Genomic DNA, 115343 nt, shown 5'->3' on the forward strand with positions numbered 1-115343 from the left:
ATCGAGTTATGGTTGTTTTTTGCAGAATTATTATAACTCACATCATGCCGTCTAAAAAATAATCACGAAAGATCAACACGCCCTAATAACAACAAAATATTTAGCCGAATTTAAAATGAAAATAATTACTGATTATTTTAATAGTGATGCTGGGTATAGATTAACAGATTAGCATTTTCAAATACCAGTCAGTAATGTTGAAAAATGGGAAAAATCACATAAAAGATAAGATATTGAAAGACTAAAACGAATACAAATCCGAAAAAACTCTCTTAGAATCAAAAATGTAAACAGACTGATTTATAAATATAGTCGATTTAAATACTAGTAAAAAATGTATTGATAATATTGATTAGTAACTAAAAAGGGTTATACCCCTTTTTAGTTTGATGAATTGATTAGAAGCTGTAACGAACACCTGCTAATAAATCAACTGAACTTAACTTACCGCTTGCATTCGTTCGGTAGTATTCATTATGTTTTTTAATGGTTACTTTACCTGCATCTACATAACGAGCAGTAAAATCAATATCCATGTTATTATTCAATTTATAAGCTACGCCAGCTGCTACATTCCATGCAAATTGAGTTTTTGTTTTCGAAAATGAACGTTCATACTCTGAACCATCAACAGAAACATTATATTTTTCTTTATGGCTATTTTCCAATTTTGTGAATGCAACGCCTAATCCAGCGCCAACAAATGGAGTAACGGGCGCGTCAATATCAATATCATAATAACCATTTAACATGAGCGTGTTCATACGCGCTTTGACTTTTTGAGTTGTACGAAGACGATATTCCTCATAAGTATTGTATTTATTTTCTTTCTTTTCTGCATTACCACGTAGTGTGAAAGATAATTCCGCGCGTACAGGAACATCATAATGAGAAGAAAAGTTGTAACCTAAATTTAAAGCGCCTGCTAATTTAGTTTTATGCATAGAGTCAAAGAGATTATCATCCACGACACGACCAAAATTATAATGCAAAGTGTCCTTAAGGCTGCTTACTTTTAGTATAGAAGCCCCTAATTGACCACCTAGATAAAATCCATTTGTTTCAGCATAAGCAAAACTTGAGAAACACGCAAACGTTGTTAACGCAATTAGTGTCTTTTTCATTTTCATTTTCATTTCCTTTATTATTTCTAGTTATTAAAAGTGTGGTGATTATAAAACAGACAAATATAGAAATCCATCTTAAATATTTTACAAAAATACCTTGCGATCAACCCAAAAATAAATAAAAATACACAAAATATGAATAAATATTCACTTTAAAGGGTGATGTCAAATGAAAGAGCGTACAACAGAGTTAGTTGAAGGATTGAGACATTCTGCACCTTATATTAATGCACATCATGGAAAGACCTTTGTTATTTTATTGACGGGTGCTGTATTAAAAAGTAATCATTATTCAAATATTATCAATGATATCGGTTTACTTTATAGTCTTGGCATTAAACTTGTTATTGTTAACGGTGCGCGTAATCAAATTGATGAATCGCTTAAAAATCATAACATCCAACCTAAATATTACAAAAATACTCGAATTACCGATGCTCGCACGCTCGAGATAGTTAAACAGGTCACCGGACTTTTACAACTTAATATCACAGCGAGTTTATCAATGAGCTTAAACAATACACCATTACAAGGCGCACATATTAGTGTTGTCAGTGGTAATTTTGTTATTGCGCAACCTTTGGGGGTAGATGATGGTGTTGATTATTGCCATACAGGCAAAATCCGTCGTATAAATAAAGAGGCCATTGAACAGCAGTTGGAGCGAGGCTCTATTGTATTGTTGGGCCCAGTTGGTGTTTCAGTGACTGGTGAAAGTTTTAATTTAGCGTCTGAAGATGTTGCAGCAGAAGTAGCTATTCGCTTAAAAGCTGATAAATTAATTAGTTTTTGTGCAGAGCAAGGCGTTTTAGATGAACATGGTCATGTCATTATTGATCTTTATCCTGTTGATGCAGATAATTATGTCAATCAAAAAGAACAGCAAGGCAAACATTTATCCAGTGAAGCACGCTTTTTACGCGCGGCATCAAAAGCGTGCCGTAGTGGTGTCAGGCGAAGCCATTTAGTAAGTTATTTGATTGATGGTTCGATTTTACAAGAACTATTCTCGCGTGATGGCATTGGAACACAAGTTTCAATGGAACATTCTGAACAGGTTCGTTCGGCAACGATTAACGATATCGGTGGAATTTTAGAGCTCATTCGTCCGCTTGAAGAGCAAGGTATTTTGGTCAAACGCTCACGTGAACAATTAGAAATGGAAATTGATAAATTTACCATTATTGAACGAGATAACATGACAATTGGTTGTGCTGCACTTTACCCTTATCCTGAAGAAAAAATGGGTGAAATGGCCTGTGTAGCTATTCATCCGCAATATCGTAACTCATCTAGAGGAAACGTTCTTATCGAAAAGTTAACAGAGAAAGCAATCCAGTTAGGGCTTGAAAAAATATTTGTTTTAACGACACGTAGTATTCACTGGTTTAGAGAAAAAGGCTTTAATCCAGCAGAAGTGGATGACTTGCCCATTAAAAAGAAACAACTTTATAATTATCAAAGAAATTCCAAAATTCTAATATTTAATATCTTTTAGTGTTTTTTGGCATTAAGTCTTATTGGCAGTATTATTGTGTAGTAACCAAGGCTAATTGTTTTAGTTGAAAAGTTAGTTAATTAATTGGGTAGCCATTTCATCACTAATTACTAATATATCAATGTAATTGGCATTGAGTGCCGCTTTTAGACTATTAATTTTTTCGCAATCACCACTTGCACATATTTTTAAAGGAATTTTTTTCAGATTGTCTAATGTCACTCCGATAATTTGATTACAAAATGGTGTTGTTAATTCAGTTCCATTTTGATCGAAAAAGCGGGATAAAATATCACCTACAATGTCCTTATTGGCTATCGTTTGGAACAACTCTCCATAAAATCCATACCAAATAGAGCTTTTTGAAATAGCAGGACAACCAATACTAAATAGAGCAACGGTTATCTTGCTCCACCAATCTTTCAACTCTTTCATATGTTGAGTTTTTTCAATTTCTATTTTTAATAGTTCGGTATCAACAATGGCTGGGTAATCAATCAGGATGGCTTGACTATTTAATTTATTCGAAAGTTTATAAGCAATATTATTGACGTGATATTTTGTTTCAATTTTTCCTGATGGTCCTCCAATCATTGGTACAATGGTCGTATTATTGAATTGAGTGTTATCATTTTTTAAACTGCTAACAATATAATTAATTGTGCGTCCCCATGAAATGCCAATGACATCATTATCATGGATATTTTTGACTAATACATTTGCAGCAACATTACAAACAATTTGATTTTTGCTGTCATTATCAACATGTTGATTGACAGGTACAATAATAACTTGTTTCAAATTATAGTGATTAAGAATTTTTTCTTCTAATGCAATATTGGGCAATAGATCGTAATTTATTGAAATAGAAACAATACCTAATTCTCGTATTACTTTTAGCATTCGACTAATACTTGATCTGTGTATATTAACGATTTTGGCTATTTCGGATTGAGTTTTATTTTCTTCATAATAGAGTTGAGCTATTTTTATTAATAATTTGTGTTGCTCAAAATCGTAGTTACCAAAGTTATTATTGATCATGTTCGTATTATCTTATTAGTCATGTTTTTTTAAATCACTATTTATTAAAAAAATATCAAGATGTCATGTATGATAATTCATATTATGGCATCTTGATGCTATTAAAGTATATCAAAAAAATTAAGACTCAATATCAGGAAAATTGTTTAATACAAAATCTTCGGCTTCTTTTGACCAAATATTATGGTTTTTATTTAATATTTTCTTTAATGCTACATCATCACTACTATCTGTTAACGATTCTAAACTTTTAAGCGCAAACTGCTTATGAGTGTAGACTAATTTTTTTCCACCTCTAATTTTATCTTGTTGTTGAGTTATTTCACTGGCTTGATCGATTCCCATTATATGCGAAACAATTTTAGCAACTTCAACCTTGCCTGATTCAATTAACTTAACAGCTAAGCGCATATCATCAGTATTTCCTCCTGATGTTCCAACAATATGAGTAAAATTATAATGTACATCATAAAAATTAATTTCTGCTTCGAAATTTTTATCTTGAGGGCCAGCAAAAAAATTCAGACAACCGTCAAATGCTAATAATTGCGATGCTAAATGAATTAACTCTTTTGATGGTAAAAAGATAAAGATATCATCAAAACAATTTTTGGAAGATTTACTTTTCAATAGCGACAATTGATCTTCGCTCTCAGATATATCGACAAATTCAAGTTCGACCCCATTGTGTGATTGATATAGTGTTTTCAGATGCGCTATTTTTTCTTGGTTTCGCCCAGTGACAACCACTTTTTTTGGTTTTATCCCCGCCCCCAAAGCATAGTCTATGGCAAGCATCCCCATAGGGCCAGTTCCCCCTAATATAAGCAATTCACCATTAGGCTTTATTCCCATAATATGATCGTAACTATTTGGTTTCAAATGATAGCTAGCATTAAAAGCACCAATAACACAGGATAAGGGTTCAATTAATGCACCTTCAAAATAAGTTTTTCCATCATAAGGAATCAAACAATCTTGTTGTAATACGTCGTGATTAACTATCATATAGGTTGCACATCCTCCCGTATTAGGATAAGAGTAACCAACACAATAAGGGCTATTAGTGAGCTGTAAGTTGGCTTGTATGACATATTTTTGCCCTTTTTTAAATTTATGTTGCCAATTTTTACCTACTTGCAAAATATCACCGCAGCATTCATGTCCAATAATAATTGGATTATTTTTTAGGTCGGATGGCGTTTTTTTATGGTTTTCACCTTGATTTACTAGCTTTAATGAAGACATGCACATACTGTCAACAATGACAGATACTAACACTTCATCATCTGTAATAGGTGGAAGTTCAAAAGATTCTAATCGAAGATCATTTTTCCCATATAATCTAACAGCTTGAGTTTTCATATATTCCTCTTTAAGAAATTAAATTTGATACCTATTTATACTCAATAATGCATAAACACCTTGTTGTACTGAAGTTGTGAAGTAGTAAGGAAAAATGTATTTATAACCATTTGCTTTATTTCCTTAGGTTCAAAAATGTTACTTATATTTTTAAGACAGTTTATTTGTATTTTAAGCTAGAATACCTAATCCATAACCAATAATACCCACGGCAAATAATGCAAAAATTAAGATAATTGGGCTGACCTTTTTTCGGAGCAATTTCATCATTAAGAGTGTTAGACACAACGGCAGTAAACCTGGTACAAGATCATCGAGTATACCTTGTACTGTCATAACGATTTCATTACCATTTGTATCAGCAGTTTTAGATACCACTAAAGGGACATTTATTGAGGTCCATTTGGTCACCAATACACCCATAATAAATAAACCAAGAATAGAAGCGCCTTCTGTCAGTTTAGGCAAGATATTACCCGAAAGATCTTTAACAATACCGATTCCTTTCGATAATCCATAAGTTAAACCATACCATTTCATGGCAAGTCTGACGAAATTAAACAAAATAAAAAATAATAATGGACCTGCAATATTCCCATTGAGTGCTAAAGATGCGCCAAGTGCTGCTGTAATAGGTCGCAATGTACCCCATACAAGGGGATCACCGACGCCTGCTAAAGGTCCCATTAATCCAATTTTGAGGCTATTGATTGTTCCATCATTAATTGGTGCGCCATTTGCTTTTGCTTCTTCCATCGCTATAGTAACACCAAGCACGGGGCCACACATTGCGGGAGTCGTATTGAAAAAGGCTAAATGCCTTTTTAACGCTTGACGTTGTTCCTCTGGGGTTTGATAAACTCGTTTGATTGTTGGAATCATATCTACACAAAAAGCAAGCGCATGAATACGTTCATAATTAAAAGAAGCTTGTTGGAAATTAGAACGAATAAAAGTACTAATCACATCTTTTTTTTGAATGGTTTTTAACATTTCTTTCATAATAAAATTCCTATAAATTATTCTTCTAATTCATCATCAGTGATTCTTTGGTTGGTATTTGTCATGGGATTTGCAATTGCGTTATTTGTTTTTATTACATTGAACTTTGGATTTAATTGAACATAAATTATGGCAAAAATAACCCCCAAAATACCAAATGAAAGTAAACTAAAATTTAGATATCCACCTAAAACAAAACCTAAATAGAAAAAAGGGGCTAAATATTTAACAATCATCATGTTTAACACCATTGCGTAACCAACAACAACGATAAATCCTCCAGCAACAGCAAGCCCACCAGTTACAATATCAGGTAACATGTTCAATAGGGATTGCACGGTATTTGCATCAACATAAATGGCAACGAGCGTGGCAGGGATAGAAACCCTTAATGCTTGTACAAAAAGGGCACTAAAATGGAGTAATTCAATCTTTCGGAATTGAACTTTTTCTGCCGCTTTATCGGCTTCATGTTGAAAAATTACCGTGATAGTTCTTGCAAAAACAGTTAATATTTGCCCTGCCGCGGCAACAGGAAGAGCGATGGCTATTCCTGTTTGAATATCTTGCTGTCCTATAACAACCAAGATTGTTGATATCACACTTGCCAGTGCAGAATCGGGAGATTGTGCAGCTCCAATATTCATCCACCCCAATGCGATTAGCTCAAGCGTACCACCTAAAATGATACCTGTTTTTATATCACCTAATATTAGGCCAATTACGGTACATGCAATCAATGGACGATGTGTTTGAAACTCATCAAGTACACTTCCCATTCCTGCGATACACGAGAAAATAAATATGAACATGATTTGCAGTACTGAAATGTCCATGTTTCCCTCCTACTATTTATTATGTTAGTTAATTCGAATAACCTTGTTAAAGAAGTTTAATAAAATCAACATTTGGATCGGTAATAACGACTTTTAAACATAGATTGATACCCATTTCATGCATTTTTTTGAATGCAGATATGTCATTTTCGTCAACAGAAACTGCTTTGGTAATTTGTTTTTTTCCCTCTTTAAACGACATTCCGCCAATATTAACCTCTTTAATAGCAACGCCTGCATTGACTAATCGCAAGACATCGGTTGGATTGGTGAAAAGATAAAAAACAGTATCATGTTCATATTTAGGATTTTTATAGACCGCAGCAGCTTTATCAATACTAACCACAGACACTTTAATTCCAGGGGGAGCAGCCTGTTTAACTAGTGCGGAACGAATTTGATCATTAGCAACCTCATCACTTACTATGATAATCCTTTCTGCTTTGGCTTCTTTTGTCCAAACGGTGGTAACTTGACCATGAATTAATCGGTCATCAATACGAACTAAATTTATGATCATTTATAACTCCTCATCTATAGATGTATTTTTAGATAGTGACTTGAAAGATTTAATAAAATCTAATTTAACTTCGTCGAGTTGTTCATAGACGTTTTCAATATTAATTAAAGACAAATCAAGATTTAATAACTCTAAGCAAAGGGGCAGAGATAAACCGCTAATTACTTCGATATTACCTAACTGCATGGCTAGAATAGAGGCTGCGTTATAAGGACTACCAGAAAATATATCAGTGATAATGATGAACTGTTTGGATTTTGATTGGCTAATAATTTTTAGATATTTATCTTTTAAGTTATCAATGCTATCCCCTGGTTCAAAAGTGATCGCATATAAATGAGAGTATTGCCCTGCAATCATCTCAACACTATTTTTCATTTCATAGGCAATTTTTCCGTGTCCAGCCAAAATAATATTCATTTAGCACCTCTCACAAATTCTCTATTTAAATCACAAATGTTAAAGCAACTTTATATTCACATTTTCTCAAAGTAAATCACCAATGTGAAAAAGTGTGATGTAGATTGGATTTTTTGTAAAATGAACAAAGACAGTTTTTTATTTTTTTATCAGGGAACATGATGAGAGAAATATCGCATTATTGACTGTAACTTGAAAAATCACTGAAAAAATGCGAGTAATTCCTACACCCTTAGCGATTTATTAATAACTACAATACCGTTAAACCGCATGATTCGATTTTAGGTAAAAGATCTTATGAATTTTTAGTGGATTATTTCATGATGGTGTATAAACAATCAGTCGTATTCTTACAATAAACTAAGCACGGCAAATAGAATACGATTAGGCATTTCACAAGTATTGATAAAAAGTATAATATATAGCACTATTTAAATCATCGAAATATCAATTTAACTATAAAGATAACATCATGCAAAAGTTTAATGTCAAAACCTTTCAGGGGTTAATACTTACGTTACAAGATTACTGGGCTAATCAAGGTTGTACCGTGATTCAGCCTTTAGATATGGAAGTTGGTGCGGGGACTTCTCACCCTATGACCTGTTTGCGCGCACTAGGTCCAGAACCGATTAATGCCGCTTATGTTCAACCATCGCGACGCCCAACCGATGGTCGCTATGGCGAAAACCCAAATAGATTACAACACTATTACCAATTTCAAGTTATCTTAAAACCTTCTCCTGATAATATTCAAGAGCTTTATTTAGGTTCGTTAAAACAGTTAGGGCTCGATCCAACAGTCAATGATATTCGTTTTGTTGAAGACAATTGGGAAAACCCAACCCTTGGTGCATGGGGGCTTGGTTGGGAAGTTTGGTTAAATGGTATGGAAGTAACCCAGTTTACTTACTTTCAACAAGTTGGTGGACTTGAATGTAAACCTGTTACCGGTGAAATCACTTATGGTCTTGAACGCTTAGCGATGTATATTCAAGGAGTTGATAGCGTTTATGATTTAGTTTGGAGCGATGGTGCATTTGGTAAAACCACTTATGGCGATGTATTCCACCAAAACGAAGTTGAGCAATCCACTTATAATTTTGAATATGCGAATATTGAATTTTTATTTTACTGTTTTGAACAACACGAAAAAGAAGCAAAATTTTTGCTTGAGTTAGAAAAACCACTTCCACTACCAGCTTATGAGCGTATTTTAAAAGCCGCCCACTGTTTTAATTTACTTGATGCACGTAAAGCGATTTCAGTGACTGAGCGACAACGTTATATTTTACGCATCAGAACATTAACCAAAATGGTGGCGGAAGCCTATTACGCATCACGTGAAGCACTTGGATTTCCTATGTGCCAAAATTCACAGTCTAACGAAAGTGCATCAAAGTAGGAATTAAAAGATTATGCAAAAAACATTTTTAGTGGAAATTGGTACCGAAGAGTTACCACCAAAATCACTCCGCACTTTAGCAGAAAGCTTTGCGGCTAATTTTATACAGCAGCTTGATAATGCCAATTTAGAACATGGCGAAGTACTTTGGTATGCATCTCCCCGCCGTTTAGCGTTAAAAGTCTTAAATTTAAATAACACACAACCCGATAGCCAAATTGTTAAACGCGGTCCTGCGGTCAGTGCGGCATTTGATGCCAATGGTAATGCAACTAAAGCCGCTCAAGGTTGGGCGCGAGGTTGTGGTATTACAGTTGATCAAGCCCAGCGTATAAAAACCGATAAAGGCGAATGGTTGTCGTATACTCACAATCAAAAAGGTCAACCCGTAGTTAATCTTTTATGTGATATGGTTAAAACTGCATTAAGCAAATTACCTATCCCTAAACCAATGCGTTGGGCAGCTCGTCAAGTCGAATTTATTCGTCCATGCCATACTGTCACCATGTTGTATGGTGATGAGCTTGTGCCTGGTACCATTTTAGATATTGAGTCAAACCGCGTTATTCGTGGTCACCGTTTTATGGGTGAACAAGAGTTCACTATCGATAATGCCGATCAGTACCCCGAAATTTTGGAACAGCGTGGTAAAGTCATTGCTGATTATGACAAGCGAAAAGCTATGATTAAGCAACAAGCTGAAAGCGAAGCGGCTAAACTTCATGGTAAGGCTGATTTAACTGACACGCTACTTGAAGAAGTCTGTTCTCTTGTTGAATGGCCTGTTGTGCTAACCGCTAAATTTGAAGAGCGATTTTTACAAGTCCCGGCTGAATCACTGGTTTATACCATGAAAGGGGATCAAAAATACTTTCCTGTTTATGATAAACAAGGCAAATTATTACCAAACTTTATTTTTGTGGCTAATATTGAATCGAAAGATCCACAAGTTGTGATTTCGGGTAATGAAAAAGTGGTTCGCCCACGCCTTGCTGATGCAGAATTCTTTTATCAAACCGATTTAAAACAACGTTTAGAAGATCGTTTGCCTCGTCTTGAAACAGTGTTATTTCAACAACAACTTGGAACTGTTAAAGATAAAGCAATTCGCATAGCGTCGCTATCAGGCTTTATTGCCGATAAAATTGGTGCTAATGCTGAACAAGCCAAACGAGCAGGTAAATTAACAAAATGCGATTTAGTGACCAACACCGTTTTTGAATTCCCTGAAACGCAAGGTATTATGGGGCGCTATTTGGCACTTAAAGATGGCGAAAGCATAGAAATTGCCACCGCCATTGAAGAGCAATATAAACCGCGTTTTTCTGGCGATGAATTACCAAGTACAGCGGTATCTTGTGCGGTTGCTATCGCTGAAAAAATGGATACTTTAGCGGGTATTTTTGGCATTGGTCAGCACCCTAAAGGCGATAAAGATCCTTTTGCATTACGTCGTGCTGCAATTGGTGTTTTACGAATCATTGTTGAAAAGACGCTACCTTTAGATCTTGTTGAATTAACCAATTATGCCGCATCGTTATATGGTGAAAAGCTGAATAATAAAAATGTGGTTGAAGATATTGTTACTTTTATGCAAGGTCGTTTCCGCGCATGGTATCAAGAACAAGGCTTTGCCATTGATACTATTCAAGCAGTTTTAGCACTTAATCCAACAAAACCTGCTGATTTTGATGTACGAATTAAAGCGGTTACTCACTTTAGAACCTTGCCAGAAGCATCGTCATTAGCACAGGCTAATAAACGGGTTTCAAATATCTTATCTAAAGCCGCAATGACTATTCCAGAGCAGATTAATGCAGCCTTGCTAGAAGCTGGCGCTGAAGGCGAATTAGCTAAAAAATTGGCAATTTTATCCGATAAACTTGCACCTTATTTTAATGAAGGTCGTTATCAAGATGCGTTAGTTGAATTATCGTCACTAAAAGAAACGGTGAATGCGTTTTTTGATTCTGTCATGGTTATGGTTGACAATGAACAGATTAAACTTAATCGGTTAGCACTTTTGAAAAAGCTACAAAACTTATTCTTAAAAGTCGCTGATATTTCATTATTGCAAGCTTAATTTGCGAATTCAATCATTCAAAAATAATAGTGGTAACTAAATCGGTTACCACCTGTAAGGAACTTATATGGAAATGCAAAAAAAAATCTCTTTTCCTTTAATTTTTAATCAAACTACTAATTTTATAAGGAATCGGTTATGGCAATTAGCTATAGTCAGTGTTGTATTGAGTTTAATCACCACACTAGCTCATAATAACTTATTTGATAAACAAGTTCTTATCCAATTAGTTGAAACAGCAAATAAAAAAGAAATAATATTTTATTTGCTAAAACTTTTTATGATTTTTGGTTTTCTATCTCTCATAATGAAAGCTATAGTGCTTGCGGTTATATATAACTTATCTACCAGTGATAGATTCAATATAAATTTAATATTAGGTAGAATATTACCAAATTTATTAAATATAATTGCCTTTAATGTTGTTTACCTAACCATATCTATTGTGGTATTAATATTTGCAATTTTAATATTTATCGTTTTAAATTTCATTTTTCCACAAAATTTAGTGGCTTTTTTATTTATTTCAATCTCACTTATTTATTTAGTTGTTTTAACTGCTATTTATTATTATTTCCTGGGTTCAATTATTCAACCAACAGTGAAACCTTTTTTTCAGAAATTTGCAGAAAGCCATACATATGCACTATCTTATTGGCGATTAACACTCCCAATGGTTTTAATCTATTATCTTATCGCAATTGTGATAGAGCCAGTTTTAAATTCTGCTGGAGAAAATAATATTACCTTATTGTTGATTGTCTGCATAACTCTGTTATTCGTGGATATTTTTACCATGAGCTTCTTTTATCGTATTAGTATCTTATCAAAAAATCATGAGACTATATCCAATACACATGATATAAGATAAAAATCATAACTTAATCCCCAAAAACAGAATTTTACATTCACCCTATTAACTCATGTTAATAGGGGCACTAAAATAAAAAAGTCACTTATTATGATTTCAATCTATTAGATAAAAGCTATGACTCCAGCAATTAATTTACTAAAAAAGTTAAAAACCAAATTTAACATTCACCAGTATAAGCATGATCCAAATCAAACTAACTACGGGCAAGAAGCGGTTGCTAAACTTGATCCCAGTTTAAATGTCACAGCAGCGCAAGTATTCAAAACGCTGGTTGTGAGTTTGAACGGTAACAATAAAATGTTAGCGGTTTGCGTATTGCCAGTTGAGTGTCATTTAGATCTAAAAAAAGTAGCCAAAGCACTAAACTGTAAAAAAATAGATTTAGCTGATGCTAATTTAGCTCAAAAGGTAACAGGTTATTTAGTGGGAGGGATTAGTCCACTAGGTCAAAAGCAGCAACTGCCCACACTTATTGATTTAAGTGCCAATAAGCACACAACAATGTTTATATCAGGTGGCAAAAGAGGATTAGAAATTGAAATTAAACCACAAGATTTGGCCAATATATTACAAGCTAAATTGATTGAAATAGCGGTTAAAAATGACTAATAGTATAAATTTTAATTTGTTTATAAATAGGATAGAAAAACCAATAGATATGCTGTTTTAGGTGGTTATTCTTTAGCGAAATGATAAGGCCATAAGGCTATACCCTATGACCTATTCTTCTATCGATCAAATTGACAGAAAGATAAAAAGCAACTTATTTAATTGCTTCTTTTAAACTTTTACCTGATACGAATGCAGGTACTTTGCTTGCTGCAATTTTAATTTCTTTCCCTGTTTTTGGGTTACGACCAGTACGTGCTTTACGGTCATTAACTTTAAAGGTACCAAAACCAACTAATTGAACTGGTTCACCAGCTTTTAATGATTCAGTAATGGCAGCTAGTGTCGCTTCTAGTGCTGTTTTAGCAGCAACTTTAGTAATATCAGCTTTACTAGCAATAGCGTCGACAAGTTCTGTTTTATTCATAGGTATATCCTTACATATTATTTTATTGTTAAAGTTAACATGATAAACGAAGCTAAAATCTAGCTTCGCTACTGTAAACAGTGTTTAGATTACATTGCGCTTAAATGTAGTCTATATTCGCCTAATATTAAAGAAAAATTTAATAAAAAATAAAAAAATTACACTTCAAACTGCTTAATCGCTTAAAAAAACACCAATATTACTCACTCTGGAGGCTCTAATTTCGTCTTTTAAGCCTTTTATGAGCGCAATCATTTCATTATTTTCATCACGTAATAATCGTAATATTTCCCACTGTAAATCAAATTCATCAATGACACTAGGTAAAGTTTGTTGCGCATCTTGTGAAAGATTAACATTGGTTTTGGTCATCTCAAATTCAGCAATGGTGGTTGCCGATATGCTACTTACTTTCGCGGTATGCTCGGCCATTTCACCACTTAAATAAGAGTGTAAAACTTCCCCAAGCGCCTGACAGGCATCAATAGCAGGGTAAACCATATAAGGGCTGTTGTCAGTTACAGTGGGAATAATGGCTTCTAATTTTTCAAGCTGTAAATCAAAATTGATCTTTACATCTTCAACTAATAGTGTTTCCCAAACTAGATCTAGTATTTTTTTGTAGCTATTTGCATCTTCTTCATTTTTTTGTTGTTGGCAATAAAAAACAAAATTGGGATACATGCGTTCACATAGGCAGACCATAAATAAACGTTGTTGCCATTGCGGTAACTTTTCAACTCTTAATTGAATAGGATTTTTAATCATGATGAAACCTTTTTGACTGTCGATGCACGGCTTCAATTAGATACTGTACATGTTCTATGGGGATATCTTGGTGAATACCGTGCCCTAAATTAAAAATATGTCCATTGTAATGTCCAAATTCAGTAAGAACGGCTTCTACATTGGATTCAATTGTTTGTTTGTCTGCATACAAAACAGAAGGATCTAAATTCCCTTGCACCGCAACTTCTCCTTTTTGAGTAATCTGGCTCAAATTCACCGTCCAATCCACCCCCACTGCATCACAGCCAGTGTTGATTATACTATCGAGCCATAATCCCCCCCCTTTAGTAAATAAAGTGACAGGGATATACGAAGTTATAGCTTCACTTTTTTTACCTTGCTTTAATTGCGACAAGATTAATTGCATATAGTCAAGCGAGAATGTTTGATAACTTTGATGACTCAATACGCCCCCCCAAGTATCAAAAATCATAATTGATTGTGCTCCAGCTTGGATTTGCGCATTTAAATATAACGCAATGCTATTGGCGAGCTTTTCAAGTAGCTGATGCAGCGCTTTTGGCTCACTATAGAGCATCTTTTTGATTTTGGTAAATGCTTTGCTACTGCCTCCTTCAACCATATAGGTGGCTAAAGTCCATGGACTGCCCGAAAAACCAATTAATGGTACTTTGCCATTGAGCTCTTTTTTCGTTAATCGAATCGCATCCATCACATATTTAAGTGATTGCTCTGGATCTGGGATAGGTAATTTTTCAATATCTGACAGGCAAGATATCGATTTTGCAAATTTTGGACCTTCGCCCGACTCAAAATATAAGCCAAGCCCCATAGCATCAGGAATAGTTAAAATATCAGAAAAGATAATTGCAGCATCAAGATCGAATCGTTGTAATGGCTGTAAAGTGACTTCGCAAGCCAATTCTGGCGTTTGGCACATCGTCATAAAATCACCGGCTTTTGTTCTTAACTGGCGATACTCAGGCAAATAGCGCCCCGCTTGGCGCATCATCCAAATCGGTGTGTAATCTACAGGCAAACATTGCAAAGCACGTAAATAACGGTCATTTTTTAATTGGCTCATATCCTCAGTTCTTTAAGTAAAGATGTTAGTTGTCAAAAAGTTTCAGGAAAGTATGCGTTTTAGTATAAAACCACCTAATTATCTATTATTTGTGCTCCAAAGCTTAAGGTTGTGATAATGTATTTTGGGCATAATCAATTAAAGTTTCAGAAATAGTTTGCATTACGCTACTTTCTGGCGCAAAACGATGCCAATATAGCATACGCCTTTGATATAACCCTTCTGTTAAATTAACTAACTCACCGTTTTTTAACTCTTGTTCAACTTGTAATTTTGGCAACATACAGCAAGCTGAACCTTGTTTAGCCAATTGTACAAAAGCCTCGGAAGAACTGGTAATATGACAAACCACACTACCTGGGGTAAGATTGAAATTTTCTTGCAAAAAAGCCTGATGCATATCATCTAAATGGTCAAATGCAACTGCAGGTGCTTTTAGTAAAGATGACCGAGTCACACCATGTGGGAAGTACTTTTTAGCAAAATCAGGCGAAGCCACAAAAATATAATCTAACGCACCTAACACATCAGATAAACAGCCAGGTAAAGGATTGGCTTGAATACTAATTGCCGCAACCACCGTACCTAAACGGAGCAGTTCTAAGGTATGTTCTTCGTCTTTGACCTGTATATCAAAACGTAAGATATTTTTATCTAAAACGGGTTTTAATGCAGGTAATAACCAAGTTGCTAAAGAATCAGCGTTGATTGCAACTGATAGTGACAGTGGCGTTGAGTTTTGTTCATTATCACCCAACCATTGTTGTTCTAATAACTCAACTTGGTGTAATAAACCTAAAAGATGCTCACCTTGCTTAGTGGCTTTGGGTGGAATAGTTCTAACCAACAATTGCTGACCAAAAAAACTTTCTAACTGCTTAATGCGTTGCGATACCGCAGGTTGTGTAATACACAGTTTATCTGCTGCCCGTTCAAATCCTCGTTCTTTTATCACTGCATCTAATGCTTGTAATGCTCTATAATCTGGACGCTTCATAATCTCTATACTAATGATTTAATCATTGCTTGAATATTCAAACTACTTTAATATCGCAATAAGTTGTCAACATATCAAAAGTTGATATATTTTCTTAAAATCCTAATGATTTTTACTTTCCAATTGGGTACTATGCCATATCTTCAATCATTTTGCTTTCAAAATTTTATTTTTTTTAAGAAAAATTATCCTCAAAATAGGGTGATATCATGACACAAGACGAATTAAAAAAGGCTGTAGGCTGGTCAGCATTAAAATTTATCAAACCTGATTCTTATGTTGGCGTAGGAACAGGTTCAACGGCAGCGCATTTTATTGATGCATTAGCCACAATAAAAGATCAGATCAAAGGCACAGTTTCAAGCTCAGAAGCATCCACACAAAAATTAAAAAACTATGGCATTCCTGTTCTGGATTGTAATGAGGTCGATAGTTTAGATGTTTATGTCGATGGTGCCGATGAAATCAATCATCATTTACAGATGATTAAAGGTGGTGGTGCAGCTTTAACTCGTGAAAAAATTGTATCAGCCATTGCTAAACAATTTATTTGTATTGTTGATGAATCAAAAGTTGTTGATGTATTAGGGAAGTTTCCATTACCTGTTGAAGTGATCCCAATGGCTCGTTCTTATGTTGCTCGTGAATTATTTAAACTCGGTGGCAAACCAATATATCGTCAAGGCGTAGTTACTGATAATGGTAATGTTATTTTGGATGTTCATGATCTTATTATCGCCACCCCCATAGAATTAGAAAATCGAATTAATAGTATTGCAGGTGTGGTAACAGTTGGATTATTCGCCAATAAAGGCGCTGATATTGCGCTTGTCGGATGTAGCACTGGTGTAAAAGAGCTTAGATAACATTATCATTTATTAGAACAAATTTATAACGTTATATCGCAATAAGTACCAATTTTTATACTTAAGGAAAAAAGAGGAAATAATGGTTATTCAGAGCTTAACCAAAGATGAAAACAAGTTTTTATTACTTGAAGGCGTTCATCCTAGTGCCATTGAAATATTAAAATCAGCTGGCTTTACCAATATTGAATATCATAAAAGCGCATTATCCCCTGAAGAGCTGAAACAAGCCTTGAAAGATGTCCGTTTTATTGGGATCCGTTCAAGAACGCAATTAACTAAAGATATCATCGATACAGCACCAAAACTTGCAGGGATTGGCTGCTTTTGTATAGGGACAAATCAAGTTGATTTGGATGCTGCCACAGTGAAAGGCATCCCAGTGTTTAATGCGCCATTTTCTAATACGCGATCTGTTGCAGAACTGGTGCTAGCAGAAGCAATTTTATTATTGCGCCGCGTGCCCGAAGCGAATGCTAAAGCGCACCAAGGCAAATGGAACAAAATTGCCACGGGTTCGCACGAAGCACGAGGTAAAAATTTAGGTATTATTGGTTATGGACATATTGGTAGTCAATTAAGTATTTTAGCAGAATCACTGGGCATGAATGTTTATTTTTACGATATTGAAACCAAATTACCATTAGGTAATGCTAAGCAAGTTTCATCAATGAAAGAATTACTGTCTATAAGTGATATTGTTTCAATGCATGTCCCCGAAAATGCAACCACGATCAAAATGATAAGTACCAACGAAATTGATACAATGAAGCAAGATGCAATTTTAATTAATGCTTCGCGCGGAAAAGTCATTGATCTTGATGCATTAACTCAAGCCCTCAAAGCCAATAAACTCAGTGGTGCAGCCATTGATGTCTTTCCAACAGAACCAGCAAGTAACAACGATCCATTTGAATCGCCATTATGTCAATTTGATAATGTGATTATTACTCCGCATATTGGCGGCTCAACTAGCGAAGCACAAGAAAACATAGGAATTGAAGTTGCCACAAAACTTGCAAAATACTCAGACACGGGAGCAACGCTTTCAGCGGTTAACTTTCCTGAAGCCTCGTTACCAATCCCTGCCAAAGGCTCAAGTCGCTTTATTAATATTCATCATAATCAGCCTGGTGTACTAACCGCTATTAATACCTTATTTGCGGAACAAGGACTTAATATTTCAGCCCAGTATTTACAAACCGATCCTAAAATTGGTTATGTTGTTATTGATATTGATAGAGTAAATGCAAATAAAGCCGAGGAATTGCTTGATAGATTAAAAAATGTGTCTGGTACCATTCGCGCAAGGTTGCTATTTTAATTGACATCCACTCAATGCCACCTATCTTTTGATAAGTGGCTAATCATTACCAATTTAAACTAGTAGTGGCATTAATATAATTGCTAATCTAACACGTCATAACCCTTAAGGGCTAACACATGCTGCTTGTATATAGAGCGCTCTATCATCTCGATTAAATATATCTCCTAAGGTATGAACAACAAGATGTTGATTAGGCATTTGTCCTGGAGAAACCGTCCAAAATCCATGCGAACCACCATAAAAACTTGACTCCCAAGAAACAGCGTATTCACCATTTTGTAGAACTGTCTCCTCATTTTCCATTGGATAACCACTCTCAAAAGCGCCCCATTCATTAAATAATCCCCCTACCCAACGATTTCCTCGTTTAACACTTAAGCGTCGTTGATAGAAATCAGAGTCCAGATCTGGTAGACCGCCAGTCCAACCTAGCCACAAACTATTGTTATTAGTGTAATCATTAACAGCGGGAAGACGATAATGACTACCTAATCCTTGACAAAATTGTATCGCTTGCTCATGTGTCATCGCATTATAGACCGGAAAATGCCTATCATCATAGTAGATGGGATTATTTATATACCAACGCTCTATCTTAAAACTATAAAGTAATTTGGTATGGCTACTATCTGCGTAAAGCTTAAATAACGAAGGTGAAAAACGCTTATCTATTGAATCGATCGTTGGCCCTGTTAATTTTATCTTTAGGCCGCTTCTAATCGCTATCGGTCTGGCATTCCAAGCAGCTGACTCTTCATCAAAATCAATACCAGCCCACCTGTAGTTCCAATTTACCTGATCAGCAGAAAGTGATAAGGTGACGCCATGACCACTCTCCGCACTAACAGTTGCCCCATTTGCGGCAATAATCTGTTCAGGTGTTATGCCTGATAATAATAAGAAGAAATGTAAATTATTTGCTCCTGTCGTCGGGAAGTTATCACTGGGCTTATCGGCATCATTCACTTTAAATCCCGCAAATCTTACCCAATTAGGACCGTCCAATATTTCAAAAAGTGCACCGTCATTTTGGCTATTAGGATATGCATAACAGGCCGATGGTTTGTCCGCCTTAACACCAAGATAATAAGTATGACTTATATTATTAAAAGTGCTGGTTTGTGGCACGCCATATTCAGTTGATAAGTGACCATTAGTTGCCGTAATGGTCAGTTGATAAGGTACATCACAGGCCGTTAATAATTTATTCGGATTAGCTTTAATTTCGGCTGTAATATCTTTATTATCGGCGTTTTTCCATGCAACTGTTAGGCTACCTGTTGCACTGGCATTTCCATCACCCTCGGCATCTCCCCAATAATTATAGGGGTCACCAATTAAATTATTCAGATCAATTCGAGGATAATGGCTATTACCTGTTAATGGCACTAATGTTTGAATATCAGCAAAGGTTTTTGCTTCGTCTGGTAATGTGATGGGGCTGTTAAGGCTTGAATTATCTACCCTTGCATCAGGATATAAGTCGGTATTTGCCCCCGGAGCAATATACACGCTGCCATCTGGGAATTTTATACCGAGCAATCCCTCTTCACTCATCGCCTTGGTTACACCACCATCCATGGTTAAATAAGGGGCACTGCCCTGTATCACATTTGAGGTCGTTGCCGATAACGCAATAGCTTTAGTTGAGACCATTAAGCCCAATAATGCTACTGATGTTTGTTTTGTTAGTTTCTCAAAAGATATGACTTCTCGTTTCATCATTAACTACTTCCAGTTGCAAAATATTTTTATTTTTATTTTTATTTAATCAAATTAATTAAATAAACTTCAGTAAGTTATCAAGTTCCCTTTGTGAATATCCTATGAAATATTGAGCTATAAAAACCAGAAATATTCAAAGATGATAAGTCACAAATAAAGAATAAAATTAATTATAAACGTTATTTTAAAGTAAAAAATACAACTTTTTTGTTAAGATTTGTTAAGTGTAAATTTAAACTAGCTGCTTTTAAAAATACTAAAAAACCAATACTGCAATTTTCTCTAATTATATAAAGAATAAAAAGAAAAAAAGTAAACAATTTCCATGTGTATAAAGGTATTTTCAAATAAAGCCGAGGAGTTGCTTGATAGATTAAAAAATGTGTCTGGTACCATTCGCGCAAGGTTGCTATTTTAATTGACATTTACTCAATGCCACCTATCTTTTGATAAGTGGCTAATCATTACCAATTTAAACTAGTAATGGCATTAATATAATCGCTAATCTAATGCATCATCACCTTTAAGGACTGACACATGCTGCTTGTATAGTTCTCCATGATTCATTATAATCATGCAGTTCTCCGAGGGGTTGGGTAACAACCAAATATCGATTAGAACCAGATTGGGAAGCCGTCCAAAATCCATGCGAAGACAAAACAGTGCTCTCCCAAGAAACATCGTATTCATTACTAAGAGGATTATCCTCATTGCGCCATGGATATGCACTATTCAAACGTCCCCATTCATTAAATAATCCCCCTATCCAACGATTTCCTCGTTTAAAACTTAAGCGTCGTTGATAGAACCCCAAGCCGTCCGTTTCTGGTAGACCACCATTCCAACCGAGCCACGAATTATTGGTATTAGTGTAATCATTAACAGCGGGAAGACGATAATTACTACCTAATCCTTGACAAAATTGTATCGCTTGCTCATGTGTCATCGCATTATAGGACATATGCCAATTCTCATCATAGTAGAAGGGATTATTTATATACCAACGCTCTATCTTAAAACTATAAAGTAATTTGGTATGGCTACTATCTGCGTAAAGCTTAAATAACGAAGGCGAAAAACGCTTATCTATTGAATCGAGCGTTGGCCCTTTTAATTTTATCTTTAGGCCGCTTCTAATCGCTATCGGTCTGGCATTCCAAGCAGCTGACTCTTCATTTGCATCAGTACCAGCCCACCTGTAGTTCCAATTTACCTGATCAGCAGAAAGTGATAAGGTGACGCCATGACCACTCTCCGCACTAACAGTTGCCCCATTTGCGGCAATAATCTGTTCAGGTGTTATGCCTGATAATAATAAGAAAAAATGTAAATTATTTGCTCCTGTCGTCGGGAAGTTATCACTGGGCTTATCGGCATTATTCACTTTAAATCCCGCAAATCTTACCCAATTAGGACCGTCCACCATTTCAAAAAATGCATCACCAAGTGCTGCGTCATATTGGCTATTAGGATACGCATAACAGGCCGATGGTTTGTCCGCCTTAACACCAAGATAATAAGTGTGGCTTATATTATTAAAAGTGCTGGTTTGTGGCACGCCATATTCGGTTGATAAGTGACCATTAGTTGCCGTAATGGTCAGTTGATAAGGCACATCACAGGCCGTTAATAATTTATTCGGATTAGCTTTAATTTCGGCTGTAATATCTTTATTATCGGCGTTTTTCCATGCAACTGTTAGGCTACCTGTTGCACTGGCATTTCCATCACCCTCGGCATCTCCCCAATAATTATAGGGGTCACCAATTAAATTATTCAGATCAATTCGAGGATAGTGGCTATTACCTGTTAATGGCACTAATGTTTGAATATCAGCAAAGGTTCTTGCTTCGTCTGGTAATGTGATGGGGCTGTTAAGGCTTGAATTATCTACCCTTGCATCAGGATATAAGTCGGTATTTGCCCCCGGAGCAATATACACGCTGCCATCTGGGAATTTTATACCGAGCAATCCCTCTTCACTCATCGCCTTGGTTACACCACCATCCATGGTTAAATAAGGGGCACTACCCTGTATCACATTTGAGGTGGTTGCCGATAGCCCAATAGCTTTAGTTGAGACCATTAAGCCCAATAATGCTACTGATGTTTGTTTTGTTAGTTTCTCAAAAGATATGACTTCTCGTTTCATCATTAACTACTTCCAGTTGCAAAATATTTTTATTTTTCTTTTTTATTTAATAAAATTAATTAAATAAACTTCAGTAAGTTATCAAGTTCCCTTTGTGAATATCCTATGAAATATTGAGCTATAAAAAACTGAAATATTCAAAGACGATAAGTCACAAATAAAGAATAAAATTAATTATAAACGTTACTTCAAAGTAAAAAATACAACTTTTTTGTTAAGATTTGTTAAGTGTAAATTTAAGCTAGCTGCTTTTAAAAATACCTGCAGGAATTATAGTAATGAATATATTTAAAATTTAGAAAAACATCGGGTTGTTTATACTTAATGATTAAATACTTAACCAACCTAAAAAATAGTTAAATTTCTATGAAAAAATCGATTTATTTACGTTTCGTCGGTCTTCACTTTAATCACTTTAATACCCCTTTGAGTGAGCGCATCATAATATCTATCATCTAAATTATCATCAGTGATAATCGTATCAACAGCACTTAAATCACAAACAACATTGGGGCTACGGCGACCAAATTTTGAGGAGTCAACTAACAAAATTAACTTAGCAGCAGCTTTACTCATGGCTACACTGCCATGATAACTTTCGTTAAACGTTGTCACGCCACCTATTAAATCCACCCCATCAGCGCCCATAAACAGCTTATCGAAAGTATAAGATTCAAACGCTGCGATGGCTAAAGCGTTATTACTATGAAAGGAGGCAGATTTTCGACGAAACGTCCCCCCCGTTAAAATAATCGTTTGATCATTATCATTAGCAACCAGCTCATTGACCATATGCAAACTATTGGTCATAATCGTTAAATTATTAAATCTTGCTAACATGGGGATCATTTGTGCCACCGTACTTCCTGCATCAAAAATGATAGAGTCACCCTCATGAATTAGTTTAGCTGCCTCTTGTGCTATGGCCTTTTTTTGTGCAGTATTAATGTAGGTTTTGTGATCGATTGCTCTATCGCCAACCTCTCGATTTAGCATTGCCCCGCCGTATGTGCGCAAAACTAAACCACTTTCATGCAATTGGGTGAGATCTTTACGAATGGTTGTCCCTGTTGTTTTAAAATGCTCGGCCAACTCTTCTACACTGATTTGCCCATTTTTTTGTAGATATTCCAGAATCGCTGTTTGTCGTTGCTTCACTTTCACAATTAAATCCCATCACCATTATCGACGCGCATCATACGTAAAATCACTTTAAAATATATTATTTCACAATAAAAGGGAATATTTTTCAAAATAAAAGTTAATTATTTTTTATTTGTGGTTAACGCTACAGTCAATGCACTTTGACTAACAGGATCATTTGGGAAAATATTTGCAGGAATAATATCAGCGATAGATAAACCATGTAATTGAGCAATGGGTTTTGGTAAAGCAAACACAGTGATGCCTTTCATTAATACTGAATCGATAACAATTTGGTGTTTATCTAATGAAATAGCAATTAATACCCTTGGTCTAAATCGCTTTGTTTGGCTACGGCCAACCCCTAAATAAGCCCCTTTTTTCATCGCTAAAAAAGCTTGATTAAAACGACGAATCTGAAGCCAACTAAATATGATTTGAATACACCAAGCAATAAGTGCGATAACAATTAAAGAGGTGGTCATATTCATATAGGCACTCCATGTTAAGTTTAATAAAATTAAAAGTGCGAAAATTTTTTACAAAATTTTCGCATCCTATGTGTTATCTAGAACATCACTTGTCCACCAGTAATGTTGATTGATTGCCCAGTACAATAAGAAGCTTTATCACTTGCATAAAATAGCAATACATTAAGTACATCTTGGTAATCGCAACCACGCTTGAGTGGCACTTTATCAATATAGACTTGTTCAACTTGACTTTCTGGGATGCCCAGTTTCTTTGCATATTGAGGTAATAATGATTGGAACATGGGTGATTTAAGCAAATTACCCAGCATCAATGAGTTAACAGTAATACCATGATCGGCAAGATCTAAGGCTAAAGATTGTGTTAACCCGACCCCACCAAATTTGGCGGCACTGTATCCTGAATTATGTTTACTGCCCACTTTCCCTGATTTTGAATTAATTTGAATAATTCGACCTTGCGTATTGTATTTGATCATTAATTTGGCAAATTCACGTGCACATAAAAAATAACCAGTGAGGTTAACATTAACAGATAACTGAAAATCATTCAATGCAAAATGGGTAATAGGTGCTGCTTTTGCAACGCCTGCGCTATACACCATTAAATCAACACGTTTAAACACATTATCAACATCTTGCGCTAATTGCAGCACACTTTCTTCATTTGTAGCATCAACACCAAATCCTTTTGCCGTCCCCTCACCATGCTTTTGATTAATTGCGTCGGCAACTTTATTGGCATTGTCCATATTCAAATCAGCAACAACAACATGATAGCCCGCATCAGCAATACCATTACATAAGAATTCTCCTAGGGTTTGTCCCCCACCAATAATGACTGCAACTTGTTTCATTTTTATATTCCTCATCGATTTAAAATTTTAATTTCATCACCAACTGAAAGCTGAGTTGGGCATTGCCCCTCTAGGTGAACAGTTCCAGGTAGCTCTGCCTCACAGTTACCATCAAACTTTAATGTGATGTGCCCTAATTCACGAAAATTAGCATTAGCAACTTCACCAACCGAAGTGATGAGATAACTTTGATTACCTAATTGAAGTGCTTGTCCTACTTGTAGTTCTAGCTGAAAATCATCATGGCTATGAACAAAACAGTAATCTGCTAAGTCTGATGGCGCACCATCCTTAAATAGGATTAACATGCCATCGGCTAAAGCTTCTTGGGCAAACTCTCCAATAGAATTAATTTGTGATTGATAGATAGTCTTTGACATCATTTACCCCTCTTAACAATTTGAAATGGTTACTGATATATAAATAGCGAAACAGCCCAAGCAATTAATACCGTTGGCGCACCAGTTAAAAAGCGACCAACAAGCACGGAGGGAACGCCGACACGTACTGTGTCTTGTTTCGCTTCAGCAAGCGATAAACCAACAGGAATAAAGTCACATGCGGCTTGCGCATTAATTGCAAACAATGCTGGCAATGCTAAATGGGGAGGAATATTACCAAGACCAATTTGCACCCCAACTAGCGTTCCAATTACTTGCGCAATAACCGCACCTGGCCCTAAAAATGGTGAAAGTAATGGGAAAGAGCAGATTAAGGCTAAAATGATAAGTCCAATTGGGTTATTTGCTAGCGGAACTAAACCATGAGCAATAAAGTTACCCAAGCCTGATGCAATAATAATTCCAATAATTGCAGATACAAACGCCATAAAAGGAAGTATTGTTTTAAGTACCGTATCAATAGTGTCACGGCCAGCTTGGAAAAAAACGGCAACCCCAGATCCCATACCAATACCAATTTTTGCTAGTAATCCGTCACTTTGTTCAGTAATTTTTTTACTGCTGTCATAATCTTTAAATTCAGACGATTTATTATTGGTTTGCAGTTCTTTGACTACTGATGGATTTTCGCTTACTAAATCACCTTCTTTTTCTATCAACTTAATATTGTGGGGTTTTACCGCTGAAACATAGATATCCTCAACAATATATTGAGCAAGTGGACCTGATTTACCCGTTGCGTGAATATTGATAGTTGGAACACGATTTTTAGGATAGATACCACAACGTAACGTGCCACCACAGTCAATCACAGCCACACCAATTTCATCTTTAGGTGGTTCACCTTCTTTAAAGCCATCAATTGCCTCCCACCCTGTTAACTCGACTAATATGTCAACGATAGCAGGTTTTGTTCCTGCAGCGATATAAACAATCTTTTTACCTTCAATCACAGGAAGCTCTAATGGACCGCCCCAACCTGCTTCACCTTTTTCAATTCGAATAAATTTAATCATTTTGCTATTCCTTATGATTATTTATAAATGAACTTTTCTTTCTAATTTAATCCCCATTTTTCTTTCAAAAATGGCGGTACAAAAGTCAGTAACCCAACCTCTAAAAAAGTTAGTGACTAAACCAACAAGAAAATAGCTCACAGCAAGAGGGCCGAGTGGCAGATCTAATTTAGTTAAACCAGCTGCAATACCTAAATAAACAAATAATTCACCAGGGTTAACATGTGGGAATAATCCATTCATTGAATGGCAACTATAAGAAGATGCAGCGTAGTAGCTTGGCTTATAAAACTCTGGCATAAAACGACCTAAGCTTAATGTCATTGGATTACAAAAAACAAAAGTGCCTATTAATGGCAATAAAAGATATCGAGAGATAGGATTGCCGGCGCATGCTTGAGCTAAACGCTCGATACGCTCTTGCCCAATAAATTTAATTACCGCATTCATTACAACAAGCAGTGAAATTAATAATGGTAAAATTCCCGTTACCATGCCAACAAATACTTTACCTCCTTCTTGGAATAAACCAATAAACCATTCAGCTCCAAATGAAATAGCATCAATCATATTTCCTCCTATTTTCGTTAAATTTCGAGCAGATAATATCAACTAAGAAAGGCAAAAACTTTTAACACGATCACAATTTGAAATATTTTCTTTTATTTTGAAAGAAAATATTTCGAAAAGATTAATAAATAAAAAGAAATGAAAAAAAGAATCATAGGTTACTGAAATAGCAATGATAGTAAAAAATTAACTTTTTTTATTGGACATTAACATTAAGTTGGCGTAATTTTGTCAATACGGGTATTTATTATTCAATTTAAAGGAGAATATATCATGGCTAAAAGTACGACTTCTGCTAAAAAACTACAACAAGCAGCGATTTTGTTTCCAACTGATTTAGGTCAACAGGCATCAAAAGATATTTCTGGAGCAATGAATTCTGTTTTAGCAGATGTATTTGCTTTATATTTAAAAACCAAAAACTTCCACTGGCATGTGAGTGGTCCTCATTTCCGTGATTACCACTTAATGTTAGATGATCATGGTGATGAGCTATTTGCAATGACCGATCCAATTGCTGAACGTGTCCGTAAATTAGGTGGTACAACACTACGTTCAATTGGTCATATCGCTAAATTACAAAGTATTTCTGATAATAATGCTGATTTTGTTGAACCATCAGATATGCTTGCCGAACTTTGCCAAGATAACGTGAGACTAACAGAACGCATGCGTGTAGCCCATGATATCTGTGATAAATATAATGATACTGCTACTGCAAGCTTAATCGAAGAGTGGATAGATCAAACTGAGCAGCGTGCATGGTTCTTATTTGAAGCCGGCCGAAAAGTCGACTCATCAGGACATTAATAAATAATTATTAATGACAATAATAAGAGGCATATTCAATGCCTCTTATTAAAACTACGTGGAGATTTAAGATGAGTAAAAAAATTGCTGTATTAGTAGGGAGTTTACGTAAAGACTCTTATAACTTAAAAGTGGCAAAAGTTTTTCAGAAAATTGCACCACCATCACTTTCGTTACAAATTATCCAAATTGGCGATTTACCTTTATATAATGAAGATATTGATACTGATACCCCGCCTGCCTCTTATACTCGTTTCCGTCAAGAAGTAGCAGAATGTCAAGGTGCTATTTTTGTAACGCCTGAATATAATCGTGGCTTGCCAGCGGTTATCAAAAATGCAATAGATGTGGGCTCTCGCCCTTATGGTAAAAGTATTTGGTCAAAAAAACCAGCTGCAATTATTTCGGTTTCGCCTGGTGCGATTGGTGGATTTGGAGCAAATCATCAATTACGACAATCTTTAGTCTTTTTAGATATGCCAACATTACAACAACCAGAAGCTTATTTTGGCGGTGTAAGTACTGCCTTTGATGAACAAGGCAATATTACCCAAAAAAGCAAAGAATTTTTATCATTATTTATTAATACTTATGCTACTTGGGTTGAAAAATTCAGTTAATTGATATAAATTTTGCTATTCGCAGCCAAGCTTTTTTGGCTGTTTGATTTATTGATAAGTCTATTTAAATTCCTCAGTAATGATATTATCTATTCCGAAAAGTGAGCAAGAGCTATTAAATCGTGCACAGTTAGTTGCTGGATACTCTTTTGGTGAAATAGCACAATACTTAAACATCACTATACCCGCTAACTTAAACAAACAAAAAGGTTGGGTAGGTAACCTTATTGAAACGTTTTTAGGTGCAAATGCAGGTAGTAAAGCTGAGCAAGATTTTGCTAATCTTGGTATAGAGCTAAAAACGATTCCTGTTGATAAGCAGGGTAAACCATTAGAAACCACCTTTGTCAGTGTCACGCCATTAATGGCTAATCATGGTGTTATTTGGGAAACAAGCCATGTTAAATACAAGCTTGCCAAAGTACTTTGGATCCCAATAGAGGGAGAAAGAACAATTCCACTTTCACATCGAAAAGTGGGGAAACCTATTTTATGGACACCAACCCAAGAACAAGAACAACAGCTAAAACAGGACTGGGAAGAGTTAATGGATATGATAGCGCTAGGGCATGTTGAAAAAATTACGGCTCGATATGGCACTTATTTACAAATTAGACCTAAAGCAGCCAATGGGCAATCTTTAACCGAAGCAATTGGTGAAAATGGGCAAATTATTTTAACCCGCCCTAGAGGATTTTATTTAAAAAAAACGTTTACGATGCAAATTTTGCAAGCTTCAATGTACGGTGCTGACCAAGGCAGATAAACTATGAGCAGATTAACTTTAAATAATTTAATCTGTTAATATTGCATCAGTGAGGTTATTGTTGGCTTAAGTTGTTGTATTAGCTATTATCAAGCTGGATTATTCGGATAATTGTTGCAACACTGAGCACAATAACTGACATGCTTTTATGCTGTGATCTTCAGAAAGCTCGCTTCAATAGCATGACACTAATAAAATATAAGGCACTAAAACGCGTAGCGTCATTTTCTTTGTCGTGTTTTATACTCATGGTGGGAATAAAGATAATAAATATCTTGGCGTCATTCAGTTTTGCTATCAAGCAACTATTGCTTATCACTTAGACATCATTTTGATCCTTTATTAAAAAAGGAACAATGATTTGTTCCTTTTGTTAAAAAGTTTCAGAAAAGTATGCGTTTGAGTATAAAATTATAATGTAAAATCACTTAAATCATCTTCATTTATTTCAGAATCAATTTGCCCAACTAAATAAGAGCTCATTTCGGCTTCTTGCGGGGCAACTTGAACATTATCTGACACTAACCAGTTATTGATCCAAGGAATTGGATTGGACTTGACTTCAAAGGGTAATTTTAGCCCGACTGCTTGCATACGAATATTAGTAATATACTCGACATATTGGCATAATATATCTTTATTTAAACCAATCATTGAACCGCCTTCAAACAGATATTCAGCCCACTCTTTTTCTTGATTGGCGGCTTGTAAAAATAGATCATAGCAATCTTGTTCGCACTCTTTGGCAATATCGGCCATTTCAGGATCGTCTTCACCACTACGAAGTGTGTTTATCATAAACTGTGTACCAGTTAAATGTAGTGCTTCATCGCGCGCAATTAGTTTAATAATTTTTGCGTTACCTTCCATTAGTTCTCGTTCAGCAAAGGCAAATGAGCAGGCAAAACTGACATAAAAGCGAATGGCCTCAAGCGCATTGACACTCATTAAGCATAGATAAAGTTTCTTTTTGAGTTCACGTAAATTAATGGAAACAGTGCGATTATTGATGTCGTGCTTACCTTCGCCAAATAAATTATAGTAACTTGCATAGCTAATAAGGTCATCGTAGTAACCTGCAATGTCGCCAGCACGTTTTTGAATTTCTTTATTGGTGACAATATCATCAAAAACGACTGATGGGTCATTAACAATATTACGAATGATATGAGTATAAGAACGTGAGTGAATGGTTTCGGAAAACGACCAAGTTTCTACCCAGGTTTCGAGTTCCGGTATTGATATCAAGGGTAGTAATGCAACATTGGGACTACGTCCTTGAATTGAATCAAGTAATGTTTGATATTTTAAATTACTAATAAAAATATGTTTTTCGTGTTCAGGAAGGTGTGAGTAATCAATACGATCTTGTGATATATCGACTTCTTCTGGTCGCCAGAAAAAGGACAGCTGTTTTTCAATTAATTTTTCAAACATCTCATATTTTTGCTGATCATAACGAGCAACATTTACCGATTGTCCAAGAAACATCGGTTCTTTGAGTTGATCATTATGCACATGCGAGAAAGTACTGTAATTCATACTCATAAAAGAACTCCTACTAATTTATCGTTGTTTTTACCGCTACCTTCCGACAGTGTAAAAGTTAAATTAAATGGGGGAAATGGTTTGTTGCCCCCATATAAACTGAGTTTTAGCGTGTAGCTATTATTTTGTTTTAACAATGACTACTAAATCTTACAAGCGCCACCTTCACAACCATCATCGTTTTTCGTCAGTGCTATATCGCCTTGAATATCTTCAGCACCATCGCGTGTATTATGATAATAAAGTGTTTTTACACCAAATTTATAAGCATTTAATAAATCAGCCAATAACTGCTTCATTGGGACTTTGTCATTTGGGAATTTAGTAGGATCATAATTAGTATTTGCTGAAATTGATTGATCGATAAATTTCTGCATGATACCTACTAATTGTAAATAACCTGTATTATTAGGGATTTGCCAGAGTAATTCGTAGAAGTTTTTTAGATTATTATAATCTGGAACAACTTGTTTTAAGATACCATCTTTTGAAGCTTTAACACTAATAAAGCCTCGAGGTGGTTCAATGCCATTTGTTGCATTGGATATTTGTGAAGAAGTTTCTGATGGCATTAATGCCGATAAAGTTGAATTACGTAGCCCATGGGCTTTGATAGATTCTCGTAATGATTCCCAATCATAATGTAAAGGTTCTTTTGTAATAGTATCTAAATCTTTTTTGTAAGTATCGATTGGTAAAATGCCTTGAGCATAAGTTGTTTCGTTAAATAGTGGGCATGCACCCTTTTCTTTAGCAAGATTATTAGAGGCTTTTAACAAGTAATATTGCATGGCTTCAAAAGTACGATGCGTTAAATTATTAGCGCTACCATCAGAATATTTAACGCCATTTTTGGCTAAATAATAAGCATAGTTAATAACGCCAATGCCTAATGTGCGACGATTGATTGAAGAGTTTCGAGCAGCAGGAACAGGATAATTTTGGTAATCCAGTAGTGAATCAAGTGCACGTACCGTTAAGTCAGCAAGTTCTTCAAAGTCATCTAATGATTCGATTTGACCAAGGTTAAAGGCTGACAACGTACAAAGTGCAATTTCACCTTTTTCATCATTGACATTATTAAGTGGCTTTGTTGGTAGCGCAATTTCCATACATAAATTAGATTGATGAACTGGCGCTAATTGAGCATTAAATGGGCTGTGGGTATTACAGTGATCAACATTTTGGATATAAATACGCCCAGTTGATGCGCGTTCTTGCATTAATAATGCAAATAATTCAACGGCTTTCACAACTCGTTTGCGAATATTTATATCTTGCTCATATTGGTGATAAAGCGTTTCAAATTTATCTTGATCGGCAAAGAAAGCATCATAAAGTCCCGGCACATCTGATGGGCTAAATAAAGTAATATTTTCGTTTTTGATTAACCGTTGATACATTAATTTATTAATTTGCACCCCATAATCTAAATGGCGAACACGATTTTCTTCGACTCCACGGTTATTACGTAAAACTAATAAGCTTTCGACTTCTAAATGCCAAAGAGGATAGAAGACGGTTGCAGCCCCACCACGTACACCACCTTGCGAACAAGATTTAACGGCAGTTTGAAAGTATTTATAAAAAGGAATACAACCAGTATGAAAGGCCTCTCCATCGCGAATTGAACTACCTAAAGCACGAATTCGCCCTGCATTTATTCCAATGCCTGCCCGTTGTGATACATATTTTACAATAGCGCTTGCAGTTGCGTTGATTGAATCTAAGCTATCATCACACTCAATTAATACACAGGAACTAAATTGACGAGTAGGGGTGCGCACACCAGCCATAATAGGGGTTGGTAGTGAAATTTTAAAGGTAGATACTGCATCATAAAAGCGTTTTATATAGCTAAGGCGTGTTTCTTTTGGGTAGTTGGCAAATAAACAGGCTGCGACTAGAACATATAAAAATTGTGCACTTTCATAAATTTCACCAGTAACACGATTTTGTACTAAATACTTTCCTTCAAGCTGTTTAACCGCAGCATAGGAAAACGACATATCCCGCCAGTGATCGATAATTTTATCCATTTGTTCAAATTCTTCTTGGGTATAATCTTCAAGTAGATGTTTATCGTAACGTTCACTGTCGACCAATTTTTTAACATGTTCGTATAGTGATGGTGGCGTAAATTGGTTATAGGCTTTTTTACGTAAATGAAAAATGGCCAAACGCGCTGCTAAATATTGATAATCAGGGGCTTCTTGCGAAATAAGGTCGGCAGCTGCACGAATGATTGTCTCATGAATATCCGATGTGCGAATACCGTCATAAAATTGAATATGTGAACGCAATTCAACTTGAGAAACGGAAACATTTTCTAAGCCCTCAGCGGCCCACGCAATAACACGGTGAATTTTATCAAGGTTAATTGGCTCTTTTTTTCCATCTCGTTTTGTTACTAATATTGATTTATTCATTCTTCCTATCGACTCAAATTGTAAAATTTATTGTTAGCTATAATAATTGATAATTATCAAAATATACAATATATAGTACCTATTAATTAATTTATTACTATATATAGTGTGTTTATTAATCAGGGATGTTAATTTATTAACTAAAATCAAGGATTATTTGTAGGAAAATACTGAGTTGCTTATACTTAGTAATAACAATAACCCTCTAAAAACTCATAAGGCGTTTTTACCATAATTGTGCAATGCGGTTAACCCTATTATGAAAGCCAATAAATTGCTTAAACTTTTATTTTTATCCTTTGAATCTTAACTAATGCTTATCCAACGTTTTAATAAATAGAGACTGTAATTCTCAATGGATCACGAAACGGTATAGACTCCTGAATATTTTTTACAAAAATATAACCTAAAAAGCGAACAGCTGAGTGAATGGCATACCTGTTTTAGTATTTTATATTCAAGTTTTTTTTTGACGTTAATCTGCTGGTTTTATAACGTTCCTTGTTGCTGGTTAACGATTTGATTTGTTTAGCTTAGACGATAATGGGCGTTTTACGGTTATTTATTACCGAAGTATCTAAACTTTGTGCAAACAAGGCGGCATTGCTCATGAATCAATAAAAACCAATAAATAAAAAAATATTAATAAAATTATGAAGATAAATATCTACACATTATTAATGTAGATATTTTGGAGAAGCTTAACTAAAAGTTTTACTTAATAGCAGTACAGACACCGTTTTTTTGTTCATTATCATTGCGACAGTGATATATAGCATTGTAAGTGTGTAAATCACAATATTCTTTTTTTGTGGTATCATATAGCCAAATACGTTTATAAGTATTATTTTGGTTAGTAGCCGCTGCCCAAGAATTTGGATAAGCAGTTTGATTTGGATCGCCCCATTCACCTAATAATGTACCTATTTCCCGAGTGTATCTTGCTGAGTTACCCATTGGAGCATTACTTACTTCATCGGCATAACTTATACGATAATGCCCATCAAGTTTTTTGCAGCCTAAAACGATTTCTTCTGCATTACCTCTATTGGCTCTGGGTTGACCAAGTAAGCTTTTATCCCAACCACTAAACCATTTAGTAATGGTGAATGGGTATTGAATAATACTGCCTGTAATTTTATTTTTTCCTTGAATAATAACTGTATATCCATTATTTGAGCCCATAACAAGCTGCCAAGCTGTGCCGGCATTCATTGCTTCTGCGGTATTAAACATCACAGTAACGATATCAGCATTGCTAGAAATAGTGACAAGTTCATTACCCTGTACAACTTTCCAAATATAATGTTGAGCAAACCCTTTTTTAGCTAATAAAAGATCAAACCGAGCCCCATAAAAAGCCGTTGTTGGGAAATTTTCATTGGCGTTAACATTAGATTGAGTTAAGAATCCATAGTTTTTGTTCCATTGATCTTTTGCACTTGTTTTTGCTTGTGTCGGCGCAAGCTCAGGTTTTGCATAACAAATGCCTGAGTCTTGTAATACAGTATAAATTTTAGATGGATGCGTGACGATATTTTCATTGGGATATTCGTTAGAATTGGGAATGCCATATTTTGATAATAATATTAAATCAGCAGATATTTTTATTTTATAAGGCCCTAATTGCCCTTTTTGTGCTAATGAGCAAAAAGTTTCATTATCTGCTGGCATAAATTCGACTAATTGGTTTGATGAATTTGTATAATACCAAATCATTTCTGCTTTTTGTTTTGTGCCAAGCGAATCTAACTCATCACCCTCAAGATCAAAGTATTGCTCATCATTAGGTTGTTTTAAAGTGGCTATTTTAATATGGTTTTTAAACGGATAAGCAGTAGAAAATGGAGCACGGCTCACTTCATCGCCATAATAATTTTTTTCATCAATAGCTAAGCCAAAAAGATTTAAGTCATCAATATGTTTTTCAACAGTGATAGATAATTTGGGTTTAGTTCCTTCAATCATATTGGAGGTTTTTGTTGATAAAACGGCATAACTTGTTGTAAAGTGCAATAAGGATATTGTACATGCGATTGTTTTAACATATTTTTTAGCTATATTCATTATTATTCCATTATTTATTATCTTTATTTAAAAACAATCATTGTGACTTTAATCAAGATTTTTGATTTAGAATTTAGATAGAAGTTTGTCTAGCATAGGCGCTTTATTTGATATAAACAAATCATTTAATTTGATCAATTTCCATATGGACAATTAATCATATATATCAATGACACTTAATTTGATCGGTTAAAACTTTTTTTGTTGGGAATTAATATTAAGATAAAAAGTGTTAATTTTTTTAATTAACACTTTTTAATCATTAGGAAATCCAAAAATGATTAAGATGCCTCTTAATTTTAGAAAATTCTTTTTATACTTAGAACAATAAGAATTGTTCATTTTTTGGCAATGTTCTTTTATACTTGAAATCAATATTATACTACACAGTCACAAAGTAACATAACTTTTTTGCTGAAGTATCCTCTACAAGATGACACTATTTATAACGACGACGATTAATATCATATGTCGACAAAGCGCTATATACTATCGAGTAAATGTTCTAGAATATTTAATTAATAGTATTTATTTAATAGCAATACAGACAGCATTTTTACCCTCTTTTTCTGTCCGGCAATGATACTTAGCGTTATAAGGATGTAAGTCGCAATAGCTTTGCATAACTGTATCATATACCCAGACTCGTTGATAAGTATGACTTTGCTTCTTTTTACCAGTAATTTTTGCCGCCCAAGAATTCGGGTAAGCCTCTTGAGAAGCATACCCCCATTCACCTAATAATGTGCCTATCTCTCGAGTGAAAATTACAGAATCTTTTTTACCAAGTACTGCATTACTTACTTCATTTGCATAACCTATACGATAATGACCATCTAATGATCTGCATCCTGCAATAATATCTTCTATACTTCCTTTGCTAGCTTGAGGTAAACCAATCATTTTTTTATCCCAATCAGTAAACCATTTAGTAATGGCGAATGAGTATTGAATAATATTGCCTGTGTTTTTATTTTTTCCTTGAATGATAACAGTATATCCATTATCAGACTTGATAACATTTCGCCAAGCAATGCCTGTGTCCATTGCTTGGCGAGTATTAAATTTGACAGTGACTACATCGGAATTGTTAGAAATAGTGACAAGTTCACTCCCTTTCACGAGAGTCCAATTATAATTCTTAGCAAGCCCAGGTCTAGCTAATAAAAGGTCAAATTTAGCACCATAAAAAGCCGTTGTTGGAAAATTTTTACTTGGGTCAACTGTAGATTGAACTAAAAACCCTTTGTTTTCAACCCATTGATTTGTTTTACTTGCCGTTGCCTCTACAGGCTCTAGCTCTGGTCTTGCGTAACAAATTCCTGAATCAGAAACTATTGTATAAGTCATCGATGGTTGTTTGGTAACTCTCTCATTTGGGTATTGATTAGTAAACGGAATACCATACTTAGAAGTTAAAATTAAATCACTTGATATTTTTATCTTATATGGACCAAATTTTCCTTCTTTTGCTAAAGAACAAAAGGTATCGAAGTTTTTCGGTATAAATTCCACCAATTGATTTTTATCATTTGTATAATACCAAACCATTTTCGGTGATGTTTGTGTAACAAGATACCCTAATTCATCACCGTCAATATCTAAATATTGTTCTATATTAGGTTGTTGAATTGGCGCTATTTGAATTTGATTTTTAAATGGATAAGCCGGTGATATGGGAATTTGAGCGATCTCGTTGCCATAATAATTTTTACCACCAACATTAACTCCAAATAACGATAATTCTTCTATATGTTGCTCAATAATCGGTGATAATAATGGCGCTGTTCCTTGAATTTCTTTAGTGGTTTTGGCTGTTAGGTTTGCGTAACTCATTGTACTAAAAATGAATGGGCTTAGCCCAGTTACAATTCTATTTAAATTTTTTGGGGTTATAATTTTACTCATACTACTCTTTTCTACCTAATATTACTTTGTTTCTACTTAAAATTATTCATTACATATCACCTTAAATTTTTATTTAAAATTTGCGTTTGATAAAATGAAAAAATTAACCTAAACAGTATATATGAATTGATTATTGCAAAAATAATAGTTATTTTCTATTAAATAATTAGTTAAGATCTTTTGAAAATTTTTACAAATATTTATCAATATATGTATTAGAGATATTAAATATTCAAGAAAAGGTGGTGCAATAGATGAAAGGAGATAAACCCAAACACACCACAAAATTAGCTATTTTTTTTAGATTTGTAACGCTGAACTGAGCTAATGCTGTTTTGTTCATCTATCCATGCTAACTTATCAGCATAATTCTTTTCAGCACCGCGTGTTGTAGGGTGGTAGTATTTTGTATTGGCCATTTCTGGTGGAAAGTAATTTTCTCCAGCAGCAAAAGCATTAGGCTCATTATGAGCATAACGATATTCCGCTCCATACCCTAAATTTTTCATTAAGTTAGTTGGTGCATTACGTAAATGCTCAGGCACATCGTAATCTGATTTAGATTGGGCATCACTCATTGCTTGCTTAAACGCAAGATAAACGGCATTACTTTTTGGTGCACAGGCCAAATAGACAATCGCTTGTGCAATTGCACGTTCACCTTCGGCAGGACCTACGCGCGTAAAACAATCCCACGCGGCTAGTGCTACTTGCATGGCTCTTGGGTCAGCATTGCCAACATCTTCTGAGGCTATCGCTAATAATCGACGTGCAACATAGAGTGGATCACCACCTGCAGAAATAATCCTTGCATACCAATAAAGTGCGGCATCGGGTGCTGAACCCCGAATCGATTTGTGGACTGCTGAAATTAAATCGTAAAAACGGTCTCCTTGATTATCAAACCTAGCGCTGCGTTCCCCCATTACCTCTTTGAGTAATTCTGGTGTAAGCGCATGACCATCAGACATATCAACCAATAATTCAAGTGTATTAAGTGCGCGCCTTGCATCCCCTCCTACAAATTCAGCAATCTGTTTTTTGGTTTCTTCGGGCAAAAGAATATCTCGGTTACCGTAACCACGGTCGGGATCATCCATTGCCTGTTGTAAAATTTGTTCAATCTCGTAGTTGGTTAATGATTTTAGCAGATAAACTCGTGCACGCGATAGTAAGGCGGAATTGAGTTCAAATGATGGGTTTTCGGTCGTAGCGCCAATAAATGTTACGGTACCGTTTTCAACATAGGGTAAAAAAGCATCTTGTTGGCTTTTGTTAAAGCGATGAACTTCGTCAACAAATAAAATAGTGCGAATGCCGGCTTGTTGATTAATTTTAGCTCGTTCAATTGCTTCGCGAATGTCTTTTATACCAGATGTAACGGCAGACACTCGTTCAACTTTTGCATTGGCATGATGAGCAATAATTTCAGCTAATGTTGTTTTGCCGGTGCCAGGTGGTCCCCAAAGAATCATTGAGTGCAAATTACCGGCTTCAATGGCTCTGGGCAATGGTTTTCCTTTCCCTAATAAATGGGTTTGCCCTATATATTCTGACAAGGTGCGAGGACGCATTCTTGCCGCTAAAGGCTTAAACTCATCAGTGGTAAATTCAAAAGACATACTCGGCATGGTACACTATATTTAGTTTTTGCAATATGAAATGTATTATATACTCGTTAATCAATAAGTGAAAAAGAAAATAGTTTTCCCCATAAAACGAAACACGGTAATATTTTTCACCAACATTTAGCTTATTAGAATACAGTTATTAGCTAAGAAATAGGCAGACATAAGGATTTATCATGAAGAAATTTTTATTATTGGTAGGATTATTGTTTAGTGCATGGACAGCTTGGGCAGGCGATAAAGAAGTTTTACAACAGCGTCTAGATAAAATTGATGGGTTTTATGCACAGTTTTCGCAAGATGTAAAAACAATCGATAATCAACCCGTTCAACAGGGTAAAGGTGATTTATGGGTGACTAGGCCTTATTATTTCAATTGGACCATGAACGAGCCAGATGTAACATCAATTATTTCCGATGGAAAAAATATGTGGGTTTATACGCCCGCTGTTGAACAAGTAACAGTAATGGATTTAAAAAAAGCAGTTGATAATCGTTTAATGTTACTTATTACTGATAGTCATAATTCAATATGGAATGCTTATAACGTTACACGTAAGCAAAATTCGTTTACACTAAAAGCCACCGATGGTTCTAATCAAGACTTTATTATTTCGGTTTTACCAACTGGGATGATCTCAAATTTTACGATAATTGAAGAAGATGGACAACGCAGTTTTTATGATTTGTCTCGACAAAAATTAGGTAAAGTATCATTAGACAAGTTCAAATTTACACCACCAGCTGGTGTGACTATTGACGATCAACGCTAGCGTTTTATAATATTTTTTATGCAAAAAATTATTATATTGGCGTTATTTGGTATATAAAACAACGCCAATTAATTTAAGTTGGCAATTTTATTGTTAGTGTTTTTTGTTATCTTGTCTGATGAGAAAGTATTTACTCGTAGTTATCTTCATTAATGCTAACAACTGGATTATCAGAGAATAGATAATGATCGCGTTTAGTTTCAAAATCCTCGCTTGTGGCATCAAATAGCATTTTTTTCGTATTTTCTAAGTGTTGCCACATAGCTAATTTAGCAGCTTTAGGATCTCGATTAATGAGAGCTTCTAAAATTTTGTCGTGTTCTTCCCACCAACTTTCAATATCTTGTTGTTGAACATGCTCATGAAGTTTTTTCCACAAAGGGTTTAATGTTCTTTGCCGCCATGTTTCTTGAACAATGGTAATTAAAGCTGTATTACGAGTTATCATAGCGATTTGAGTATGGAATTTTAAGTCCCAATTCGAGTCACGATAATGATCTTCTTGTTTTGCATTATGTTGGATTTCTAATAGTTTAACGATATCATCTTTAGTAATTTGAGTTGCGGCAAATTCTGCAATATTGCTTTCTATTAGCTGACGAGCTTGCAGTAGTTCAAATGGTCCAGTGGTGGAAAAATTTAAACCGGGTGAAGATGTTAAAATATTGGATTGTAAACTATTGGCAATAACATGAATACCAGATCCTTTTCGTGCATCAACAAAACCTTCAACTTCAAGCATAATAATTGCTTCTCTTACAACTGAACGACTAACTTCTAATTCTTCACAAATTAATCTTTCTGACGGTAATTTGCTACCAACTGGGTAAATACCATTAATAATTCTTTTTTTTAATTCAGTTGCAATAATTTGATAAAGTCGTTGATATTCGTTTTGTTCCTGAGTCATGGTAACTTTTACATAATTCCTAAATTGCTCATCATTGTAAAATAACATCTAATCGTGCGGAGTTAAATAATATTGTTCTATTTTTTTCAATTTAAGAGACCATTCATCAAAGATAACTTACAAATGGTGAGCTTGTCATATAATTTATGAATTTTAATTATGTGATGTATGTCAACTTTTTTAGTTATCATACATGTTAATATAGACCAAAACATAAGCGTACTTGGAGTATTAATATGTATAAAACAATTAAAAATTTAAGATGGTATATGGATAGCGTTAGTAACCATAGAAACAATATTAGGTTATCTTACACGAAATTCCATAGCTGTTGCTACTCCAGCGTTTTGAATGAAGTAATGGGTCTGACAACTTATTTAAAAACGCCGACAACAAACGAATAATAACTAATTTGATTACATGTGATATTAGCCTATGTAATTAAATAGTTAATACTACATTATGGAGAAGAAAATGTTTTTTTTAACTGAAGATTTTTTACTAGACACAGAATTTTCTCGTCAGCTTTATCATAATTATGCTGCTGAACAGCCGATTTTTGATTATCACTGTCATTTACCTCCTGAACAAATTGCTCAAGATTATCAATTTAAAAACCTATATGACATCTGGTTAAAAGGTGATCATTATAAATGGCGAGCGATGCGTACTAATGGTGTTGCTGAAAAATTTTGTACTGGTACTGACGTAGATGATTTTGAAAAGTTTAAAGCTTGGGCTGAAACCGTACCACATACCATAGGCAACCCTCTATATCATTGGACTCATTTAGAGCTTCGTCGACCATTTGGTATTGATAATATTTTATTATCTCCATCAACTGCTGAAACGATTTGGAATAAATGTAATGCAATGCTAGAAACTAAAGCATTTTCAGCCCGTAGCATTATGAAAAAAATGAACGTCAAAATGGTCGGTACAACTGATGATCCGATAGATGATTTAGTTCATCATAAAACGATTGCACAAGATAGCTCATTTGATATTAAAGTATTACCAAGTTGGCGCCCCGACAAAGCATTTAATATTGACTCTGAATTTTTTGTTGCTTATTTAGAAAAATTATCTGCGGCTGCAGATATGACAATATCAAGCTTTCACGTACTTTGCCAAGCGTTATCAAAACGAATGGATCATTTTGAGCAACATGGTTGTAAAGTGTCTGACCATGCATTAGATACTGTTGTTTATGAAAAAGCCTCAGAAAAAGAGTTAGATACTATCTTAACTAAACGATTATCGGGTGCTACGTTGAGTGCTAAAGAAACAGCACAATTTAAAACAGCAGTACTTATCTTTTTAGGTGGTGAATATCACAAACGCGGTTGGGTACAGCAGTATCATATTGGTGCATTGCGTAACAATAACTCGAAAATGTTTAATCTGATGGGACCTGATGTGGGCTTTGATTCGATTAATGATTCACCAATTGCTCAGCCACTATCTCGTTTGTTAGATGCACAAGCAAAACAAAATGCATTACCTAAAACAATACTCTATTGTTTAAATCCTTCTGATAATGAAATTCTAGGTACGATGATAGGTAATTTTCAGGGAGAAGGTATTCGCGGAAAAATGCAATTTGGTTCAGGGTGGTGGTTTAATGATCAAAAAGACGGCATGATTCGTCAAATGACTCAACTTGCGCAACTTGGTTTATTAAGCCGTTTTGTCGGTATGTTAACTGATAGCCGTAGTTTTCTTTCTTATACTCGGCACGAATATTTTAGGCGCATTTTATGCCGCATGATTGGCCGTTGGGTTGAAGATGGCGAAGCCCCTCGTGATATCGAGTTATTAGGTCAAATGGTCAAAAATATTAGTTTTGATAATGCTAAAAACTATTTTGATATTGAATTAAGTTAACTAGTTAAAAAAGAGTGATGCTCATGAAGAGATTAAACAGAAAAGACTTTCCCGGCGCAAAATATACTACACGTGTTGTTCAGTTTGGCGAAGGTAATTTTTTACGTGCATTTTTAGATTGGCAATTAGATATTCTTAACGAAAAAACAGATCTTGATGCTGGCGTTGTCATTGTTCGCCCATTAAATACAGACTTTCCACCATCGTTAAATACTCAAGATGGATTATATACTACACTGATTCGTGGTTTAAATGAACATAGTGAAGCAGTAAAAGAATTTAGGATGATACGTTCAGTCAATGATGAGATAAATGTTTATACTCAGTATGATCAATATCTTGAATTGGCTAAAGATCCGAATATTCAATTTATTTTTTCTAATACTACCGAAGCAGGCATCAGTTATGTTGAAAGTGATAAACTTACTGATAAGCCCGCTATTAGTTATCCCGCTAAACTAACTGCTTTTTTACATGAAAGATTTTTACATTTTTCTGGCAGTAAACAAAGCGGGTTAATCATAATTCCTTGTGAATTAATTGATTATAATGGCGATGCACTTAAAAAATTAGTACTTAACTATGCTCAACAATGGCAGTTATCAGATAAATTTGTTTCATGGATCGAAAATGATAACTTATTTTGTTCAACATTAGTCGACAGAATTGTGCCCGGTTATCCAAAAGCACAAATTACTGAGCTAGAAACCGAATTAGGGTATAAAGATAATTTCATTGATACTGCTGAGTACTTCTATTTATTTGTTATTCAAGGACCTCAATGGTTAGCTGAAAAACTCTGCCTAGATAAGTGCAATATGAATATCAAAATTGTTGATGATATCAAACCATATAAAGAGCGAAAAGTAGCTATTTTAAATGGTGCACATACTGCATTAGTCCCTGTTGCTTATCTTGCTGGGATTGACACTGTGGGTGAGTCAATGAATGACCCTCAAATTTTATCTTATATTAAAGATACGATTTTTGATGAGATTATCCCTGTTTTAGATTTACCACATCAAGAATTAGTGGATTTTGCTGAGTCCGTGATTAATCGTTTTAAAAATCCATTTATTGAACATCAATTAATGTCGATAGCTTTAAATAGCATGACAAAATTCAAAACTCGGATTCTTCCACAATTACTTGCTTATCAAAAAGAGAAAGGTGTATTACCTAAACATTTAGTCTTTTCTTTTGCGGCTTTAATCGCTTTATATCGAGGTATTCGTAATGAACAAAATTACTCATTACAAGATGATGCCATTTGGTTAGAGCGTTTTCGTTCTGGATGGATAAAGATTGCTGAAGGTCGAGGAACTTTGGCTGATTTAGTTAACACTATATTAAGTGATAATACTCATTGGGAGCATGATTTACTAAGTATTCCTCAATTAGCGGAAACGATAACTCAGTATTTAGCTGTCATCATCGAAAAAGGTGTACGCCCTGCGATTGAACAATGTGGTATTAGTGGTAAATAGAACGAGTGATGTGATGATTAAATTTATAAAAATAAATAACAAAGATAATGTTGGTGTAGCATTATCAGATTTGGAAGCACACCAAGCCAATATTATGGTCGATGGTCACCATATTGATCTACAACAACCTATCAAACAAGGACATAAATTTGCTCTTAAAGATCTTGAGCAAGGTGACAATATTATTAAATATGGTTTGCCTATCGGGCATGCAACTTGCTCAATTAAAGCTGGTGAACATATCCATTCACAAAATTTGAAAACCAATTTGAATGATATTGATGATTATCAGTATCATCCACATTTGTCTAAAAATAATTCATTACACGAAATACCAGATAAGGAAGTGCAGATTTATCGTCGTCAAAATGGTCAAGTAGGTATTCGTAATGAACTATGGATTATACCGACGGTGACATGTATTAATGGTATTGCCCAACAAATTGTTAAACAGTTTTGTGAAGAGTTAAATAATCAATTAGAAATTGATGGCATTACCGTGCTTGAGCATCCTTATGGATGTTCTCAATTAGGACAAGATCATAAAAATACCAAAATTATTTTACAAGATTTAGTCAAACATCCTAATGCTGGAGCAGTGTTAGTAATTGGACTAGGTTGTGAAAATAATCAAATATCTGAGTTCAAAGCTGATTTGGGCGAATATGATGAGTCTCGAGTCAGATTCCTTGTTGCGCAACAAGAAACAGATGAAGTTGAATCAGCTTTAGGTCACCTAAGAGAACTTTACGCTATTATGAAAAATGATAAGCGGGAATTAGGTCGATTAAGTGAATTGAAATTTGGTTTAGAGTGCGGTGGTTCGGATGGTTTTTCTGGTATTACCGCCAACCCAATGCTTGGGTTATTTTCTGATTACGTTATTTCACATGGTGGAACCAGTGTACTCACTGAAGTGCCAGAAATGTTTGGTGCTGAAAATATCTTAATGTCGCATTGTGTTGATGAGTCGACCTTTGATAAAACAGTGCATATGATTAATGATTTTAAACAATATTTTATTTCAAATAATCAACCTATTTATGAAAACCCCTCACCAGGAAATAAAGCTGGTGGTATCACCACACTAGAAGAAAAATCACTCGGCTGTACTCAAAAAGCAGGTGGAAGTGAAGTTATAGATGTTCTTAAATATGGGCAAATGTTAACAAAACAAGGACTTAATTTGCTCAGTGCTCCAGGAAATGATGCGGTTGCGACAGGCGCTTTATCTGCAGCAGGGTGCCATATGGTGTTATTTACAACAGGTAGAGGAACGCCTTATGGTGGAGTTGTACCTACTGTCAAAATTGCTACTAATAGTCAATTAGCAGAAAAAAAAGTGAATTGGATTGATTTTGATGCAGGAAAACTTATCCATGGAGTTCCAATGCAATCACTATTAACAGAATTCATTGAGCACATCGTTCTTATTGCTAACGGAAAGAAAACATGCAACGAAAAAAATAATTTCAGAAATTTGGCCATTTTAAAAAGTGGCGTAACTCTCTAAAAATAATTATTCATTTATTAGTTAATGATGTCATTAAGTCACTTTGACTTAATGCAGGAGGCGTTTTTTTATAAATAATATAGGAATCATATTATGGGAAACAATAAAGATAAAAAAATCACATGGTTAGTAAGATTTTCCTACGGAAGTGGTAATTTAATTGGTAGTGGTGCGCTTGCAATTAGTGGTGCATGGTTGCTCTATTTTTATACTACATTTTGTGGGTTAACCGTTGTTCAAGCCGCAGTTATTTTCTCTATTGCGACTTATTTGGATGTAATCTTGAACCCATTAATGGGCTTTATTACCGACAATTTTTATCAAACTAAAATAGGTCAACGTTTTGGGCGGCGGCGATTTTTTATCCTAATGGGTATTCCATTAATGACGATTTACCCAATGTTATGGATTAATGGAATGGGATTTTGGTATTACCTTATTACATATATTCTATTTGAAATCATTTATACCAGTATTATGATTCCATTTAATACTTTACCTGTTGAAATGACTTCTAATTTTTCTCAGCGTACTTATTTAACTGGTTCAAAAGCAATGTTTGGTAAAGTAGCTAATTTCTTAGGTGCTGCAATACCGGGAGTGTTCTTTTACTTTTATAGCAAAGAGTCAGCAACTCCGTTTTTGTTAACTGGTATTACTTATGCTGCGATTATGATGTCGGCGTTAATTTTGCTCTATTGTAACAGCTGGGAAAAACCAAAAGAGCAAGTTAAAGATGAATATGTACATAGCTTTTTTGAAGCAATCAAAAAACTTTTTATTGATATATTTTCAACCTTCCGTATTAAAACTTTCAGAACTCATTTAGGCATGTATTTGTTTGGTTTTGGTGCCGAATGGTTATTTACTGCTGTATTTACTTATTTTATCGTATTTAGCTTAGGTGAACCACGCTCATTTGTTGCTTCAATGAACTCTTTAAGCAGTATTTGTCAGTTATTTTCAACTGCTTTCTTTATGATGTATTGTGCCAAAAAAGGTTTTAAAAAACCGTTCATTATTGCGTTACTGATTGTTGTTTCATCCATGATTGGTTATGTCGGCATCTACTATTTTAATCTTCCTCAGGCGACTTGGATTGTTATTGGTATTACCATTTGGTTTGGTTTAGGAACTGGCGGTGTTTATTACATTCCGTGGAGTGTTTATGTCTTCCTTGCTGACGTTGATGAAGTAGTGACTAATCGACGCCGTGAAGGTGTTTATGCTGGCGCGATGACAATGGCAGGAAAATTAGTTCGCGCATCCATTGTATTTATACTTGGTATTATATTAAGTACATATGGATTTGAATCAAAATCACATGTACAGCCACAAAGCGCCATTGATGCAATTAATGGTATTATTATTTATGGTGTTATTGGCATGGCATTAATCGGTTGTTTCTTTGCATGGAAAATGAAACTTGATCATGCTACACATTCAGTCATTATTAATGAAGTTGCACGTATTCGACAAGGTGGAAAAATGGAAGATGTCACCCCTGAAACAAAAAAAGTAGTCGAAGAATTATCAGGTATTGCTTATGAAAAATGTTTTGGTAATAACAATATTGGTTTTAAACAAAAAGTGTAACAACAAAATAGAACTTATTAAATAAATTATCAGGATTAATTATTGCAAATTCTGTTATTTATTCGTTAATTAATAAACGGTAAAGAAAAATTATTTCCTTACCGTTTATAAAACAGTAAGGAAAAATAATGACAACAGTATCAGTAATAAATTTTGGCGCTATTGGTGATGGGAAATCAATGAATACCATTGCTTTTGAAAAAGCAATACAGCATATTAAAAAATTAGGCGGAGGAACAGTCGTTGTTCCTTCAGGCATTTATTATACAGGGGCAATTCAACTCTGTAGTAATTTAACTTTTGTTATTGAGCAAGGTGCAACTTTACTATTTTCTAATAATTCAAATGATTATCCTGTTGTTAACTCGCGTTGGGAAGGCGTAAAACAAGATATATACATGCCGTGTATATATGGGAAAAATATTGAAAATGTGATTATTACTGGTGGCGGTACAATCGATGGTAATGGTCAAAAATGGTGGCATATTTTCCGTAATGAGCGTAGTTGCCTTAAATATCCAAGACCTTATCTGATTGGATTTGATTTTTGTGAACGAGTAACTATTGAAAAACTGTTTTTAACTCAATCACCAAGCTGGACGGTCCATCCAATGGAATCAAATAATGTAGTTGTAGATAATGTATCGATTCTAAATCCTGCTGACTCACCAAATACAGATGGAATTAACCCAGAATCTTGCCGTAATGTTAGAATATCAAATTGCTATATTGACGTGGGGGATGATTGTATTGCGATTAAAGCAGGTACAGAAGAAACAACTGAAAAAAGCCCTTGTGAAAACATTTTAATTACTAATTGTAATATGATCCATGGTCACGGAGCCGTAGTGTTAGGTAGTGAAATGAGTGGCTGTATTAGGAATGTGACTATTACTAATTGTGTGTTTCAAAAAACCGATCGTGGAGTGAGATTTAAAACTCGCCGGGGTCGAGGTGGCATAATTTCGGATATCACTTTTAGCAATATTGTCATGGACGAAGTACTGTCAGCATTTGTCATGAACTACTATTACTATTGTGGACCTAAAGGTAATGATCCTATTGTTTGGAATAAAAAAGCATTACAAGTTAATGAATCAACACCAGCATGTAATAACATTAGTTTTTCTAATATTATTGCGAAAAATGTCCGAGCTTATGCCGGATTTTTATATGGTATTCCGGAATCACCAATATCTAATATTTCGTTTGATAATATCCGTATATCAATGCAAGTTAATGCTCAAGCAGGGGAAGTTGACATGTTTAAAGATGTCAAACCTGAAGCAGGAAAAGGTTTTTTTATCGAAAACGCAGATAGCATTTTATTTAACAATGTAATTATTGATAATATCGTTAGCGAACCACTGAATATTAGAAATAGTACGAACGTTTATGTTAATCAATCCTTTGTAAAACAAGATGGTAAATTAGTAAGTCTTACGGTTTAACATTATTGCCAAAAATAACCGCTTTATAGCGGTTATTTTTTATAGCAACAATATACAATATCAATAGTTGTTAGTAACTAAGTGCTTTTTAGTCGCATTGAGAAAATCAGTATAAAGCAAAAGCAAAGCCGCTATCGATTGGCGTTTTTCATAATGCGCGCTTTATCGACTTGCCATTGACGCTCTTTAATATCTGTGCGTTTATCGTATTCTTTCTTACCTTTAGCAACACCAATTTTCACTTTTGCCCATGCGTTTTTCCAATATAAAGAAAGGGCAACAACGGTATAACCTTGGCGATTAATTTGACCGAACAATGAATTTAGTTCTCGTTCATTCAATAACAATTTACGTGTGCGCATTGGTTCGCAGACAACATGTGTTGACGCGACATTAAGAGGTGTGATAGTTGCACCAAAGAGCCATGCTTCACCATCTTTAAGTAAAACATAACTGTCACTAATGTTGGCTTTTCCTGCGCGTAGGGATTTTACTTCCCAACCTTGTAGGGATAAGCCCGCCTCAATTTCCTCTTCAATAAAGTACTCATGGCGTGCACGTTTATTTAATGCAATGGTTGCCGAACCTGGCTTATGTGATTTTTTCTTAGTCATAATGTGCGTTATTATAAAGTTACATGATATGATATGCCACTAATTTTAACTTTTTATTTTATTATTATGGCACATGTTTTTCACGAAGTTATCGAGCCTTATTCTATAGAGCAAATGTTTTGCTTAGTAAATGATATTGCTCGATACCCTGAATTTGTTCCTGATTGTATCGCAACTGGTATTATTAGCAAACAAGATAATACGTACACAGCGTTTATTGAAGTTGAGAAATTAGGCTTTAAAAAATCTTTCACTACAATAAATCAGATTAATCAACCAAATTCTATTGAGATAAAATTGTTTGAAGGACCATTTAAACACCTATCGGGAAGATGGCAATTTAGTTCACTCGGTGAAAACAAAAGTAAAATTAGTTTTAGCTTAAACTTTGAGTTTAAAAATAAGTTATTAGATATTGCTTTTTCTCCAGTGTTTAAAGAAGTGATGACAAGTATGGTCAATGCGTTTTCAAAACGAGCAAGGCAGATTTATAAATGATAAATATTCAAGTTGTTTATGCGTTACCAAATAACCCAACGATAATTAATTGCGATGTCGATGATCAAACGAATGTCTTGCAAGCAATTACAAAATCCAATATCTTATCGTTGTGTCAGATTAAACTAGATGAACATTTAATTGGCATCTATGGCAAACGTTGTGATCTCAATGAATTGGTTAAAAATGGTGACCGCATTGAAATATATCGACCTTTAATCAATGACCCTAAAGAAATAAGACGAAGAAAAGCAGCACAAAAAAATAATGACGAAAGGCAAAGGAAACCGAATGCATAATCTGCTCCTTGAAAAGATTGAAACTTTATGCAAAAAGCGGGGTATTAAACTGACAACGCAACGTCGAACAGTTTTAGATATTATGTTAACGGCAAATAAAGCGATGAGTGCCTATGATCTTTTAGATCTACTCAAAGTCAGTGAACCTCAGGCTAAACCGCCCACAATTTATCGTGCGCTTGAATTTTTACTAGAGCAAGGTTTCATTCATAAAGTTGAATCTTCTAATAGCTATATTATTTGCCCACACTTTCAAGATCCACAGCATATTTCAATTTTATTTATTTGTGATAAATGTCAACAGATCATTGAAAAACATTCACAAGATATTGAACATCAACTTAAACAATTAGCACAGCAAAGTGATTTTTTAATCAAACATAGCGTGCTTGAAATACATGGATTTTGTCAGCAGTGTCAATCTTAATTGCTATACTTTGGTTAATAAATATTGTCTGCGATACAATTGGACAAATTGCATTTAAGTATGCAGCAATCACCTCAAAAAATCAGCAAGGTTTGCATTATTGGCAAAAATTATTTGGTAATTTTTGGCTTTGGCTAGGCTTTGCCGCATACTTTATTGGTTTTATTTTTTGGCTAGCTTTTTTAAGTGAAGTACCTTTGTCGCAAGGCATTTTATTAGGATCATTTAATATTATTACTGTTATGTTGGCTGGGCGCATTTTATTTCAAGAACATCTTACATTATTCCGGATCATTGGAATATTTTTTATTACCACCGGTGTCGTTTTAGTCGGACTTACATAATGAAAAAATTTTATATTATTGGATTTATTTTGCTACTATTTTTTGATACGTTTGGTCAAACAAGCTTTAAACTAACGGCATTATCGGCGATGCCATTTGAAGTAAGTGTTGATTGGTTCATGCGTGTTTTCTCTCATGGCTGGGCTTATTTAGTCATGCTTGGTTATACAGGCGCATTTATCACTTGGATGGTATTATTAAAAAACGCACCAGTAGGTCCCGCTTTTGCCGCTTCTCATCTACAGGTGGTCACCGTGATGTTGGTTTCGGTTATTGCTTTTGATGAGCAAATTACTTTGACGCGTATGCTTGGTGGGTTATCTATCATTATTGGTATTGTTTTTTTAGCTCTAGCAGAACAAAAATTACAGCGTAAATCTTAACGCGTCCTTTTGCTTTTTTATAAAAATATAGTAGTTACTTGAAATTGCCTGTTGAGAAATAATATTGCTTTGTATAAAAAAGATTGATTGAGTTTATCTGATTTAGTGGGAATACAATACAATCAATAGATATATTGATTCCCAATTTTGTCAATCGCTAATGTATTTCACTTTTTATCAGGCACGTATGAGTAAAAATGCCATTACCTTAAAAAAGACGAAATTATTAACCTAAAATATTCATGCTTTGAATGAATTCATTAAAAACAGGTAATGATACTTAGACTTTTGTTTAACTACGTTCCCGTTCCATTACAATTAAATAGGCTTCTCTTTTCCAAAAAAGGAACAAGCGGCGCATATCTTTTTCCATTGTTACTACTCGCCAACCCTCTTGAGCATTTTTGTTTAAAAATTCTGAAAATTTAAGTTCATTAGCGTTAGCTGAGCCTAAAAGTAATGAAGACAATGCGCCTTCTTGAAAAACAACTACCTTATATTCTTTCATTATAATTAACACCTTAATTTTATTTAATATAATACTATTTTTAATGGTAATTAACATTAAAAATTCGCAGCATTATATATTTTTTAACGCTTATTATCTAGCGAATAAAAAATTTGTTTACTTAGTTATAGTTAACCTATTTATTGTATATCATTTTAGATTATGTGCGGAAAATTCATTCTGATAGTAATGGAAATGAGCAAAGCGCTCTTAGTTTTTCTAGCGCATTGATTTATAAAGCCGATATTAAAATGGCCTGAAGTTAAAAACAAAAGAAACAGAAATGACAAAATGAACTAATCTTAATAAAGAAAGCTGACAAAATAAATGCTAATAAATAAACTAGATTTGTTTATCCAAATTTTTTAGCATTTCGATAATCGGTCGATTGGCATCAGGAAATTCGTCGGCATTCAAATCTTCTTGATCAATCCAACGGCTTGGTTGACCTTCTTTAGCGAAGGGGACGCCATCCCATTCTTCAACTAAATAAGCATGAATTGTGATATCACGATCATCATAACTGTATTCAAAAACTTCTAAGAATTGGGCCTGATGGATATAGATATCTACTTCTTCAGCAATTTCGCGTTGTAGGGTTTGATATGGGGTTTCTCCTGCCTCGATTTTTCCACCAGGGAATTCCCAAAAACCAGCAAGATGAGAGTCTTCACCGCGTTGGGTGATAAAGATTTGACAATTTTGTGAACGAATAATACCTACAGCAATTTCAATATGTTTATTCATAATTCTATTTGCCTATGAGTAAAATTAGGGAAAGCTGCAACTTCCCCCCTTTTCAATTTATTGCCGATCCTAATCGACGTTTTAATCATCAACTTTGTGTGATGATACTAAATTTTTACCTTACTGAACAGCACCATGACAGTGTTTATATTTTTTACCTGAACCACAAGGGCACGGATCATTACGTCCAACTTTAGCTTGAGTTCGTACTATTGGTTGTGTTGAGGCCCCAACTGTCTGATCTTCACCCTCACCATTCATAGTAGTCACAGATTCATGACTAGCTTGTTGTTTAGCCATTAGTTTTTCCATTTCAGCGAGACGTTGACGTTCTGCTTCATCAACTTCTTCTTGTGAGCGAATTTGCACACGACTTAAAATACCAATAACATCATATTTTAACGATTCTAACATGCCAGCAAACATATTAAAGGACTCGCGTTTATATTCTTGTTTTGGATCTTTTTGTGCGTAACCACGTAAATGAATACCTTGACGTAAATAATCCATAGCAGCTAAATGTTCTTTCCAAAGCGTATCAAGTGTTTGTAACATGACACTTTTTTCAAAGTGCCTAAATGCTTCAGCACCAGCAGAACTTTCCTTATCTAAATATCTTTCTTGTGCCATTTGTAAGATACGTTCGCGCAATGTTTCTTCATGCAGGTTTTGCTCTTCATCTAGCCATTTTGCGATAGGTAGATCTAAATCAAAGTCTGTTTTTAGTGCAGCTTCAAGCCCTGGAATGTTCCACATCTCTTCAATCGATTGTGGTGGAATATATTGGTCAATTAAGGTGTTAAATACATCCCCTCGGATCGAATCAATGGTATCTTTTATGTCGGCATTATCAAGTAAACTGTTTCGTTCACGGTAAATTACTTTACGTTGTTCGTTAGCAACATCATCATATTCAAGAAGTTGTTTACGAATATCAAAGTTGCGACTTTCAACTTTCTTTTGTGCATTGGCAATGGCTTTTGTGACCCATGGGTGTTCTATGGCTTCGCCTTCTTTCATGCCCAGTTTACGCATCATGTTACCGACACGATCTGATGCAAAGATTCGCATCAATGGATCTTCAAGTGATAGGTAAAAACGTGAAGCACCAGGGTCACCTTGACGACCAGCACGACCACGTAACTGGTTGTCGATACGACGCGATTCATGACGCTCTGTACCTAAAATATAAAGCCCGCCTAATGCAATCACTTCTTCGTGTTTGGTTTGCCAAACTTGTTTCGCTTTTTCGATATCTTCTTGCGTTGGATTTTCAATTTTAGCTATATCACTTTGCCAATTGCCCCCAAGCATAATATCGGTACCACGCCCCGCCATATTAGTTGCAATGGTAACGGCACCTTTACTTCCAGCATTAGCAATGATTTCAGCTTCTTGAGCATGGAATTTGGCATTTAGCACATTGTGTTTAATGCCGGCTTTTTTAAATGCTTGTGAAACTAATTCTGATTTTTCGATTGATGCTGTCCCAACTAAAACGGGTTGACCACGTTTTACACATTCTTGTACATCAGTGACAATCGCGTTAATCTTTTCCTTTTCACTCATATAGACAAGATCAGATTGATCTTTTCGTTGCATTGGTCGATTTGTTGGAATAACAATTGTATCTAATCCATAAATTTGATTAAATTCAAATGCTTCAGTATCAGCAGTACCTGTCATCCCCGCTAATTTTTCGTATAAACGAAAATAGTTTTGGAAGGTAATTGAAGCCAGTGTCTGATTCTCGTTTTGGATTTTAACATGCTCTTTTGCTTCAACCGCTTGGTGTAAACCATCAGACCAACGACGACCATCCATGGTTCGACCTGTATGTTCGTCAACGATAACTATTTCGTTATCTTTAACAATATAATCAACATCGCGATGAAATAGGTGATGAGCACGTAGGGCTGCATTAACATGATGCATTAATACGATATTGCTCGGTGCGTAAAGTGATTCATCACCTTTCATGATACCTTGTTTAATCAATAGCTCTTCAACTTTAACTAATCCACGCTCGGTTAAATTAACTTGGCGTGATTTTTCATCAATGGAAAAATCCCCATCGCCTTGAAACTGTTCAGAGTCTTCTTTTTCCTGACGGGTCAAATAAGGAATGATTTTATCAATACTAATATATCTTTCAGAACTATCTTCGGCCTGACCTGAAATAATCAATGGGGTTCTTGCCTCATCAATTAAAATTGAGTCGACTTCATCGACTAAGGCGTAATGCAACGGACGTTGTACTCGTGCATCTTTGCTAAAAACCATATTATCGCGTAGATAATCGAAACCATATTCGTTATTTGTACCATAGGTGATATCAGCGTTGTAAGCCTCACGTTTTATATGTGCTGGCATATTTGGCAGGTTGATCCCTACTGTTAAGCCTAAAAATTCAAATAAAGGACGATTATTTTCTGCATCACGCTGTGCTAAGTAATCATTAACCGTAACAACGTGCACACCTTTACCAGTTAATGCGTTTAAATAAGCAGGTAATGTTGCTGTTAAGGTTTTACCTTCACCGGTACGCATTTCGGCAATGCAGCGCTCATTTAATACCATACCGCCGATTAACTGCACATCAAAATGACGCATGCCAAACACACGCTTACTTGCTTCGCGTACCACAGCGAAAGCTTCTTCTAAAATATCATCTAATGGGATACCTGTAGCAACCTGTTGTTTAAATTCAGCGGTTTTTGCTTTCAATTCATCATCGGTTAATGCTTCCATTGCTGGTTCAAGTGCATTAATGTTTTCAACTCGTTTGCGCATGCTTTTTAATACGCGATCATTGCGACTACCAAATACTTTTGTTAATAATTTTAATAACATAACTTTTCTCTTATTCTTCAATACGGATTTTAAGGCTTTTGCCTTGTATAAAAATTAGTTTCATTTGTGCGTAAATTTTAAGAGGTAGTTTTTGGTCCAGCTCGTATACTGTTGTAAGGGGATAGTCGGATTGCCTTGCTAGGGGAAAGATCATCATAATTAGGCGTTATTAAAAGTACTACAGTATGCTGTTTTTGGGAACATGCTAGTGTTTGTGACTTTCTTTGTGCTGTTTCTCTGTGGTCTTGTACAATGGATGCAAAAGCAATAATTCCACTGTGCGAAACGTCAGATTCCGATGGAAGCGCTTCGTTTTGACATAAACCAAACCCAGCAGCAATCACACCTAATAATAAGTGCGATAAAGCGGTTTTGATAATCAATCGTTTGCTGAGTTTTTGCCAGTAGTTAATGACGATCATAATCTGCGCATTTTAGCATTTTTTAGCAAAAGAAAAAACCCTTATTACAAGGGGAATAATTTAATAAAAGGAATTTTAATAAGACGATAGGTTTATAAAAACTCGCTTTTTTTAGGTAGTAATAAGCGAGTTTTTGTTGAGTAAATCTAATGTTATTCTAAGCTGGCATGGCGATGAGCCATATCATCATTACTGCCTTTTTGTTGATTGCTCATGGTAAGAATGACTGTGTCAAAGATGACAAGTAACATTTGTTCAAAAAGGCTTCCCAGAGGTTGTTGGCTTATTTGTGATGTGGAATATTTATTGCCAGATTGCAAAATAATATCAGGAGTCTGAATTTTTGCTAGTGTAGAATTAGGCGATGCACAGATAATAGCAAGATCAATAGTTTGCTTTAGTGCCGACTCTGCTATCATATTGACACTATTTGTTTCTCCCGACGCCGATGCTACAATTAATAAATCGCCCTGTTTTGTTGATGGTGTTGTTGTTTCACCTACGACAAAGGCATTTAGCCCAAGTTGCATAAGCCTCATTGCCAAAGCTTTTAGCATAAGGCCAGATCGCCCTGTACCATAAACAAAAATACGATTATGTTGTTGTATTTTTTGTATCAAGTTCGTAATATTTTGTTCCGTTAATGTTTTAACCGAACGATTTAATTCGTCAATGATTAATTGTGATTGCATTTTTTTTCCTTAATAAGGGCAATAGCCTGAACTATTGCCGAGATAAAAATATGCTATTATTTAACTTAAACTTTTATTTTTATTAGTAAATTATTGTTATTTATTTTCCAATAAAACTTTACCAAAATTTAAATTCATTTCGTATTTAATTGCTGAGCAATCCATTCTTCGGCTTGTTGACAACTTAAATGCTGACACTGGGTAATAAAAGTTTCGTTCTGAAATGAAGTAAAGAGTTTTTTAAGGATCGATAAATGTTGATTACTAGTTGATAACGCCAAATTAAAGATTAAATGGCAAGTTACCATTAAGTCAGCATTTTCCATTTGCCTAAATACAATGCCTTTAGTCGAACGGACCAAACTAATAGCGTCAGATTTAACAAGTTGATAATTGGCATGGGGGATTGCAATGCCAATACCGTTACTCATCATTAATCCCGTTGGGTACTCTTTTTCACGATCTATGCATGCATTAATATAATCAGCATGAATATAATTTTTGGTTAATAAATAAGAGCCCGATGAGCTTATTGCATCTTGATAGTTGTGAATACTTTCTTCTAAATCATGAACTAAAATAAACATAGTTGACCTCTTATTTTGTTAGTTCTTGTTTAACCGCTTCGAATATAGTCTCTTCTCCTAGGCCAGTAAGTAAGCCTGCACCAACGATAACTTTTGTTTTTATCTCGGGATTATCGATTTTGGTTGATGAGACGACCAAATCGTAGCTATTAAACGTATCTGCATTACATGCCATTAGTGATGATTTATCCACTTGTGCAGTTAAATGTTGTTCTTTTAAATAGTCTTGTAAAATTGAAACCATGATTGATGATGAAGCAATTCCATTTCCACATACCACTAATACTTTTTTCATTTTGAAACCTCGCTATTAATATTTGAATTTCTTTCTTTTTTCTTTAATAAATAACCAATTGATAACAAAATTAAACCAATCAACATATAACCTAATATGCCTACATGACTGATTGCGGCAAAAAGCCCTGTAAATGGATTTGCTGATGGGTTTAATGAGGTGTACATCACTGTTGCGTCTGGATTAGTACCAAATTTTTGGAATACTTCATTTGTTGAAGGTGTCATCCATGAAGCAATATATAAACCGCCACCAAACAAAAAGATGGATGTTATCCATGTGCGGAGAATATTTCCTTTAAATACTGGGACCATACAAGCAATAAAAAATACAAATTGCGATAAATCACCTAATGGCATCACCTTATTACCAGGTAAGATAACTGCTAAGATGACAATAACAGGGATAAGTAACAAAGCTGGTGCGATAACCGCAGGATTACCAACAATTAATGCAGTATCCATGCCGACAGTAATGTCACGATTAGGAAACCGTTTAACTAATTTTTTCCGAGCCACATTAGATAATGGTACTAATCCCTCCATCATTATGGAGGTCATTCTTGGCAATAGCAGCATGACAGCGGCTAAATACATGCCTAATTGTAAACTTGCAATGATAGTGTGATATGGGGTTTGCCATGAATAACCACAAAATCCAAGTAATACCCCGATAATAAATCCAACCACAGTTGGATCACCAAGTACACCAAAACGTCTTTGGATGGTTTCAGCTGTAATACTAAGATTTTTGAAACCAGGTATACGGTCATAAATCCAATTAAACGGATAAGCAAAAATAAGATAGGTATTTGCTACAGGATGAGAAATCGAAACACCTTCTGGTAAATTATAAAATTTTTCATTATTTTTAGCGCCAAGATCGGCGGCAATTAATGCCCATACGTGGAAAAGTGCTGCTGTTAATACACCATATAAAAAACTTCCTGAATAAACGCCAACAATAGCTCCCATTGATGCATTTTGGTGCAAGTTAAATACATCTACATTCACACAGTCAGTAATTTTCATAATAAGAAGTAATATATTAACAGCAACACATAATGGAATAATAATCGGCCCCATACTCGAACCGAATCCCATTACCGCTGTAGCCGCTCCACCAACATCAATTGCGCTAAGCGAAGATCCCGTACTTTCAGCAAGTCCTGTTACAGCTGGTGCCATTTTGTCAAGCATAAACTTAATGGTCATACTTAATGCAATAAATCCAATACCGACTTTCATTGCAGAAGATATACATTCAGAGATAGGCCGACCGAGTGCGGCCATAAATATTAGAAATATGATAGGAATAAAAATAAAATTACCTAAATCATTAATAAATTGTGTGATCAGTTCCATAAGTGACTCCTTTGTTGATTACTCATCTGCTCTAAATCCCATATTCCATGCAACATGCATAGGTTTGACTAATAAAGCATTATCATTGCGTTCTGCTTCAAGTAGGTTTTTTTTAGAATTTTCCCGGGCTGTTTCAAAATTGAAAGGTTCATCAAGCCAAGCATCAATAATCATTTTTGTGTACTCCAATCCATTAACTCGGCAACCAATGCCGATAATTTGGGCGTTGTTACTCAATCTGGCACGTTTAGCTGAATAAGGGTTGGTGACAGCGGTGGCTCGAATACCCCAGTGTTTATTCGCTTGGCAAGTAAAGCCTATTCCCGTTCCACAAATATAAATGCCTAAACGGCAAACATCCTTTTGGATAATTAGTGACATTTCATCTGCTAGTTTTGCAAAAGTATTGATTCCATCTTCTTTGGTTTTGACAGGGTCATAAACAATGTCGGCATTTTTTTCTAAGATTAAATATTGTTTGATTGCTTCTTTATATTCAAATCCAAGATCGTCACTGGCAATAGCAATTTTTGTTTTCATTGGCTTTCCTCAATTAAATTAATAACCAATTTTATAATTGGTTTTTATTGTAAAGTCAATGTGATCTTCGTCACAAAATAAATAAGATATTGTTTTTAAAAACTTTAAAAGCAAATTAAAACCAACTTTGCAAGTGTTTTTCAGTGCAATTAATAAGAGGTGAGTGAAAAGAAATACAAGATAATTAAGGAATAAGTTATATTTTGTTGTAGAATGCCAATAAAAACCAACTGTAATAAAGATTAAATTTTTCGATTAACATATTTGAGATTATTAATTATGCAATTAATGAATGAGAGAAGAGAATTAATTTTAGAAGAATTAATTACATCAGGAACTGTTTATGTCAGTGAATTAGCGCGTAAATACCAAGTCACTTATGAAACTATTCGCAAAGATTTATCTCAATTAGAGAAAAAAGGGTTTTTGGTAAAATGCCACGGCGGAGCGACGCTTAAACAAGGTGCTCTTGAAAATCCTTTTCAAATTAGGGAAAAAGAAAATGCAAGTTTAAAAAAGAGTATTGCACAAGAAGCATTGACTTTGCTTCCTGATAATTGTTCTATGATTATAGGTACAGGTAGTACGACCTTAGAGCTGGCAAAACTACTCGTATATCGCTCAGATTTTAAGATTTTTACTGACTCTCTTCCTGTCGCAAACACCTTGATTTCGTCCAAAAATCAAGTTTTCTTGTTTGGTGGTGAATTACGTGATAAAAGCTCATCGGTTTTTGGTGGTTGGGCGTTGTCGATGATCAGTGAAATTCAAGTTGATATCTGCTTCTTAGGTACTGATGGTTTTAGCAATTTAAATGGTCCGTCGAGTCCTTCATCATCCGATGCGTTTATTGATAAGGCAATTATTGCGCATGCAGATAAAAAATATATTTTAGGGGATTATACTAAATTTAGTCGTAAAAGTTTATATAAGATTTGTGATTGGTGTGAAATAACAGCGCTCATTACCAATGATATGGCAGATCCCATACAAGTTGCTGAATTAGAAAAAACAACTAAAGTAATTTTATGTTAATTTATCTTCCCTTAATCCAACCATAATAAAAAATTGAATTAAGGAAAGATGAGGAAAGAATTTTATTCCACCATTAATTGCCCCATCATGCCAGTTGTTTCATGTTCAATAATATGACAGTGATACATGCGAAGCCCAGGAAGATTTTGCTGTATTTTGATAGTAAGTTTTTCGTGTGGTCGCAAATTAATGGTATCTTTTAAGGCAATATAGTCAGGCTGAGTTTTTTTACCATTTAACTCGTGCGATTGTACAATAAATTGTGCACCATGGATGTGGAAGTTGTGATCCATATGGGAGTTATTGAATATTGTCCATTCTTCAATATCGTGAATTTTGCTTTTTAGATCAATTCGCGACATGTCATGACGTTTACCATTAATTAAAAATAACACACCACCACGCGGCTCTTTCATGTCCATTACTTCGGTATATTCAATAGATTTATAGGTCGTTGCCTGCCCTAGTTTTGGCAATGCACGTAAGGTTGACGGGATAGTAATTGATTTTGACTGTGTCAATACCAATTCTGCAAGTATGATATCTTGCTCTGGTGGTACATTCCCCATTTTTCCGCGATCGTAACCGATAGATTGTAAATATACTGTACCAGATTGTTTTGGCAAAATGACGAGTTCTGCACGTTCAGCTGGCGACAATAGCAGCGGTTTATTGAGTAAAACAGGTGCAGGCATTAGTCCTCCATCAGTACCTACCAAATAAACATCACAGCCAGGAACGGATAAATTAAGATAACGACCAGAACACGCATTCCAAACTCGTATCCTCGTTGCCGTATTTATGGTGATTTTGGGACGATAGACACCATTAATTAACACAAATTGTCCCTCGCGACCATTCATCCAATCAACCATTGAATTATCCGCAATTTCACCTTTATCAGTCAATTTTAAATCTGAAAAAAACCAGTGTTGTTCGGGCAAGAATGCAAGCGGATCGTTTTTGCTGCGTACAATAAATATGCCAGCTAATCCTCGCGCAACTTGTTCTGCTACGGTTTCATGACCGTGTGGATGATACCAATAAGTACCAGCATTCCCTTCTGGTATAGTAAACTCATAAGTTCGGCTACCTCCAGCAGGAATTTGATCTTGTGGATTACCATCTTGATTAGATGGGATGAGCAAACCATGCCAATGTACGGTTGTCGCTTGTGGTAAGTTATTTTTAACAGTAATTTTAACGTTATCCCCCTCAAAAGCTTCAATCACTGGACCGGGGATATGATCATTATATGCCCAAAATTCTGTTGTAATATCTTGTGTTAACTTTAACTTAACAGGTTTTGCTTCCAAGATTGCTTCAAAAATACCTTGTTTATTACTGGTATTTTCTAAGCGAGGTAATTGTGGTAAATCCAGTCCTTGCGGTAAAGCTGAAGTTGCTAATAATTTTTGTGAAACTTTATCACCCATGTTCATATTCATGTCTCCCATTTCACCTGTTTTACACTGATCAGAGTTGGCTTCACAATCCATACCTGACATAGTTGAATTATCCATTTTGGCAAAGGCTTTTGTAACTGCTATCCCACTTAAAGCCGCTGTAATATTGAACAAAAAATTTCGACGTTTCATAATATTCCTATAATCATGTTTTTATAATGAATAATCACTATTGAGTGATTAGCGATATAAACGAATAACAAAAAATTTTTACTGCAAAGATAGATATTTCGACTAATTTTTTATTGAAAATACAAATTAATTAAACAATTCTTAGTAGTTTTAATTCAGGAATAAACTTTTTATATTTTTGAGCAAAGCTAAATGTAAGGTATAGATCACAATGTGGTAAAAACTGAAGATTAAAAGTGGTACAAGCTGAATCATAAGATGATTTTTGTAATAAAGAATGGCAATCATTATGCTCATTCATGCCTAACTTAGCGATTATGTGGTGTGAAATATCATTAATAGTAACTAATGAGCCAATTGTGATTGTCAAATATCTAGCAGAATCAGCAAATAAAAAGAAAATAATTGCTAATGCAATAATAAGGTAATTTTGTTTATTGATGATTTTTAATGACATATGCAAATCTCACTATTCATCTAACAATTACTTAGGCTATTGTACTGAAAAAAGAAGCAAAGTTATACAAAATTTATACACTTTAAGTGAGACTATTTTATTGTAACTACTTGAGGCACGGTTACTTCTCTAGACTAATGAGTAATAACGTTAACCAATATTGAATTATGACAACTAATCATTAATATCATGTTACATTTAATCATACAAAATAATTTACATAATAATAAGCTGTTCTGCTATTATATTTGTATAACTTAAATTGACGAATCATAAAGATATGAAAATTCTCTTTGGTGTTCAAGGAACAGGTAATGGTCATGTCAGTCGCTGTAGAACATTAGCTAACGCACTGAGAAAGGCTGGTGCGAATGTTGATTATATTTTCAGTGGCCGCGATCCTAAAGACTATTTCGACATGCAAGCTTTTGGTGATTATAAAACCTATCGTGGTGTTACGTTTGCAACCCTTAATGGTAAAATTAATTTTCGCAAAACCGTGCAACGGATTCGAGCTTTCAGGCTCATTAAAGATGTTCGTGAGCTCGATTTATCAAAATATGATTGCATAATTAGCGATTTTGAGCCAGTAAGTGCTTGGGCTGCACATCATCAACATCGTGAATGTTTAGGCATAAGCAATCAAGCTGTTTGCCAATATCTTAAACCTAAAGAATATGGATTAGTCGCAAATGTGATTATGAAATATTATGCTCCCGTCACTAAAGCAATTGGCCTACATTGGTTTCATTTTGGGCATAAGCTAATTCCCCCTATGATTGACACTTTTGAAACTGCGCCAACCGAAGATGGAAACATCATCGTTTATTTGCCATTTGAAGCATTAGATGAAATTACAGTATTGTTAAAACAGTTTAAGGAGCATCAATTTATCTGTTTTCATCCAGATATAAAACAAACATCACAACAAAATAATATTAATTTTCAACCACTTGGTCGTAATAATTTTACACAAGCTTTAGTTTGTTGCTCTGGAATTATTACAAATACAGGATTTGCATTGATTTCTGAAGCATTGACGCTTGGTAAAAAGATTCTTACTAAACCTGTATCAGGTCAATTTGAACAAATTTATAATGCTCAATGTTTGCGTTCTCTTGATATGGCAACGGTTATGGAAAGTTTAAACGGTATAAAACTCAAATACTGGCTTAATTTACCTTCGCCAAAACCAATAATCTATCCAGATGTGGCTACAGCACTGGCTAATTGGATTGTGTCAGGGCAAAAAGAGTCGTTACTTTCTTTAAGTGAACGGCTTTGGAGCCAAACTATCTTTCCTGAAAATGTCAATCAACGAATAAAATCTTTAGGATATGTGTAAAGGAGTGAATATGATAGTAAGTATGATTGTTGCTATGGCTGATAATCATGTAATTGGCTTAAATAATCAAATGCCTTGGCATTTACCTGCAGATTTGGCATGGTTTAAAAAAAATACTCTTAATAAACCTGTTATTATGGGACGAAAGACATTTGAGTCAATTGGTCGCCCATTACCGGGGCGTCATAATATTATCATTTCAAGACAAACAACCATAGAATCTAACATGGTTCCAAATATAAGTTGGGTACCATCAATTGATGCTGCAATATTGTTAGCTCAAACACAGCTTGTTGATGAAGCATTTATTATTGGCGGTGGTAATATTTATAAACAAGCGTTACCTTTAGCAAATCGACTTTATTTAACGCATATAGATGCAAAACTACAGGGCGATACTTATTTTCCTGATTATTCGCCTGAGCAATGGCAAGTTATTTATCAAGAAGCACATCAAGCCGATGATAAAAATAACTATCCATATCGGTTTGAAATTTTAGAAAGAAAATAATAAGTCTTAACCTATTGCCACTAAATAAAAAGTGGCAATTTAACATGTCAATTAGCCTTGAAAACGTTTAGCTTCAATAACATCGGGTAGTTGTTTTATTTTATTGAGTACTCGATTTAACGAATCCTGATCAAAAATTTCCATATCTACATCGATAGTCGCTAATTGTTGCTTCATATCCGAGCGGCTCATTAGACCAAGAACATTAACCTTTTCATTCGCCAAAATCGTAGTAATATCTCGTAATAAACCACTTCGATCGTTGGCAACAATTTGTACCACCATGGTATAGCTTGAGTAGGTATTATTATTCCAAACTGCATGGGTAATACGCTCAGGAGCATGATTTTTAAGTTCTTGTAATTGTTCACAATCAGCCCGATGAATTGAGATACCTCGCCCTTGAGTAACAAACCCTGCGATTGGATCGCCAGGAATAGGGCGGCAGCAATTTGCAATGGTATACATTAAATTACCCACACCTTCAATAATAATTTCACTACCTTTTTTATTGCCAATTTTATTGATATTTTTGGTTTGTGTATTCGATTTTTGGGCAATCTGTTTTAATGCGGCTTCATCTTCTTCTTCAGCCGTTGGTTTGTGAAATTGAGCATTAATGAAGTTAACTAATTGATTAATTCTTACATCACCACTACCAATACCAGCAAGTACCTCGTCAAAAGAATGAGCGTTATATTTATTGATTAAGAGTTTTTCAACACTTTTTAAACTAATATTTAAAGGTTCAAGCTCGTGCTCTAAAATTTGCTGACCTGCTACGATATTTTTATGTCGATCTTGTTTTTTAAACCAAGCTTGAATTTTAGCTCTTGCACGGCTACTATTAACAAATCCAGTATTCGGATTTAGCCAGTCACGGCTTGGATTAGGTTGTTTTTGGGTAATGACTTCAACTTGATCACCCATTTTTAAATGGTAGGTAAATGGTACAATTCTTCCGCCGACTTTAGCACCAATACACCGATGCCCAACATCACTGTGTATATGATAAGCAAAATCAAGTGGAGTTGAACCCGCAGGCAAGTCAACAACATCGCCTTTAGGGGTGAAAACATAAACGCGGTCATCAAAAATTTGACTACGCACAGCTTCTTGAATCTCACCGCTTTCAGACATCTCTTGTTGCCATGTTAATAATTTACGCAACCAAGAAATTCGCTGATCATAAGCAGTCATTTTGTCAGTACTGCCTTCTTTATACTTCCAATGAGCGGCAACGCCTAGTTCAGCATCATTGTGCATTTGTTCAGTACGGATTTGAATTTCGATTATTTTATCTTGTGGTCCATAAACGACAGTATGGATTGATTGATAACCATTTGGTTTTGGATTAGCGACATAATCATCAAATTCTTTAGCGATATGTTTGTAATGGCTATGGACGATGCCTAATGCATTATAACAATCCTCAATACGATCGCAGATAATCCGTACGGCACGGATGTCATATAGATCCTCGAATTCGAGATGCTTACGCTCCATTTTGCGCCATATACTATAAATATGCTTAGGGCGACCATAAACCTCAGCGCGGATATGATCTTGATTCATCAGTGCTTGTAAATGATGAACCAATTGCTTGATATACAATTCACGATCTAATCGCTTTTCTTGCAATTTTTTAGCAATCAAACGATATTCATCTGGATATAAATAGCGGAAGCAGAAATCCTCTAACTCCCATTTTAATTGACCTATGCCTAAACGGTTAGCTAAAGGGGCATAAATGTTAAAACACTCTTTAGCGGCAAGCACTTGTTCTTCTTGGGGGGCATTAATTAAATTGCGTAAATAGGTAATACGTTCTGCTAATTTAATTACTACACTTCGAAAGTCATTGACCATCGCAAGTAGCATACGACGGATACTATCAATTTGTTCGGTAGTGGCGCTGCCGTTACGAATGGCTCGTAGTTGGCGAATTTCCTTCATTCTGACAATGTTAGAAATAATATGAGAAATTTCACGATCAAAATCTTCAGGAATATCTTCTCGACGAATGATTTTGTTATCAACAAAAGGAAGCAATAAAGCGGCACATAAACTATTAATGTCCATATTAAGTGTCGATAAAATCTCGACCATTTCTATTGCGTTTTCGAAACAAAAAGTTTGCTCCGGCGCACCTGCGCTGTTTTCAAAACAAAAATCCCAAACTTCTCTAAACTTTTTATAAAATGTTGGACTGGTTAATAACAATTCTTGTTTTATCCATCGTTCAACATCAAATTGAGTCAGCGAGTAATGTTCTTCACTATGTTGGTGTGCGCCTCGAATAGATACCATAATTTATGTTCCTGATTTTATTAGCAACAGCATTGATTCAATGTGTTTAGTTTGCGGAAACATATCTAATATAGCAACTTGATCAATTTGATATCCTGCATCTAAAAGTTGTTTGCTATCTCGGGCTAGCGTCGCAGGATTACAGGATATATAAACGATTTTTGACGGAGCTAATTTTGCAATTTCTATTGTCGCATTAAACGCACCAGCTCTTGCTGGATCTAATAATACTTTATTATATTGTGATTGACTCCATATCGAAAATTGTTGGGTATCGTCTAAGTTACTAGTTAAAAAATTGGTTTCCGCACAAATCTCAGTGCTATTTAATATAGTGTTAAATTTTGCTTTTTCAACTAGGGCATCAACACCTTCAATGCCCGTTAATGTTTTACTTAATGTAGCTATAGGTAATGAAAAATTACCCATACCACAGAACAGATCTAAGACTTGGTCAGTAGGTTGTAACGTTAGCCAATCAAGTGCTTGCTCGATCATTTTTTGATTAATTTTACTATTTACTTGAATAAAATCGAGTGGGCTGAAGGTTAATTTTAAATGATTAATCAAATAAAAATGTTCGGTATTACCGGTAATATGTACTAAATCTTTGCCGTGAAAATAAAGCGAAATATGGTTATTTTCGGCGAATTGTTTTAATAGGTTAACATCCTGATCGACCAGAGGCATGGTATGCCTTAATACAAAAATAATACCACTATCGACCGACATTAATTCAATATGGCCAAGTGCTTTTTTCTGTTTTATGCAATTGAGCATGCTGTGTAATGGTGCTAACAACGCATCTAATTCGTCAACTAATACCGGACAATGTTTGATATTAATTATTTGATTTGATTCAGCTTGGCGAAATCCAATGACCAATTTGCCTTTAACAACATTAATCGAAAGTCTTGCTCGTCGACGATAATGGTAAGGCTGATCGGCAATAATTTGGGGAGAGCTTTCAATAATATTTGTCAAAGGTTGCCCTGTTTCTTTTTGTAACAGATTAATTAACGCATCATACTTTGCTTTTTGTTGCAAATTTGGGGCAATATGTTGTAATTCACAACCGCCACATTGTTGATAATATTCACATTGTGGTTTAACGCGATCTTTGCTCTGATTATGGTATCGAATGACTTTAGCTTTAGCATAATTTTTTTTATTTTCAGTCAGTTCAATATCAACAGTTTCATCTGGCAAGGCAGATTTAACAAAAATTGTCTTACCCTTATGATTGGCAACGCCTTGCCCAAAAGCATCTAAGGATAAGACTGTGACTGTCAATTTTTGTGGTGTGAGTTTTTTCTTCTGTGGAGTGTAAAAATTAACCATATACGTTTATTTATGCTAAGCGCGTTAATAATGCTGTTTTGACATGCAGTGGTACTAAATTTGTAATATCACCGCCATGGTAGGCGACATCTTTGACAATTGTTGATGAAATAAATCCCATTGCAATAGACGGCATCAAAAAGATAGTGTCTAAGTCAGATTTTAACGCACGATTCATTTCAGCAAGTTGCCTTTCGTATTCAAAATCGTGTGTTGTACGAACACCACGAACAATCACTGTTGCATTATGGGTTTGAGCAAAATTAGCCATTAAATTATCAAAGCCAATCACTTCCACATTAAGTAGGTGTTCAACCGCGGTTGAAGCTAAATTAACACGTTCTTCTAAGGTAAAGAGCGTATTTTTACTTGGATTTTCTGCAATAGCAATAATTAAGCGAGGAAAGAGTAATGACGCTCGTGTAATAAGATCGATATGACCATTAGTTATGGGATCGAAAGTGCCAGGGAAAATAGCCGTTAAGGTTTTGCTTTTCATATTTCATATTATCCATTAGCGATGATGGTTATATGATACCTAATTTTGTTATGGATTGTTAGTTTAAGCTAACAAAATCCTATTTATTACATCAATACAAATAATGGCGCGATATTACGTGGCAGTGCCTTTATCAATAACGGTATTGATAAAAATAATTTAAGTAACCTACTTATTTTATTTAATTTTATTTTTTTCGGTTATTTACCCATTTATGAAACAATAAATTGATAAGTTGTTTGATAACGATAAATTTGGTCTGGATGTAAAAAGCAGCTTGGTTGTGACCAGTTAGCATGGTGAGGGCTGTCAGGTAAAAATTGCGCTTCTAATGCCACGCCAGCAAAGTTACCATATTCCCCATTGTGGCGATTTGGTGTATGCTGCAAAAAATTGCCGGTATAAACTTGTAACGAAGGTTTGGTTGTCATCACATTCATTATTACTTTATTATCCGACGAAATGAGCTCGGCAGCGATAGCTTTTGTTTTATCTAATAAATAAGCATGATCATAACCACCGGTTATTTGCCGTTCTTGACTCTCAAGAAGTTTCTCAAATAAAAGTTTCGGCTGACGTAAATCCATATCGTGCATATTGACACTAACTAGATCATTATTGGGAATGCCATTGGCATCAACGGGCAAATAATAGTTAGCATTCACTTTTAGTCTGTGATTTAGTATGTCCTTGCTTATTTCGCCATCAAGATTAAAGTAAGCGTGATTAGTTAAATTAACTGGCGTGGTTTTTGTCGTCGTTGCGTTAAACAATATAATGACTTGATTATCATCAGTGAGTTGATAATTGACTTCTACACTTAATTCTCCCGGAAACCCCTGATCTCCATCAGGTGAAATTAATTTAAAGCTCACTTGCTGATCGGATTGAGATTGAATGTGCCATAATCGCTTATCAAAACCTATTTTTCCACCATGCAACTGATTAACACCTTGATTGGCAACGAGCAAGTAATGTTTACCGTCAATGTCGATTGACGCATTGGCAATGCGGTTTGCATAACGACCAATAGTGGCACCTAAATAGGCATCTTGCTGTTGGTATTGTTCAAATGATTGACATCCGAGCAGTACTTCGCGATTTTGTCCATGAACAGGTAATACACAGGAGAGCCATGTTGCTCCCCAGTTTGAGAGTTTGATACGCATTCCTTGGTTATTCGAAAGTGTAATAATCTGTTTTATAGGCATATCGCATGAGCCCCTTGACTTGGCGTACAGACATAAAAATCTTCTTTAATACCAGTTTTTTTAGCATAATTATTGCTAACAATAGCTTTAACCGCATCAACTTTATCTTTCGGCACTAACGCCACAACACAACCACCAAACCCCCCACCAGTCATCCGCACACCACCTTGTTCACCAAGGACACCGTGAATTATTTCAACTAAGTAATCAATAGCCGGCACGGTAATTTCGAAATCATCACGCATGGAATTGTGACTATGAGCCATGAGTGTTGATAATAATTTATAATCACCACTTGCAAGTGCTTGTGCTGCTTTTAGTGTTCGTTCATTTTCGGTGATTACATGATGTGCGCGTTTAAAAACAATGGGATCTAGTTTATTTTCAATATGTTGTAACTCAGTTAAGGAAGCGTCCCTAAGCGCTTTTACTCCAAGGGCTTGAGCGGCTGCCTCGCACTGTTTACGCCGAGTATTATATTCACTATCAACTAATCCACGTTTGATATTTGAGTTGATGATAACCACAGAAAAATCTTTTGGAATTGAAATAGGTTTAGTTTCAAGTGATCGACAATCAATCAATAATGCCTGTTGGCTTTGTCCTAGGGCAGATATTAGTTGATCCATGATGCCGCAGTTGCAACCGACAAATTGGTTTTCGGCCTGTTGACCTATTAATGCTAACTTAGTGCCATCTAAAGGTAGGTGGTAAAGAACTTGAAACATTTTAGCAACGGCGACTTCTAGGGATGCTGATGAACTTAGTCCTGCTCCTTGAGGAACGTTTCCACTAATAGCAAAATCGACACCGTGAATATTATTTGCATATTTTTTTAAATGTTTTACCACACCACGTATGTAATTAGCCCATCTATAGCTTGGATGTTTTTCAATCGGTGAATCTAACAAAAATTCATCTTGTTGATTATCGTAATCTACCGCAATAACTCGAACAAGATCATCTGAGCGCTTGTGACAACTTATTACCGTTTGATAATCAATAGCACACGGTAAAACAAAACCATCATTATAATCGGTATGTTCACCAATCAAATTGACACGACCAGGGGCTTGTACAATTGTGTCGGGTTTATAACCAAATTTAATTTCAAAAGCTTGCGTAGTTTTATTGATTAATGCTTTCATTTATTTATCCTTGTTATCTTTATAATGCACATCACTAACGTTGCGTAACCTTTCAGCAGCTTGTTCTGGCGTTAAATCTCGTTGCACTTCGGCTAACATTTCATAACCGACCATAAATTTTTTTACTGTAGCTGAACGGAGTAAAGGGGGATAAAAATGTGCATGTACTTGCCAATAATCAGCCTTATTATCCATAAACGGCGCACCATGCCACCCCATAGAATATGGGAAAGAACAATGAAATAAATTATCATAGCGACTCGTTAATTTTTTTAACGCAATGGCCAAATCACTTTGTTGCTCGTCACTTAACATGGTTAATTGAGGAATATGAATTTTGGGTAATAATAATGTTTCAAATGGCCATATTGCCCAAAAAGGGACGATGGCAACCCAGTACTTAGTTTCGACAACAATTCGTTCTCGATTAATTAGTTCTTTTTCGACATAATCTAATAATAAATTATGCTGATATTTTTCAAAATAATTGCGCATATTGAGATCCTCGCGCGCAATTTCATTGGGTAAAAAGCTATTAGCCCAAACTTGCCCATGTGGGTGTGGGTTAGAACACCCCATTGCCGCCCCTTTATTTTCAAATACCTGTACCCAAGGATAGTGTTTGCCCAATTCTATTTGTTGATTTATCCAAGTTTTAATCACCTTTTCAATGGCTGGCAAATCAAGTTCAGGTAATGTTTTACTATGATCGGGTGAAAAACAGATTACCCGACTGGTGCCTTTTGCGCTTTGCATCTGGAATAACGGGTCGTGGCTTTCAGGTGATTGTGGAGAGCTTTCCATTAATGCTGCAAAATCATTAGTAAAAACAAATGTTCCCTTATAATTAGGGTTGATATCTCCTGTTACCCGTTTGTTACCTGGACACAAAAAACAAGTTGGATCGTAACTTGGTTTTTGTTCTTCGTTTAATACTTCTTGTTGTCCTTGCCAAGGGCGTTTTGCCCTATGCGGTGAAACAAGCACCCATTGATTGGTCAATGGATTGTAACGACGATGAGGATGGTCAACAGGGTTAAAAATATCCATTTTTGTCTCTTCTTTTAATTTTGCATGTTTAATATTATTTAACTTATTTGTTAATCAGGATAACCTTGGGGGTTATTTGATTGCCAATTCCATGAGTCTTTTACCATGTCATCAAGCGTAAGTTTGGTTTTCCAACCTAATATTTGCTCAGCTTTTTTAGCATCGGCCCAAAATGCGGGTAAATCTCCTGCTCGTCTTGATGCAAAGTGCCAATTAAGTGGTTTTCCGGACGCTTTTTCAAATGCTTTAATGACTTGTAATACGCTATAACCTATACCTGAACCCAAGTTATAAATATGTACACCAGCTTTGTTATGATCGGCTTTGAGTGCTGCTATATGCCCATCAGCTAAATCAACAACATGTATAAAATCACGAACACAAGTGCCATCATTTGTTGGATAATCATTGCCAAAAACCGCTAATGATTCTCGCTTGCCTACAGCAACTTGAGTAATATAAGGCATAAGATTATTGGGAATACCAAGAGGATCTTCACCCATTAATCCGCTTGGGTGTGCGCCAACAGGGTTAAAATAGCGTAGTAAAGTCAATGACCAATCCGGTTCAGCAATGGCTAGATCCATAATACATTGCTCTACCATTAATTTACTTTTTCCATATGGGCTAGTTGGCAAACCTTGTGGTAAGGTTTCAACATAAGGTACAGGAGCGAGTTCACCATAAACAGTGGCCGATGAGCTAAACACTAACTGTTTAACACCAGCAGCACGCATTGCTTTCATCAGTACTATACTGCCGTAGACGTTGTTTTCATAATATTCAAGCGGTTTATGTACCGATTCGCCGACAGCTTTTAGACCAGCAAAATGAATAACCGCTTTAATGTCATGTTCTGAAAAAATTTTAGTTAATAGTTTTTGATCGCACACATCACCTTGATAAAAAATGACAGGTTGACCAGTAATTTTTTGTATTCTATCTAGCACTGATGCTTTACTGTTAAACAAATTATCAATAATAATGGGGGTGTAGCCTGATTGAATCAGTTGAACACAAGTATGACTTCCTATATATCCGCAGCCACCAGTTACTAATATTTTCATAATAAAACCTTTATCTAATGTAATTGTTATAGTGAGCGTCTGTTAATCTTCAGATTCTTCACTGTTCTTATTTTTCCATAGATCCCATGGTCCTCGCCCAGATAATGTGAAAGAAGAAATCAACGTAAAACTAAATGCGATCAAACCAAGGGCTAAATATGCTCCTTCAAAGCCTATTTTAACATACATTAGTCCCGCAAAAATGGACATAAACATGATAGATAATTGTTTTGCAAAACAAAATGCAATTAAGTAAACGGTTGCCGATAAGCGAATAGGAAAGTGTTTAGTAATATATTTAAAAGCGCCAACAAGTAGTAAAGGTGCTTCGAACATATGCAAAGTTTTGAGTATAACAACTTCAACTGCTGAGCTAGCAAATGCCGATCCTGTAATACGAATAGACATAATAGTGCCCGCAACAAGTAATGTATTTTTACTGCCAATTTTCTTTACAATCAGTGGTGCAAAAAACATAACCGTCGCATTTAAAAACTCACCAAGCGTTGTGACATAACCGAATGCTTCTCGACCGGCTTGTTCACTAGAAAAAAATGAGGTAAAAAAGTTAGCAAATTGTTGATCAAATACATCATAAGTACAGGCAACGCCAATAATGTATAGCATAAAAAACCAGGTTTTGCGCATTTTTAGCAAATTAATGGCAAGTTTTAAATTAAATGGTTCAGGTTTATTTAGCCCCATTTGCTCAACAACTTCAGTCGTTGTTGTTTTTGCAGGATCAGCAATTTTGACTAAAAATAAAAGAATCAATGCAAATCCTGAACATAACCAGTAAACAGCATTGACATTTTTAGAAATCATAATGCCCACAAATGAAGCACAAATTGCCCAACCAAAACAACCAAACATACGGCTACGACCAAACTCGAACCCACTGCGTCGGCTGATTTTTTCAACAAGTGCCTCAATGGCTGGTGCCCCACCACTAAATACCATACCAAGATAAAATCCACCAACAATTGCTCCCAAGGTAACATTAAATTGAAGTAATGGTCCCAAAACGAAGATAAAAAATGGACCAAATAGCACAAGAAGTAGTGTGATAGCCCAAAGAAGATGTTTCTTTAACCCTAATTTGTCAGACATTAATCCAAACAAAGGTTGGAAAAAAAGCGCAAATAATGAAATAAATGAAAAAACATACCCAGTATCTGCCTCATTGAGGCCATTCATTTTCAACCAAACAGGGAAGAAAGGAAAATAAGCTCCCATAATAAAAAAGTACAAAAAGAAGTAGAGGCTAAATACCCAATAATTCTTATTATTTAGTGATGACTTAATTTTTTGATTCATAATGAACGTCCTTTGCTAGGCTTTAAATGATTACACTATCATTTAGAAATCGTTTACATTTTGATGCACAAGCCAGTGATTTATTTGACGTGATAATAGCACTAAAAAAAGTTGAAAAAAGTGATCTTGGTAACACTTTATGAAATCGATTACAATTAATAATTAATTTTATTTTGTAAAAAAGTTTCAGGTAACTATGCGTTTTAGTCTAAACACAATGCTTTATTAAAATAATTTTTTTAATTAATAAGCTAAATTGATTAAAAATAAGGTTTATAGGGTGACTCCGAACTAATTTAAGTAGTTAGATAAAGACTTGTATTGGAATCGATTACATTATGATATTTGTTTTATTTACCATATTGTAGTTTTATCTTATTAAAATAAGAAAAAAGCTAATATTTATATTGAAACACATAGTTACCTGAATTTTTTTTGACAAAATAATTTTTATAAAAGCGTTATTCCAACTTTTTATGATGATAATCGTACCCGAAATCCACCATGATAGGCGGAATCAGGTAATCTAATGGTTAATTATTTAGTCTTGATAGATTCCATTCGTTCTTCAAAATCTGACCAATCATAATAACCATCACGATTAACAGAAGCATTTTCCAGATAAAGCTGATAGTGTTGTGCCGGATTATTGGCATCAAGTACTTCGCCGTTATGGAGTTGTTCAAAGCTTTGATAAATATATTCGGCTTTAAAGAAATATTCACCCGTAGGTAAGTGACGAAAACGCTGTAAAGCCACTTTCCCACCGATGGGAGTTGTTTCAAATTGATTGGGTAATCGATAGTCTTTAAAGTTTAATATGCCAAGTAATGCTGCAATGGTACTATCGTGCCCAACCAGTAGATCCACTTTATTATCTTTGTGCATAAGATCGCTTATCATATTAATGAGGAGCGTTGCAGAATGTTTGGCAAGTGTTTTAGAATGGAAAACTAAATTAATATATTGATTACGAATTTCTATAAGTTGTTGCCACTGTTCTTGGCTAGTTAGCCGGCCCCATGCGATTTGTTCTTTTGGAAAGGCTGAATAGTACTGTAATAAAAATGCATCAACGGCTGAAATCCCTATTGCTAGCGGTCCAAGCAGTGCTGGTTCTTGGTGTTTCTTAAAATAGAGTTCTGATGGAATATCGGCAAAATTACATTGATATTTTGCATATAACTTGGAATTTTTATAATCTAAAATATCGGAAAGAATTTTATAAGCGGGCGCTAGAGTTTTAAAGATGTTGCTTGCTTTGTCAGCTTCATCAATATCACGTAATACGGCATGTTTAAATTCGGGTGAATCGTCTTGTAAACTAGGATCGAAGATCGGATCCATTTTTTCAATCGGGTATTTATGGTGAATAGGAATATCATATCCAGCAAAGGCACCTGTTATCAAAAATTGAGCCGTCGCGACGGTTCTTTGCAAGCTGTTAGCATATACAAACAATTCAGTATTATGTGTTGATAATCTTATATTGTTTTTTTCAAGCCAAGTTGCTAAATAGCGACCAAAATAGGCCTCTAATACACCACCACGCGTGGTTAAATAACCATAAGGGTGATCCCACTTTGGCCATTTAAAGTGAGTGACTTTCTCTAAAAATTGTAACGTGTTTTGTAATGGGGTGCGAATACCATGACGGCTAAGTATAACGACTTTATCTAATTGATATTGGTTATTGTTCATTTCGTGATCCATCCTTGTTTGTGCAAATAATTTAGAATAAAATTGCGTTGCTCATTATTTATTGTATTAGCAATTTTATCACTCCAACCACCGACTTTTTGATAAGTACTGCGGGTTTTATAGTAATCATCCATTTGAGCATCATACTTTTTCAAAATAGCCTGATCAATCGGTTGATAGTGATTTTCAAAAAACACTAGCTCTTTTGGTAATCTTGGTTTTAGTTCTGGATGATGATCGGGGTAACCAAGGCAAAGCCCAAAAAGTGGCAGGACATATTTCGGTAACTCAAGTAATTGCGTGACTTTATCAAGATTATTGCGCAAACCACCAATATACACAGCACCTAATCCTAATGATTCGGCTGCGGTTACGGCATTTTGCGCCATAATTGCTGTATCAACACAGCCCAATAATAGCTGCTCTGCTTTGCCAAGATTAAGTTTTGGATCAATTTGATAATGGCGATTAAAATCGGCGCAAAACACCCAAAATTCAGGTGCTTGGATAACATACTGTTGATCGCCTGCATAATGAGCTAGTTTTTCGCGTTTGCTGGGGTCGGTAATACGAATAATTGTTGAACATTGAATAAAATTAGAACTAGAAGCCGACTGTGCTGCGCTAATAATTAAAGCTATTTGCTCTTGAGTTAAGCTAATTTCTTTATAAGCACGAATAGAGCGATGCCGACAAAGTAGATCGATCGTTTCGTTTTGCATAGTGGCTCCTTAGCATCATTATTTGTTTACAAATTGGAGATCCCAAACGCCATGACCTAAATTCTGACCTCGTTTTTCAAATTTGGTAATTGGTCTATCATCAGGTCTTGGAATGTAATTGCCACTTGGTGATAAGTTTTCAAAACCTTCTGCTTGGGTTAAAACCTCTAACATATGTTCAGCATAATGTTGCCAATCCGTTGCTAGGTGCAAAATACCACCTAATTTTAATTTTTGCCGAATTAGCTGTACAAATTGGGGCTGAATAATACGGCGTTTGTTATGTCTGGCTTTATGCCAAGGATCAGGAAAAAAGATTTGCACTTTGTCTAGTGAATGATCTGGGATCATATTTTCTAATACTTCAACAGCATCATGGCACATCACTTTCAAGTTTGATAATTGGTTTTCTTCAATCGCCATTAAACAAGCACCCACCCCAGGCTTATGCACTTCGATTCCTAAAAAGTTTTTATTAGGTGCATTTTTGGCCATTTCAATTAAAGAAGCCCCCATCCCAAACCCAATTTCAAGGACTAGCGGTTTGTTAGCATCAAAACAAATAGGTGCATGTGCATCATATTCAATACCAAATATAGGCCATAAGTTTATTAAAGCTTGTTCTTGACCTTTTGTTAAACGGCCTTGTCGTAAAACAAAACTACGAATGGCTCTTTTTGATTTAATATTTTCGTTATCTGAGTTTAATTGTTGGTTCATTAAGTTATCTACTTTGGTTACGGAATTTATTAAAGCTAATTAATATTTTTTTGCTAGTTTACTCGATTTTGCGTTCACCACAAAAGCATCTTACAGGCAAATTTTTTTAATTAATGATTTATTAAAATATATCAAATATTTTGCTATCAGATTACTGACAAACCTCAACATCATTCGGAAATTATTTTTTGCACAAATGGGCTTTTTAATTTAGATTTTATAAATTAGACTAACAAACAAGCTAAACCACGATGATAATGCTCATTATTTACACTAAGTCAGATAAGAATAGCAATAAATCAATACGAGATCTATCCCTCAACCAGTAGCAAATAACAAATAAGTGAGGTATAGCGACCAATATCAACTACAGTAGCATTAAAGCCAAACGTCTTTTTATTGGATTTTAGATTAAAATTCTAAAAAGTTGTCAAAAACTTTCAGATAACTATGTGTTTTAGTATAAAAGCAATAGAGAAATTCTAAATAATGTTCCTGACAGCATATTACTTATACATAAAAGATAAAGGATATTATAGATGCTATTGTCCATTACAATATTTATTGCTGGTACATGTTTGTTGCTTTTACTGTAGCTTCTTTGATTTAGTTAATGACAATATTTTTTTAATTAACAACTAGTTATTATTAAAAATGATATGTAGCAAAACGCCGAGTTATTTACACGGTTAAAATAATCCATCAAAAACTCATAAGCCAGTTTACTCGAAATCGCTGCATGTGGTTTAACAGCGCTATCGTCGTTAATAAAATAACTCAAGTTTAAGCAAGTTCTTCATTGACTACTTCTAACTCATCTTCATTTTTATCAATTAATAAAATATATAGCCAATCAAAACCATCATGCTGTAAGTTTTGCCACGTTATTCTACGATCATCAATCAGTATTACATGACCATTTTCATCAAAGTCAAAATCTTCTTTTTCTTCTTCATAATCAATACTGTATCCAATCGCTAGTTTTATTCTTGACGCAGGAACATCAAGTTTAGTAAGTGGCCTATTCTTTTTCTCTTCTTTAGAGTGACCGTCACAAAACATCCCATTATATCCGTATTCTGTGGCATCAAACAGCAATATTTCTTCTTTGCTTTCAATGGATTTTGCAATAACTTTCATGTTGCAAAATGTTGGTTCTGTTCCAGTAATATAGCCATTGTATAATTCACCATAATAGTAAATCTCGAACCATTGTTCTTTATTTGATGATTGGATATACAAAGATGTTAGCCCATTATAATCAGGGTCATTTTCTTTAATATCTACTGCGTATTTTTGTAAATAAGTAGGTATTTTCATTTCATTTCTCCCAATAGTTGTTTATCTTGATAATTTTTTAATTATATATCAGCATCTATGCCAATTCACTAATTGCAGGAATTACGCGCGTTGATTACCTTAATTTGCAAAATGGCTATAATGCGTAGACATAACGCCGTATCTCAAACAAGCAATATAGTGCGCTTATTTCATAAAGAAAAATCACCATCACCGATTTGGCTAGCCACTTTACGGTCAGTTGCCCAACCATTTATCGCACCGAAGGACCTAATGAGACATTAAATAGCACGATTCCCATTGAATATAAAACACGAGAACAGATAGCGTCATTTTATAGATAAGCTGTATGCTCACTATCGGGCATTGACACAACCATTCACTTTTTAAGCTAAATTTTTGTAAAAAATATTCAGGATTCTATACCGTTTGGTAATGAATAGCCATTTCACAGTATCCCATTTTTTAAAACGTGTGATAATCATTGTATCAATTAAAAAATCACGAAACACATCAGTCTTCAAATAAATGAGTAAGCGGAAATGTGCTACGAACTTTAATAGAGATGAAGCATAATCAGCAAATGGTTAGCTATTTAAAAAATAGAAAACTAAAAATTTAAGCAATTTTCATCATGAAGTATAAACTACCTAAAGTGTTCCTCATGAAAATGATAGTATAGTTTCAAATATCCGAAGCTACTATCACACAACTACTTGAAATATCAAAGAACGTGTTAATTACCTATGTAGACGATAAGGTTCATCCATTACAATAAAGTCTTTTTCTTGCATTGCGCCATTTATCCATTCTTTGATGCTATTAGTTTGACAAATAGTGTCAATGTAGTTGGCTAACGTTGCCGATGTTTTAATACCAAAATTTTTGAGTCTTAAGCACATTGGCGCATAGAAAGCATCAGCAAGAGTAAACTCACCAAATAAGTAGTTAGATTGAGATGAATTAAGACTTAAGAAAGAAGATAACAATTCATCAAGATGAGAAATTTCGTTTTTAACATCAGCATGATCGCGTAAAATGATTTGCCCTATTTCGAAAAGCTCCGCTTCAATATTCATCGGTAAATGGTTACGTATTGCCGGAAACCCTGAATGCATTTTAGCCACTAAACTTCGAGCGATAGCTCTTTTTTTAGTATCTGTCGGCCATAAAGCTAAGTTGGTATGTTTTTCAGCCAAGTATTCACAAATAGCCAAAGAATCAGATATAACCACATCATTATCAACTAAAATGGGGACTGTTCCATATTTCGATATTGCAGATACGGTTGCTTTAAAAGTAGAATTATCGTCAAAGTTATCAAATCGAATAAGCTGTTCATCAAAAGGGATGCCAAAATGCTTCATTGCAACCCAAGGTCGCATAGACCATGTTGAGTAGTTTTTATTGCCTATATAAAGTTTGTAACTCACGTCCAACCTCCATTTAATTTAATAACATAATGGATAATTCATATTTATCTGTTTTCGTCGTTTTGTTTTTATTACAAATAAACCACATGCTTGCCTTTTTCTGGCTGAAAAGTCGCTTTACCAAATTCATCTAAGAAATAGGCAATATGATCGGCTTTATCGCCCACTAAACGCCCTTTTACTTTGTTCCATGTCATAAGTACTATCATGGCATCAGGTTCACAGCAAATTAACATGGGTTGCTCAAAATCTTCGTTCCAATAAAATTCACCTCCGTATAATTTATGGGCAGTGAGTAATAAATAACATCCGTATTCTTGCGATATCATGTTGAGTTGTTCTTCTGATATGCTGAAGTTCTTTTCAGCCAGTTCACTAATGATCATTTCAACAACCGTAATGCTTTTTTCTGAGTAGTCGAGCTGATTAATACTCCAAGTAGGGCTGTTTAAAATGGCATTTTGTGCCCATGCTTCGATTTCTTGATACAATTCGTTTTTTTGTTCAGTCATGATGAGTTACTTCACTATTAGGGTTAATTTGTTCTAGTTGTTTAACACTTTGCCACGCGTCTTCCATTTGTTCAAGCGTTGCATCAGTCAAAGCCAGATTTTTTTGTTTAAGTATCGATTCTACTTGCTGAAATCGCCGAGTAAATTTTTTATTAGCTTGCTGTAAGCAGAGTTCAGATTTAACCTTTAAATGCCTAGCTAAATTGACGGTCGCAAACAGTAAATCACCTAACTCTTCTTCAATTTTTTGTGGATCTTGTTTGGTTCGTTCTAATTCTTGCTCAACTTCACCAACTTCCTCTTTAACTTTATCAAGCACAGGTTTTATATCATGCCAATCAAAACCAACCGAAGCACAACGCTTTTGAATTTTTTCAGCTTGCATTAAGGCGGGTATTGCTTGGGGAATATCATCGAGCAATGAGTATTGTGCTTTTTGATCGCGCTCTTTTTGTTTAAGTTGTTCCCAGTTAGGTTTTTCTACCTTATTTTTGGTAAAAATATGGGGATGACGATACACTAACTTATCAGCAACCGCTAAACAGATCTCATCTAAATCAAAGCTTCCTTGTTCTTCGGCTAAATCAGCATAAAAAACAATATGAAATAGTAAATCACCCAGTTCTTTTTTTAGCTCATCCATATCTTGTTTATCAATGGCATCAAGTACTTCGTACGTTTCTTCTAATGTATATGATTTTAAAGATGCAAAAGTTTGAACTCGATCCCATTCACAACCATTAACAGGATCACGAAGTTGTTTGATAATTGCTTGTAAGCGCTGTAATGCGTTCAAAATATCCCCCACAAATAAGTAATTGATCAGCGTCATTGTAAAGGTTTCATAACAAAACGGTTATTTTTTTAAAGGTTAATAGCAATATATTTTGATGTTATTGCTAATTATTTCACCAAAAGCAATGATAAAAGCTACTAAAATGTAGCTATTTACGGAACTTCTAGCCGATAAATACTAATTAAGTATATAATACTCCCTTATTAAATTAACTTTATTGATATATGAATAATTTACGTGAACTTACTTTAAGAGGCACCATTCTTGGAGCTTTTATTACTGTCATTTTTACTGCATCGAATGTTTATCTTGGTTTAAAAGTGGGATTAACGTTTTCATCTGCAATTCCTGCTGCAGTAATTTCAATGGCAATATTGAAACTGTTTTCTGGATCAACTATTTTAGAAAATAATATGGTGCAAACTCAGGCATCGGCAGCAGGCACATTATCTTCCATTATTTTTGTGCTTCCGGGTTTGTTAATGATTGGTTACTGGCAAAACTTTCCCTTTTGGCTAACCTTTGCAATATGTGCCGCTGGTGGAATGCTTGGGGTTTTATTTTCAATCCCATTACGACATGTCATGGTCGTTAAAAGCAATTTGCCTTATCCTGAGGGAGTGGCTGCTGCTGAAATTTTGAAGGCAGGATCTAAAACCGATAATAAAGAAGCTAATGATGGCTTAAAGGATATTTTATTTGGTGGCGTGATTGCATCCACTGTTAGCCTTTTTACTAATGGTTTTCGTGCGTTATCTGAAAGTACTGCTTATTGGTTTACCGCTGGCAAATCCATTTTTCAACTTCCTATGGGATTTTCGTTAGCGTTACTAAGTGCAGGTTATTTGATTGGGATTATGTCTGGCATCGCTATTTTAATTGGAACCATTATTGGTTGGGTATTTGGCGTTCCAATTTTAAGTGCAATGACCGATTATGATACTAGTCTGCCTTTATCTAAAGTTGCAATGGGATTTTGGGCAAAAGATATACGCTTTATTGGAGCGGGAGTCATTGCTATTGCAGCGGTTTGGACACTACTGACATTAATCAAACCGATGATTGAAGGTTTAAAAATATCATTTAAAAGTATACGTTCAGATGTGTCTGGCAATGATATTGCATCAACCGAGCGAGATTTATCACCTAAAGCTATTTTATTAATTATGGGTGGTATGTTAGTTATTTTATTAGTGACTTTTTATAGCTTCATTGCCGATAGTGGATTATCAGCAGGCATGGCTTGGACATTAGTTTTTTGCGCTGTATTATTTGCTTTTATTATGGGCTTTTTAGTGGCTGCCGCGTGTGGTTATATGGCAGGACTTGTTGGCTCATCAGCAAGCCCAATATCAGGAATAGCAATTGTTGCTGTAGTTGTCATTTCATTAATCTTATTGGGCTTAGGCGAAGCGAATGGTATGCTATCTTCCATTGAAGGTTCTAATTTTGCAACCGCACTTGCACTCTTTACTACCAGCGCTGTATTAGCAATAGCTTGTATTTCAAATGATAATCTACAAGACTTAAAAACAGGTTATTTAGTTAATGCTACCCCATGGAAGCAACAAGTGGCATTATTACTTGGCTGTGTTGTTGGTGCCATTGTTATTGCGCCTATTTTAGAGATTTTATATAACGCTTACGGTTTTACTGGCGCTTTACCTCGTTCTGATATGGATGCAACTCAAGTTTTGGCAGCACCACAAGCAACACTGATGACAACAATTGCTAAAGGTATTTTTGCCCATCAACTTGACTGGACAATGATTTTAATAGGGCTTGCTTTAGGGGCTGTTATTATTATTATTGATTTAATTCTTGCCAAAAATAAATTTAACTTTCGCATACCAGCTCTTGCTGTTGGGTTAGGTATTTATTTACCGCCAAGCATTACAACACCGATTATTATTGGTACTTTTTTATCATGGATACTTAAACGTAATGCGTACAAAAGAGCTCTAGCGCAAAATTTAGATCCACAAGAACAATACCAAAAAGTTGATCGTAAAGCGGCGCTAATTGCATCGGGCTTGATTGTTGGCGAGAGCTTAGTTGGCGTGTTATTGGCTATTGTAATTGTGATTAGCATCACCAATGGCGGAAACGATGCCCCACTTGCAATACCGCTTGATTTAGGTATGTTACCTCAACTTTTAGGTCTCTTTGTTTTTGTTGGTATATGTACGTTCTTTATTCGTCGTGCTTTATCAGCAATAAAAAAATAGTCCTGTGAATAATTAAATTTAAGCCCTTTTTGTTTTAACAAAGGGCTTTTTTGTTTAAATTGATTGTTTTATAACGTCCCTGATTTTGGATGATTAAAACAATTTTTATTAACCTATTTTATTTTGAATATATAGACAAAAATATCATGATAGTTTTTGATTCAATCCAAGTGCGCCGAGGCGTTAACTTACTTTTAGATAATGCTTCAGCAACCATTAATCCTCAACAAAAAGTGGGGTTAGTGGGTAAAAATGGTTGTGGAAAATCGACGCTCTTTTCACTAATTAAAGGTGAAATTCAAGCTGATGCTGGCACGTTAAATATACCATCGCAATGGCAACTCGCTTGGGTCAATCAAGAAACACCCGCGTTAGATATTCCTGCGATTGAATATGCTATTGATGGCGATCGTGAATATCGTCAATTGGAAAAGCAATTAAATTTTGCCAATGAGCAAAATAATGGTCAGCAAATTGCGATTATTCATGAAAAGCTTGATACCATTGATGCTTGGACAATTCGCGCTCGAGCGGCAACCTTACTACATGGTCTTGGTTTTTCTAATGAGCAATTAATGTTACCAGTTAAATCCTATTCTGGTGGTTGGCGAATGCGATTAAATTTGGCTCAGGCATTAATGTGTCGTTCTGATTTATTATTGCTTGATGAACCAACCAACCATCTTGATTTAGATGCTGTCATTTGGCTTGAAAAATGGTTAAGTAACTACCCAGGAACGCTGATTTTAATCTCTCACGATCGTGATTTTTTAGATCCGTTAGTCAATAAAATTATTCATATTGAACAAAAAAGTTTATTTGAATATACGGGCAATTATTCCTCCTTTGAGATCCAACGTTCAACTAAACTTGCTCAACAACAGTCTCTTTATGAAAGCCAACAACTCAAAGTTGCACACTTACAAAATTATATCGATCGCTTTAGAGCCAAAGCAACAAAAGCTAAACAGGCACAAAGCCGTATAAAAATGTTAGAAAGAATGGAACTGATTGCACCTGCACATGTTGATAATCCATTTCATTTTAATTTTAAGCCATCAGAATTCTTACCAAGCCCTTTGTTAATGATGGAAAAAGTTGTAGCGGGTTACGATGATAAAATTATACTAGAAAAAATTAAGCTTAATTTAGTTCCAGGCTCGCGCATTGGCTTATTAGGGCGCAATGGTGCTGGGAAATCAACGCTTATTAAATTACTCGCCGGAGAACTTGCACCTAAAGAAGGACATATTAATCTCGCTAAAGGTGTTCAATTAGGCTATTTTGCTCAACATCAATTAGAATATCTACGCCCCGATGAGTCACCACTTTGGCATTTAACGCAACTTGCCGAACCGAAAAATACAGAGCAAGAACTGCGTAATTATTTAGGTGGATTTGATTTTCAGGGAGATAAAGTCGCCGAGCCAGTTAAAACTTTCTCGGGTGGCGAAAAGGCGCGACTTGTTTTAGCTTTAATTGTCTGGCAAAAACCAAATCTTCTTTTATTAGACGAGCCAACCAATCATTTAGACTTAGATATGCGACAAGCGTTGACTGAAGCGCTAATTGATTTTGATGGTGCATTAGTTGTGGTCTCACATGATCGCCATTTACTACGTTCGACCACCGATGAATTCTATTTAGTCCATGATCATAAAGTTGAACCATTTGACGGCGATCTTGATGATTATCAAAAATGGTTAGCCGAAGCACAAAAAAATGATAACCAATCAAATGACGAAATAAATTCACCCAAAAAAGAAAATACAAGTAATACATCAGCTCAAGATCGTAAAGAGCAAAAACGTAAACAAGCTGAATTACGTGCACAAATGCAGCCAATAAAAAAACAGTTACAAAAAGAAGAACAGATGCTTGATAAATTAACCCATCAATTAAAGCAAATTGAAGAACAACTGTCTGATCCTGCAATCTATGATGCGAGCAAAAAAAACGAACTTACAACTTTGTTACTAGAGCAAAGCCAACTTAAAAATCAATTAGAAGAAACAGAACTACAATGGTTAGAATTACAACAACAGCTGGAATCGTTTAATTTAGATTAAATTGATCATTTCGATTAAGAGGCTTGAGGTAATGGCTATCCATTGTCTATAAGCCAGCTATTTAAATTCATAGGTTATCCTCGCCAATGTTATCGACGATATCATAGATGTACATTTTTGCCTGTTCAAAATCATATCCCTCAATACCAAAAACGGATGTGCAAGATATCATACCTTCAAGTATTAACATAATTAGGCAAGATGCTTGTTCACATGACTTTGTGCCTCCTAGACATTCAAAAATCCTATCTTGAATCCACTTTTTATGTTCACTAACAATAGCGCATATTTCTTCGCTTTTATTGTTATATTCAGACTTGGCTCGTACAAACATACAACCGCGGTAATTATCATTCTTAAACCATTTTATATGCCATGAAATAATTGCATTGATTTTGTCTTTTTTCTCAGAAAAAACAGCGATAACATCTGTAAGTGATTTTTTAAAACAATCATTCCGCCTAAGTAACACTTTACTTACAAGCTATAGGTTCGGTTTTATTAGTCATGGTTGCTTTAATAGTTAATAATATAGCAATCGAAGCACGTTGGCCTAACTATTGGTTGGGATATCACTTTGATATGGGTAAAAGAATAAAAAAATCTAAAAAAGAATAGATTGCCTGTATTATATTAATAATAAATTAAATTATGATCCTATAGTGGTTTTATCTACCTTGGCGACTCACTTTGATTAAATATATTAGAAACAGAACTATTATTCTCAAATTCTCGAAAGGCATTATATTTATTTTATAAAAGAAAAACCACAAGATAGGCTCTTGTGGTTTTGTAAAAGATACTGCTAATTCAGTGAAAAAACTATATCAAAAGATTAGCTTTTCTCCACTTGACTAAAATCAAGCTCTACAGGCGTTGAACGTCCAAAAATAGAAACGGATACTTTTAAGCGGCTTTTTTCGTAGTCAACTTCTTCAACAACGCCGTTAAAGTCAGCAAATGGACCTTCGTTAACACGAACAAGTTCACCTGGCTCAAACAAGGTTTTAGGACGCGGTTTATCACCAACTTGTTGCAAACGGTTCATGATAGCATCAACTTCGCGTTGGCTAATAGGTGCTGGTCTATCAGACGTACCACCAATAAAGCCCATTGTTCTTGGCACACTTTTCACTAAATGCCAAGTTGCATCATTCATCATCATTTCAACTAATACATAACCAGGGAAAAATTTTCGTTCACTTTTACGACGTTGACCACTTTTCATTTCAACGACTTCTTCGGTTGGCACTAATACTTCACCAAATGCATCTTCCATATTATGCAATTTGATATATTCACGTAATGATTGTGCAACACGCGCTTCGTAACCAGAATAAGCTTGAATAACATACCATCGTTTTTGTTGTTGTGTTTCACTCATATTAACGCCCTATTGAAGTTAAATAAAAGACTATTGAACGAAATAAAGAATCCATTCCCCAAAGCGACAAGCCAACAATAATGGTAATCACCGCAATTAATAAAGTTGTTTGACCTGTTTCTTTGCGCGTAGGCCATACCACTTTTCTTAACTCTTTTCGGGATTCTTGTAAAAATACAAAGAACGCTTTGCCTTTATTTGTTGTGAACGCAATGAACAAAGTTAATAGGGAAACGACTACAACCGCAATAGTCCGAACGATTGTATTAGGTTGATAAATATCATTAGGTTTAGCAAAATAAAAATTTCCCCAAACAACAAACGCAATCAATACTAGAACTAAAATCCATTTTGTTTTGTCTAGAATAATATTTGTATCTTGACTCTCGTTACTTACTAGCATATAAAACCTATGATTATGTTGTGTATAATAATATCTATTTTCCAAAATGCTCTTTCAAAAAAGCATTTTGCTAAACAGACTAGATAAGAAAGGGCATCAATCGATACCCTCTCTATGGTCGCTAATGCTTGAATTACTTAATAACTTTAGCAACAACACCAGCACCAACAGTACGACCACCTTCACGAATCGCAAAACGTAAACCTTCTGCCATCGCGATTGGGTGAATTAATGATACTGTCATTTTGATGTTATCACCAGGCATTACCATTTCTACGCCTTCTGGTAATTCGATAGTACCTGTTACGTCAGTTGTACGGAAGTAGAACTGTGGACGGTAACCTTTAAAGAATGGAGTATGACGACCACCTTCATCTTTGCTTAAGATATACACTTCTGATTCAAAATCAGTATGTGGTGTAATTGAACCTGGTTTTGCAAGTACTTGACCACGTTCGATTTCTTCACGTTTTGTACCACGTAGTAATACACCAACGTTTTCACCCGCACGACCTTCGTCAAGTAATTTACGGAACATTTCAACACCAGTACAAGTGGTTTTAGTTGTCGGTTTGATACCCACGATTTCAACTTCTTCACCAACTTTGATAACACCGCGTTCAACACGACCTGTTACTACTGTACCACGACCTGAAATTGAGAATACATCTTCAATTGGTAATAGGAATGGTTTATCAATATCACGCTCTGGTTCTGGAATATAGCTGTCTAATGCTTCAGCTAATTCAACAATTTTGTCTTCCCATGCTGCTTCGCCTTCTAACGCTTTTAGCGCTGAACCACGAATCACTGGTGTATCATCACCTGGGAAATCATATTGAGATAGAAGTTCACGTACTTCCATTTCAACTAATTCTAATAACTCTTCGTCATCAACCATATCACATTTGTTTAAAAATACGATGATGTAAGGAACACCTACTTGACGACCTAAAAGAATGTGCTCACGAGTTTGTGGCATAGGACCATCAGTTGCTGCTACAACCAAGATAGCACCGTCCATTTGTGCCGCACCAGTGATCATGTTTTTAACATAGTCAGCATGGCCCGGGCAGTCTACGTGTGCGTAGTGACGAGTTGGTGTGTCATATTCAACGTGTGAAGTGTTGATGGTGATACCACGTGCTTTTTCTTCTGGTGCGTTATCGATTTGATCGAATGCACGCGCTTGACCGCCGTATTTTTTAGCAAGTACAGAAGTAATTGCCGCAGTTAAAGTTGTTTTACCGTGGTCAACGTGGCCGATTGTACCAACGTTAACGTGGGGTTTTGTACGTTCAAATTTTTCTTTAGACATCGATTGTCCCTCAAATGTAATACAAATCGGTGGTGATTCACCACATTAACCAAGTATCATATTTAATATCAACATAATACTAACTTAAAATTAGCTCTGAATGATAACAGATAAAGCTATCTAGTGACAAGCATTAAAGCAGGCAAATTCGATATTTTTAGAAGTTTAGGAAATTAACAAGAATGGTGCTGATAGGCAGATTTGAACTGCCGACCTCACCCTTACCAAGGGTGCGCTCTACCAACTGAGCTATATCAGCAATTGGAGCGGGCAGCGGGAATCGAACCCGCATCATCAGCTTGGAAGGCTGAGGTAATAGCCATTATACGATGCCCGCATGTTCAAACTCGGCTACCTAAATGCTTCAATTAGCTATTGCTAATATTAGATGATGGTGGTGGGGGAAGGATTCGAACCTTCGAAGTGTGACACGGCAGATTTACAGTCTGCTCCCTTTGGCCGCTCGGGAACCCCACCCCGAATCTTTATAAATTTGTCTACTTAGGAAAATGGTGCCGGCTGCCGGAATCGAACTGGCGACCTACTGATTACAAGTCAGTTGCTCTACCTACTGAGCTAAGCCGGCCTAAGTGCTGCGCATTATGGACTAGAATATTTAACCTTGCAAGCAAAAAAAACAAATTTTATTTTGTTTGCTTAAAAAAAAATCAAAAACATAAAAAAGGCCTGAAACATAAGCTATTTCAGACCTTTTTTTAATCAAAAAATTAATTTATATTATTTCTTTTTAGCAACTTTTTTCTTAGGGGTCTCAGCACCTTTTGCTGCGGTATGTACAGCAACATCCTCACTAATGTCCCCTTTGTCCTGATATGCACGACCATAATAGGTATCAAGCAGAATTTGTTTTAACTCTGCAATTAAAGGATAGCGAGGATTAGCGCCTGTACATTGGTCATCAAAGGCATCAACCGCTAATTGATCGACTTGAGCCAAGAAAGTTTTTTCATCCACACCAAATTCTTTGATAGAAAATGGGATATCAAGATCTTTTCTAAGTTGATCTAACCAACCAATTAATTTCTCGACTTTCTTCTCATCTTTATCAGTAGCTGCGGTTAAACCTAAATGATCGGCAACTTCTGCATAACGGATAATTGCTTTTGGATAACCGTATTGGCTAAATGTGCCTTGCTTAGTTGGTTTGTCAGTTGCATTAAAACGCACCACATTACTAATTAACATCGCATTTGCCACACCATGTGGAATATGGAAAGCAGCACCAATTTTATGCGCCATTGAGTGACAAACACCAAGGAATGCCTGAGCAAAAGCAACACCCGCTAAGGTCGCTGCACTATGTACTTTTTCTCGGGCAACAGGATTTTTAGCACCTTCCCGATAACTTGTAGGTAGATAAGTTTTAAGTATGCTTAGAGCTTGTAATGCTTGTCCATCAGAAAACTCACTAGCCATGACTGATACATAAGCTTCTAATGCATGCGTCACGGCATCATAACCACCTGCCGCACAAAGTGAGCGAGGCATATTCATCACTAAATTAGCATCAACAATAGCCATGTGTGGCGTAATTGCATAATCGGCTAATGGATATTTTTGCCCCGTTGCATCATCAGTAACAACAGCAAATGGCGTCACTTCAGAACCAGTTCCTGATGTCGTTGTTACACAAATTAATTTTGCCCTTTGCCCCATATTAGGGAAGTGGCAAGCACGTTTACGGATATCCATAAAGCGCAATGCTAATTCTTCGAATTTGGTTTCAGGATGCTCATATAAAACCCACATGATTTTAGCCGCATCCATTGGTGAACCACCACCTAATGCAATGATAGTATCAGGTTGGAACGCACGCATAGAATCCGTTCCTTTATGCACAACACTTAAAGTCGGATCTGCTTCTACATCAAAGAAAGTTTCGCAAATAACACCTTGCGCTTCTAATTGATCAGTGATTTGTTTTGAGTAGCCGTTATTAAATAAAAATTTATCTGTTACCAAAAATACACGCTTTGCACCTTGCTCAACCACTTCATTTAAAGCAACAGGTAGTGAGCCACGTTTAAAATAGATAGAACTTGGTAATTTATGCCACAACATATTTTCTGCTCTCTTAGCGATTGTTTTCTTATTGATTAAGTGCTTCGGTCCAACATTTTCAGATACCGAGTTTCCACCCCAAGAGCCACATCCTAAAGTTAAAGATGGCGCTAAATCAAAATTATACAAATCACCAATACCACCATGAGCCGCTGGTTGGTTAATTAAAATGCGGCAAGTTTTCATTTTACTACCAAAATAAGCAATACGTTCACGGTTGCTATCTTGATCTGTGTAAAGAACAGAAGTATGCCCCATACCGCCCATTTCAACTAATTTTTCCGCTTTATCAACCGCTTCAGTAAAATCTTTCGCTTTAAACATAGCAAGGGTTGGTGAGAGTTTTTCATGAGCAAATGGCTCAGATAAATCAACTTTACTCACTTCGCCGACAAGCACTTTCGAACCAGCTGGCACTTTAAAACCTGCCATTTCAGCAATTTTTGTTGCTGGTTGACCAACAATATTGGCATTTAATGCGCCTTTATCGTTTAAAATAATGCCTTGTACTGCTTTGGTTTCTTTAGCATTTAAAACATATGCGCCATATTGGGTTAATAAACGGCGCACTTCATCATATACAGAATCAACCACGACAATAGCTTGTTCTGAAGCACAAATCATACCATTATCAAAGGTTTTAGACATAAGTACAGAAGCCACAGCTCGTTTTAAATCTGCTGTTTCATCGATAACAACAGGCGTATTACCGGCTCCAACACCTAATGCTGGTTTACCAGAACTATAAGCAGCTTTAACCATACCCGGTCCGCCCGTTGCTAAAATAGCTGCCACATTATCGTGATGCATTAATGCATTTGATAATTCGATAGATGGTTCATCAATCCAACCAATAATATCTTTTGGTGCACCGGCTTTTATTGCCGCATCTAACACAATTCGAGCAGCTTCAATCGTCGATTTTTTGGCTCTAGGATGTGGAGAGAAGACAATTGCGTTACGTGTTTTTAGACTAATTAAGGATTTGAAAATTGCGGTAGAAGTTGGATTAGTGGTAGGAACAATTCCACAAATAATACCAAGTGGTTCTGCTATAGTAATAGTACCAAATGGTTCATTCTCTGCCACGACGCCACATGTCTTATCGTGACGATATTTATTTAAAATATACTCAGCAGCAAAAAGATTTTTTATGACTTTATCTTCAACAATTCCCATTCCTGACTCAGCAACAGCTTGCTGTGCAAGAGGGATACGTGCAGCGGCAGCGGCGGTTGCTGCTGCCACAAAGATTTTGTCAACTTGCTCTTGAGTATAAGTTGAATAAGTCTCCTGTGCTTTTTTGACTCGAGCCATTAACTCATTTAACTCATTCATATTAGTTACTGCCATAGATTTCTCCTTGAAATTAAAAAATAAATCGGGATCGTTTGGCGTCTTCCATGAAACTATTTAATGCTTAAGCATAATAACAAAACGAAATTGACGTTATCGTAAATCAGATTTTTACTTTATACAATAATATATTGCATAAAAAAAGCATGTTAATAAAAGTAACTAATTGATTTATGCTTTGAGCTACTGAAAAAGAAAAGAAGTCATTAGGCAGTAAACAAAAGGGTAACTACTTGTAATAAATAAGTAGTTATCTTTTAATACGATTTGTGATGAAGAAAAAAGTGATTAGTTCTAAAAAGTTATACGTTACACAATTTATTTAACACATAACTAACGGCCACAAAACCAAAGGTAGCAGTAACTGTTGTAATTGCTCCAAACCCCGATTCACAGTCCATTTTTTTAGGTCCTTCAGCATCACTTTTTGTAAAACATATTTGCCCGTTTTTAGCTGGATACGTTAATTGTTCAGTCGAAAATACACAAGCAATGGCATATTTACCTTTACTATCTTTATTTAATTTATAATTATGCTTTAGCTTTTCACGTAATTTCGCTGCTAATGGATCTTGAATAGTTTTGGCTAAATCAGCAATTTTAATTTGTGTTGGATCTTTTTGCCCACCAGCCCCGCCAATGGTAATTACTTTTAATTTTTGTCGCTTACAATATGCAAGTACCGCTGCTTTATCATTTACACTATCAATTGCATCGATAATATAGTTATACCGTGGTGATTGCTTTGTTCCCAAATATTCGCCGACATTATCTATATTAATAAAATCATCAATTTCATTCACCACACATTCAGGATTAATTTGTAAAATACGCTCTGCCATCACTGAAGTTTTAGCTTTACCTATATTAGATTTTAAGGCATGAATTTGACGATTAGTATTTGTCACGCATACATCATCCATATCAATTAAGGTAATTTGACCAATACCACTACGCGCCAGTGACTCTGCAACCCAAGATCCCACACCGCCAACACCAATTACACAAATATGCGCTTGCGAAAAGCGTTGCAAAGCCGACTGACCATAAAGCCTTGCAACACCACTAAAACGTTGAAGATAAGATTCTGTATTCATAGACAATGATTAATGGTGCTTATACTCAAACACCTACTCTCCTGAAACTTTTTCACAAATTATAACTGCAATATTATTTTATAAACAAGTTATTAATAAGTATTAGTGATACTATACCTTTTCAAGAATAAAACACTAAATTTCTAGCTCTCATAAAGATCAACTAAATCATCCCGATGATGCGCAATAAGTAGGATACTATTTGTCATTAATTGTATTCGTTTGAGTTATTAATTTTCCCTACAATAAAACGTTGTTAACTATAATTAAAGAGGAAATAAAGAATGCGCAAACCTAAAAAACTACTTAATGATCCCAATAATGTCAGACAAGAAGTCATGCAGGGATTGATCTATGCCTATCAGGGTAGATTAACTGCAATTTCTGAGCATTGTGCCGTTTATGGTAACCATATTGCCAGCGATCAAGTAGTTATTGTCTCAGGTGGTGGTAGTGGTCACGAACCAACCTTTGCAGGATTTATTGGTAAAGGCGGAATTGATGGCTGTGCAATTGGCGAAGTTTTCACATCGCCATCTCCAGATCAAATTATTGAAGTAACCAAAGCTATAGAAAAAGGAAAAGGCGTACTATTTTTGTTTGGCAACTATTCTGGTGACGGAATGAATTTTGATATTGCAGCCGAAATATTAGAAGAAGAAAATGTTGTCATCAAAACGATTCGAGCAACAGATGATATTGCCTCGGCACCATTATCTAAGATTTCTGATCGCCGTGGCGTTGCTGGTATTATGTTTTTATACAAAATTGCGGGGGCTGCCGCACAATTTGAAAAATACGACCTTGAAAATCTCTACCAAGTTGTATCAAAAGCAAACAACAATGTGCGTACCATAGGTGTCGCCCTAGATGGATGTGCATTACCTCAATCAAATCATTTCAATTTTGAATTAGATGATAACGAAATTGAAATTGGTATTGGTATTCATGGTGAAGCTGGATTGCGTCGACAAGCTATAACATCATCTGATGAAGTTGTTAAAGAGATGATAGACAGCCTGTGTGATGATTTACCGTTTAAAAAAGGCGACCGCGTGTGTGTATTAATTAATAATTTAGGCGCACTGAGTAACGCCGAACTGTTCATTGTAACACGTAAAGTCGGTATTGAGCTGGATACACGCGGCATAATCAGCCACGATGTCGTTGTTGGCCATTTTTGTACATCCCTTGAAATGTCTGGTTTTTCAATTAGCTTAATGAAATTAGATGAAGAATTACAACATCTTTATGATTTACCTTGCCAAACACTAGGATGGAGAAAATAGAATGAATTTATTACAAGTTCGTAAAATGATGTTATTTACCGCCCAAAAAATGATCGAAAGTGAACCAACATTAACCGCTTTAGATCAATTAGTGGGCGATGGCGATCACGGCATCGGTATGAAACGTGGATTTACGGCTATCATGGTGCTACTACAAGACGAAAAATTTCAACCAACTAATATAGGTGATTTTTTTACGCAAATTGGTACAAAATTAATGATAAGTATGGGCGGAGCTTCTGGTGCTATTTTTGGTACTTTATTTAGAGCGGGCGGAAAAAGTATTACAGGCGTAACAGAGTTTGATTCTGATACATTATCAAAGCTCCTTAACGAAGGTTGGCAGGCAGTCTATCAACGCGGAAAAGCCAAACCAGGGGATAAGACTATGGTTGATGCCTTAGCCGCTAGTGCAACAACCGCAAGTCAATTAACATCTTCGAAGTTAATCGATGCGCTCCCTAAAATAGCACAATCTGCTATGGAAGGCGCAGAAAAAACGAAACAGATGATCGCTGTATTTGGACGAACTAAAAATTTAGGCGAACGCGCAATTGGTCACATGGATCCGGGAGCGGCTTCAATGGCGTATATCTTAAAATATATGAATGAATATATCCAAACCCAATAAAACAATAAATCCGCCGATATCATCGGCGGACATCATCATTGCAATATCGATAAAAGAATATTCTAAGTATTATTGATAAAATGTCTAAGTATTCAAACAACATCTAATTTTTTAAAATAAAATTTTTTACTGATTCACTATTTTTCTATTAATTGACTAAAATTAATAGACTAAAAATTATTTTTAAACTTAATTTGCGAAGGATACGCCCAGCTTTGTAACTCCTCTGGCGGAAACCCTCCGGGATCTTTGCCCCCATTAATCAGTAGAGCGTGATAGTAAATTTCAGCCATTTCTTCAATATATGCAGCTTTTAATACAGCTTCATAAGGGTCTTTGTCTACGGCAATAGCACCATGCTTTTCCATTAAAATGGCATCAGCTCGTTTTATGGGTTCTATAACGCTATTTGAAAGGTCTGGAGTACCTGGTCGTCCATAGGGTGCAACAGGAATCACACCATCTTTTAAATTAAGAATTGCACACTCATAAACAACGGCAGGAATAGGTTTTGCTAATACAGCAAATGACGTTGCAAAAATAGAATGCGTGTGTGAAATAGCAAAAACATCTGGACGAGCTTTATAAATCTCAAGATGCATTAAACACTCACTGGTTGGTCTCAATCCGGAATCGGCTTCAATAACGTTAGCATCAAGATCCATCACAACAATATCCCGAATTGTTAACAACTTTTTATCAATTGTTGTTGGCGTGACCAGAACATACCCCGAATCTTTATCACGAACACTAGAATTACCTGCTTTATGTTTACAAAGCCCCCACTCACTCGATTTTTTAGCCATATCGACCACATATTGTTTTTGTATCTCTAGCATTTTATAGCTCCTATTTTGATAAGATATTCATTGATAATTGGCAAACAATTCCCAAATTTCATTGCTATTTTTGGCATTTCGTATGCGAGTTGCGCCTTCGTGAAATTCTAGTAATTCATTTAATTGGGCAAGTGCTTTAAGGTGTTTTTGTGGATTATTTGTTGCTAAAACAACAATTAAATCAGCTTGCATATAACCACAAATAGTGATTCTTTCAGATAGTTTAAGTAAAGACATAGCGACTTTATTTACACCGTCATCAATACCAGCATGGGCAATAATTAACCCATCGACCAGCATAATGTAAGGTTGTTCAAGTTGGATTTTGTTAACCATTCTTTCAAGATAACAACTTTCTATGGATTGGTTGTGTAACAATGGTTGGGCGGCTAATGCCAATGCATCCTCCCATGCTATATTCACTTTTTCTATAATGTTGATATGTTCTTTTTGCATTAAGTCGGCTAATGAAGGAATTTCTTGTTGTGTTATTAATACGGGGTTATCATTCATTTCATCGTTATAAAGATATGCAGTTAACTCCTTTTGCAGCGCTTTTTGATCTTTGATATTGCTATATTTTTCAATAATTAACATCAGCTCATCAATTTGAATAATGCTAGGATCAATACCTTGTAAAGTACCAATCACTTGATGACGAAAAGCATTTTTATGAAAATTATTCAGTGAAGGATTAACAATAAATAATAATTTATCGGTAGATAAATGTGAGGTAGAAAAAACAATATCGTAATAGTGATGATATTTTTCAAACTCACGTTTAGACATGGCATCAGAAAAATGTAATTCTGGCAGCAATACTTGTAAAGTCAGGTAAAGATAAGTTGAGACAGTTGCACTATTTTCACAAACAAAAATAGCGATCTTCTTTGTTTTAATTCGATTAATCAAACCTTCTCGAGTTAACCAACCGCCCAATAGTACCGTAATAAAAGCGACTTCTTCATCTGGCATATTACAATGCAATATTTTTTCAAAAGGGGAAATTGCTTTTCGTACCATTTCATGTAAGTGACCAAATTCTTGCAATACGATGTCATATACACTGTTGATATTAGAAATATGATATCGAATACGATAATAAGCAGGTTTCCAATGCTGATAAATACGTTCAATCAGTTCGCTCTTATCTTTAAAGGTGATACAACTAATCTGTTCAAAATTAGCAATAACCTCAACGACACTTTCTAATAGCACCGCATCTAAATGGAAATATTTATCGGATAGCGTTTGTATATTAGAGCTTTGTACTAATACCATTAAAAAAATTTGCTCATTAAGATCAGTGATACCAAATTTTTCAATGAGCTTTTTCAATAATTGAAAATCACGACTATTTGCAACTTCAGTATAATTTTCAGGCAAATGCTCAATTTTTTTATCGGTTTCTATGCGCTGTAACATAAAACAAATAAAGTAAGTCAGCTCTTGCAACTGTTCATCAGTAAAAACAATTTTTAATTTCTTTTCTATTTCACAAAAAACCTGCCCTACTTGTTCTAAACGACCTTGGGTAATAATCTCATTTTCTCTAAAAATTTTGTCAGCTATTGGCATACTAATAATTCGACGAATTAATTTTAGCAACAAATAACGTTTGTCAATTTCATTACCGATAATACGATAACCATTCTCGCGGTCATAGTTGATTTGTAAATGATATTGAACAATCATTGCTTGTACTTTTTTTATATCATTGATAACGGTGTTTTGACTGACAGTAAGCGAAGAAGAAAGATGTATTAACGACATCCTTTCCGTTCTAATTAACAGAAAAAAGAGTAGTAAATGAACTCGTTCATCTTCAGAATAAATATAACGTCCAATAGCAAGCGATACAGGCTCATCCCTAAAGGTTTCGATCACTAATTTAGGAACACTAAACTTACCTGTTTTAAATCGTTTAATTAATTCAAGATTAGATGATTCAAGAAAGTCATTAATTTTCTTAATGGTATAACTAAGCTGTTTACGAGTTAACCCAAATTCAGATTGAAGCTTAACGCCACTCATATTTGGATTATGAATTAATGCTTTTAAAACAGCATGAATTCGCTTATCGACAACCATATAATAATTACCTTATTGTTCGTTGTCTGATGGTAATTAACATTACCATCAGATTTACGGCAAAAGATGTTCAACGAATACTTTATAACTCATTTATTCATTATTTTTTTCCGCTATATCCTGCATGGTCTCTTTACGCAGTTCACGAGCATAAAAGAAATATCCCGTACACCAATAAATAGCGAAAAACAACGGTACAAAATAGCCTTGCATGCATTGCCAAATAAATGAAAATGCATAAGTAAAAATAGGTGCATCGATAGAACTATTTGAAATTAACTGATGGTCTGGAATATCAATAGCCTTAGTTGTTAATCCTAAATCGGTAATAATCGGTGCAAATTGAGTTCCAACAAATAAGAAAAATGGCACACCAATAATGGCTAAAATCACCATTCTTAATGTGTTTCCTTTAGTTAAAATATATGCAGGAACAATAAGAGCCAAATTGATAATGCCAGCAAAAGGGAGAAGTTTGTTACCTGGTAAAATAACAGCCCAAATTAAGGTAAAAGGAATAGCAACAATTACTGTAAACCAAATCTCGCTCGAACCACCCATAAATGGCCAGTCCAAACCAACAAATAATTTACGCCCAGCAAATCGTTTATTCATATAATCACTAATTGCTTCAGAAATTGGCGATAATGCCTGCATAAATAACTTAGAGATCATTGGGAATAACATAAGCGCAGTAGCGGCTTGTACACCTAGCATTAAGATAGCGGCAACATCATAACCAGCAATGATCCCGAAAATCACACCTAATAAAAAACCAATCACATGATTTTCAGCAAATATACCAATTTTGGAACGTAATGTTGCTGCGTCCATTGGTTTATTTAAAATAGGTATTTTGCGAAGAAGAAGATCAAAAGGATAATAAATCGCACTGAAAAACAACATTCTATGAGTACAAGTAACCCCCGGAATACCTGTGAGTTTTTCAATTCGATGTTGGTTAATATCCCCCGAATTAAGCTCTAATATGATCTGCAAAGTAGCAATAACAAAGGCAAGAGGCAAAGCCGCAACAGCACCTAAAATTGGGGTAGCGACGGCAACCACAATAAATGCGGTAAAAATTTTTCCCCACACATTCCATAAGTCTGCATTAAAGGTATCAGTCTTTTTTAATACCAACATTAAAATATTGACCCCCACTTGCAAAGGAAACATAAGAAAAGCATATGGCCAAGCCCAAGATACATTCGCCATAGTTGTCCAACCGCCATCGATAATACTCAATTCAATCCCTGTTCGCTCCATCATAGTTTGCGCAGCTAAGCCAACAGCACCAACCATAAAGCCAATCAACATACTCATACCAACAAATGCCACACCTAGCGTAATGGCGGCTGAAGCGCCATCTCTAAATTTCATGCGTACAATTAAACCGGCAATTAGCATAATGAATGGTACAAAAACTGGCGCACCTAAATTCAAAATATAATTTATAATTGTTCCTAGAAATTCCATATTTGTACTCCTATTTACAGGCATCAATAATTTTTTGTAGCTCCGCTTCCATATTTATTCCTGTTAGAAACGCAATACCATTGATGACAGGAATAGGGTACTGTTTTTCAATTTTAGTTATCGCTATATAAGCAGCACTATTTTTAATGTGAGTATCGACAGATTTCAGATCTACAACTTCTACTTTTATCTCATCAAGATTTCGTTCTTTTAATAAACGAGTAACCTTGCTGGCGACGGTTTGTGATGTGGCCACTCCGCTGCCACATGCAACAATAACTTTTTTCATAATGCCTCCTTATAAATTGATATTGGATGTCAATAGTGTAAAAATTTCATGTTCAGTTTTTGCGTGATAAAGTTCTTCTAAAAAACGCGAATTCACAAAGCAGGACATCAATTTTTGCAATAAATCAATATGTCCATCTTTTTGGTTAAACCCTAGCAAAAACACAAAATTAGCCTTTAATACATGGTCATTATTTGCCATTTCACGCCATGGAATAGTTCCTTTGGCTCGAGTAAAAAAGATAAACGGTCTAATAACATGTTCGACATCAGTATGTGGCATCGCAACCACATAAGGCTCGGTGGGTAATGCGGTAGGAAATGAAGACTCTCGTTGTTTAATTGCATCTAAAAAGGAATGATTCACATAACCACCACTTTTTAAAATAGGAAAAGTAAAATCGAAAAATTGATTTGTATTTTGAAAGTCTTTATCTAAAAGAATCAAATCTTCAAAAAACATTTGGTCGTTAGATTCATTTCCCATTTCATCCCCCATCATGATGTGATCAGCAAACTTTTAGAAATATTGTTAATTTGCTATTGCCAGAATTAAATCAACACTAATTTGATAGCATCAATTGTAGGAAATTAGGATAAAAGAAACGAATGGATTTGATACCAAATAATATCCATGATATTGCTCATCATAGGGACAATGATGTAGCTCTCCCTTAAACTATTGCAATTCAAAAGTAGCAATTCGCTATTATAAAAACAGAAGGGGGTAAACGAGAAAACCATGATAAAGCACCAAACTGTATCAATATAAAAAAGCAAGCGCAGGCATTCAAGTTAAATCACTATGCTATGGAGTGGCCTCTAAATAATTTAAATAAGGTGCGTTAATCAACGTCATTGTTAATGATAACAAACTGCTGCTTGACAGCAACGTGAAATCGGGTAAGGATATTGTTTAATATTTTCTCTATTTTAATGTTGTTACTATGAAGCAAACGCACTTATCTTACCCTATCTCCCCCCTTGATTTTAGTGATGATCAGATAAATGTTAGCTACCTTAAACAGCAACTTGATGAATTTCAGCAATGGTCAATGGCTCAATTCAAGCAACAAACAGATATTGATATATTAGTGCATTTGCGCAGCCAATTTATTGATCGTTTACTTCAACGTTTATGGTATTTTTACCAAATTCCTAAACATGTTTCTTCTTTCTTTAAACGCAATCGCATCGCTTTGGTTGCCGTTGGGGGCTATGGTCGAGCTGAATTACATCCATTGTCAGATATCGATATTTTGATTCTAAGTGACTACCCATTGACTAAAGAGATTGAAAAACAGATCGGTGATTTGGTTCGCTTGTTATGGGATTTACATTTAGATATAGGACACAGTGTTAGAACATTAAGAATTTGCCTGCAAGAAGCAAAAAATGACATCACCATAATGACCAATTTGATTGAATCGCGACTTATTTCAGGCAATCAATTACTGCTAGATGAACTACGTAAGCAAATTTTTAGCAAAAAAATATGGCCTTCTCGTGCTTTTTATAAAGCAAAAATTAAAGAACAACAAGATCGCCACCAGCAGTATCACAGTACCTCTTATAATCTAGAGCCTGATTTGAAAAATAGCCCAGGCGGATTGCGCGATATGCAAATAATCCAATGGATCGCCATTCGCCATTTTGGTGGTGAATTTTTACAAAAAATGGCTGACTTCAATTATTTAACTCCTGAGGATATTGAAGACTTCAAAACGTGTCGTAAATTTTTATGGCGAATGCGTTTTGCATTGCACTGCGTGATCGCTCGTTATGATAACCGCTTGCTTTTTGATAGGCAGCTTAGCATTGCCAATCTGTTAGGTTACAAAGGGGAAGGTAACACACCAGTAGAAAAAATGATGCACGACTATTACCGTGTTGCTCACAATATTACTGAACTCAATCAGATGTTATTACAACTTTTTTATGAATCGATACTTGAGTATAACTCCAAAAATAAACCTTATGATATTGATGAATATTTCCAAATTAGAGAAAGTTTAATTGATATAAAAGATGATAACCTCTTTAAAAAAGATCCTGTCATGATTATGCAGCTTTTTTATACCATTTTGCTTAATCCACAAATTACAGGGCTTTATTCAAACACCATTAGGCAGTTACGTTCAGCAAGAAGAAAATTAAAAGCTTTGCTATGTGAAGATCCTAAATCTCGGCAAATTTTTATGAAGATTATCAAACACCCTGATGCAATAAAAAAAGCCATTTTACCCATGCATCAATATGGCATATTAGCCGCATATATTCCAGACTGGAAGCATATCGCTGGCATGATGCAATTTGATCTTTTTCATGCTTATACCGTTGATGAACATACCATTCGGTTGCTAATTGAATTAGATAACCTAAAAACAGATAGCGGCAAACAAAAGCATCCTAATAGTTCGACCGTATTTGCGAAATTATCCAAACCTGAACTACTTATTATCACGGGTTTATTTCATGATATTGGTAAAGGACGACATGGTGATCATTCTGAAATAGGCGCACAGCTCGTTGAAAAATTTTGTCAATTACACCAGCTAGATGCCAAAGATACCGATTTAATTATTTGGTTAGTACGCTATCACTTACTGATGTCGGTAACCGCACAAAGTCGCGATTTGCAAGATCCTGCAGTGATTCGAGAATTTATTCAACAAGTAAAAAGTAAGCGCCGCTTACAGTATTTACTCTGTTTAACTATTGCCGATGTTTGTGCAACCAATGAAACGCTTTGGAATAGCTGGAAGCAAAGCTTAATGCGTGAACTTTATTTTACCGCAATGCGATCTTTTGATTCAGGTATCCACCAAATTCCAGAGCAACGAAGTATTGCAAGGCAACACAAACAAGAAGCACTCGCGACTTTACTCAAACAAAATTACGATGAATGGCAAATCAAGAATCTTTGGCAAGACTGCCGCGTTGACTACTTTCTGCGGTATACAACGGAACAAATTGTTATACATGCTCAAAATTTATTACATCATGATTTAACGCAAACCTTAGTGTTAATCAATCCAAATCCATATCATGGTGGCAGTGAGATTTTTATTTATTCGCCTGATAGACCTTATCTATTTGCAACTGTTTGTAATACACTCAGTATGCATAATTTAACTATTCACGATGCACTCATTATTACCAATAAAAAAGGATTTGCCCTTGATACATTTATTGTACTTGAGCCAAATGGGCAAACAGTGCAAGAAGATCGGCACCAAGGTATTATAAAAGCACTGGAAAAAGCACTACACCACCCCGTTTATCAAGGAGTGACAATTAAACCACCAAAGAAAAGATTGCAATCTTTTTCTGTACCAACACAAGTCAATTTTTTATCCGCTTTCAATGAAAGGCAAACGTATATGGAGCTCATTGCATTAGACATGCCTGGCTTACTTGCTTGTGTCGGCGAGATATTTGCTAATTTAGATTTATCATTACGGAGTGCTAAAATTGCCACTATTGGTGAACATATTGAAGATTTATTTATCTTAACAGATAAATACAACAATGCACTGGATGACACTACCTGTAATCAATTACGAGAATTGATTGTAACTACCATTGATTCAATGAACTAATTAATCAAATTAAAGACATCGCTTATGCAATTTTTTATTATTTTGTTTCCCATTTTTGCTATTTTTATTGTCGGGTTTATCGCACAAAAAGCCTTAAATTTTGATGTTGCTAATCTATCAAAAATGTCACTTTATGTACTATCCCCATTTTTGGCATTTAAAACATTTTATACGCATACGTTAACGGCTGATTATTTATTTTATATCTGTTATATTTTTGGTCTCTGTTTTTCATTAGTCATTATCATCTCCACTTGGTCTATGATGATGAAATATTCAGCCAAAGAGCGCTGTGCCATGATTTTAAGTTCATGTTTTATGAATAATGGTAATTATGGGACTCCGGTACTGTTAGTCTTTTTTGGCACAGTAGGATTTGACCTTGGCGTGATTATGATGGTATTGCAACAATTTGTAATGAGCACAGTTGGCATCTATTATGCAGCAAAAGGCAGTGCCCGTAGTGATATTGTCAGTCAAAAAGATGTCATCAATAAAGTTATCCGCATGCCTGTAGCTTATGGCGCTTTATTAGGTATGCTTTTTCAGTTGTGCCATATTCCTTTGTCCAAATCCATAATGACATCCATTGGCATGATTGGTGATTGTTCAATCGTTGTCATTATGATTATTTTGGGAATGCAATTAGCCAAAATCAAGATCCAACAACTGGATTATCCTAAACTTTCATTTTCATTACTAACCCGAATGATTATTTCACCGCTAGTCGCATTTGGCATGGTCTATTTTATGCCTATTTTGCCGATTTATAAGCAAATATTAATCGTATTAGCTGCCATGCCGAGTGCCGCCAATACAACACTCATGTCAGTACAGTTTGATACTCATCCAGAACTGGTATCAAGTGCAACCTTAGTTAGTACATTATTAAGCTTAATCACATTACCTATTGTGCTGTGGCTTGTTGGTGCACCAATACCGTTTTAATTGTAAACAGCGCGCTTAAGTAAGCGCGCGTTGCACCAGAGAGTTTAAAATCCGTTTTGCAGTCGCTAAAAACATTGCCCATACTTTACCGTTTATAAAAAATAAAACAGCGAGTAATTAATCCTTACCTAACCACTCTTTTTCAAACTGATTTACAAACTGAACCAAAAAATGATGCCGTTGCTCAGCGAGCTTTTTAGCTATTGGGGTATTCATCTTATCTTTAAGCAAAAAAAGCTTTTCATAAAAATGATTAATGACGGTATTGCCTTGTTTATAATTATCTTCATTCAATGCAGCTCGTGGTGAAATATCAGGATCGTACATAATATGATGTTTATTGCCACCATAATAGAAGGTGCGAGCAATACCAATTGCCCCCAATGCATCTAACCGATCAGCATCTTGCACAATTTGCCCTTCTAATGATAATGTTTTTTTCTGATTAAGATTTTTTCGATATGACATATTTTCAATAATGTCAAAGATCATTTTAATTTCGCTATCAGTTAACGCCTGTAATATTAAATAATCACGCAACTCCATAACAGCTTGATTCACATCTGCAACCACTTTTTCATCAATCACGTCATGTAAATAAGCACTAACAATCACAATAAAGCCATTCGCTTTTGGCTCATGCTTTAAAATCTGCTCGGCCAATCTCACCACGCGCTCAATATGCGCCATATCATGACCGGAAAAATCATTAGCCAATTTTTGTTTAACAAAAGCTTGTATGGCTTGAATCACACCCTGCTTATGTTTATTTGTTTTATTATTCATAATGTTATATCGCTTATTTAATTAACACAAACTGTATTTCCAGACGCCCAATAGCCAACCGACCCCATATTGCTGTATATTAAAAGATTATAAGGTTTAGTGCCTTGATATGTATTTTTAGTCCAATAAACCTCATTACTTTTGAAATTACTACCAGGGTAGCTGTTAGCAGACTCATAAATTTCTCCCCATTCTGCCAATAATCCCCCACCAATACGGCGTTGATAATTATTTCTCTGACCTGCTAAACCTTGATTCCACTCTCGAGAATTAGCATTAGTCAGTTGATCAACTGTAGGTATTTGATAGCCTAACTGATTACAGTATTGTTCAGCTTGAGCATAACTACGATTGCTACCACTATAATCCTTTCTTGCGATAAACCATTTTTTAATGGTAAAACTATATACTTTATTAGTTTTGGCTTTATCGGAATATAAGAAAAAGGTCGTCGGCAGTGCGGTTGCTGCTTCGGCGGCGCTAGCCCCCTCTTTGGGTCCGACTAATCGAATCTTGGCAATACTGCCATTGCCCGTTATAGTTAAATCAATACCCGATGTTGCTGGTGACTTGTCAAACGTCATCTCACTACCTAAGCTATCAACCATATCCATGGTAAAAAATAGCCCATATGCCCCCATGGTTGGAAAGTTTGATGCCGGATTATTTAAATCTTGACGTTTAAAGCCTTTTGCATCGTCCCATTCGCTCGGTGGTCCTGAATAATTCGACCCACCCCAATTACCGCGACTATTACTTAAAGACAAGTTGGGCTTGGCAGAATAAGTACAAGCGCCTTTAGGAGGATTTAAGTAATAGGTGGCGCTATTAGCCCCTATCCGAGTGGAATTTGGGTAGCCATAAGCCGTTGATAAAATACTATGATCACTCTGCATTGTTACACTATATGGCGCATTGCAATCCTGAAAGGTATCATCTAATCCCATTTCGGCACCATTGGCATCTCGACCAATAATGGTTAAATTCCCTGTTGCGGTAATATCACCATCACCATCTTTATCGGCCCAAAAACCATTATTATTCAGTAAATCGGTCATTGAAATAGTATTTTGACCCGTTGGAATGAGCGTTTTAATATCACTAAGTTTTAAGCCATCACGTGACAATGGTAGCGGATTGGCTTTAGATGAGGGATTGTTTTTTTGGGTTAGCACCTGACCATCAGGTAGCTCGATATCTAAAAATCTATCCGTATCCCATGATTGGGTTTGCCCACCATCAAACGTTAAATAAGGCGCCGAACCCTGTATTGCTTTTGCGGTTTTTGCGGGTTCAACATTAGGTAACTGAGCAAATAAAGGATGATTAATGCCTATACAACAATACAAAAATAAAATGGATTTAAAAGTAATGACCTTTTTTTGCAATATCAACGGTAAATCACTACAGGAACATAATCGACACAGATAAAAAGACCGAAAGTAACTTAATGCCAACTGCTTAACTAACCAACTTTTGCTCTTCTTTTTTATTCTAACTCGTTGCTCCTTTAACTTCATGATGATGTTCCTTTACATTGATATCCACATCATACAAACGCTATACTACAACGCAGCTAGCATAGTTTATTGCCAACTTATCATATCGTGTAACACTTGCATGGTAATGTTTTATTTTTGCAAATACATTTTCAACAAAAAGATCTAATTTCATAAATTAAAAATTAAGTCAATACCATTATAATATAAAATACTGTTTTTTAACAGAAGATTTTCAATAAAATGATTATCTATCACATGTAAAAAAGCATATTCCTACCGCCTAAACATAATATTAGCAAGTTAAATGCGCTTTCTATGGTAACTTAATCTTATATGGCTAAAATAAATACACCGCCGTTAATAGTAAAATTTCAGTAATTAATGTTTTTTTATTGTTTCTTTATTTTCTTTCGATTGTTTTCAGTAGATTGGAAAGGTAGAATGCGCAGATCTCAGGCATCATGAAAGCAAATTTTGGAGTTCACCTAGTGAAAACATTAGTACGCAAGGTTTTGCCATGGCAGTTCATTGAACGCTTCACTCGATACCGCCAACGTCTAGCTTTATTACTAGGGCTATCTATCTTTTTTATTGCATTAATGATTTGTTGGAATCTATTAAAAGAAATTAATCTGAGAGATTTAAAACAAGCCTTTCGAGATCTTCCAATTAACGCAATTTTATTTTCTTGCTTATCGGCTGTTGGTAGTTATTTTATGTTGATTTGTTATGAATGGTCAGCAGCCCGTTATGCGGGAGTCAAATTAAAAGCATCAATGTTAATTCTTGGCGCAATTTGTGCCTCTGCAATTGGTAATGCTATAGGTTTGTCTGTTTTATCTGGGGGAGCTGTGCGATGCCGCCTTTATTTTAAACAAGGCTTAACCGCCATAGATGTGGCCAGAATGTCACTTTTTGTGACGTTATCATTAGGTTGTTCATTACCTTTATTTGCAACAATTGCCGCATTAATCCACACACAACAAACAATGCTAGCGCTTCATATGTCAAAAAATGGCATATGGTTAACCGCAATATCGATATTTTGTGTTTATGCCTTAGTTTTTGTTTTTTTGTATCGACACCAATTACCCGAAAAACCCAATAAAGACACAAGGCTATTTCAACTATTCCGCTGGACAATTCGCTTACCAAGCATCCGCTTAGCAATCTGTCAGCTTATTATCACGTTATTTGATGCTATTTTAGCTGGTGCTATTCTCTACTTTTTATTACCAACACAGCCTAATTTCATCATTTTTATTATGGTTTACATTTTAGCTTTAGTTGCTGGCGTACTAAGCCATGTCCCTGGAGGGGTCGGTGTTTTTGAAGCAATTATGTTAGCGGCATTATCATCAGAAATTGGCGCTGCACCATTAACCGTTGCGCTTGTTATTTATCGAACTATTTATATTTTAATCCCACTTATTCCCGCAGGGATCTTATTACTGGTTAATGAAGGCAAGCACTATTTAACTGCACCACAGGTAAAACAGACCGAAACAGGTATTGCTGCGTTGGTCATGGCCTCTACCGTGTTTTTCGCAGGTGTTGTCATGATGTTTTCAAGCGTATTACCCGGTTTTAATCATGACTTAGTTAACACATTGATTCCCAAAAAAGTGATCAACATTGCCCATTTAATTGCGAGTTTAATCGGTATTTTATGTTTATTGCTCGCAATGGGATTACGTCGTCGGCTCTTTTCGGCTTGGTGGGGTGCGGTCATATTATTAATAATAGGAAGTGTGCTTTCCTTATTACGGGGATTACATTGGATCGAAGCTACCATATTATTAAGCATTGCCCTCTTATTAATCAATTTTAGGCACTCTTTTTATCGAAAAAGCCGCTTGATGATCATTCCTTTTTCTTTTAAATTTTTTGCCATCTGTTTTGGTATGATCGCACTGTTTGTATGGGTGATTTTATTTATCTACCAAGATGTACCTTATAGTCATGCTTTATGGTGGCAATTTGAATTAGACAGCAAAGTGCCACAAGCATTACGTGCCGCCTTGGGCAGCTTTATTTTATTAAGTTGTGTGATGCTATTTTGGATTTTTCGCCCAGCATTACCTATTTTAACTAAACCCAACAAAGCACAGCTTAGCAAGGCTTACCAAATTATGCTAGATTCCAAACAGCCTGAAGGCGGGCTTGCTATGACTGGAGATAAGTCATTACTGTTTAATGAGGCCGAAACCTCATTTATTATGTACGCAAGGCGTGGGCGAAGTATGATTGCACTTTATGACCCCATTGGCGATAATGCTGATCGTGCTGATTTAATTTGGGCTTTTCGTGATCTTTGTGATCAACATAATCTTCGCCCTGTTTTTTATCAAGTCAAAGCAGCAAATTTACCTTTTTATATGGATATTGGTTTACGTACCGTTAAATTAGGTGAAGAAGCCTTAGTCAATTTAAAAATATTTGATTTGGCGTCAAAAGATTATAAAGATCTTCGCTATACTTGGAACCGAGGGCAACGTGATGGACTTTCGCTAAAGTTTTATCCACCAGGAGCAGCACCGATCGATGAATTAAAAGCCGTCTCTGATGCATGGCTAAAAAACAAACATTCGAAAGAAAAAGGGTTCTCATTAGGATCGTTTTCTAAACAATATTTGGATAATTTCACCATCGCGGCCATTACCTATGAAGATCGCATTATTGCTTTTGTCAATCTGTTAGAAACCAAGCAACACCATTCAGCGAGTATTGATTTAATGCGAGTGGTGCAAGATATACCTAAATTAACCATGGAATTTTTAATGGTTGGATTAATTTTACATTATCAAGAAAAAGGATATAAATATTTTAGCCTAGGCATGGTACCCCTTGCTGGCATGCAAAGGCGCCGAGGTGCTCCCATGATTCAAAGACTAGGTGCATTAGTTTTTCGCCGTGGTGGGCGTTTTTATAATTTCCAAGGCCTACGTCGCTTTAAAGAAAAGTTTGCAACGCATTGGGAACCCCGTTATATGGCAGTGCCTGCTGGACTGGATCCTTTAGTTGCAATCATTGACACAACCATGCTTATTTCAGGCGGCATAACGGGTCTAAAAAAGAATAAGAATCCATAATATGAAAAAAATCATACGTTGTATTTTATTTTTAATTATCATGCTCCTCATAACCTTGCTGGGCTTGGTTGGTTGGTATCTGATAAAAAACCAAAGCAGTGCATCAGTAAACGTCATCACTATCAACAATGATCTGTCTATTATATCGGCAAGTCCTAAACAAACTGCTGAAGCAGCTGCTGTTATTGTGGCCACCAAAGATAATCATTTTACAGAACAACAACTATTAAACTTATCAGAAAAAACGGGCGCAAAACTGGTTCAGTTTGAATTAAAGCCACAGGCAAGCTGTGCCGAACAAAAAAATCGGTTTAAACAAGCCGTAAAAGTGTTAGACGAGTCTAATTTTGCTGTCGCAGGTATGCAAGAAGGGGCTGCTTTTGCATACCGTTGGTTAGCCGAACAACAAAGTGATGATGCTAAAGCACTATCAATTGAATTCATACTCGATCATAAAGATTGTGATGATCCACTACCAACACAAGCAAACCACGGGGCATGGCAAGTAATTTGGAATAATCCTCCCGAAGAAGAAGTGGCTGTATTTCCTCGTGAGCAAAAAAAAATCGCTGTTACAACGGCAATTGGAGAATATCAGGCTTCACCAGTGGAACTACTGACTATACACCTTGCGTCGATATTATTTGGCAAACATGAACAGCTACCTGTTATTGAATTACCCGCAACTAGCAAAGAAGTTCACCCTAATATGGTTACGCTTTATTATTCGGGTGATGGTGGCTGGCGTGATTTAGATAAGGTATCAGCCGAGTATATGGCTTCGCACGGTTATTCGGTAGTGGGGGTTGATGCATTAAAACTATTTTGGCAACATCGTTCTGTTGAACGTAGTGCAAAAGATCTTGCTTACTTAATGCAACAATATCGTGAAAAATGGGGAACAACCCGTTTTGTGCTTGCCGGGTATTCATTTGGCGGAGATATCTTACCTGCACTTTACAATCGTTTATCAAGCGCAGATCAAAATAGCGTTCAAGCCATTGTGATGATCGCATTTTCAAAAAATGCTAATTTTGAAATTGAAATCAGTGGTTGGCTTGGTCAATCGGGTAATGAAATGAAAACAGCTCCAGAAGTCAATAACATTCCTGCCAGCAAACTATTTTGTATTTATGGTGAAGAAGAAATAAATGATACTGGATGCTTACAACCAGAAATGAAAGGAGAAACATTTAAATTACCCGGTGGACACCATTTCGATGAAAATTATGAACATTTGGGTAAAATTATCATGGATGCCATTGATAAAAGAATGCAATAATTCGATTCATAATACCAAAATGTTTTACAAAATGATTAAACAGGCGCTAATGCGCCTGTTCATATTCAATTTAGCAAAAACGGCTTATTTTCTTTTTACGCTGATTTTGCCTTCTGATAATAACACGCCACAAAGCGTAAACAATGTCCCAATAGCGGCAATCCAAGTAAACGGCTCATGCAAAATCACAACGGCAGCGATAATAGTAAGAATCGGAACCAAATATAAATAAATACTAATCTTAACTGCTCCTACTAATTTAACGGCATAATTCCAAGATGCAAAACAAATGGCCGAAGCGCCAACACCCAAAAACAAAATATTGAGTAGATTTACAGGATCGGTAAAACGAGACAAATGCCATTCAAAATCGAAGAAAGGCAATACAGGCAACATCAACATCAGACCATAAAAAAAGAATCTTCTTGTTAATAAAATTGTATTGTAACCATAATTACTACTCTTTTTTACCAAAATTGAATAGCAAGCCCAAAACAAACAAGCTAACATAGTTAGCAGATCACCAAGTGGATTGAGCGAAAGAACAAACTTGCCATTAAAGCTAATGATCCCAACACCAACAACGGCAAATAAACAACCAATATAAAAACGCTTCGGCGGCGTTTCGATCTTTAAAAAGAATATCGATAATATCGCAGTAAATATTGGTGCTAAAGTAGTAATAACCCCAACGTTAGACGCTGTTGTATAGGTTAATGCAATATTTTCGCACAAAAAATAACAAGTAACACCACACAGCCCAGCACACAAAAACATAACCTCTTTTTTAAAACCCTGCCATGCAAAAAAACGTGGTGCTAAGATCCAAAGAGTTAGATAACCAAGTCCAAATCGAAAAAACAAGATCTCAACCGGTTTAAAATCAATTAATAATATTTTAGTTGCAATAAATGTTGTTCCCCAAAGAAACACTGTCATAAGTGCAATTAAGTGTCCTTGTGTCCTGTTTGAAAATAACATAATAATTCTCTCTGCTCACATAACGATTTCGCAACCCAAGCACAAATTATTGCCTAAGCTATTATTAAAAATAATGATACTCAAAATAGTTTTAAACAATTTTTTGAAAAGGCTTGATAACGAATAAAAAGGCGCTATTTAAATAACCAAAATTTTAGCAATACTATCTTTCTGCCTATATAAGCGCAAATTGTTTCTAGCAAAAATAATAAAAAAACTAGCGCCAACTGTTAATAATAAATAAAGGATTTAATAAATTGCTTTAGAGGGGAAAATATAAGACAAAAAAAATCCACTCGAATATTCGAGTGGAAGGCAAAAAATGAAAAACGTAATCTGTTAATATAGACAGATTAAACGGCAAAAAGTTCAATTTAATTTCATATATTTTTTAACTTTTAACCAAATAACAATTAATACATTGATTTTAAATAACAATTATTTTAAAAAATATTTAAAAATAGTTATAAATATTATAAAACTTGCTCATTCACCTTCATCAAAATACAAAATAATTAGCGTGTTATATACCTAATTTGTAAAAAATGTGGTTATGCCACATCACCATAAAAATCCCTATCACTTTCGATTTGCCCATTCATTTGTTAGCTGGCAGGTTTTATGAATGTTTGATTGATACCATGGTTATTACACGATCTAATAAATACTGCAAAATCTCAATGGATCACGAAACGGTATAGAATCCTGAATATTTTTTACAAAAAAATATAACCTGAAAAGCAAACCTCACATCTTCACTAAAGCACCTATCGCTTTCAGCTTGCCTATTCATTTATTAGCAGACAGGTTTTATGAATATTTGATTGATACCACGGTTATCACACAATTTAATAAATAGAGATTGAAAATTCTCAAATAACCATAAAACGGTATAGAATCCTGAATATTTTTTACAAAAAATTTAGCCTAAAAAGCAAATATCACATATTCACTAAAGTCTCTATCGCTTCCAACTTGCCATTCATTTATTGGCTGGTGGATTTTATGAATGTTTGATTAATACCACGGTTATCACACGATCTAATAAATACTGCAAAGTCTCAATGGTTCACGAAACGGTATAGAATCCTGAATATTTTTTACAAAAATATAGCCTGAAATCAGGCTTTTTAGCGTGTTATATATGGTCAAACGACTAAAACATTGTGGCGGTTATTTTTCTTTATGATATAAACGCTATATCGCTTGTCTGTGATTTGACGTTAGTTTTGTTTTTTATATCTATTTATAACTTATAACATTCGTTTCTCAAATTACAGTAAATAACGCGATTAATTCCGAAACCTAATTTAACTGTTACAAACTTTATTTTTATACTGAAACACATAGTTACCTGAAACTTTTTTACAAAATTAAAATTGGTAAATTTTGATTAAATAGCAATCCTAAAACGATCGCGATATACTCCGCTCAAAAATCGGGCTAACTCAGTTCTTGCCTAACTTGTATTCCATCTTGAATTCACCTATAATGCCCTGATATTGTGCTTAGGTACAATTCACAATTGGGGCTGATTCTGGATTCGACGGGATTTGCGAAACCCAAGGTGCATGCCGAGGTGCGGTAGGCCTCGTAAATAAACCGCAAAAAAATAGTCGCAAACGACGAAAACTACGCACTAGCAGCTTAATAACCTGTATAGAGCCTTCTCTCCCTAGCCTCCGCTCGTAGGACGGGGATCAAGAGGAGTCAAACCCAAACGAGATCGTGTGGAAGCCTTGCTTGGGGCGGAAGCATTAAATTTAATCAAGCTAGTTTATCAGTGGCGTGTTTGTTCGCAGCGGGTAGATGAAATTCAAAAACAAACTACGCATGTAGTACCGAGGATGTAGAGATTTCGGACGCGGGTTCAACTCCCGCCAGCTCCACCACTTACCAAAATAAAACAATCAATAAAATCAATATCTTATAAAATAAAATCACTGTCTTTTTATACATAAAACTGACTTAAAATAGACTATATCAGGACATAAAAATGCACGTGAAATGCACGTGCATTTTTTCCAGTGTATTTTATGGCTTCATCTCAACAGTTCACATCCAAAAAATTCAACATAAAATAATTTTAAAAATTCACTTTTGCTCATCATGATAACAATAAACTACACACTACCAATTTACATACGCATGACGCCCTAAGATTACGAAATGATATATCGGGTGATATGCTACATTATCAACAGCGACGACGAACACAATTATGTATTCTATCAAACGCAGAAAACAATATACGATATCGCCGATTTTGTGATGCTACATGACGCTGTTGAGTATTGTAAGTTGAAGATTGATAGTGTGTTTTGATTACTCTGGTTTTTCCGGCCATTCAATTTTCGGTGCAGCATCGACATCAATACGATTTAGTAGAACCCTGTATTTTTTCCATACTGCATGCAATGATTTTTCTTCATCAGTTGCAATGTCCGTATCAATTGCATCTTGTAAATAATTAATCTGCGTAGTAGCTTCGCTTAATAGCTGTTTTTTTTGTGCTGTTGCTACAGCTACATAGTGCTGATGCTGTTTTTCTTTATCAAGTACCCATTTTTTGCCATTCCATGAATCAAATTCAGATGTAGGTTTTAATAATGTAAAACCATCTGGAATATCGCCGATGATTGTCATTGTTAATTCTTCACCGGTTTTTGTTGAATAGATTGATTTACCTCGATGATCTGCTAAATATGTCCATTTATCACCCTTCCGTACAATTGCGTACTCTTCACCAACATCGTTCGGAGCATCTAAGCAAACATGAGGAGGTATACCAAGACCGACTGCGAGATATTCGTATGTCGCGCTAACAAATTCTCCTGTCTCTGTATTTGTGTTATACACTAACGCATACCCAGCATTTGTAACAAAACCGTCTGAATTAAATTCAGCAAAGATTGGTTGTAATTGATATTTCATAAATAATACTCCTTAAATTATTAAATTATGCGGCGCGAACTATATATAAATATGCTGTACTACGAACTCGAAACTCATGAGCAACTGGCACCTGTCTTGATGCATCAAGTGCTATTAGTGAATTTCCTTCTGCAGTGCCCCCTGTTGCATGTTTACGTGAATCTTGTACTGAGTAAAAAACACCACTGATATTAGCTCCACCGGTGTTTCCCCCAATGTTTGATTCAAAACCAAACGTCCCAGTTAAGTTTCTCATTGCATCGCCTTGTTCGCTCAGAATAACGCGATCAACGTCTATACCACGTCCAGCATCTAACCCTCGAATCGTGCTTGCACGCATTTCTGGTAAATAGCCTGATGGATATGCTGCTGCAAGACGCGGGTAAAGCGATTTGTCAAATTGCCATCCATTGCAAATTAAAAAGTTTGGTGGCGGTGTGAGAGTTGGCCACGGCAAAGGAACACCTACAGGGATAAAACTGTTAACAAAGTCTTCTAAGCCTCTGATCTTATCAACATTAACATAACCATGGATAAGCCCACCATCACGACCAACACACCAACTTAAATCACTATTTGGTGATTGATGATCATAAAACCCAAAAATCCCGTCATCCCGCACGGTTGCGTGATATTGTTTGCTGGGTGAAAAAATGACAGATTCAAAATCAAGTGGTTGAAATTTATCTGTAATTTTATTTAAACTATCATTAGTCTCGTTAATTCTATTATTAGTATTTATCAGATTATTATTAGTATTCGTTATATTGTTATTCGTTTGATTTATAAAATCATTCAAACCAGGAATTCTATCTACATTTACATAACCATTATTTAACCCACCGTCCGGACTAACAGACCAAACCAATTTATTTTTTTTTGAATTATAAAAACCCAAAACACCATCATTTCTTACGACGAGATGAAACATCTTATCTGGTGAAAATATTACAGATTCAAAATCTAATGGCTTAAATGTATTGTTAATTAAACTAGCTAGATCGTACGCTTTTTTGACTGCTAGCGATGTCGCCG

Annotated in this window: 100 protein-coding genes, 4 tRNA genes, 1 other RNA gene and 1 pseudogene (1 of these 106 running past the window's edge); 33 read left to right on the plus strand and 73 right to left on the minus strand. The window is 35.3% G+C overall.

The window, feature by feature from the left end; genetic code table 11:
- Nucleotides 1–398: 398 nt before the first annotated feature.
- Nucleotides 399–1130 (minus strand): outer membrane protein, encoded by a 732-nt coding sequence (locus GQ593_RS00995; RefSeq protein ID WP_160430219.1) that lies wholly within the window; start codon nucleotides 1128–1130, stop codon nucleotides 399–401.
- 166 nt (nucleotides 1131–1296) lie between these two features.
- On the opposite strand from GQ593_RS00995, the gene argA reads away from it, so the two are divergent.
- Nucleotides 1297–2625 carry an amino-acid N-acetyltransferase gene (gene argA, locus GQ593_RS01000; protein WP_160430220.1) on the plus strand — a complete coding sequence of 443 codons (1329 nt, stop codon included), beginning with the start codon at nucleotides 1297–1299 and terminating at the stop codon, nucleotides 2623–2625.
- 72 nt (nucleotides 2626–2697) lie between these two features.
- Here argA and GQ593_RS01005 read toward each other — a convergent pair whose 3' ends face one another.
- From GQ593_RS01005 to GQ593_RS01030, 6 genes are all read right to left on the minus strand, one after another.
- Entirely contained in the window at nucleotides 2698–3669 is a 972-nt protein-coding gene (locus GQ593_RS01005) for a sugar-binding transcriptional regulator (protein WP_160430221.1), read from the minus strand.
- 120 nt (nucleotides 3670–3789) lie between these two features.
- On the minus strand, nucleotides 3790–5034 hold the full coding sequence (locus GQ593_RS01010; protein WP_160430222.1) for a zinc-binding dehydrogenase: 1245 nt from the start codon (nucleotides 5032–5034) through the stop codon (nucleotides 3790–3792).
- 171 nt (nucleotides 5035–5205) lie between these two features.
- Nucleotides 5206–6027 (minus strand): mannose/fructose/sorbose PTS transporter subunit IID, encoded by an 822-nt coding sequence (locus tag GQ593_RS01015; RefSeq protein ID WP_442903582.1) that lies wholly within the window; start codon nucleotides 6025–6027, stop codon nucleotides 5206–5208.
- 26 nt (nucleotides 6028–6053) lie between these two features.
- Nucleotides 6054–6872: a PTS mannose/fructose/sorbose transporter subunit IIC gene (locus GQ593_RS01020; protein ID WP_160430224.1), complete on the minus strand. Its 819-nt coding sequence runs from the start codon at nucleotides 6870–6872 to the stop codon at nucleotides 6054–6056.
- 46 nt (nucleotides 6873–6918) lie between these two features.
- Complete coding sequence (locus GQ593_RS01025) at nucleotides 6919–7392, minus strand: mannose/fructose/sorbose PTS transporter subunit IIB (protein WP_160430225.1); 474 nt, start codon at nucleotides 7390–7392, stop codon at nucleotides 6919–6921.
- Entirely contained in the window at nucleotides 7393–7812 is a 420-nt protein-coding gene (locus GQ593_RS01030) for a PTS sugar transporter subunit IIA (RefSeq protein ID WP_160430226.1), read from the minus strand.
- 472 nt (nucleotides 7813–8284) lie between these two features.
- Here GQ593_RS01030 and glyQ point away from each other — a divergent pair, with 472 nt between their 5' ends.
- The 4 genes from glyQ (at nucleotide 8285) to ybaK (ending at nucleotide 12783) form a co-directional block, all read left to right on the plus strand.
- Nucleotides 8285–9217: a glycine--tRNA ligase subunit alpha gene (gene glyQ / locus GQ593_RS01035; protein ID WP_160430227.1), complete on the plus strand. Its 933-nt coding sequence runs from the start codon at nucleotides 8285–8287 to the stop codon at nucleotides 9215–9217.
- A gap of 10 nt (nucleotides 9218–9227) precedes the next feature.
- Nucleotides 9228–11300 carry a glycine--tRNA ligase subunit beta gene (gene glyS, locus GQ593_RS01040; RefSeq protein ID WP_160430390.1) on the plus strand — a complete coding sequence of 691 codons (2073 nt, stop codon included), beginning with the start codon at nucleotides 9228–9230 and terminating at the stop codon, nucleotides 11298–11300.
- A 67-nt stretch (nucleotides 11301–11367) separates the two neighbouring features.
- Complete coding sequence (locus tag GQ593_RS01045; protein ID WP_160430228.1) at nucleotides 11368–12171, plus strand: hypothetical protein; 804 nt, start codon at nucleotides 11368–11370, stop codon at nucleotides 12169–12171.
- A 117-nt stretch (nucleotides 12172–12288) separates the two neighbouring features.
- A complete protein-coding gene (ybaK, locus tag GQ593_RS01050) occupies nucleotides 12289–12783 on the plus strand; it encodes a Cys-tRNA(Pro) deacylase (RefSeq protein ID WP_160430229.1) in 495 nt (164 codons plus the stop codon).
- Nucleotides 12784–12937: 154 nt separating this feature from the next.
- Here the strand turns inward: ybaK and GQ593_RS01055 are convergent, their stop codons facing one another.
- The 4 genes from GQ593_RS01055 to GQ593_RS01070 form a co-directional block, all read right to left on the minus strand.
- Nucleotides 12938–13210, minus strand: coding sequence for an HU family DNA-binding protein (locus tag GQ593_RS01055; RefSeq protein WP_110434661.1), 273 nt, complete (start codon nucleotides 13208–13210; stop codon nucleotides 12938–12940).
- Between the two features lie 174 nt (nucleotides 13211–13384).
- Complete coding sequence (locus GQ593_RS01060) at nucleotides 13385–13978, minus strand: YjaG family protein (RefSeq protein WP_160430230.1); 594 nt, start codon at nucleotides 13976–13978, stop codon at nucleotides 13385–13387.
- Nucleotides 13971–15044: a uroporphyrinogen decarboxylase gene (gene hemE, locus GQ593_RS01065; RefSeq protein ID WP_160430231.1), complete on the minus strand. Its 1074-nt coding sequence runs from the start codon at nucleotides 15042–15044 to the stop codon at nucleotides 13971–13973. The genes GQ593_RS01060 and hemE overlap by 8 nt, the downstream gene beginning before the upstream one ends.
- 103 nt (nucleotides 15045–15147) lie before the next feature.
- A complete protein-coding gene (locus GQ593_RS01070) occupies nucleotides 15148–16041 on the minus strand; it encodes a LysR family transcriptional regulator ArgP (protein WP_160430232.1) in 894 nt (297 codons plus the stop codon).
- A gap of 209 nt (nucleotides 16042–16250) precedes the next feature.
- Here GQ593_RS01070 and rpiA point away from each other — a divergent pair, with 209 nt between their 5' ends.
- Nucleotides 16251–16907, plus strand: coding sequence for a ribose-5-phosphate isomerase RpiA (rpiA, locus tag GQ593_RS01075; RefSeq protein WP_160430233.1), 657 nt, complete (start codon nucleotides 16251–16253; stop codon nucleotides 16905–16907).
- Between the two features lie 82 nt (nucleotides 16908–16989).
- Entirely contained in the window at nucleotides 16990–18231 is a 1242-nt protein-coding gene (gene serA / locus GQ593_RS01080; RefSeq protein WP_160430234.1) for a phosphoglycerate dehydrogenase, read from the plus strand.
- A gap of 105 nt (nucleotides 18232–18336) precedes the next feature.
- Here the strand turns inward: serA and GQ593_RS01085 are convergent, their stop codons facing one another.
- The 8 genes from GQ593_RS01085 to srlA all read right to left on the minus strand — a co-directional run bounded on the left by GQ593_RS01085 (nucleotide 18337) and on the right by srlA (nucleotide 26589).
- Nucleotides 18337–19959 (minus strand): hypothetical protein, encoded by a 1623-nt coding sequence (locus GQ593_RS01085; protein WP_160430235.1) that lies wholly within the window; start codon nucleotides 19957–19959, stop codon nucleotides 18337–18339.
- A 523-nt stretch (nucleotides 19960–20482) separates the two neighbouring features.
- Entirely contained in the window at nucleotides 20483–22114 is a 1632-nt protein-coding gene (locus GQ593_RS01090; RefSeq protein WP_160430236.1) for a hypothetical protein, read from the minus strand.
- A gap of 381 nt (nucleotides 22115–22495) precedes the next feature.
- A complete protein-coding gene (gene srlR / locus GQ593_RS01095) occupies nucleotides 22496–23275 on the minus strand; it encodes a glucitol operon DNA-binding transcriptional repressor SrlR (RefSeq protein ID WP_160430237.1) in 780 nt (259 codons plus the stop codon).
- A 101-nt stretch (nucleotides 23276–23376) separates the two neighbouring features.
- Nucleotides 23377–23745 (minus strand): transcriptional regulator GutM, encoded by a 369-nt coding sequence (locus GQ593_RS01100; RefSeq protein ID WP_202115324.1) that lies wholly within the window; start codon nucleotides 23743–23745, stop codon nucleotides 23377–23379.
- A 77-nt stretch (nucleotides 23746–23822) separates the two neighbouring features.
- Entirely contained in the window at nucleotides 23823–24602 is a 780-nt protein-coding gene (gene srlD, locus GQ593_RS01105; RefSeq protein ID WP_160430238.1) for a sorbitol-6-phosphate dehydrogenase, read from the minus strand.
- Between the two features lie 11 nt (nucleotides 24603–24613).
- Nucleotides 24614–24982: a PTS glucitol/sorbitol transporter subunit IIA gene (locus GQ593_RS01110; RefSeq protein ID WP_160430239.1), complete on the minus strand. Its 369-nt coding sequence runs from the start codon at nucleotides 24980–24982 to the stop codon at nucleotides 24614–24616.
- Nucleotides 24983–25011: 29 nt separating this feature from the next.
- A complete protein-coding gene (gene srlE, locus GQ593_RS01115; protein WP_160430240.1) occupies nucleotides 25012–26019 on the minus strand; it encodes a PTS glucitol/sorbitol transporter subunit IIB in 1008 nt (335 codons plus the stop codon).
- A gap of 21 nt (nucleotides 26020–26040) precedes the next feature.
- Nucleotides 26041–26589: a PTS glucitol/sorbitol transporter subunit IIC gene (gene srlA / locus GQ593_RS01120; protein ID WP_160430241.1), complete on the minus strand. Its 549-nt coding sequence runs from the start codon at nucleotides 26587–26589 to the stop codon at nucleotides 26041–26043.
- Nucleotides 26590–26862: 273 nt separating this feature from the next.
- Here srlA and GQ593_RS01125 point away from each other — a divergent pair, with 273 nt between their 5' ends.
- From GQ593_RS01125 to mutH, 3 genes are all read left to right on the plus strand, one after another.
- Entirely contained in the window at nucleotides 26863–27399 is a 537-nt protein-coding gene (locus GQ593_RS01125) for a Dps family protein (RefSeq protein WP_160430242.1), read from the plus strand.
- Nucleotides 27400–27470: 71 nt separating this feature from the next.
- Entirely contained in the window at nucleotides 27471–28019 is a 549-nt protein-coding gene (locus GQ593_RS01130) for an NADPH-dependent FMN reductase (RefSeq protein WP_160430243.1), read from the plus strand.
- Between the two features lie 79 nt (nucleotides 28020–28098).
- Nucleotides 28099–28785 carry a DNA mismatch repair endonuclease MutH gene (gene mutH, locus GQ593_RS01135; RefSeq protein ID WP_160430244.1) on the plus strand — a complete coding sequence of 229 codons (687 nt, stop codon included), beginning with the start codon at nucleotides 28099–28101 and terminating at the stop codon, nucleotides 28783–28785.
- Between the two features lie 411 nt (nucleotides 28786–29196).
- Here mutH and nrdB read toward each other — a convergent pair whose 3' ends face one another.
- The 5 genes from nrdB to GQ593_RS01160 all read right to left on the minus strand — a co-directional run bounded on the left by nrdB (nucleotide 29197) and on the right by GQ593_RS01160 (nucleotide 38359).
- Nucleotides 29197–30327 (minus strand): class Ia ribonucleoside-diphosphate reductase subunit beta, encoded by a 1131-nt coding sequence (gene nrdB, locus GQ593_RS01140; RefSeq protein WP_160430392.1) that lies wholly within the window; start codon nucleotides 30325–30327, stop codon nucleotides 29197–29199.
- Between the two features lie 149 nt (nucleotides 30328–30476).
- Nucleotides 30477–32762, minus strand: a complete 2286-nt coding sequence (gene nrdA, locus GQ593_RS01145; RefSeq protein ID WP_160430245.1) for a class 1a ribonucleoside-diphosphate reductase subunit alpha — start codon at nucleotides 32760–32762, stop codon at nucleotides 30477–30479.
- 714 nt (nucleotides 32763–33476) lie between these two features.
- Nucleotides 33477–34829, minus strand: coding sequence for a hypothetical protein (locus tag GQ593_RS01150; protein WP_160430246.1), 1353 nt, complete (start codon nucleotides 34827–34829; stop codon nucleotides 33477–33479).
- 528 nt (nucleotides 34830–35357) lie between these two features.
- A complete protein-coding gene (locus tag GQ593_RS01155) occupies nucleotides 35358–36737 on the minus strand; it encodes a hypothetical protein (protein ID WP_160430247.1) in 1380 nt (459 codons plus the stop codon).
- 287 nt (nucleotides 36738–37024) lie between these two features.
- Nucleotides 37025–38359 carry a replication-associated recombination protein A gene (locus GQ593_RS01160; RefSeq protein WP_272914585.1) on the minus strand — a complete coding sequence of 445 codons (1335 nt, stop codon included), beginning with the start codon at nucleotides 38357–38359 and terminating at the stop codon, nucleotides 37025–37027.
- Nucleotides 38360–38541: 182 nt separating this feature from the next.
- Between GQ593_RS01160 and lolA the strand changes: the two genes are divergently transcribed.
- Complete coding sequence (lolA, locus tag GQ593_RS01165; protein ID WP_160430249.1) at nucleotides 38542–39138, plus strand: outer membrane lipoprotein chaperone LolA; 597 nt, start codon at nucleotides 38542–38544, stop codon at nucleotides 39136–39138.
- 130 nt (nucleotides 39139–39268) lie between these two features.
- On the opposite strand, the gene exuR is transcribed toward lolA, so the two are convergent.
- Entirely contained in the window at nucleotides 39269–40048 is a 780-nt protein-coding gene (exuR, locus tag GQ593_RS01170; protein ID WP_160430250.1) for a transcriptional regulator ExuR, read from the minus strand.
- A gap of 474 nt (nucleotides 40049–40522) precedes the next feature.
- Between exuR and uxaC the strand changes: the two genes are divergently transcribed.
- The 5 genes from uxaC to GQ593_RS01195 all read left to right on the plus strand — a co-directional run bounded on the left by uxaC (nucleotide 40523) and on the right by GQ593_RS01195 (nucleotide 47982).
- Nucleotides 40523–41935, plus strand: a complete 1413-nt coding sequence (gene uxaC, locus GQ593_RS01175) for a glucuronate isomerase (RefSeq protein WP_160430251.1) — start codon at nucleotides 40523–40525, stop codon at nucleotides 41933–41935.
- A gap of 23 nt (nucleotides 41936–41958) precedes the next feature.
- Nucleotides 41959–43422: a tagaturonate reductase gene (locus GQ593_RS01180; protein ID WP_160430252.1), complete on the plus strand. Its 1464-nt coding sequence runs from the start codon at nucleotides 41959–41961 to the stop codon at nucleotides 43420–43422.
- A 13-nt stretch (nucleotides 43423–43435) separates the two neighbouring features.
- On the plus strand, nucleotides 43436–44935 hold the full coding sequence (locus GQ593_RS01185; protein WP_160430253.1) for a UxaA family hydrolase: 1500 nt from the start codon (nucleotides 43436–43438) through the stop codon (nucleotides 44933–44935).
- A gap of 93 nt (nucleotides 44936–45028) precedes the next feature.
- Nucleotides 45029–46531, plus strand: a complete 1503-nt coding sequence (locus tag GQ593_RS01190; RefSeq protein ID WP_160430254.1) for an MFS transporter — start codon at nucleotides 45029–45031, stop codon at nucleotides 46529–46531.
- A 128-nt stretch (nucleotides 46532–46659) separates the two neighbouring features.
- Nucleotides 46660–47982, plus strand: a complete 1323-nt coding sequence (locus GQ593_RS01195; protein ID WP_160430255.1) for a glycoside hydrolase family 28 protein — start codon at nucleotides 46660–46662, stop codon at nucleotides 47980–47982.
- A gap of 131 nt (nucleotides 47983–48113) precedes the next feature.
- Here the strand turns inward: GQ593_RS01195 and smpB are convergent, their stop codons facing one another.
- The gene (gene smpB / locus GQ593_RS01200; protein ID WP_065581660.1) at nucleotides 48114–48596 is read right to left on the minus strand and encodes an SsrA-binding protein SmpB; all 483 of its coding nucleotides are present in this window, start codon (nucleotides 48594–48596) and stop codon (nucleotides 48114–48116) included.
- Nucleotides 48597–48629: 33 nt separating this feature from the next.
- Between smpB and GQ593_RS01205 the strand changes: the two genes are divergently transcribed.
- From GQ593_RS01205 to GQ593_RS01225, 5 genes are read left to right on the plus strand one after another with little or no spacing between them, the layout of a single operon-like run.
- Nucleotides 48630–49094, plus strand: coding sequence for a type II toxin-antitoxin system RatA family toxin (locus GQ593_RS01205; RefSeq protein WP_160430256.1), 465 nt, complete (start codon nucleotides 48630–48632; stop codon nucleotides 49092–49094).
- A complete protein-coding gene (locus GQ593_RS01210; RefSeq protein WP_160430257.1) occupies nucleotides 49091–49393 on the plus strand; it encodes an RnfH family protein in 303 nt (100 codons plus the stop codon). Before GQ593_RS01205 ends, GQ593_RS01210 begins: the two co-directional genes overlap by 4 nt.
- Nucleotides 49386–49820: a zinc uptake transcriptional repressor Zur gene (gene zur / locus GQ593_RS01215; protein ID WP_160430258.1), complete on the plus strand. Its 435-nt coding sequence runs from the start codon at nucleotides 49386–49388 to the stop codon at nucleotides 49818–49820. Before GQ593_RS01210 ends, zur begins: the two co-directional genes overlap by 8 nt.
- Nucleotides 49808–50164, plus strand: a complete 357-nt coding sequence (locus GQ593_RS01220) for an EamA family transporter (RefSeq protein WP_160430259.1) — start codon at nucleotides 49808–49810, stop codon at nucleotides 50162–50164. Before zur ends, GQ593_RS01220 begins: the two co-directional genes overlap by 13 nt.
- Nucleotides 50164–50547, plus strand: a complete 384-nt coding sequence (locus GQ593_RS01225) for a DMT family transporter (protein WP_160430260.1) — start codon at nucleotides 50164–50166, stop codon at nucleotides 50545–50547. Before GQ593_RS01220 ends, GQ593_RS01225 begins: the two co-directional genes overlap by 1 nt.
- Before the next feature lie 292 nt (nucleotides 50548–50839).
- Here the strand turns inward: GQ593_RS01225 and GQ593_RS01230 are convergent, their stop codons facing one another.
- The 9 genes from GQ593_RS01230 to GQ593_RS01270 form a co-directional block, all read right to left on the minus strand.
- Nucleotides 50840–51055: a DUF4177 domain-containing protein gene (locus GQ593_RS01230; RefSeq protein ID WP_160430261.1), complete on the minus strand. Its 216-nt coding sequence runs from the start codon at nucleotides 51053–51055 to the stop codon at nucleotides 50840–50842.
- A gap of 342 nt (nucleotides 51056–51397) precedes the next feature.
- Nucleotides 51398–51802 carry an 8-oxo-dGTP diphosphatase MutT gene (mutT, locus tag GQ593_RS01235; RefSeq protein WP_160430262.1) on the minus strand — a complete coding sequence of 135 codons (405 nt, stop codon included), beginning with the start codon at nucleotides 51800–51802 and terminating at the stop codon, nucleotides 51398–51400.
- Nucleotides 51803–51922: 120 nt separating this feature from the next.
- Nucleotides 51923–54655, minus strand: a complete 2733-nt coding sequence (gene secA / locus GQ593_RS01240; protein ID WP_160430263.1) for a preprotein translocase subunit SecA — start codon at nucleotides 54653–54655, stop codon at nucleotides 51923–51925.
- 77 nt (nucleotides 54656–54732) lie between these two features.
- Nucleotides 54733–55077, minus strand: a complete 345-nt coding sequence (locus GQ593_RS01245) for a hypothetical protein (RefSeq protein WP_160430264.1) — start codon at nucleotides 55075–55077, stop codon at nucleotides 54733–54735.
- Nucleotides 55078–55229: 152 nt separating this feature from the next.
- The gene (gene hxlB, locus GQ593_RS01250) at nucleotides 55230–55769 is read right to left on the minus strand and encodes a 6-phospho-3-hexuloisomerase (protein WP_160430265.1); all 540 of its coding nucleotides are present in this window, start codon (nucleotides 55767–55769) and stop codon (nucleotides 55230–55232) included.
- Nucleotides 55770–55903: 134 nt separating this feature from the next.
- A complete protein-coding gene (locus GQ593_RS01255) occupies nucleotides 55904–56356 on the minus strand; it encodes a PTS sugar transporter subunit IIA (protein WP_160430266.1) in 453 nt (150 codons plus the stop codon).
- Between the two features lie 10 nt (nucleotides 56357–56366).
- The gene (locus tag GQ593_RS01260) at nucleotides 56367–56651 is read right to left on the minus strand and encodes a PTS sugar transporter subunit IIB (protein ID WP_160430267.1); all 285 of its coding nucleotides are present in this window, start codon (nucleotides 56649–56651) and stop codon (nucleotides 56367–56369) included.
- Nucleotides 56648–58015 (minus strand): PTS galactitol transporter subunit IIC, encoded by a 1368-nt coding sequence (locus GQ593_RS01265; RefSeq protein ID WP_160430268.1) that lies wholly within the window; start codon nucleotides 58013–58015, stop codon nucleotides 56648–56650. The genes GQ593_RS01260 and GQ593_RS01265 overlap by 4 nt, the downstream gene beginning before the upstream one ends.
- A gap of 18 nt (nucleotides 58016–58033) precedes the next feature.
- Nucleotides 58034–58555, minus strand: a complete 522-nt coding sequence (locus tag GQ593_RS01270) for an RpiB/LacA/LacB family sugar-phosphate isomerase (protein ID WP_160430269.1) — start codon at nucleotides 58553–58555, stop codon at nucleotides 58034–58036.
- A gap of 279 nt (nucleotides 58556–58834) precedes the next feature.
- On the opposite strand from GQ593_RS01270, the gene GQ593_RS01275 reads away from it, so the two are divergent.
- On the plus strand, nucleotides 58835–59590 hold the full coding sequence (locus tag GQ593_RS01275; RefSeq protein WP_160430270.1) for a DeoR/GlpR family DNA-binding transcription regulator: 756 nt from the start codon (nucleotides 58835–58837) through the stop codon (nucleotides 59588–59590).
- A gap of 62 nt (nucleotides 59591–59652) precedes the next feature.
- Here the strand turns inward: GQ593_RS01275 and GQ593_RS01280 are convergent, their stop codons facing one another.
- Together GQ593_RS01280 and GQ593_RS01285 are read right to left on the minus strand one after the other, a co-directional pair.
- Entirely contained in the window at nucleotides 59653–61188 is a 1536-nt protein-coding gene (locus tag GQ593_RS01280; RefSeq protein ID WP_202115326.1) for a multicopper oxidase family protein, read from the minus strand.
- Nucleotides 61189–61318: 130 nt separating this feature from the next.
- Nucleotides 61319–61645, minus strand: coding sequence for a hypothetical protein (locus GQ593_RS01285; protein WP_160430271.1), 327 nt, complete (start codon nucleotides 61643–61645; stop codon nucleotides 61319–61321).
- Nucleotides 61646–61925: 280 nt separating this feature from the next.
- Between GQ593_RS01285 and GQ593_RS01290 the strand changes: the two genes are divergently transcribed.
- Both GQ593_RS01290 and folA read left to right on the plus strand, forming a co-directional pair.
- Nucleotides 61926–62990, plus strand: a complete 1065-nt coding sequence (locus GQ593_RS01290; RefSeq protein WP_160430272.1) for an MJ1255/VC2487 family glycosyltransferase — start codon at nucleotides 61926–61928, stop codon at nucleotides 62988–62990.
- Between the two features lie 10 nt (nucleotides 62991–63000).
- Nucleotides 63001–63501, plus strand: coding sequence for a type 3 dihydrofolate reductase (folA, locus tag GQ593_RS01295; protein WP_160430273.1), 501 nt, complete (start codon nucleotides 63001–63003; stop codon nucleotides 63499–63501).
- Between the two features lie 51 nt (nucleotides 63502–63552).
- Here the strand turns inward: folA and relA are convergent, their stop codons facing one another.
- The 15 genes from relA to mazG all read right to left on the minus strand — a co-directional run bounded on the left by relA (nucleotide 63553) and on the right by mazG (nucleotide 80627).
- Entirely contained in the window at nucleotides 63553–65811 is a 2259-nt protein-coding gene (gene relA, locus GQ593_RS01300; protein WP_160430274.1) for a GTP diphosphokinase, read from the minus strand.
- Nucleotides 65812–65814: 3 nt separating this feature from the next.
- Nucleotides 65815–67152 (minus strand): 23S rRNA (uracil(1939)-C(5))-methyltransferase RlmD, encoded by a 1338-nt coding sequence (gene rlmD / locus GQ593_RS01305; protein WP_160430275.1) that lies wholly within the window; start codon nucleotides 67150–67152, stop codon nucleotides 65815–65817.
- A 10-nt stretch (nucleotides 67153–67162) separates the two neighbouring features.
- A complete protein-coding gene (coaD, locus tag GQ593_RS01310) occupies nucleotides 67163–67651 on the minus strand; it encodes a pantetheine-phosphate adenylyltransferase (protein ID WP_160430276.1) in 489 nt (162 codons plus the stop codon).
- A 212-nt stretch (nucleotides 67652–67863) separates the two neighbouring features.
- Nucleotides 67864–68862, minus strand: a complete 999-nt coding sequence (gene galM, locus GQ593_RS01315; RefSeq protein WP_160430277.1) for a galactose-1-epimerase — start codon at nucleotides 68860–68862, stop codon at nucleotides 67864–67866.
- Nucleotides 68853–70010 carry a galactokinase gene (gene galK, locus GQ593_RS01320; RefSeq protein WP_160430278.1) on the minus strand — a complete coding sequence of 386 codons (1158 nt, stop codon included), beginning with the start codon at nucleotides 70008–70010 and terminating at the stop codon, nucleotides 68853–68855. Before galK ends, galM begins: the two co-directional genes overlap by 10 nt.
- Nucleotides 70011–71060 carry a galactose-1-phosphate uridylyltransferase gene (gene galT, locus GQ593_RS01325; RefSeq protein WP_160430279.1) on the minus strand — a complete coding sequence of 350 codons (1050 nt, stop codon included), beginning with the start codon at nucleotides 71058–71060 and terminating at the stop codon, nucleotides 70011–70013.
- A 50-nt stretch (nucleotides 71061–71110) separates the two neighbouring features.
- A complete protein-coding gene (galE, locus tag GQ593_RS01330; protein ID WP_160430280.1) occupies nucleotides 71111–72127 on the minus strand; it encodes a UDP-glucose 4-epimerase GalE in 1017 nt (338 codons plus the stop codon).
- A 42-nt stretch (nucleotides 72128–72169) separates the two neighbouring features.
- Entirely contained in the window at nucleotides 72170–73444 is a 1275-nt protein-coding gene (locus GQ593_RS01335) for an MFS transporter (protein WP_160430281.1), read from the minus strand.
- A 537-nt stretch (nucleotides 73445–73981) separates the two neighbouring features.
- Nucleotides 73982–75145 carry a histidine-type phosphatase gene (locus GQ593_RS01340; protein WP_160430282.1) on the minus strand — a complete coding sequence of 388 codons (1164 nt, stop codon included), beginning with the start codon at nucleotides 75143–75145 and terminating at the stop codon, nucleotides 73982–73984.
- On the minus strand, nucleotides 75142–75867 hold the full coding sequence (gene nfsA / locus GQ593_RS01345) for an oxygen-insensitive NADPH nitroreductase (RefSeq protein WP_160430283.1): 726 nt from the start codon (nucleotides 75865–75867) through the stop codon (nucleotides 75142–75144). Before nfsA ends, GQ593_RS01340 begins: the two co-directional genes overlap by 4 nt.
- An 18-nt stretch (nucleotides 75868–75885) precedes the next feature.
- Complete coding sequence (gene trmB / locus GQ593_RS01350; RefSeq protein ID WP_160430284.1) at nucleotides 75886–76587, minus strand: tRNA (guanosine(46)-N7)-methyltransferase TrmB; 702 nt, start codon at nucleotides 76585–76587, stop codon at nucleotides 75886–75888.
- Between the two features lie 783 nt (nucleotides 76588–77370).
- Nucleotides 77371–77907: a hypothetical protein gene (locus GQ593_RS01355; RefSeq protein ID WP_160430285.1), complete on the minus strand. Its 537-nt coding sequence runs from the start codon at nucleotides 77905–77907 to the stop codon at nucleotides 77371–77373.
- A gap of 719 nt (nucleotides 77908–78626) precedes the next feature.
- Entirely contained in the window at nucleotides 78627–79319 is a 693-nt protein-coding gene (locus tag GQ593_RS01360) for a glutathione S-transferase N-terminal domain-containing protein (protein WP_202115327.1), read from the minus strand.
- Nucleotides 79320–79390: 71 nt separating this feature from the next.
- Nucleotides 79391–79831 (minus strand): hypothetical protein, encoded by a 441-nt coding sequence (locus tag GQ593_RS01365; protein WP_160430286.1) that lies wholly within the window; start codon nucleotides 79829–79831, stop codon nucleotides 79391–79393.
- Nucleotides 79824–80627, minus strand: a complete 804-nt coding sequence (mazG, locus tag GQ593_RS01370) for a nucleoside triphosphate pyrophosphohydrolase (RefSeq protein WP_202115328.1) — start codon at nucleotides 80625–80627, stop codon at nucleotides 79824–79826. The genes GQ593_RS01365 and mazG overlap by 8 nt, the downstream gene beginning before the upstream one ends.
- A 224-nt stretch (nucleotides 80628–80851) precedes the next feature.
- Here mazG and GQ593_RS01375 point away from each other — a divergent pair, with 224 nt between their 5' ends.
- Both GQ593_RS01375 and GQ593_RS01380 read left to right on the plus strand, forming a co-directional pair.
- Nucleotides 80852–82855, plus strand: a complete 2004-nt coding sequence (locus tag GQ593_RS01375) for an OPT family oligopeptide transporter (protein WP_160430288.1) — start codon at nucleotides 80852–80854, stop codon at nucleotides 82853–82855.
- A 146-nt stretch (nucleotides 82856–83001) separates the two neighbouring features.
- Nucleotides 83002–84924, plus strand: coding sequence for an ABC transporter ATP-binding protein (locus GQ593_RS01380; protein WP_160430289.1), 1923 nt, complete (start codon nucleotides 83002–83004; stop codon nucleotides 84922–84924).
- 67 nt (nucleotides 84925–84991) lie between these two features.
- On the opposite strand, the gene GQ593_RS01385 is transcribed toward GQ593_RS01380, so the two are convergent.
- The 10 genes from GQ593_RS01385 to tcdA form a co-directional block, all read right to left on the minus strand.
- Complete coding sequence (locus tag GQ593_RS01385; protein WP_160430290.1) at nucleotides 84992–85396, minus strand: hypothetical protein; 405 nt, start codon at nucleotides 85394–85396, stop codon at nucleotides 84992–84994.
- A gap of 363 nt (nucleotides 85397–85759) precedes the next feature.
- The gene (nusG, locus tag GQ593_RS01390) at nucleotides 85760–86308 is read right to left on the minus strand and encodes a transcription termination/antitermination protein NusG (protein WP_085248546.1); all 549 of its coding nucleotides are present in this window, start codon (nucleotides 86306–86308) and stop codon (nucleotides 85760–85762) included.
- 1 nt (nucleotide 86309) lies between these two features.
- Entirely contained in the window at nucleotides 86310–86711 is a 402-nt protein-coding gene (gene secE / locus GQ593_RS01395; RefSeq protein ID WP_160430291.1) for a preprotein translocase subunit SecE, read from the minus strand.
- 133 nt (nucleotides 86712–86844) lie between these two features.
- Nucleotides 86845–88029 (minus strand): elongation factor Tu, encoded by a 1185-nt coding sequence (gene tuf / locus GQ593_RS01400; RefSeq protein ID WP_065582082.1) that lies wholly within the window; start codon nucleotides 88027–88029, stop codon nucleotides 86845–86847.
- A 183-nt stretch (nucleotides 88030–88212) separates the two neighbouring features.
- Nucleotides 88213–88288: transfer RNA gene (locus tag GQ593_RS01405), tRNA-Thr, on the minus strand.
- Nucleotides 88289–88291: 3 nt separating this feature from the next.
- A tRNA-Gly gene (locus GQ593_RS01410) sits at nucleotides 88292–88366 on the minus strand.
- 55 nt (nucleotides 88367–88421) lie between these two features.
- Nucleotides 88422–88506: transfer RNA gene (locus GQ593_RS01415), tRNA-Tyr, on the minus strand.
- A gap of 33 nt (nucleotides 88507–88539) precedes the next feature.
- Nucleotides 88540–88615: transfer RNA gene (locus GQ593_RS01420), tRNA-Thr, on the minus strand.
- Between the two features lie 152 nt (nucleotides 88616–88767).
- Entirely contained in the window at nucleotides 88768–91464 is a 2697-nt protein-coding gene (gene adhE, locus GQ593_RS01425) for a bifunctional acetaldehyde-CoA/alcohol dehydrogenase (RefSeq protein ID WP_160430292.1), read from the minus strand.
- A gap of 305 nt (nucleotides 91465–91769) precedes the next feature.
- Entirely contained in the window at nucleotides 91770–92564 is a 795-nt protein-coding gene (gene tcdA, locus GQ593_RS01430) for a tRNA cyclic N6-threonylcarbamoyladenosine(37) synthase TcdA (RefSeq protein ID WP_160430293.1), read from the minus strand.
- A 284-nt stretch (nucleotides 92565–92848) separates the two neighbouring features.
- On the opposite strand from tcdA, the gene GQ593_RS01435 reads away from it, so the two are divergent.
- Both GQ593_RS01435 and dhaL read left to right on the plus strand, forming a co-directional pair.
- Nucleotides 92849–93853 carry a dihydroxyacetone kinase subunit DhaK gene (locus GQ593_RS01435; RefSeq protein WP_160430294.1) on the plus strand — a complete coding sequence of 335 codons (1005 nt, stop codon included), beginning with the start codon at nucleotides 92849–92851 and terminating at the stop codon, nucleotides 93851–93853.
- 1 nt (nucleotide 93854) lies between these two features.
- Nucleotides 93855–94484, plus strand: coding sequence for a dihydroxyacetone kinase subunit DhaL (gene dhaL / locus GQ593_RS01440; protein ID WP_160402815.1), 630 nt, complete (start codon nucleotides 93855–93857; stop codon nucleotides 94482–94484).
- A gap of 170 nt (nucleotides 94485–94654) precedes the next feature.
- Here dhaL and GQ593_RS01445 read toward each other — a convergent pair whose 3' ends face one another.
- From GQ593_RS01445 to GQ593_RS01465, 5 genes are all read right to left on the minus strand, one after another.
- The gene (locus tag GQ593_RS01445; RefSeq protein WP_160430295.1) at nucleotides 94655–95323 is read right to left on the minus strand and encodes a class II aldolase/adducin family protein; all 669 of its coding nucleotides are present in this window, start codon (nucleotides 95321–95323) and stop codon (nucleotides 94655–94657) included.
- Between the two features lie 27 nt (nucleotides 95324–95350).
- Entirely contained in the window at nucleotides 95351–97414 is a 2064-nt protein-coding gene (locus tag GQ593_RS01450) for a BglG family transcription antiterminator (protein ID WP_160430296.1), read from the minus strand.
- A 93-nt stretch (nucleotides 97415–97507) separates the two neighbouring features.
- Entirely contained in the window at nucleotides 97508–98893 is a 1386-nt protein-coding gene (locus tag GQ593_RS01455; RefSeq protein WP_160402809.1) for a PTS galactitol transporter subunit IIC, read from the minus strand.
- A gap of 10 nt (nucleotides 98894–98903) precedes the next feature.
- Nucleotides 98904–99182, minus strand: a complete 279-nt coding sequence (locus GQ593_RS01460) for a PTS sugar transporter subunit IIB (protein WP_065566501.1) — start codon at nucleotides 99180–99182, stop codon at nucleotides 98904–98906.
- A 9-nt stretch (nucleotides 99183–99191) separates the two neighbouring features.
- The gene (locus GQ593_RS01465) at nucleotides 99192–99668 is read right to left on the minus strand and encodes a PTS sugar transporter subunit IIA (RefSeq protein ID WP_160430297.1); all 477 of its coding nucleotides are present in this window, start codon (nucleotides 99666–99668) and stop codon (nucleotides 99192–99194) included.
- A gap of 460 nt (nucleotides 99669–100128) precedes the next feature.
- On the opposite strand from GQ593_RS01465, the gene glnD reads away from it, so the two are divergent.
- Together glnD and GQ593_RS01475 are read left to right on the plus strand one after the other, a co-directional pair.
- Nucleotides 100129–102783, plus strand: a complete 2655-nt coding sequence (gene glnD / locus GQ593_RS01470; protein WP_160430298.1) for a bifunctional uridylyltransferase/uridylyl-removing protein GlnD — start codon at nucleotides 100129–100131, stop codon at nucleotides 102781–102783.
- Between the two features lie 24 nt (nucleotides 102784–102807).
- Nucleotides 102808–103731: an AEC family transporter gene (locus GQ593_RS01475; RefSeq protein ID WP_160430299.1), complete on the plus strand. Its 924-nt coding sequence runs from the start codon at nucleotides 102808–102810 to the stop codon at nucleotides 103729–103731.
- A 117-nt stretch (nucleotides 103732–103848) separates the two neighbouring features.
- On the opposite strand, the gene GQ593_RS01480 is transcribed toward GQ593_RS01475, so the two are convergent.
- The 3 genes and pseudogenes from GQ593_RS01480 to GQ593_RS14115 all read right to left on the minus strand — a co-directional run.
- Nucleotides 103849–104517, minus strand: coding sequence for an HD domain-containing protein (locus tag GQ593_RS01480; RefSeq protein WP_160430300.1), 669 nt, complete (start codon nucleotides 104515–104517; stop codon nucleotides 103849–103851).
- Between the two features lie 17 nt (nucleotides 104518–104534).
- A complete protein-coding gene (locus GQ593_RS01485) occupies nucleotides 104535–106037 on the minus strand; it encodes a hypothetical protein (protein WP_160430301.1) in 1503 nt (500 codons plus the stop codon).
- Nucleotides 106038–106077: 40 nt separating this feature from the next.
- A pseudogene (locus tag GQ593_RS14115) lies at nucleotides 106078–106173 on the minus strand (IS5/IS1182 family transposase); the annotation flags it as partial.
- Nucleotides 106174–106507: 334 nt separating this feature from the next.
- On the opposite strand from GQ593_RS14115, the gene mprF reads away from it, so the two are divergent.
- Both mprF and GQ593_RS01495 read left to right on the plus strand, forming a co-directional pair.
- Nucleotides 106508–109111, plus strand: coding sequence for a bifunctional lysylphosphatidylglycerol flippase/synthetase MprF (gene mprF / locus GQ593_RS01490; RefSeq protein WP_202115329.1), 2604 nt, complete (start codon nucleotides 106508–106510; stop codon nucleotides 109109–109111).
- Between the two features lies 1 nt (nucleotide 109112).
- The gene (locus GQ593_RS01495) at nucleotides 109113–110393 is read left to right on the plus strand and encodes a virulence factor family protein (protein WP_160430303.1); all 1281 of its coding nucleotides are present in this window, start codon (nucleotides 109113–109115) and stop codon (nucleotides 110391–110393) included.
- 84 nt (nucleotides 110394–110477) lie between these two features.
- On the opposite strand, the gene GQ593_RS01500 is transcribed toward GQ593_RS01495, so the two are convergent.
- Nucleotides 110478–111374, minus strand: coding sequence for a DMT family transporter (locus tag GQ593_RS01500; protein WP_160430304.1), 897 nt, complete (start codon nucleotides 111372–111374; stop codon nucleotides 110478–110480).
- Nucleotides 111375–112901: 1527 nt separating this feature from the next.
- Here GQ593_RS01500 and ssrA point away from each other — a divergent pair.
- Nucleotides 112902–113266: a transfer-messenger RNA gene (gene ssrA / locus GQ593_RS01505) on the plus strand.
- Between the two features lie 433 nt (nucleotides 113267–113699).
- Here the strand turns inward: ssrA and GQ593_RS01510 are convergent.
- Entirely contained in the window at nucleotides 113700–114308 is a 609-nt protein-coding gene (locus tag GQ593_RS01510; protein WP_160430305.1) for a tail fiber assembly protein, read from the minus strand.
- Nucleotides 114309–114333: 25 nt separating this feature from the next.
- A protein-coding gene (locus GQ593_RS01515; RefSeq protein ID WP_160430306.1) for a tail fiber protein crosses the window boundary here: on the minus strand, nucleotides 114334–115343 show its 3' portion. Its footprint extends 277 nt past the window's final position; 1010 of the gene's 1287 nt are visible here — the last part of the coding sequence; its start codon lies beyond the right edge, outside the window; its stop codon occupies nucleotides 114334–114336.

The organism is Gilliamella sp. Pas-s25 (assembly GCF_009795885.1).
In the GTDB taxonomy this organism is placed as follows: domain Bacteria; phylum Pseudomonadota; class Gammaproteobacteria; order Enterobacterales; family Orbaceae; genus Gilliamella.

Bases quoted from the DNA above. Each gene is read 5' to 3' on its own strand.
- GQ593_RS00995 (WP_160430219.1), bottom strand. From the start codon at position 1,130: ATGAAAATGAAAAAGACACTAATTGCGTTAACAACGTTTGCGTGTTTC.
- argA (WP_160430220.1), top strand. From the start codon at position 1,297: ATGAAAGAGCGTACAACAGAGTTAGTTGAAGGATTGAGACATTCTGCA.
- GQ593_RS01005 (WP_160430221.1), bottom strand. From the start codon at position 3,669: ATGATCAATAATAACTTTGGTAACTACGATTTTGAGCAACACAAATTA.
- GQ593_RS01010 (WP_160430222.1), bottom strand. From the start codon at position 5,034: ATGAAAACTCAAGCTGTTAGATTATATGGGAAAAATGATCTTCGATTA.
- GQ593_RS01015 (WP_442903582.1), bottom strand. From the start codon at position 6,027: ATGTTAAAAACCATTCAAAAAAAAGATGTGATTAGTACTTTTATTCGT.
- GQ593_RS01020 (WP_160430224.1), bottom strand. From the start codon at position 6,872: ATGGACATTTCAGTACTGCAAATCATGTTCATATTTATTTTCTCGTGT.
- GQ593_RS01025 (WP_160430225.1), bottom strand. From the start codon at position 7,392: ATGATCATAAATTTAGTTCGTATTGATGACCGATTAATTCATGGTCAA.
- GQ593_RS01030 (WP_160430226.1), bottom strand. From the start codon at position 7,812: ATGAATATTATTTTGGCTGGACACGGAAAAATTGCCTATGAAATGAAA.
- glyQ (WP_160430227.1), top strand. From the start codon at position 8,285: ATGCAAAAGTTTAATGTCAAAACCTTTCAGGGGTTAATACTTACGTTA.
- GQ593_RS01045 (WP_160430228.1), top strand. From the start codon at position 11,368: ATGGAAATGCAAAAAAAAATCTCTTTTCCTTTAATTTTTAATCAAACT.
- ybaK (WP_160430229.1), top strand. From the start codon at position 12,289: ATGACTCCAGCAATTAATTTACTAAAAAAGTTAAAAACCAAATTTAAC.
- GQ593_RS01055 (WP_110434661.1), bottom strand. From the start codon at position 13,210: ATGAATAAAACAGAACTTGTCGACGCTATTGCTAGTAAAGCTGATATT.
- GQ593_RS01060 (WP_160430230.1), bottom strand. From the start codon at position 13,978: ATGATTAAAAATCCTATTCAATTAAGAGTTGAAAAGTTACCGCAATGG.
- hemE (WP_160430231.1), bottom strand. From the start codon at position 15,044: ATGAGCCAATTAAAAAATGACCGTTATTTACGTGCTTTGCAATGTTTG.
- GQ593_RS01070 (WP_160430232.1), bottom strand. From the start codon at position 16,041: ATGAAGCGTCCAGATTATAGAGCATTACAAGCATTAGATGCAGTGATA.
- rpiA (WP_160430233.1), top strand. From the start codon at position 16,251: ATGACACAAGACGAATTAAAAAAGGCTGTAGGCTGGTCAGCATTAAAA.
- serA (WP_160430234.1), top strand. From the start codon at position 16,990: ATGGTTATTCAGAGCTTAACCAAAGATGAAAACAAGTTTTTATTACTT.
- GQ593_RS01085 (WP_160430235.1), bottom strand. From the start codon at position 19,959: ATGATGAAACGAGAAGTCATATCTTTTGAGAAACTAACAAAACAAACA.
- GQ593_RS01090 (WP_160430236.1), bottom strand. From the start codon at position 22,114: ATGATGAAACGAGAAGTCATATCTTTTGAGAAACTAACAAAACAAACA.
- GQ593_RS01100 (WP_202115324.1), bottom strand. From the start codon at position 23,745: ATGAATATGACCACCTCTTTAATTGTTATCGCACTTATTGCTTGGTGT.
- srlD (WP_160430238.1), bottom strand. From the start codon at position 24,602: ATGAAACAAGTTGCAGTCATTATTGGTGGGGGACAAACCCTAGGAGAA.
- GQ593_RS01110 (WP_160430239.1), bottom strand. From the start codon at position 24,982: ATGTCAAAGACTATCTATCAATCACAAATTAATTCTATTGGAGAGTTT.
- srlE (WP_160430240.1), bottom strand. From the start codon at position 26,019: ATGATTAAATTTATTCGAATTGAAAAAGGTGAAGCAGGTTGGGGCGGT.
- srlA (WP_160430241.1), bottom strand. From the start codon at position 26,589: ATGATTGATGCTATTTCATTTGGAGCTGAATGGTTTATTGGTTTATTC.
- GQ593_RS01125 (WP_160430242.1), top strand. From the start codon at position 26,863: ATGGCTAAAAGTACGACTTCTGCTAAAAAACTACAACAAGCAGCGATT.
- GQ593_RS01130 (WP_160430243.1), top strand. From the start codon at position 27,471: ATGAGTAAAAAAATTGCTGTATTAGTAGGGAGTTTACGTAAAGACTCT.
- mutH (WP_160430244.1), top strand. From the start codon at position 28,099: ATGATATTATCTATTCCGAAAAGTGAGCAAGAGCTATTAAATCGTGCA.
- nrdB (WP_160430392.1), bottom strand. From the start codon at position 30,327: ATGAATTACAGTACTTTCTCGCATGTGCATAATGATCAACTCAAAGAA.
- nrdA (WP_160430245.1), bottom strand. From the start codon at position 32,762: ATGAATAAATCAATATTAGTAACAAAACGAGATGGAAAAAAAGAGCCA.
- GQ593_RS01150 (WP_160430246.1), bottom strand. From the start codon at position 34,829: ATGAATATAGCTAAAAAATATGTTAAAACAATCGCATGTACAATATCC.
- GQ593_RS01155 (WP_160430247.1), bottom strand. From the start codon at position 36,737: ATGAGTAAAATTATAACCCCAAAAAATTTAAATAGAATTGTAACTGGG.
- GQ593_RS01160 (WP_272914585.1), bottom strand. From the start codon at position 38,359: ATGTCTTTTGAATTTACCACTGATGAGTTTAAGCCTTTAGCGGCAAGA.
- lolA (WP_160430249.1), top strand. From the start codon at position 38,542: ATGAAGAAATTTTTATTATTGGTAGGATTATTGTTTAGTGCATGGACA.
- exuR (WP_160430250.1), bottom strand. From the start codon at position 40,048: ATGACTCAGGAACAAAACGAATATCAACGACTTTATCAAATTATTGCA.
- uxaC (WP_160430251.1), top strand. From the start codon at position 40,523: ATGTTTTTTTTAACTGAAGATTTTTTACTAGACACAGAATTTTCTCGT.
- GQ593_RS01180 (WP_160430252.1), top strand. From the start codon at position 41,959: ATGAAGAGATTAAACAGAAAAGACTTTCCCGGCGCAAAATATACTACA.
- GQ593_RS01185 (WP_160430253.1), top strand. From the start codon at position 43,436: ATGATTAAATTTATAAAAATAAATAACAAAGATAATGTTGGTGTAGCA.
- GQ593_RS01190 (WP_160430254.1), top strand. From the start codon at position 45,029: ATGGGAAACAATAAAGATAAAAAAATCACATGGTTAGTAAGATTTTCC.
- GQ593_RS01195 (WP_160430255.1), top strand. From the start codon at position 46,660: ATGACAACAGTATCAGTAATAAATTTTGGCGCTATTGGTGATGGGAAA.
- smpB (WP_065581660.1), bottom strand. From the start codon at position 48,596: ATGACTAAGAAAAAATCACATAAGCCAGGTTCGGCAACCATTGCATTA.
- GQ593_RS01205 (WP_160430256.1), top strand. From the start codon at position 48,630: ATGCCACTAATTTTAACTTTTTATTTTATTATTATGGCACATGTTTTT.
- GQ593_RS01210 (WP_160430257.1), top strand. From the start codon at position 49,091: ATGATAAATATTCAAGTTGTTTATGCGTTACCAAATAACCCAACGATA.
- zur (WP_160430258.1), top strand. From the start codon at position 49,386: ATGCATAATCTGCTCCTTGAAAAGATTGAAACTTTATGCAAAAAGCGG.
- GQ593_RS01225 (WP_160430260.1), top strand. From the start codon at position 50,164: ATGAAAAAATTTTATATTATTGGATTTATTTTGCTACTATTTTTTGAT.
- GQ593_RS01230 (WP_160430261.1), bottom strand. From the start codon at position 51,055: ATGAAAGAATATAAGGTAGTTGTTTTTCAAGAAGGCGCATTGTCTTCA.
- mutT (WP_160430262.1), bottom strand. From the start codon at position 51,802: ATGAATAAACATATTGAAATTGCTGTAGGTATTATTCGTTCACAAAAT.
- secA (WP_160430263.1), bottom strand. From the start codon at position 54,655: ATGTTATTAAAATTATTAACAAAAGTATTTGGTAGTCGCAATGATCGC.
- GQ593_RS01245 (WP_160430264.1), bottom strand. From the start codon at position 55,077: ATGATCGTCATTAACTACTGGCAAAAACTCAGCAAACGATTGATTATC.
- hxlB (WP_160430265.1), bottom strand. From the start codon at position 55,769: ATGCAATCACAATTAATCATTGACGAATTAAATCGTTCGGTTAAAACA.
- GQ593_RS01255 (WP_160430266.1), bottom strand. From the start codon at position 56,356: ATGTTTATTTTAGTTCATGATTTAGAAGAAAGTATTCACAACTATCAA.
- GQ593_RS01260 (WP_160430267.1), bottom strand. From the start codon at position 56,651: ATGAAAAAAGTATTAGTGGTATGTGGAAATGGAATTGCTTCATCATCA.
- GQ593_RS01265 (WP_160430268.1), bottom strand. From the start codon at position 58,015: ATGGAACTGATCACACAATTTATTAATGATTTAGGTAATTTTATTTTT.
- GQ593_RS01270 (WP_160430269.1), bottom strand. From the start codon at position 58,555: ATGAAAACAAAAATTGCTATTGCCAGTGACGATCTTGGATTTGAATAT.
- GQ593_RS01275 (WP_160430270.1), top strand. From the start codon at position 58,835: ATGCAATTAATGAATGAGAGAAGAGAATTAATTTTAGAAGAATTAATT.
- GQ593_RS01280 (WP_202115326.1), bottom strand. From the start codon at position 61,188: ATGAAACGTCGAAATTTTTTGTTCAATATTACAGCGGCTTTAAGTGGG.
- GQ593_RS01285 (WP_160430271.1), bottom strand. From the start codon at position 61,645: ATGTCATTAAAAATCATCAATAAACAAAATTACCTTATTATTGCATTA.
- GQ593_RS01290 (WP_160430272.1), top strand. From the start codon at position 61,926: ATGAAAATTCTCTTTGGTGTTCAAGGAACAGGTAATGGTCATGTCAGT.
- folA (WP_160430273.1), top strand. From the start codon at position 63,001: ATGATAGTAAGTATGATTGTTGCTATGGCTGATAATCATGTAATTGGC.
- relA (WP_160430274.1), bottom strand. From the start codon at position 65,811: ATGGTATCTATTCGAGGCGCACACCAACATAGTGAAGAACATTACTCG.
- rlmD (WP_160430275.1), bottom strand. From the start codon at position 67,152: ATGGTTAATTTTTACACTCCACAGAAGAAAAAACTCACACCACAAAAA.
- coaD (WP_160430276.1), bottom strand. From the start codon at position 67,651: ATGAAAAGCAAAACCTTAACGGCTATTTTCCCTGGCACTTTCGATCCC.
- galM (WP_160430277.1), bottom strand. From the start codon at position 68,862: ATGCCTATAAAACAGATTATTACACTTTCGAATAACCAAGGAATGCGT.
- galK (WP_160430278.1), bottom strand. From the start codon at position 70,010: ATGAAAGCATTAATCAATAAAACTACGCAAGCTTTTGAAATTAAATTT.
- galT (WP_160430279.1), bottom strand. From the start codon at position 71,060: ATGGATATTTTTAACCCTGTTGACCATCCTCATCGTCGTTACAATCCA.
- galE (WP_160430280.1), bottom strand. From the start codon at position 72,127: ATGAAAATATTAGTAACTGGTGGCTGCGGATATATAGGAAGTCATACT.
- GQ593_RS01335 (WP_160430281.1), bottom strand. From the start codon at position 73,444: ATGAATCAAAAAATTAAGTCATCACTAAATAATAAGAATTATTGGGTA.
- GQ593_RS01340 (WP_160430282.1), bottom strand. From the start codon at position 75,145: ATGAACAATAACCAATATCAATTAGATAAAGTCGTTATACTTAGCCGT.
- nfsA (WP_160430283.1), bottom strand. From the start codon at position 75,867: ATGCAAAACGAAACGATCGATCTACTTTGTCGGCATCGCTCTATTCGT.
- trmB (WP_160430284.1), bottom strand. From the start codon at position 76,587: ATGAACCAACAATTAAACTCAGATAACGAAAATATTAAATCAAAAAGA.
- GQ593_RS01355 (WP_160430285.1), bottom strand. From the start codon at position 77,907: ATGAAAATACCTACTTATTTACAAAAATACGCAGTAGATATTAAAGAA.
- GQ593_RS01365 (WP_160430286.1), bottom strand. From the start codon at position 79,831: ATGACTGAACAAAAAAACGAATTGTATCAAGAAATCGAAGCATGGGCA.
- GQ593_RS01375 (WP_160430288.1), top strand. From the start codon at position 80,852: ATGAATAATTTACGTGAACTTACTTTAAGAGGCACCATTCTTGGAGCT.
- GQ593_RS01380 (WP_160430289.1), top strand. From the start codon at position 83,002: ATGATAGTTTTTGATTCAATCCAAGTGCGCCGAGGCGTTAACTTACTT.
- nusG (WP_085248546.1), bottom strand. From the start codon at position 86,308: ATGAGTGAAACACAACAACAAAAACGATGGTATGTTATTCAAGCTTAT.
- secE (WP_160430291.1), bottom strand. From the start codon at position 86,711: ATGCTAGTAAGTAACGAGAGTCAAGATACAAATATTATTCTAGACAAA.
- tuf (WP_065582082.1), bottom strand. From the start codon at position 88,029: ATGTCTAAAGAAAAATTTGAACGTACAAAACCCCACGTTAACGTTGGT.
- adhE (WP_160430292.1), bottom strand. From the start codon at position 91,464: ATGGCAGTAACTAATATGAATGAGTTAAATGAGTTAATGGCTCGAGTC.
- tcdA (WP_160430293.1), bottom strand. From the start codon at position 92,564: ATGAATACAGAATCTTATCTTCAACGTTTTAGTGGTGTTGCAAGGCTT.
- GQ593_RS01435 (WP_160430294.1), top strand. From the start codon at position 92,849: ATGCGCAAACCTAAAAAACTACTTAATGATCCCAATAATGTCAGACAA.
- dhaL (WP_160402815.1), top strand. From the start codon at position 93,855: ATGAATTTATTACAAGTTCGTAAAATGATGTTATTTACCGCCCAAAAA.
- GQ593_RS01445 (WP_160430295.1), bottom strand. From the start codon at position 95,323: ATGCTAGAGATACAAAAACAATATGTGGTCGATATGGCTAAAAAATCG.
- GQ593_RS01450 (WP_160430296.1), bottom strand. From the start codon at position 97,414: ATGGTTGTCGATAAGCGAATTCATGCTGTTTTAAAAGCATTAATTCAT.
- GQ593_RS01455 (WP_160402809.1), bottom strand. From the start codon at position 98,893: ATGGAATTTCTAGGAACAATTATAAATTATATTTTGAATTTAGGTGCG.
- GQ593_RS01460 (WP_065566501.1), bottom strand. From the start codon at position 99,182: ATGAAAAAAGTTATTGTTGCATGTGGCAGCGGAGTGGCCACATCACAA.
- GQ593_RS01465 (WP_160430297.1), bottom strand. From the start codon at position 99,668: ATGGGAAATGAATCTAACGACCAAATGTTTTTTGAAGATTTGATTCTT.
- glnD (WP_160430298.1), top strand. From the start codon at position 100,129: ATGAAGCAAACGCACTTATCTTACCCTATCTCCCCCCTTGATTTTAGT.
- GQ593_RS01475 (WP_160430299.1), top strand. From the start codon at position 102,808: ATGCAATTTTTTATTATTTTGTTTCCCATTTTTGCTATTTTTATTGTC.
- GQ593_RS01480 (WP_160430300.1), bottom strand. From the start codon at position 104,517: ATGAATAATAAAACAAATAAACATAAGCAGGGTGTGATTCAAGCCATA.
- GQ593_RS01485 (WP_160430301.1), bottom strand. From the start codon at position 106,037: ATGAAGTTAAAGGAGCAACGAGTTAGAATAAAAAAGAAGAGCAAAAGT.
- GQ593_RS01495 (WP_160430303.1), top strand. From the start codon at position 109,113: ATGAAAAAAATCATACGTTGTATTTTATTTTTAATTATCATGCTCCTC.
- GQ593_RS01500 (WP_160430304.1), bottom strand. From the start codon at position 111,374: ATGTTATTTTCAAACAGGACACAAGGACACTTAATTGCACTTATGACA.
- GQ593_RS01510 (WP_160430305.1), bottom strand. From the start codon at position 114,308: ATGAAATATCAATTACAACCAATCTTTGCTGAATTTAATTCAGACGGT.